Below are 110,841 nucleotides of genomic sequence, written 5' to 3'. Positions count from 1 at the left end.
GTGGGTGAGGTCGTGGCGGGTGCTGTGGTGGGTGGGCTCGGGGTGGACGATCTGGACGGGGATGCCGTCGTGCTCGGCGAAGGTGGTGCGCAGGACTTCGTGCCGGCGGATGATCTCGTTGATGGCGGTGTCGAGGTGGTCGAGGTCGAGTTCGCCGTCGATGTGCCAGGCGGTCTGGGTGTTGTAGGCGGTGGACTTCGGGTCGAGGGTGTGCAGGAACCACAGGCGTTGCTGCGCGAACGACAGGACCCGACCCGGCGACGAGGTCTTGCCGCCCGGCGGGACGAGGGCCGGATCCGGCTCGCTCGGTTGCCCGGTGCCGGACACGACCGGATCGTCCTCGCCGCCGGTCGACGGGTCGGCCGTCACCTCGGCCCGTAGGCGGTCGGCCATCGCGGCCACGGTCTGCGCCTCGAACACGATCGCGGCGGGAATCGGCAGCCCGAACCGCTCGCGCAACCGGACGGCGACCATCGTGGCCCGCAGCGAGTGCCCGCCCAGGGAGAAGAAGTTGTCGTCGCGGCCCGGTGACTTGCCGAGCACCTCCGCCCACACCTGCGCCACCCGCCGTTCCAGGTCGTCGCGGGGCGCCTCGCTGACCTGCTCCGCCGGCGCGGGCAGCGCGGCCCGGTCCAGCTTGCCGTGCGGGGTGAGCGGCAGGGCGGCGAGACGGACCCACGCGGCGGGAACCATGGTCGCCGGCAGGTACCGGGCCGCGTGCTCGGCCAGCGTCGCGTCGTCCGGACCGACCTCGGGCACGACGTAGCCGACGAGCCGGGGGCCGGCCGTGCCCTCGTGCACACGGACCGCGGCGGCCCGTACGCCCGGATGACGCAGCAGCACGCTCTCGATCTCACCGAGCTCGATCCGGTGGCCGTGCAGCTTCACCTGGTCGTCGACCCGGCCGGCGAAGTGGTAGGTGCCGTCCGGTAGCTGACGCGCCAGGTCGCCGGTGCGGTACAGGCGGCTGCCCGGCGGCCCGTACGGGTCGGGCGGGAAGCGCTCGGCGGTCAGGGCGGGACGATCGTGGTACCCCCGGGCCACCCCCGGCCCACCGATGAACACCTCGCCCAGGCTGCCGGCAGGCACCGGACGCAGGTCGTCGGTGAGCAGCCGGATGGCGGCGCCCGCGGCCGGATGCCCGAGCGACGGCGGCCCGTCGCCCTCGACCGCCACCTCCCCGGCCATCGCCAGCACGGTGGCCTCGGTGGGTCCGTACAGGTTGACGGTGGTGAACGCGTGCTCGGGGCGGGGGCGGGCCAGCAGCTGCTGGCCCCCCGCGCCGAGGATGCGCAGTGCCCCGTCGGGCGGCGCCGGCCGGGTCAGCACGGCCTCGGCGAGCGGGGTGGGCAGCGTCGCCGAGGTGATCGCGTGCGCGGCGAGCCAGTCCACCAGCCGGTCGGGGTCGACCCGGATCTGGTCGTCGGGCATCCAGAGGCTGGCGCCGGCCACCAGCGGCGCCCAGATGTCCCACACCGAGGCGTCGAAGCCGGGGGAGAACAGGTGCAGGCAGCGGTCGTCGGGACCGAGGCGCTCCGCGTCGGCCCGCCACCGGGCCAGCCCGCGCAGCGAGCCGTGCTCGACCATGACCCCCTTCGGCAGGCCGGTGGACCCGGAGGTGTAGATCACGTACGCGAGGTCACCCGGGCCGACCGGCACGGCCGGCGGCCGGTCGGGGTACGCGGCGAGCGTGGCCCGGTCGTCGTCGAGCAGGACGACCGGGGTGCCCGGAACCACCAGGTCGGCCCGGACCAGCGACCGTACGGTGACGAGCACCCGCGCCCGGGAGTCGGTGAGCATGTGCCGGACCCGCTGCGGAGGGTAGCCGGCGTCGATGGGCAGGTACGCGGCGCCGGCGGTGAGCGCCGCCAGTACGCTGACGATCCCGTCGACACCGCGGGGCAGCAGGACGGCGACGAGGTCACCTCGGCGTACCCCGGTTGCCCGCAGGTGCCGGGCCAGCCGGTTGCTGCGTGCGCGCAACTCCCCGTAGGTGACGAGGGCGTCGTCCGTGCCCAGCGCCAACGCGTCGGCGGGATGCCGGACGATCGCCTCATGGACGAGGTCCGCGTGGTGTGGCTCGCCCCCGGCGGGCTGGCCGGACGGCCGGGCGGGGACGGGGGGCGCTGACCAACCGCTTTCCTTGATCATGATGCGCCGGATGCTGCCAGCGCGGCACGTCCGTCGTCAATGCAAACGGGCCGGGCTAGGGGCTGTCCGGGCAGTTGTCGGGGCTGGCTGGCCGCCCGCCGGAACGGCCCGGCCGGGGCGGCCGCCGGGCGACGGGCCGCCCGGCCCGACGGCTCACCTCGACAGGCGGTCGACGGCCTCGGCGGTGGTGACCACCTCGCCGAGTTGGCCCAGCGTCTCCAGGCTGGCCCGGTGTGCCTCGTCGGTCGCGGCGGTGCACGCGTCGGAGACCACCACCGGCCGGTAGCCGTGGTTGACCGCCTCGAACACGGTGCCGGTGACGGAGAGGTTGGTGGCGACACCGGTGAACAGGACGGTGTCCACGCCCCGGCGCCGCAGCACGGTGTCGAGTTCGCTGCCGAAGAAGCCGGTGAGCCGGACGAGGGTGATGACGACGTCACCGGCCTCCGGCGCGAGTTCATCGACGATCCGGGCCTTCGGCGCGCCCTCGAGGTAGGCCTGCCGCTCCCGGACCATGGCGAAGCTGGGCGTGTTGGGGATGAGGTCCGGGTATCCGGGCCGGTACGCGACCCGCGTGTAGACGACGAGGCCGCCACTCGCGCGCACCGCCGCGGCGACCTGCGCCGCGTACGAGGCGACGCGGTGCCGGGAGACCTGCTCGGCGAAGAACGGACCGAACACCCCGTCGGGACTGACGACCTCGTGCTGCCAGTGGACGCCGACGACGGCGGTCCGCATCGGGTCGAGTTCTCGCATCGTCCCTCCCGTCACGGGGCGGAGAGCTGCTGCGGCGCCGGCTGGTGGCCGCGTCCGCCCGCGCCGGCCGGCCCTCTGCCGTACGCGTCGAGGCGCCCCCACCGCCCGGGAATGTCGAGCAGCGCCACGAAGTCGAGACTAGCGGGCAGAGCGGGCCTGATCACGAGGTCTTCGCCGACCGGTTGCAGCCCGAGCATCGTGCGCAACAGCAGCAGGGTGGCCCCGGCGGACCACGCCTGCGGGCTGCACGCGGTGGGATAGTTGACCGGATACTTGGTCTCGGCCCGGGGGTAGCCAGCGAACGCCTCGGGCAGCCGGCCGTCGTAGAAGACCGCCGCGTCCAGGATCCCGGCGGCGATCCGGGCCGCCTCGTCGGCGTAGCCGTAGCGGCGCAGGCCCCAGGCGATGAACGAGTTGTCGAACGGCCAGATCGTCCCGACGTGGTACCCGATCGGGTTGTAGCGGCTCGCGCTCTCGGCCAGCGTGCGCACCCCCCAGCCGCTGAACAGCGCGGGCGACATCAGGTGTCGCGCCAGGGAGGCGGCCTTCGACTCGTCGACGATGCCGCTCCACAGCAGGTGGCCGATGTTGGACGACAGCGCGTCCACCTGGCGGCCGTCACCGTCGAGCGCGAGGGCCATGTACTCGCCGTCGGCGACCCAGAAGTCGCGGTTGAAGCGCTGCCTGAGCTCGGCGGCGTCCCGTTCCAGCCGGTCCGCGTACGTCGGGTCGTTCCAGATCGTCCGGGCTAGCCGGGCGGTGCGCATCTTCGCGTCGTACGCGTACCCCTGCAACTCGCAGGTCGCCCTGGGGAAGCCGGGCAGCCGCCCGTCCTGGTACGAGATGCCGTCCCAGGAGTCCTTCCAGCACTGGTTCTCCAGTCCGTTGCGGGTGTTGCGCCGCTCGTAGGAGATGTAGCCGCTGCCCGTCAGGTCGGCGTAGTGGTCGATCCAGTCGATCGCCGCCCGCGCCTCCTGTTCGACCGAGCGGACGAGCGCGGCGTCGCCGGTCCAGCGCTCGTACTCGTCGAGCAGCACCAGGAACAGGGGAGTGGCGTCGGCGCTGCCGAAGTAGGGCGTGTGCGGCGTCTCCTCGAAGACGCTCATCTCCCCGTACCGCATCTCGTGCAGGATCCGGCCGGGCTCCTCCTCCCGGAAGTCGTCGACCCGGCTGCCCTGCCGGAGCGCGAGCACCCTGAGCGTGGTGGCGGCGAGATCGGGCGCGAACGGCAGCGCCTGGAGGCTGGTGAGGATGCTGTCCCGGCCGAACAGGCTCATGAACCAGGGCAGGCCGGCGGCCGGCACGCTCCGGTCCTCGGCGAGGAACGGGCTGAACCGCAGCGCGGCCAGGTCGATCAGGCTGCGCCGGTACGCGCCGCGCAGGGGCTCGAAGCCGGATTCCAGCCGGGGCGCCTCCGCCAGCCAGTCCTTGAGCCGGCGCTCCTTGTCCCGGCCGCGCGCCCGTCCCGGAATCGTGAGCCGCTCCAGCCCTCGCGGCATCGGGAGGTCCGGCTCCGCGGTCAGCCTGGTCCGCCACCTGCCGTGCGGTTCGAGGTGGACCGCGAACGTCAGGCCGTCCTCGTCCAGTTCGGCCGGCGTCGTCGCGGAGACGATCGTCTCCCGCCGGAACCGTTCCCGCTCGTAGCCGAGGACGAGGCGCCCGCCGTCGACGCGCCGGTAGTGCCGCCCCTTCTTCCGCGCCGTCGCGTCCTTGACCTCGAAGACGTCCGCGAAGTCGGCGTCCACCTCGACCCGGACGCTCAGGTCGACCGGCTGGCCGGCATGGTTGGTGATGCTCAGCTCCTCGTGCAGGCCGGCGTCGAGCGTGTGTGCCCGCCGCACCGAGAGCGTGCTGTTGACGTAGACGTCCTGGTGGCCGGGGACCAGGTAGAACCGGTTCTCGAAGTAGTGGATGTCGTCGATGGCGAGGGTGCTCAACCGCTCCCCGTCGATCGTGAGCACCCACTTCGACAGCAGGCGCGTGTCGTGGGCGAAGAGGCCGAGCGGAGTGTCGGGCGACGGGAGGATGTCGCCGGCCCGGTCGCAGACCAGGAAGGTGGTGCCGTCCAGGATGCCCACCTGGTCGTCACTCATGGCCGCCTCCCCGGCGGCGCGTGCCCCGGGACGTGGGCGGCGGCGGAAAGAGCTTCCGGACGGTCGCGAAGAGCCGGGGGCTGCCCGCCACGGCCGCCTCGCCGCGCAGCACAGTGGTGAGGAAGTACGCCTCCCCGCTGGCGATGCGGTCGAACACCGCCCGGTCCGCCTCGACGACCGCGTCCCCGCCGGTCGCCTCCTCCGAGACCCTGACGTCGCCCTTGTCGATGGAGACCAGCCAGTGCGCGGTCCGGCCGTCGCGGCTGATGTCGAAGCGCACGCTGCCCTCGTCGATCGCCCTGAGCCGGCGGTCGTGCCCACGGCGCGCGAGGCCGTGGAAGAAATCCTCGGTGGCATCCGCCATCGTGACCCTCCTCACCGGCCACCATTCCCCGGAAACGCCGCCACCGCCTCACCCGGAGAAGGTGAACTTCGCGCGGCCCCACCGGGGGTCGCGCCCACCGCCGGCCGGCCCCGAGCCGTCCCGCGCGTGGCGGGCCGGACGGCCCGGCCGACACCCGCCCCGCCGCCGGGCATCGCCACTAGCCTGGGATCCGATGGATCCCATCCAGGCGACGCTGCTCGTCGCCGCCGGTGTCGCCACGGGCGCCTTCAACGCGGTCGCGGGCGGCGGTTCCCTGATCGCCTTCTCGGCGCTGATCGCTGCCGGCATCCCGCCGCTCACCGCCAAGCTGACCAGCACCGTCGCCGTCTTCCCCGGCAACGTGGCGAGCGTCGCCGGAGGGTACCGGGACCTGCCGCCCCGCGGAGACGTCCGGCGCGTCCTGCCCGCGGCGGTCGTCGGTGGCGTCGTCGGCTCGGTGCTGCTGCTGGTGACGCCGAGCCGCGTCTTCGACGCGATCGTGCCGTTCCTGGTGATCGCCGCGTCGGCCGTCCTCGGTCTGCGGGGTCGGCTGGACGGCCTGGCCCGGCGCTCCGTCCTGCGGCACGGGCGGGAACACCCGGCGGCCCTTCAGGTGTCCGTCGCCCTGAGCGGCGTCTACGGCGGCTACATCGGCGCGGGGTTCGGCATCGTCCTGATCGCCGGCCTGGCGCTCCTGCAGCGCGAACCGCTCACCCGGACGGTCGCCTTCAAGAACCTGCTGTCGGCCGTCATCTCGTTGACGGCGGTGGTGCTCTTCGTCCTCTTCGGCACCGTCAACTGGGCGGGGGTGGCGATCCTCGCCCCGGCCACCGTCGTCGGCGGCTACGTCGGTGCCCGGCTGCTCCGCAGACTCCCCGGCGGCCCGCTCAGGGCGGTGGTCGTCGCGTTCGGGGTGGTCTTCGGGCTGTTCCTGCTGGGGCGCAACGTCCTGTAGACCGCGCCGCCGCGCGCCCGACCGACACTCGGCCCCGACGACGGGACGGGCCCCCGCCATCCGCGCGGATGACAGGGGCCCGTCCCGCACCGGTCAGGTCAGCGGGACCTGGCGCGCGAGCGCGGCGCCGCCGGCCTCGAAGGCCGCCAGGACCGAGGTGGGCGTGCCACCGGTCGCCGGAACCACGACGGTCACCGGCCGGCCGGAGGACACCTGCACCGAGCGCTCACCGAGCGACCGGTCGCCGTCGGCGGTGTGCAGGTACACCGTGCCGGCGCGGTCGGCCCGGACGGTCACTCGCACGCCGCCGGCCACCTGCCGCTGGTCGGTCAGCCGCAGCGCCCGCTCGGGCAGCCGGGTGACGGCGGCCGGAGCCACGCCGTCCACCGCCGACTGCGCGATGGTCTGCGGGCTGTGCACGCTGCGGGCGGCGGTGTCCGGGAAGACCGGGGCGCTGGGCTGCCGCTGGGCCGGGGTGAGGCCGGGCAGGGTGACCAGGCCGTAGCGGTACGGGTCGGCCCGGACGCCGGTGAAGGTGGACCAGCCCAGCCGGGACTGGGAGCTGAGGTCCTGGGTGTCCGAGTCGTACACCAGCACGTTGAAGCCCATCCGCGCCGGGTCGATGGCGTCGGGCAGCACCGCGAACGGGATGCGCGCCTCGATGGTGTAGCCGGTGTACGGCGCGGTGACCTTGCTGACGACGGTCATCCCCGGGGCGGTCGTGGCGCCCGGTCCCTGCCGGTTGTCGGCGTCGCGCTGCCAGCACGGCGGGTCGCCGTTGGCGGGGTCGTCGGTGACCGGGAAGATGCCCGCCTTGAACACGGTGGAGGTGTCCGTCGAGTTCCCCTTCGGGTCGACGATGATCTCCACGCTGTCGGTTCGCCGCTGCCGCTTGCAGTCCTGCGGCACCACCTTCTTGCCGAGCACGTCGTCGGTGACCTGTACGAACACGACGAGCGCGTCCTCGGTGAAGGCGATCCGGCCGGTGGCCGAGGCGTCCTGTGGCGTGGTGGCCTGTCCCTCCCAGATGCGGGACAGGTCCAGCTCCTCGCCGGGGTACTCGCCCGGGGAGGCCACCCCGTCGACGGCGTGGTCGTGCCCGGCGTGCGGCACCTCGCTGGTCGGCACGATCTCCAGGGCGCCGGTCTCCACGGTGCTGCCGGCGGCGCTGGTGGTGGTGATGGTGATGCCGTAGTCGCCGCCGTCGCCGCCCTCGTTGGCGGTCGGCAGGCTGGCGTCGCTGTTGGTGACGGTGAAGGTGACCGCCCCGGTCGCGCCCGGCGCCAGGGAGGCGTAGCTCTTGGTCGCCGCGTCGGCGGTGAAGCCGGCCGGCAGGCCGAGGGCGACGGTGCCGCTCTGGGCGCTTTCGCCGTGGTTGCGCAGGTCGACCCGGACCGTCCGGCTCTTCCCGGAGCCGAGGGTCAGCACCGGCTTGATCAGGGTGTCCAGCTGCGGGTAGCCGCTGTCGCCGGCCCAGGTGCGGAACAGCCCCACCTCGGGCAGCGGCTCCAGGGTGCCGCGCACGTCGGCGACCACCCGGACCGCGCGGTCCGTACGGCCGGTGCCCTGCCCGGTGCTCAGGGACGCGCCGACGAGGTGCTGCTCGTTGGTGTCGGCGCCGGCGGGGACGGTCACGGTGAAGGTGACGGTCCGCTCCTTGCCGGCCGGTACGGCGCCGCGCACCGCGCCGGAGCCGCTGGCGGTCCAGCCCTGCGGCAGCCGCAGGGAGACCCGGGGCGAGGTGAGGGCCCGGTTGCCCGGCGCCCGCACGTGCGCGGTGACCTCGACGCTCTGCCCGGGGGCGAGGTCGAACCGGTCGGCGGTCAGGTAGAGCTCGGTGCCCTTGGGCAGCCCACCGGCGGCCGGGGGCAGGACCGAGCCGCGCAGGATCGCCTCGGGCGAGGTGTCCGCCGGGTCGTACGGGACGCGGCTGTCGACCAGGGTGTAGAAGTCGCAGCGGATCTTCGCAGGATCGGTGGGGGCGGCGGCGGTGTTGGCCCAGCCCTGGGTCACGTAGTCCCGGCGGGCGTCGACCTCGACCTCGGCCCAGGTCTTGCCGCCGGCGCTGCGGGCGCCCTCCCAGACGCCGAACACCTGGTCGGTCGGGACGGCCGGCACGAAGCCGGTGGCGCACTGCGGCCCGGTCGTCGAGCTGCCGGTGCCGCCCGTACGCAGGAACTTCGCCGCCCGGAACGGCTTGAGCCCCTCCTTGGTGACCTGCTCCGGGAACGCCTTCGGGTCGGCGGCGGCGTGGAACGCCTCGGCGGCGAAGCGGGCGGCCTGCTGGTGGTTGCCGTGGTTGCCGGGCGTGGGCGACGGGTTCATCGTCATGACGATCTCGGGCCGGGTCTGCCGGATCACCCGGACGATCTGGGCGAGGGTGTCGTCGTGCCCCCAGATCTGCTCGGACAGGGGCGCGGACGCGGTGTACCAGAAGTCGACGCGGTCGAGGTTGTAGAGGTTCTCCACCCCGGCGCGGCCGATCGCGGTGCGTTCCTCGCGCTCGCGGATGATGCCCAGCGGCGGGCCCTCCTCCAGGCCGACGGCGTTGCCGCCGCCCTCGCCGCGGGTGATGGTGACGACGCCGGCCTTGGCGCCGTGCTTCTCCTTCCACTGGCCGAGGGTGGCGAGGCTGCCGGCCTCGTCGTCGGGGTGCGCGCTGACGAAGAGGACGTCCAGGTCGACGGCGTCGGTCGGCCGGGCGTCGGGGGGTGCGGCGAGGGCCACGGCCGGTGTCCCGGACAGGGCCAGGGCGAGCGCCGTGGGTAGCAGGAACGCCTTGAGACGCATGCGGATCCTTTCGCGTGACGCGAGGTCCGGGCAGCGGCCGGCGACGTCGGACGCGGGGCGTCGACGTGGGGGTCGCGGTCGGACGGTGAGAGGGCGGGCAGGGGCGCCGGGGCACGAGGGAGCGCCGGCGTCACCTCAGGTACGCAGCGGCACGGGGGTCCGTACACACTGGAAGGCCTTCGCCCGGTGACGCTAGGGACCGGCGCGGCGGCCCGTCAATGCTTTGCAAGGTCTTTCTTTATTTGCGAAAGAAACTAACCCCCCGCCATCCGAGGTGTTGCGGGCGGTGAGTGCGCCCGTCCGGCGGCCTCCCCGAGGCCCAAGGAAGGGCGTTTCTGCTGCTCAAGAAGGAGGCCGCAAGGTAACGAGACGGTTTCGTTACTTGACTCGATAGTTCGTTCGCCGTAGGAAGGAAGTGTGACTGACGTGGTGACGCCACCAACGAGCCCGGTGAGCCGGGAGCGGTCGAAGGAGATCAAGCGGTTGTCCGTGATCTCCACCGCCCGCCAGGTGCGGGTGCTCTCCCGCGCCGAGCTGACCGAGCTCACCGGGCTGAGCCCCGCCACGCTCACCCCGCTCGTGCGCGAGCTGATCGCCGAGGGGTACCTCATCGAGCGCGGCCCGGGGACCTCCCGCACCGGCCGGCCACGGGCGATGCTGGAGTTCAACCCGCGGGCCGAGCTGGTCGCCGCCGTCTCCCTGGAGCCGTCCCGGATCAGCTGCGAGATCGCCGACAGCGACGGCGCCGTCATCGCCCACCGGGCGGTCCGGCTCGCCGGCGACATCGTCGACACCATCTGTCGCTCGGTGCCCGAACTCGCCGGCGACGGACTGCCGGCGCTGCGCGGGGTGGCCATCGCCGCGCCCGGCATCTCCACCGGCGGCGCCGTGCGCCTCGCCCCCTCGGTCGGCCTCGTCGAGGGCCGGCCGGTGGGGGAGTCGGTGCAGCGGCGGCTCGGGGTGCCGGTGGTGGTGGACAACGACGTGAACCTGATGGCGGCCGGCGAGCACGCCGTCGGCGCGGGCAGCGACGTCGCCGACCTGCTGCTGCTGCACGTGGCCGACGGCATCGGCGCCGGCCTGGTGCTCGACGGGCAGGTCCGCCGGGGCGCCGGCGGGGCCGCCGGCGAGGTCGGCTTCCTGCCACTGGACCCGACCGATCGGGGTCACGACGGGATCGGTCCGTTCGAGGCCCGCTGGTCGGAGAACGCCATCGCCGAGCGGATGGTGGCGCTGGCCCCCGGGCGGCGGCCGGACTCGCCGGTGGCCGACCTGGTGGCGCTGGCGGCCATCGACGACCGGGCCGCCGCCTACCTGGACGACGTGCTCGCGGCCTGGTCGCGGCTCATCGTCTCCTGCGTCTGCGTCGTCGACCCCGGGCGGGTGCTGCTCAGCGGGGCCGCCGCCCACCTCGACGACGCCGCCGTCGACCGGCTCCAAACGCTGGTCACCGCCGCCGCGCCGAGCAGCACCGAGGTGCGCCGGGCCGTGCTCGGCGACCGGGCGGTGCTGCACGGGGCGGTCAGCTACGCCCTCTCCGCGGCTGCCGCCGGCATGCCGACACTGCTGCCGACTCCTTGACCACACACCACGCACACCGCAGTTCCCCCCACACCCCTCGGAGGTACCCCATGAGACGTCGACTTCTCCTCGCCGGTGCGCTCGCCACCGTGCTCGCCGCCGGCACCGCCTGCGGCGGCGGCGGTGGTGACGACACGGCCGGCGGCGCGAGCGCCGAGAAGCTGACCATCTACACGGCCCGCGACAAGAAGGTCTCCACCTACGTGGTGGACCAGTTCACCGCCAAGTACCCCGAGTACAAGGGCAAGGTCGAGATCCTCAACCTGGGCGCCCAGGAGATCCTGGAGCGGGTCCGGGCGGAGAAGGCGAACCCGCAGGCCGACGTCTGGTGGGGCGGCACCCAGCAGGGGCTCTCCGCCGGCGCCGGCGAGGACCTGCTGACCTCCTGGCAGCCGGCGTTCGCCGCGAAGATGGACCCGAAGTACAAGGACGCCGAGGGCCGCTGGTTCGGGGAGATCCTGCTCCCCGAGGTCATCATGTACAACAACAAGGCGCTCACCCCGGAGCAGGCCCCGAAGGACTGGGACGACCTGCTGAAGCCGGAGTGGAAGGACAAGATCATCATCCGGGACGTGGCCGCGTCCGGCACGATGCGGTCGATCTACGCCGCCATGATCATGCGGCAGTCCCCGGACGGCAGCAACCCGCAGCCCGGCTACGACTGGCTGAAGAAGCTCGACGCCAACACCGGCGCGTACGCGGCCAACCCGACCGACCTCTACCTGAAGCTCTCCCGCCAGCAGGGCGTGCTCAGCGCCTGGAACCTCCAGGACGTCCTGCTCCAGGCCAACCAGTCGAACATGCCGTTCGGCTACGTGATGCCCGCCTCCGGCGCCCCGGTGCTGGTCGACGGCATCGCCGCGGTCAAGGGCGGCAACACCACCGGCGCCCAGAAGTTCATGGAGTTCCTCTTCGACGACAAGCTCCGCGCCGACCTGGCCAAGGACTACTACCAGATCCCGGCCGTGGACATCGCCGAGAAGCCGGAGTGGCTGGCCCAGCTCGGCCTCAAGCCGCTGGACGTCAACTGGGACGTGATCGGCAAGAACGAGACCGAGTGGATCAACCACTGGAACGGCCAGATCAAGAACAAGGGCTGACCGCCCGGGCGTCCCGGGGGCGGGCCCGTCCCGCCCCCGCGCCCCCACCCTGACGACCGTCCAGGTCCGGTACCGCACGAAGGAGAGGACCTCATGATCGATGTCACGCTCGAGTCGGTGAGCAAGCGCTTCGCGCGCGGCGGCGACACCGCGGCCGTGGACGACGTCGACATCACCATCGCCGCCGGGGAGTTCTTCACGCTGCTCGGCCCGAGCGGCTGCGGCAAGACCACCACCCTGCGCATGGTGGCCGGGTTCTACTTCCCCACCTCCGGCCGGATCCGGTTCGGCACCGAGGACGTCACCCGCCGGCCGCCGAACAAGCGCGACACCGGCATGGTGTTCCAGAACTACGCCCTCTTCCCGCACATGAGCGTGGCGCAGAACGTCGCGTACGGCCTGAAGATCCGCAAGGTCGGGCGGGTCGAGGCGCGGCGGCGGGTCGAGGAGGCGCTCGGCCAGGTGCACCTCGCCGGCTACGGCGACCGGCGCATCGACGAGCTCTCCGGCGGCCAGCAGCAGCGCGTCGCCCTGGCCCGGGCGCTGGTGATCCGGCCCCGCACCCTGCTGCTCGACGAGCCGCTGTCGAACCTCGACGCCAAGCTGCGCGAGGAGACCCGGGTCGAGATCCGCCGCATCCAGCGCGAGGCCGGCACCACCTCCATCTACGTCACCCACGACCAGGCCGAGGCGATGGCCATGTCGGACCGGATCGCGGTCATGCAGTCCGGCCGGGTGCAGCAGATCGGCGCCCCGCAGGAGATCTACCACCGCCCGGCGACCAGCTTCGTGGCCCGCTTCATCGGCCGCAGCAACGTGCTCACCCTGCCGGTGGTCGCCGCCGACGCGCAGAGCGTCACCGTGGGGCTGCCCGCCGGCGGCGAGATCACCGCGCCCGCCCCGACCGACCATGGCCTGCGCCAGGGCGACACCGCGTCGGTGTCCGTCCGGCCCGAGCACATCGGGCTGACCTCGGCCACCGAGGCGGGCGCGCTGCCCGGCCGCGTCACCGAGGTGGAGTTCACCGGCATGGCGACCAACCTCGTGGTCGACGTGGCCGGCGAGCCCGTGCAGGTCGCCGCGATCGACGTGCCGGCCGGGATCGCCGCCGGCGACCAGGTCGGGCTGCGGCTGAACCGGGAGCGGATGTGGGTGGTGCGCCCGTGAGCACCCTCCCCGCCACCCCCAGCCCGGCGACCGTCGCGCCGATCACCGGCGAGCCGACGCCGCCGCGCGGCCCGCGCCGCCGGCTCGCCGAGCGGTTCGCCGGGGGCACCGGCTCGCGCTGGTTCCCGTACGTCCTGGTCTTCCCGCTCGCCCTGATCCTCTTCGGGTACGTGGTGCAGCCGATGTTCGCCACCTTCGCCGAGAGCGTCGGCGTGGACGGGGTGGAGAACTACGGCAGCTTCGTCACCGGCGGCGGGGTCGCCCGGTCCTCCCTGGTCACCTCGCTGATCATCTCCGCGGCCAGCGTGCTGCTCTGCGGCGTCGTCGGCGTGGCGATGGCCTTCCTGCTCAAGCGCTTCTCGTTCCCCGGCCGCAAGCTGATCGAGGCGATCATCCTGGTGCCGGCGGCGCTGCCGCCGCTGATCGGGGCGATCTCGTTCCAGCTGCTCTACAGCGAGACCGGCATCCTGCCGCGCGGCCTCCAGCAGCTCTTCGGCGCCGAGAACCCGGTGCTGCCGTTCAGCGGCATCGCGGGCGTGCTGGTCGTGCACACGTTCACCATGTACCCGTACTTCTACCTGTCCGCCTCGGCCGCGCTGTCGGGCATGGACCCGTCGGTGGAGGAGGCGGCGTACAACCTGGGCGCCGGCCGGGTCCGCGTGTGGCGCACGGTGCTGCTGCCGATGCTCACCCCGGCGCTGGTCTCCGCCTCGCTGCTGGTCTTCATGACCTCGCTGGCGTCGTACACCGCCCCGCTGCTGTTCGGGGTGGACCAGACGATGACCATGCAGATCTACATCAACCGCACCAACGGCGACCTGCCGATGGCCTCCACGTACGCCTCGGTGCTCGGCGTGGTCTCGGTGCTGTTCCTGCTCGGCATGCGCTGGTACGAGGGGCGGCGCAGCTACCGCTCCCAGTCCAAGGGCGTCGCCGCGCACCGGCGCGAGATCACCAACCCGCTGGGCAAGTGGCTCGCCCTGGCCGCCTCGGTCCTGGCCACCGCGGTCCTGCTCGCGCCGGTGGCGACCATCGCCCTGGTCGCGTTCTCCGAGGACGGCTCCTGGACCACCGAGGTCATTCCGGCGGCGTACACCACGCAGAACTTCGTCACGATCTTCTCCGACCCGGCGGCGTTCCAGCCGATCCTCAACTCGTTGCAGATGAGCCTCATCGCCACCGTCGCCTGCGTCGTCGTCGGCGTGCTCATCGCGTACGCGGTGCGCCGGCTGGACTTCCGCGGCCGGGGACTGCTGGACGTGGCGGTCATGCTGGCCTGGGCGCTGCCCGGCACGGTGGTGGCGATCAACCTGATCTCGGCGTTCAGCACGGGCAACGCGTTCAGCTTCGGACAGGTGCTGATCGGCACCTTCTGGATCATGCCGCTGGCGTACTTCGTGCGGTTCCTGCCGCTGGTGTTCCGGTCCAGCTCGGCCACCCTGGCGCAGATCGACCCGTCGCTGGAGGAGGCCGCGCGCAACCTGGGCGCGTCCTGGTGGCGGGCGTTCGGCACGGTCACCCTGCGGCTGATGCTGCCCGGCGTGGTGGCCGGCGCGCTGCTCGCCTTCGTGCACGGCGTCGGCGAGTTCGTCGCCTCCGTGCTGATCTACACCTCCGAGACCGCGCCGATCTCCGTCGAGATCAACAACCGGATGTACTCGTTCGAGGTCGGCACCGCCGCCGCGTACGGCATGCTCCAGGTTGTCCTGATCTTCGTGGTGATGGTGGTCTCCGGTCGCCTGGAGGGCGGCCGGCGCTCCAGTCGGGAGGCGGCCAAGTGGACGGCGTGAGCGCGGCCTGGCCGACGGGCGGCGGGCTGGTCCCCGCCGCCCGGATCCCCGGCGGGGAACTCGCGGCGGTCGCCGAAGCGGCGGACTTCGCGGTGCTCCCGGTCGGCGCGGTCGAGTGGCACGGCCCGCACCTGCCGCTCGGCACCGACCTGATCCTCGCCGAGGGCTTCGCCGCCGAGAGCGCGATCCCCGGCGGCGACGGCGCGGCGGCGCCCGGCGACGGCGGCACGACTCCGGCCGGCGATCGGGCCACGGCGGCGGGCCCGCGCGGGGTGCTCTTTCCCGCCGTGCCGTACGCCGCCTGCCCCGGCCAGACCCGGCCGTGGCCCGGCACGGTGTCGATCCGGCCCGAGATCGCGGTCGGCTACCTCGCCGACGTGATCGAGGGGATCGTGGCCGCCGGCTTCCCCCGCCTGCTGATCGTCAACGGACACGACGCGAACATGTCGACCGTCCGCGCCGCCATGGAGTGGGTCTCCGGGCGGCGCACGGCGAGCCTGCTGCTGGTCAACTGGTTCCAGCTGGTCACCCCGGCCGAGACCGCCGAGCTGTACGGGCCGCTGCCGGCGCGCGGGCACGGCGGCGCGTACGAGACCTCCGGGGTGCTCGGCTTCGACCCCGACGCGGTCCGCCTCGACGCGGTCGCCGACCTGCCGCCGAAGCCGAAGCTGCCGGTGACCCACCCGTACGTGCTGGTGGAGTCCCGGCCCGACCCGTGGCAGGGCTGGTCCGGGCACATCTCGCTGGCCGGCGAGGAGGCGGGCCGCCGCGTCCGGCAACTCGCCGGGACGCGGCTGCGCGAGGTCGTCGCCGCCTGGGTGGCCGCCCCGCCGCCCGCCCCGCCCACCGACGCCCCGCTGCCCGCCGAAGTGGCACCGGCCGCGGACGCGCCGTCGGCCGGCGGGCCCGAGCCCGAGGAGGCGCCGTGACCGTCGACCGTGGACTGGACGTCGTCGACTTCCACCTGCACTTCCGCATCGGCGCCGACGAGACGATCCGGGCCTGCGAGCACGCCGCCGACATGCACCCCGGCGGCGAGCACGAGCGGGCGGTCCGCGCCGCCGCTTCCGCCCCGTACGCGCGGCAGTGGCGGCAGGCGTGGGGCTTCCCCGACCCGGAGCCGCCCGCCGAGCGCTGGCAGGACGAGGCGGACCGCTGGGCCGAGGAGCTGCGCGCGGTGAACGTGCGCCGGGCGGTCTTCGTCACCGGCGGCGGCAACGACACCGTCGCCGACGTGGTGGACCGCCACCCCGACCTGCTGCTCGGCTTCGCCCACCACGACCCGTACGGCGCGGGCGCCGCCGCCGAGCTGGAACGCGCCGTCACCGAGCGCGGCCTGCGCGGGCTGAAGCTCTTCGCCCCGCTGCTGCGCGGCCCGCTCGACGACGAGTCCCTCGACCCGCTCTGGGGCGCCGCCCAGCGCCTCGGCGTGCCCGTGCTGATCCACATCGGACACTACGGCAGCGCCGGCGGCCTCTCCCACGGCCGGTACGGGGGCCCGGACGAGCTGGCCCGGATGGCCCGCCGCTTCCCCGAGCTGGCCGTGGTGGTGCCGCACTTCGGCGTCCAGCACGTGCAGGACCTGCTCTTCGCCGCGTGGGGCTGCCCGAACATCCACGTCGACACCTCGGGGTCGAACCAGTGGGTGCGCTGGATGCCGTACAAGCTGACGCTGGACGAGCTGTTCCGGCGCTGCTACGAGACCATCGGCCCGCACCGGATCGTGTTCGGCAGCGACTCGTCGTGGTTCCCGCGCGGGTACGTCACCCGCTACCTCGACGACCAGCTGCGGATCTGCCGCGAGCTGGGGCTGCCCGACGACCACCTACGCGCGATCTTCGCCGGGAACGCCGAGCGCCTGCTCGGCCTGGACGACTGACCGGCTGACGCCCGGGAGCGGCGCGTGACGCCGAGCCCGGCACGGAAGGAAGTAGAGACCGTCATGAGCACACCCGCGCTGACCACCTATCAGCGGCACCACCTCCGGCCGACCTACGACCACCACGTCGGGTACCTCTTCCCGGCGATGGTGCGGGCCAGCCAGGCCCACGTGGTGATGCTGGTCGAGCAGGGGCTGGTGCCCGCCGAGCGGGGCGCCCGGCTGCTGCGCGGGCTGGCCGAGCTGCGCGCCGACACCTCCGGCGCGCCGGAGTTCGACGGCACCTTCGAGGACACCTACTACCTGATGGAGAAGCGGCTGGCGCAGGCGTGCGGCATCCCCACCTCCGAGCTCGACGTGCAGATGGCCCGCAGCCGCAACGACCTCGACGCCGGGGTGTTCCGGATGCTGCTGCGCGAGCAGCTCCTCGGCGTGCTCGACCGGGTGCTCGCCGCCGGCGCGACCGCACTGGACTCCGCGCACCGGTACGCCGACGTGGTGATCACCGGCTACACCCACCGCCGGCCGGCGCAGCCCACCACCATCGGGCACGCCCTCGCCGGCTACGCCGAGGCCCTCGCCGGGGAGGCCGTCGCCTACGCCGAGCTGATCGACCAGCTCAACGTCTCGCCGCTGGGCTCCTGCGCCTTCGCGGGCACCGACCTGGACATCGCCCCCGCCCGGGTGGCCGAGCTGCTCGGCTTCGACGGCCTGGTCATCAACTCGTACGAGGCGGTGGCCGGCGCCGACCACCTCGTGCGGGTCGGCACCCTCAACGCCCAGGCCCTTGCGACCGGCGCCCGGCTGGCCCGCACCCTCATGGACTGGCTGAGCTGGCGCTGGGTGAGCACGCCCGGCGACTTCACCCAGGGCAGCAGCATCATGCCGCAGAAGCGCAACCCGGTGGTGCTGGAGCACCTCGTCTCGATGGCCGGCGCCACCGCCGCCGACGCCGCCAGCGTGCTCAACAACGTCGGCGCCGCCTGGTGGGAGGACTCCAACAACGCCACCACCGACGTGCAGGTGCGGCTCTGGGAGAGCAACGACCGCACCGACCGGTTCTTCGCCCTGCTCGGCGGCTTCCTCGCCGAGATCGAGCCGCTGGAGCCGCCGTCGGCCGAGGAGATCGTCGCCTCCGGCGCCACCACCACCGCCGCGGCCGACGCGCTGACCCGGCACGGGGTGCCGTTCCGGGCCGCTCACTCGGTCGTCGGCCGACTGGTCCGGGGCGGGGCCCCGGCCACCTGGACCGCGCAGACCGTCCGGGCGGCGGCGGAGGGGATCGCCGACGGGCTCGACGACGACGCTGTCGCCGACCTGATCGCCGCCGCCGTACGTCCGGAACTGGTGCTCGACCGCGCCCAGGTCGACGGCCCCGGCGCGGACGCGGTGCGGGCCCAGGTGGCGGTGCTGCGCGGCACGTTCGACGCCGTCGCCGGCCGGCTGGCCGCCGTCCGCGACCGCCTCGCCGCCGCCGACGAGGCGCTGGACGCGGTCGCCGCGCAGGGGGCGGCCGGATGAGCGCGCGGGACGCGGCGGCCGGGGGCGTGGAGGTGGTCCGGTGAGCGTGCGACTCGCCGGCCGGGCCGCCCAGTCCGCGTCGCCGGCCGGTGACGCGGGCGTGCTGCTCGGCATCGACTTCGGCGGCACCAAGATGGCGGTCGGGGTGGCCGACGGCGAGGGCCGGCTGCTGGCCCGCGAGCGGGTGCCGACGTACGCCGAGCGGGGTGCCCCGCAGGCCCTGGACCGCGCCCTGGCGCTGGCCGCGAAGCTGGTGGGGGAGGTCGGCGCGCCGGTCGCGGCGGCCGGGATCGCCTCGCCCGGCGTGGTCCGCTCCGACGGCATCGACCTGGCGCCGAACGTGCCCGGCTGGGACGGGCTGCGCCTGGCCGACGCGGTCCGGGACCGGCTGGCGGTGCCGGCGGTGGCGGTCGACAACGACCTGAACGCCGCCGCCCTGGCCGAGCTGCGGCTCGGCGCGCTCCGCGACGCCGACCCCGGTCTGGTGGTGGGCCTGGGCACCGGCGTGGCGGCGGCGGTCACGGTCCGCGGGTCGGTGCTGGCCGGCCACCACGGGGCGGCCGGCGAGATCGGGTACGCCGTGGCCGGTGGCCCGTGGCCGGGCACGATGCTGGAGCTGGGCTTCTCCGGCCGGGCGCTGGACCGGCTCGCCGAGTCGCTCGGCGTGCCGGGCGGAGCGCGGGGGCTGGCCGCCGCCGCCGAGCGGCCCGGCCCGTCCCGGGACGCGCTGACCGCCCGCGCCGACGAGCTGGCCCGGCACCTGGTCACCTGCTGCCTGCTGCTCGACCCGCAGCGGGTGGTGCTGGTCGGCGGGGTGGCCGGCAACGCGTTGATCCGCGGCCTGCTGGGGGAGCGGATGGCGGCGGTCCTTCCGTACCCGCCGGAGGTGGTGCTGTCGCGGTTCGCCGACGACGCCGCGTTGCTCGGCGCGGTCATCCTCGCCCGCGAGGCGGTGCCGACCCCCCGCTGACCGGCCCGGCCGGCGCCGCCGTCGGGCCCGGCGGCCCTTGCAAGGATTTGCAGAGCACGAAGCCGACGATCCACCATGGATCGTCGGCTTCGTGGCTTTTGGGGGCTATGGACGAGACCTGTCGGGGCCCGTCGGCAATGTTGCCATGAAATTTCGAGAAGTTTGCTGCAAGGTATTGCAGGGCCTGCTGTCGATCGAGCATTGTCTTTGCTACCCGGACGGCCGTCCTCTCGTCAGTGCCTCTTCGTCCCCGGAAGTAGGTCCTTCTGTCATGGCACGATCGACACCGCCCCTGCGCGCCCGCATCTCCCGCCTGCTCCTCGCCGCCGCCGTCGTCGCGTCCGGCGCCACCCCGCTCGTGGCGACCGCCGCCGCGCCCGCCCGCGCCGCCGTCGCCCTCAACGACAGCGAGGTGACGGCCAACCTGTGGGAGTGGAACTGGAACTCGGTCGCCGCGGCCTGCACCGACCACCTCGGCCCCGCGGGCTACGGCGCCGTCCAGGTCGCGCCGCCCCAGGAGTCGGTGAGCCTGCCCAACAGCGCCGACGGGGCGCACCCCTGGTACGAGGTGTACCAGCCCGTGTCCTACAAGCTGGACAGCCGGTTCGGTAACCGCCAGCAGTTCGCCGCCATGGTCACGGCGTGCCACGCCGCCGGCGTGCGCGTCTACGTCGACGCGGTCGTCAACCACATGGCCGGCGTCAACAACGCGGCCGGCACCGTCGGCTACGCCGGCACCACCTTCACCGGCTACGACTACCCGGCGGTGCCGTACGGCCACGGCGACTTCCACCACCCCGGCGACAACTGCCCGACCTCCGGCGGCATCACCGACTGGAACAACGAGTCCCAGGTGACCAGCTGCGAGCTGCTCTCCCTGTCCGACCTGTACACCGAGAAGGAGCAGGTCCGCAACAAGATCGCCGCGTACCTCAACGACCTCATCGGACTGGGCGTGGACGGGTTCCGCGTCGACGCGGTCAAGCACGTAAAGAAGGCCGACTTCGCGGCCATCCTCGGCAAGCTGAACAACACCGTCGCGGAGAACAAGCGCCCGTACGTCGCCCAGGAGATCTTCGACGGCGCCTCCAACGACGCGCTCAAGGCGCGGGCGTTCATCGGCAACGGCGACGTGCTCGATTTCGGGTACGCCAAGGGCCTGCGCTCCAGCTTCCAGGGCTCCATCGCGAACCTCGCCAACGTTCCCAACTGGAACCTCGACGCGCCCAGCGCCAACGTCTTCGCCATGGTCACCAACCACGACCTCGAACGCGACGGGGTGGTGCTGTCCTACAAGAACGGCAGCGACTACACCCTGGCCAACTACTTCGCGTTGGCGTACCCGCACGGTAAGCCCTCGGTCTACGACAGCTTCACCTGGTCGAACCGCAACCAGTCGCCGCCGGCCACCGGCAGCGGCCACGTGACCGACACCGTCTGCGGCGGCGCCTGGACCTGCCTGACCCGGTCCACCGGGATCAAGGGCATGGTCGGCTGGGCCAACACCGCCCGCAACGTCAAGACCATCTCGGACTTCACGGTCGTCAACAGCAACGTCATCGGCTTCCACCGGGGCGACCGCGGGTGGATCGGCATCAACGACTCCGCCGCCGCCAGCACCGCCCAGTTCGTCACCGGCCTCGCCGACGGCGCGTACTGCGACGTCATCTCCGGCGCCGCCACCGCCGCCGGGTGCACCGACGCCACGGTCACCGTGACCGGCGGCCGGGCCACCGTCACCATCCCCGCCAACGGCGCCATCGCCATCCACGCCAACGCCCGGGGCGGCCCCGCCGCGAAGGTGGCCACCACGTTCACCGCCACCGCCGCGCTGCCCGCCGACCGCACGCTGCACCTCGTGGGCGACACCCCCGCGCTCGGCAACGGCAACCCGGCCAGCTCCGTGCCGCTCACCCGCACCGCCACCGGCTCCTGGACCACTACCGTCGACCTGCCGGCGGCCACCGCCGTCTCCTACCGGTACCTGGTCAAGAGCGGAACCACGGTGGTCGAGCAGGAGGCCGCCAGCCGCACCTTCACCACCCCCGCCGGCGGTACGACGACCCGGACCGACGCCTACGTGCCGGGGCCCGTGGGGGACACCGTCGCCACGACCTTCACCGTCACCGCCACCGTGGCCGCCGGCCAGGAGGTCTACGTCGTCGGCGGCGTCCCGGCGCTGGGCAACTGGGCGCCGGCGAACGCGGTGCGGCTACCCGCCGCCGGTGGGGTGTTCCGCGGCGTGGTCGACCTGCCCCGGTCCGCCACCGTCGAGTACAAGTTCGTCAAGAAGACCGCGGCCGGGGTCGTCACCTGGGAGTCCGGCGCGAACCGGAGCCTCACCACCCCGGCGGGCGGCATCCACACCGTCACCGAGACCTTCCGCGGCGACACCGCCGGGCCGGTCGCCACCGCCTTCCACGCCACCGCCACCACCTCATTCGGCCAGAACGTGTACGTCGTCGGCAACCTGCCCGCCCTCGGCGGCTGGAACCCCGCGAACGCCGTCGCGCTCTCCCCGGCCGACTACCCGATCTGGCGGGCCACCGTCAGCCTGCCGCCGAACACCGCCGTCGAGTACAAGTACCTGAAGAAGAACGCCGACGGCTCCGTCACCTGGGAGTCCGGCGGCAACCGGAGCTTCACCACCCCGGCGGGCGGCACCCACACCCGCACCGACACCTGGCGCTGACGCCACCGGTGGCCGGCCCCGACGGGGCCGGCCACCCGGCCGTCCGGGCCGCGCGTCGCCGCTCGCGGGTCGGGCGTCGCCCCCGCGGTGGCTACCATGGCTGCCCATGGACGAGACCTGGCACGCGCTGTGCGCCACCCCGATCGACGAGGTGCGCCGGCGCGCGGCGATCGTCAGCGAGCTCACCTTCCACGCGCCGACCACTGTCGACGGGGCGGAACGGTTCGCCTGGGACGACGGCGGTGGGCAGTCGACCGTGTGGCACTTCGTCCCGGACGGGCGCGCGCTGCTGCTGACTTTCGGCCCCGAGGCGGATCTCAGCGTGGGCTGGGACGAGTACGCCGCGCAGGAGGCGCTCTACGGCGACGTCCCCGAGGACCTGGTCCGCCTGGTGCGCGACCGTCCGGCGAACAAGCGGTTCGGCGCCGTCGTCGACGTGCCGACCGGCCGCACGATCCACTGGGCCTGCGGCGTGTTCTGGTTCGACGGCGAGCAGTGGCGGGTCGCCGAAGGCCTGCTGGACCACTGCGACGAGACCGGCATCGACCCGATGATCGGATCCGAGTTCGCCTACTGCCTGGGCGTCTACCGCTTCGGCCGGGACTTCCTCACCCCGGAGGCCGTCGTCGCGGACACGGAGCACGGCTGGTACGTCGACGCCGACGAGGGCGACGAGCTGCCCGCCGTCCGCGAGATCTTCGCTCGGCACGCCGCAGGGCGCGCGGTCACCCGTCTAGACCCGGTCCGTGACCTATCGTGAGTGCCGAGTGCCGGATCCAACACCAACTCACCGGGGGTGGGACGTGGGCCTGATCCACATCGAACTGTTCGCGACCCTCGACCTCGTCGGGCAGGCGCCCGGTGGCCCCGACGAGGACCCGGTGGGGTTCCCGTTCGGCGGCTGGCAGGCGCCCCTGCTGGACGCGGTCTCCGGGGCGCAGGTCGGTGCCGCCTACGAGGGCACCGACGCCCTCCTGCTCGGCCGGCGGACGTACGACATCTTCGCCGCCTACTGGCCGCACCAGGAGGGCGGCGAGGACGACGAGATCGCCACGCTCTTCAACCGGGTCCCGAAGTACGTGGCCTCCCGCGGCAGGCCCGACCTCTCGTGGGCCGGGTCCACGCAGCTCGGCCCGGATCTGGCCGCCGCGGTACGCGAGATCCGCGACCGGCACGAACACGTGAAGGTCGTCGGGAGCCTGGACCTGGTGCAGACCCTCCTGCGCGAGAAGCTCTTCGACCGTCTCGACCTCTGGGTGCACCCGATCGTGCTCGGCGTCGGGAAGAAGGTGTTCGACGGTGGCGCGGTGCCCACGAACGTCACCCTGCTCGAACCGCCGGTGGCCGGCCCGAAGGGCACCGTCTACCTGCGCTACGGGCTCGCGGACGGCACGCCCGCGACGGGGGACATGAGCGCGCCCGATCGCGGTGCCGGACGCGACGACTGAAGCCGCCCGACAGGTGGCCCGGACGGGCCGCCGGATTGTCGGGCCCTCGTCTCATACTGGCCACCAGGCTGCCCCCGGTCGCACGAGACGACCCGACACCTAGGCGGAGAGATGGCCAAGCTGATCAACACCGACATCGTGTCCCTCGACGGCTACGTCAACGACGAGAACGGCAAGTTCGGCTGGAGCGAGCCGGTCGAGGAGGTGCACCGCTTCCTCAACGACCTGGACCGGGGCATCGGCACCCACCTGTACGGCCGCCGGCTCTACGACGTGATGTCCTATTGGGAGACCGCGCACGAGCAGCCCGGCCACCCCGACTACATCCTCGACTACAGCGAGATCTGGCGCTCCGCCGACAAGATCGTGTATTCGTCCACGCTGGAGGAGCCGCGCAGCGCCCGCACCCGCATCGAGCGCACGTTCGACCCGGAGGCGGTCCGCGCGCTCAAGGAGTCCGCCACGCGCGACCTGGCGATCGGCGGAGCCAACCTGGCCGCCCAGGCCCACCGGGCCGGCCTGGTCGACGAGATCTGCCTCATCATCTGCCCGGTGCTCGTCGGCGGTGGCACGCGCGCCCTCCCCGACCGCGTCCGCCGCAACCTGACCCTGCTCGACCAGCACACCTTCTCGCAGGGCACGATCTTCGCGCGTTACCGCGTGGACGGCTGACCGGCGTCACCGCCAGGACTGCCTGCTCCGGCCGTCGCACCGACCGACCTGGGACGCGCGACGCGGGTGCCCCAGGGCCTGCGGCGTCACCACGACCACTACGACACACTGCCTAGGCTGCCGACGCCGCCCGCGGGTCGTTCGGCCGGATGCGCTGCGTCAACCCGGGCACCGAGAGGTCGGAGCGGCCCTGGCCGCCAGCCGGCCGTGTCGCGTGCGGCGACGGCTGCCCGGAGTCGGTGCGGGCCATGCGCAGGGCGCGCTGAGCGTTGTTCCAGGCCGGGCAGGGCCAGGCCTGGCCCGCGCAGAGCAGGTTGCGGCAACCACCGTCCCCGTCCGGCTCGTGGGCGTCGGCCACGTCGAGGGCGAGCTTCCACAGCAGCGGGTCGGTCACCTCGGCGGGACGGTCTGCCTGACGGTCGGACCGGGCGGTGGTGTCGGACACGAGTTGATCCCCCTTGAGCGCAGGTGCGATCTTCACCTTCTCCAGTTTGCCTGCCGGCGAAACCTCGGCACCCCTTCCAGGCTGCGCAACAGGGCGCCGGACGGCGCGCAGGCCGGGGCCGGGTGAGCCAGATCACGGAGCAGCCGTGCCGAGACGGGCCGGCGGCTAAGGCAGGTCCAACAGTTGCGGTGGCACCTGGCAGACCAGGCCGGTCGAGTTCATGCGGTCGGTGATCGCGACCCCGTCGACGACCGGAACGACGAAGCGGGGCTCGCGACCGGCGGACAGCGCTGCGGCATGGCGCTCCCGGCTGTCGACCAGGGTCTCCCAGTCCGACAGCCAGTCGGCGGTCGGATGGTCGTCGCGCAGCCTGGCTTTTCCCAGGCGTCGTACCTCTGCCACCATGGCGACCACCGCGTCGTTCTGCTGCCGGATCGCGCGTACCTCGGCCTCCGTCGCGGCTTGTGGTGGTGCGGCCCGTACCGCCACGGCGGCCCGCATGGTGGTGCAGGCGCGCTCCGCGACCTCGGCCACCTCGGGGCTGTCGATCAGCTCTGGACGGTCGTGGCCGCCGTACGTGTAGACGAACAGGCCCAGCAGGCACAGGCACGAGGCCACCACGGCGACAGCTGCGGCGATCATGGGGCCGGGTGACGCCCCGGGCTGACGTTCCGGACGGACGTGGGGATCGACACCCGGCGGTGGGGGCGGGAGGGTCACAGGGTCGTCTCCGATCGCCGGTGCAGGCTCTTGGCCGTTCTCCCCGGCGGCCCGGTCGTCACTCGGCGCGGTGCGGGGTTCGCGGCGGCCGGTTCCGGCGCATCCGCAGCGCCGCGACTGCGGCGACGATCAGCAGGACCGCCAGGGCCGGTCCACCCGCGATGACCATGAGCCCCGCTCCGATGTTGGCGCCGATCCCGCCGGCGGTCAGCACCCGCCAGGCGAGGCCGAGGAGGACGCCGGCCGCGACGAGCGGCGCCAGCACCCACCACCACCCGCGATCGAGCCGGCGGCGTGCGGTGGCCCGGATCAACCAGGCGAGCGCGAGGGCGACGCCGACGCACGCCAGGACGCCGACGATCCGGTCTCCCACCGCACCGAGGCTCACCGGCCGGATCGCGTAGTCCAACTCGACGCCCTCGGCGGCGAGCCGTCGGGCCTCGTCGCCGGTCAGGTCCCCGATGAGCCACCAGGCGGCCACCGGGGTGCACAGGACCAGGACGAGCGCGGTGATCGGAGACGTCGGTCGGTGCTGCTTCGTCATGCCTGTGGCCTTCTCCCGGCGATCTTGTCGTACCAGCTCGGGTAAGTATGTGGGTGGCCTCCGGGTGGGGCGTGAGCACACCTACTCAGGGCGGCCCCGCGGGTCGACCGGCGGTGCGGACGGGACATCGACGGGGATTGACAGATCACTTTGTGTGCGCTGAGGATGACTCAATCCACCGACCTCGACCGGAACGGCTCTCGTCCACCAGCCTGACGACGCTTCCGCGTCCGGCGGCGTCGGTCCGTCGCCACCGGACACTGCCATCTCTGCTCCGCCGGGTCGCGCCACCGCAGTCGCGGCGCGCGCCCGGCGGGGCGCAGCCGCGCACCCGGGCGACCCCCTCGGCCATCCCGTCCGGTCACCCTGCCGACACCAGAAGGGCGGACCCATGCGTGATCCCCTAGCTCCCCGGTGGCGACGCCGCCTACCCGTCCCGGCCGCGCTCGCCGCCGCCACGGCGGTGGTGCTGCTGGTCAGCCCCGCCTCGGCCGTCGTGCCCGCCGCAGTACCCGCCGTCGAGCTGGTCCGCGTCGCCGACGAGGAGGCGGACGTCGTCGAGGTGCTGCTCGCCGGCACCGCCCAACTGGACGCCCTCGTCGCCACCGGCGTCGACCTCGACCACCACGTCACCCGCACCGGGAGCGGGGTCGTCGCGCACGCGGTCGTCACCGCCAGCGAGGCCGCGGCGCTGACCAGGGCCGGTTTCACCCTCGGCAAGGTGCTGCACCGTCCCGCCGACGCCCGCGCCCGGGTGGCCGAACGCGAGGCGACCATCGCCGGGCACGTCGCCCAGAACCGTCGGTTCGCCGCCGCGACGGGTGGCCCGAGCGCGTCCGCCACCTCCGACGTCAAGATCATCCGGGCGGACTACTACACCTCCGGCACGAGCCAGATCCTCTCCGTCGAGGCGAAGTGGGCGCAGGGCCAGACCGCCCCCGACGCCCTCACCGTCGAGCGGGACAGCGGCCCGGGCACCGAGATCGGCTCCGGCGGTACGCAGACGATCTCCCGCTTCGTCGACGCCGGGGTCTACCTCTACCACCGTGGCGCCGCGCCCGTGACCAGCCGGCCCGACCGGATCCGGATCACCAGCCCGACCGGCGACGTGGCCGTGGCCGAGGTCCGGGAGTGGCTGCCCACCCCCGGCGACGGCCCCGAGGGCCCGGGATACCAGAAGGACTTCGTCACCAGCTACCTGACGCCGACCGAGCTGTACGCGCGCATCCACCAGCTGGCCGCCGAGTTCCCCCGGCTGGCCGAGGTCGTCGAACTGCCGCACCGGACCAACGGCTACCGGCGGCACGCCCAGGCGGTACTGGGCACCGCCACCGACAGCCGGGTCGCGGTGGACTCGCTGGCCTGGGGGCACGAGGGCGGCAACGACGTCTCCGTGGAACTGGCCGACCCGGGCGCGGCGGACACGCCGCTGTCGGTGACCGTCGCCGGCGCGGCCGTACGGGTCACGCTCGGCACCGACGGCGAGGGCGCGGTGACCAGCACGGCCGCCCAGGTCGTCGCGGCGCTCAACGCCGGGGCCGGGACGCTCGTGCGGGCGTACACCTATCGGGGCAGCCCGGGCGGCGGCGTGGTCGCGCCGGCCGCGCGGACCCCGCTCAGCGACGGCCTGAGCGCGCCGGCGAGCGTCTCCCGCGACCCGCATCCGGTGTACGCCATCCGCATCGGCAAGCACCGCGACGGCTCGAAGCTCGGCGTGCTCGCCTACGCGCAGGAACACGCCCGCGAGTGGGTCCCCCCGCTGGTCACCGTCGAGACCGCCGAGCGGCTGCTGCGCAACTACGCCCACGACGGGCGGACCCGGCAGTTGCTGGACAGCCTCGACATCTGGATCGCCCCCTCGATCAACCCCGACGGCGGCCACTACTCCTTCTACGACTTCAACTCCCAGCGCAAGAACATGACCAACCACTGCCCGACGACCGGTGCGGCCGACTTCCTGGCCCGCAACTCCTGGGGCGTGGACAACAACCGCAACTACACCGAGTACAGCCTCTTCGACGGCTACTCGGGGGCGTCGACGAGCTGCACCAGCGGCACGTACGCCGGACCGGGCGAGCTCTCCGAGCCCGAGAACCGCAACCTCGACTGGCTGGCCTCCCGCCCCAACATCCGCTTCTCGATGAACCTGCACTCCTCGGGCAACTACTTCATGTGGTCGCCGGGGGCGTACGCGCTGCCCGACCGCGTCTCGGCGCCCCGCCCGACGCTCGCCGAGGAGTCGGCGTTCTGGGGCGCGTCGTCGCGGATCCTCGCCGCCATCAAGCGGCACCGCAACATGGCGGTGACCCCGGCGCGCACCGGCCCGATCTCCGACGTGCTCTACTCGGCGGCCGGCAACTCCGGCGACATGCTCTGGTACAAATACGGCATCTACGCCTGGAACTTCGAGGTCGGCACCTCCTTCCAGCCCGAGTGGGACGAGGCGCACGCCGAGGCGCTGGAGTTCGCCAACGGCCTGGTCGAGCTGATGCGGGTGGCCCGGGACTTCGCCAGGGACCGGACCAGGCCGAGCAGCACGCTCGCGGTGGCGCCCAGCGCGACGCCGGGCATGGTGGAGGTGACCTTCTCCACCAGCGAGCCGGCCGCCGTCTTCTACACCCTCGACCGCGCCGCCCCCACGTACGCGTCGAAGCTCTACGGCTCGGCCGGCATCCGGGAGGGCGGCGAGACGCTGACCGTCCCGGCGGGAACGCGGATCCACTGGTTCTCGGTGGACTCGGCGGGCAACGTCGAGAACAACTACCGCCCCGACGGCAACGGCCGCAACTACCGCAAGGGCACCGCCGTACCGCCGAGGCGCTGACGACCGGGTCGCTGACGGGGGGTGCGTCGGGGTCCACCCGGTGCACCCCCGCCGCCTGCCGCCCCCCACCCGGGGCGTGGCGGGCCCGCCGTCCCGCCCCGGGCGGGGGGAGGCGCGCCCCGCCGGCGACCGCCGCATGATCGGTTACGGTGATGGCCGGGGCGGAGGCCGACAGCGGGAGGGACCGGCGGGATGGGCGAGCTGGTGGCGTTGGCCCTCGGCGGCCTGGTCGTGGTCGTCCTGACCAACGCCGTGGCGCGCCGCACCCACCTGCCGGCGTCGGTGCTGCTGGTGCTCGCCGGGGTCGGCTACGGCTACCTGCCCGGCCCGAACCTGGAACTCGATCCCGAGGTCGTGCTCTACCTCGTCATCCCCCCGCTGCTCTACGGCGCCGCCCTGCAGTCGAGCCTGACCGCGCTGCGCCGCAACGCCCGGACCGTGATCGGCCTGTCGGTGGCGCTCGTCCTGGTCACGGCGCTCGCCGTGGGTTTCGGGCTCAACGCGGTGGTGGCCGCCGTCCCGCTGAGCTTCGCCATCGCGGTCGGCGCGGCGGTCTCCCCGCCGGACCCGGTGGCGGCGCTGTCGATCGGCCGACGTGCCGGCATGTCGCCCCGACTGACCACGCTGGTCGAGGGGGAGGGGCTGCTCAACGACGCGACCGCCCTGACGATCCTGCAGGTCGCCGTGGCGACGGCGATCGGCGGCAGGTTCTCCGTCGGGCACGCCGTGGGCGACTTCCTGTTCGTCGCCGCCGGTGGGCTGGCCGTCGGCATGGCCGTCGCGTGGGTCATCGCGTACCTGCGGAAGATGGCCTCCGATCCGCTGACCGACAACGCCCTGTCCCTGGGCACCCCGTTCGCCGCCTACGTGGCGGCCGAGAGCCTGCACGTCTCCGGCGTGCTGGCGGTCGTCGTGGCCGGCCTCTGGCTGGGCCACCGCAGCGCGTCCCTGCAGTCCAGCGGCGCGCGGTTGCAGACCCGTTCGGTCTGGCACCTGGTGGAGTACCTCCTCGAGGGCTACGTGTTCCTGCTCATCGGCCAGCAGTTGCCCGCCGTCGTACGCGGGCTGGCCGCCTACGACCTCGGCACCGTCGTCGCGGCGGGGGCCGTCACCGTCGGCATCGTGCTGCTGGTGCGTCCGTTGTGGCTGCTGGCCGCCGCGCACCTGCCCGCCCGGATGCACGCCCGCCTCGGCGGCGACCCCCGTCCCGACAACCCGCCGTTGTCCGGTCGGGAACTGCTCGCGCTGAGCTGGGCGGGCACCCGGGGCGTCATCACCCTCGCGGCGGCGTTCACGCTGCCCGCGAGCACGCCCGCCCGGGACCTGCTGCTGTTCTGCGCGTACCTGGTCGTGCTGGTCACGCTCGTCGGTCAGGGCCTGACCTTCGCGCCGCTGCTGCGCCGGCTGCGGCTGCCGGGCACCGCCGTCAGCCGGGCGTTGACCCGCAACGAGGCGCGCGCCGCGGCGGTGCAGGCCGCCCTCGACCGGCTGACCGCCCTGGCCGAGGCCGACCCGGGCGTACGCGACGTCGCCGCCCCGCTGCGCCGGGCCGCCGAGGGCCGGCACAAGCGCTACACCGAACGGGTCGCACTGCTCTCCCACGTCGAGGACCAGGTGCTGCCGGTGGACGACCGCTACCGGGCGGCCCTGCTGGCCCGCCGGGAGATGATCGCCGCCGAGCGGGACGAACTGCTCGCCTGGCGGGACGCGGGTCGCCTCGCCGACGCCGACATGCGCATCCTGGAGCGGGAGCTGGACCACGAGGAGAGCGTCCTGCCGCCGTTGCCCCCGTCCTGACTCGCCGCCCCGGGCTCAGTCCGGCAGCAGCGGCATCTCCAGGCTGGGGTCCCGGCCGAGCAGCACCGCCCGGGTGAGCGCCCCCGACCCGAACCGGTCGCGGACCGCGTCCACGGCCGCGTCCAGGTCCGCCCCCGGATCGCGGTCGAACGGCAGCGGCGGCTGGACGGGGGAGTCGTCCAGGTTCCCGACCGACACGCCGAGCAGGGTCACGCCCCGCCGTTCGATCTCGGGCAGTGCGGCCCGCAGCAGCGCCCGCGCCGCGGCGAGCAGCGGGGCCGTGTGGGCGGTCGCCTTGGCCACCGTGTGGGAGCGGGTCGCGCGGGTGTAGTCGCCGAACCGCAGGCGCAGCGTCACCGTCCGGCCGGCCCGCGTCGCCGCCCGCATCCGCCGGGTCACCCGGTCGACCAGGCCGGCGAGGACCGCCTCCAACTCGGCGGGGGAGTGCGGAACGGCGGCGAGGGCGTGCTGCGCCCCCATCGACCCGCGCCGGCGGCCGACCTGCACCGGCCGGGGGTCGCGGTTGTGCGCCAGGGCGTGCAGGTGCCGACCGGCGCCCGCGCCGAGCAGCGAGACCAGCGTCGCCTCGCCGAGGCGGGCGACCTGCCCGACCGTACGGATGCGCCGCTCGCGCAGCTTCGTCGCGGTCACCGGCCCGACGCCCCACAACCGCTCCACCGGCAGCGGGTGCAGGAACGCCAGCTCCCCGTCCGGCGGGACGACCAGCAGTCCGTCGGGCTTCGCGACGCCGCTGGCCACCTTGGCGAGGAACTTCGTCCGGGCCACGCCCACCGTGATCGGCAGGCGGACCTCCTCGCGTACGTCCCGGCGCAGCCGGGCGGCGATGTCGGCGGGCGGGCCGACCAGCCGGCGCAGGCCGCCCACGTCGAGGAACGCCTCGTCGATGGAGAGCCCCTCGACGATCGGGGTGGTCCGCCGGAAGATCTCGAACACCGCGCGGCTTGCCGCCGTGTAGGCCGCCATCCTCGGCGGCACGACGATCGCCTCGGGGCAGAGCCGCCGGGCCTGCCGGCCGCCCATCGCGCTGCGGACGCCGCGGGCCTTCGCCTCGTAGCTGCACGCGAGGACCACGCCCCCGCCGACGATCACCGGCCGGCCGCGCAGGCGCGGATCGTCCCGCTGCTCGACCGACGCGTAGAACGCGTCCAGGTCGGCGTGCAGGATGCTGGCCTCTCGCGACACGAACACATGTTCGCACGCAGACTCGCGAAGGTGGTACTGACCTGCCCGAACAGCGTCGGGCGAGCGTCCTCGGAGGTGTGCCCGTGACCGCGCGACCGACGGCCTACAGCTCGTCGAACGGGCGGGCGTAGCTGAACCCGCCGCGGATCGACGACCGCCACGCGCTCAGCGGGCGGGCCATGAAGTATCGCGGCCCCCACGGCTGCGGCGGGGTGACGCCGAGGTCGACCGCCGGGCGGAACCCGAAGCGCGGGTAGTAGTCGGGGTGTCCGAGCAGCACCACCAGGGCCTCCTCGCGCGCGTCGGCCGCGCCGAGCACGGCGTGCATCAGCGCGGAGCCGACCCCGCGCCGCTGCCAGTCCGGCAGCACGCCGAGCGGGCCCAACCCCAGCGCGACCGGCTCGCCGGCGACCCGGCCACGGGTGCACACCACGTGCCCGACCACCCGCCCGGCGTCGTCGGCCGCGACGAGGGAGAGGGCCGGCAGCCACCCGTCGTCCGCCCGCAGCGCGTCCACCAACCCCGCCTCGACGGGTACGGCGTCCGGCTTCTCCGGGTCGGCGAAGGCGGCCAGGTGCACCGCCCGGATCGCGTCGACGTCGGCGGGGGTCTCGCGTCTGATCAGCACCGGGCCACGATAGGTGCGGTCGTGCACCCGACGCGCGCCATTAACGGCGTCGCCCGCTCACACCGTGGTCCGCCGACGCCGGGCGCGGGCGGCGACGATCCGGTGCACCGCCACCAGCGGGAGCACCCCGACCGGGTACCAGGCGAGATCGACCGGGTCGAACTGCGCCCCGAGCGCGAGCCGTGCCAGCGGGCTGCGCGCCGACAGCGCCGCCGGTACCCCGGTCAACTGCGACAACTCGACCGCCCAGCAGAAGGCGACCGCGACCGCGCCGGCCACCGGCGGCGACAGCCGCGGCCGGAGGAACAACACGCCGGCCCAGACCACGCAGGCGTACAGCACGGTGCCGGAGTGCTGTTCGAGGCCGCCGCCGGCCGCCGCGCGCACGACGAGGGCGACGAGCACGAAGAGGACGGCCGCGGCGAGCATCAGGATCCGGCACCGCCGAGGGGTGATCGACATTCCGGCGATGCTAGGCGTCCTCCCGCGGCGGCCAGGAACTCCGCGCGTACTCGTGCGGCGCGTCGCGGCGGGTCAGGACATCGCGGTCGGCGACGGCGGGGCGGTGCCGCCCTGCGGGGCCTCCGCCGTCATCAGCCGGGCGATCTGCGCCCGGTCGGCGGCGGACGGCAGGCCCCACCCGGGGCGGTAGCCGTACACCTCGTGCAGGGGGTGCGAGGCGGTCCGGCCGTCGAGGATCTCGATCGCGTCGGTGTCGATGAGGCCCGGGTGCTCGACGCCGCACGCCTCGGCGACCTTGACCAGGTCGCGGCGCAGCGTCCGGATGTAGTTGGCCGCGCGGACCGACTTCGAGCCCGGGTCCACGCCCCGGGCGAGCCACTGGTTCTGGGTGGCCACGCCGGTGGGGCAGGTGTCGGTGTGGCACTTCTGGGCCTGGATGCAGCCGATCGCCAGCATCGCCTCCCGGCCGACGTTGACCATGTCGCAGCCGAGCGCGAACGCCACCACCGCGTTGTCGGGCAGGCCGAGCTTGCCGGCGCCCACGAACACCACCTGCTCGTGCAGGTCGCGCTCGGCGAAGATCTTGTAGACCCGCGTGAAGCCCTGCTGGAAGGGCAGCGACACCGAGTCCGTGAAGATCAGTGGCGCGGCGCCGGTGCCGCCCTCGCCGCCGTCGACGGTGACGAAGTCGACCCCACGCCCGGTGTCGCGCATCAGGGTGGTCAGCTCCTCCCAGAAGCCGAGGTCGCCCACCGCGGACTTGATGCCGACCGGCAGGCCCGTTTCGGCGGCGAGCAGCTCCACCCAGTCGAGCAGGCTGTCGCAGTCGGAGAACTCGGCGTGCCGCGACGGGCTGACGCAGTCGCGCCCCTGCGGGATGCCCCGGGTCGCCGCGATCTCCGCGGAGACCTTGGCCGCCGGCAGCAGGCCGCCGAGGCTGGGCTTCGCGCCCTGGCTGAGCTTGATCTCCAGCGCCCGCACCGGCGCGCCGGCGACCAGGTCCCTGAGCCGGTCCAGGCTGAACCGGCCGCGTTCGTCGCGGCAGCCGAAGTACGCGGTGCCGATCTGGAAGACCAGGTCACCGCCCTTGCGGTGGTACGGCGACAGCCCGCCCTCGCCGGTGTTCTGCAGTCAGCCGGCCAGGGCGGCGCCCCGGTTGAGGGCCTCGACGGCGTTGCCGGACAACGAGCCGAAGCTCATCCCGGAGATGTTCACCACCGACTCGGGCCGGAACGCGTGGGCGCGGCCCCGCGCGGCGCCGAGCACCTTGGCGCACGGCAGCCGCACGTCGTGTCCGGCGCCCGGTGTCGACGGCGGGACGGCCCGGCCGAAGGTGCGGTGCTTGATGATCGGATATCCGGGCGTGAACTCGATGTCGTTGTCGGTGCCGAAGCCGAAGTAGTTGTTCTGCTGCTTCGCCGACGCGTACACCCAGCGGCGCTGGTCGCGGGTGAACGGCCGCTCCTCGTTGTTGCCCGCGACGATGTACTGGCGCAGCTCCGGCCCGATGGACTCCAGCAGGTACCGGGCCCGGCCGAGGACCGGGAAGGTACGCAGCAACGCGTGGTCGCGCTGGATCAGGTCACGCGCGGCGAGGGCCGCGACGGCGGCGACGGCGGCGGGTACGGCTCGGCTTGCCCACTTCATGTCCGCCACTCTTTCCGCGATCGCGTCCCGCCAAACGGGCCGGCGACCACGCGGGCGGCGTCGTCCGGACGGCGCACCTGGGCGCGGGCGGCCTGACGGATCAGTGCGGGGTCAGGAGCCGGTGCACGACCAGCATGGCGATGTCGTCGGTCGGCTGCTCGGCGCCGAGGGCGTCCATGACCTCGGCGCACACCTGCTCGGCCGGTGCCGGCCGGACCACATGGGCGAGCTGGTCGAGACCGACGTCGATGACCTCGTGGCGGCGTTCGACGAGGCCGTCGGTGAAGCAGACGAGCACCGCGCCCGGCGGGAAGTCCACCTCCGCCTGCTGCCGGGGCGGCGGCCGGCGACCCGTGCCGAGCGGGGGATCGGCGTGGACCGGGACGGGCGCGCCCCGCTGGCCCGGCACGGCGAGGACGGGGCGCAGGTGCCCGGCGGCGGAGAGCCGGATGCGGGTCCGGTCGGGGGAGACCATGGCGTAGAGCGCCGTGGTGAGGTTTCCGGCCTCGAAGTGGCTGACCTTGCGGTCGAGGAGCGTCAACGCCTCCGCCGGGTCGTCGCAGACCAGCGCGTAGGCGCGTAGCGCGCTGCGGACGCGCCCCATGACCACGGCCGACTGCAGGCCGTGGCCCGACACGTCGCCGATGACCAGGCCCAGCCAGCCCGAGGGCAGGACGAACACGTCGTACCAGTCGCCGCCGATTCCGGCGACGTGCCCGGGCACGTACCGGGCGGCCATGTCCAGGCCCGGCAGGCGGGGCAGTCGGGCGGGCAGCAGGCTGCGTTGCAGGGCGAGGGCGGCGTTGTGGTCGAGGTTGTGGGACCGGGCGAGGTTGGCCAGGCTGGCCCGGTCGGCGACCAGCTCCAGCAGGCGTACGTCGTCGGTGGTGAACCGGCGGTGGCCCAGCGTGCCCACGTGCAACACGCCGATCAGCTCGCCCCTGGCGAACATCGGCACGCCGAGCAGCGACCGCAGCCCCATCGACAGCAGGACCGGGTTGACCACGACGTCGGGGGTGACCTCCTCGATGATCACCGGCCGTCCGGTCAGGGCGATCCGGCCGGCGAACCCGCGGCCCACGGAGACGCGGAACCCCTGCCGGACCTCCTCCTCCAGCCCTTTGGCCGCGGTGGCCACGAGCTGCTGGGAGTGTGTGTCCAGCATCAGGATGGCCGCCGTGTCGACGTCGAGCAGGTCCCGGACGCGGTCGAGGAGCTCGTCGAAGAGGTCGGCCGCGTCGAGGCGGGACAGCGCCGCGTCGGTCACCGCCTCGATGCGGCGCAACCGTTCGTCGTCCTGGATGAGCCCCTGATCGGCCACCACCGGATCCTAGCCCTGACGGCTGCGGACGCCGATTCCGCGTTGTGCCGGCCGGCCCGGGCGCGGCGTCTCCACGGACCTGGTCCGGGCATCGGCCGGTCAGGACCGGTGGCGGGTCGCCGAGGCCTGGAGTGTGGGCCGGCGGACCACCGCGATCCGGTCGCCCCGGACGCGCAGGGACGTGCGCCCGCCGCGCCCGCGTCGTACGGTCAGGTCGACGGTGCGCCCGCCCACGCGCACGCCCTCCAGCGTGAGGTCCGGCAGCCACTCCGGCAGGTGCGGGTCGACGAATATCGTCCGCAGCGGCGCGGCCGGGCGCAGCGCCAGCAGCGCCTGGACCAGCGCGACGACCGCGCTGGCGGACCAGGCCTGCGGGGAACAGGAGTCCGGGTAGACGCCCGGGTGCGGATGGGCGTCGTCGCGGGGCAGTCCGCTGAGCACCTCCGGCAGGCGATGCTCCGTGAAGAGCGCCGCCGCGGAGAACATCCCCTCCGCGAGCCGGTGCAGGTGTTCCCAGCAGCCGTACCGGGCCAGCCCCAGGCCGATCGTGCCCGCCTCGACCGGCCATACGCTGCCCCGGTGGTAGCTGAACGGGTCGTACGCCGGGTGTGCCGAGGACAGGGTGCGCACCCCCCAGCCGCTGAACATGTCGGGGGCGAAAAGCCGGTCGGCGACCAGGGGCGCGATGCGGGCGGGCACGATCCCCGTGGCCAGCAGGTGGCCGTCGTTGGAGTTGACCGAGCGCACCTGCCGCTTGTCCGGCCCCAGCGCCAACGCGTGGCAGCCCCGGTCCGGCATCCAGTAGGCCCGGTGGAAGCGGCGCCGCAGGGCGGCGGCCCGGCGGACCAGTCCGGCGCCGTACGCGGGGTGACCGGTCGCGGCGAACACCACCCCGGCGTGCCGCAGGGCGGCGTACCAGTACGCCTGCAACTCGCTGGTCGCGATCGGGTTCGGCACCACCTCGCCGTGCTCGTCGACGATGGCGGTGTCCGAGTCCTTCCACCCCTGGTTCTTCAGGCCGGCGGGGGACCGGCGGTGGTATTCGAGGAAGCCGTCCCGGTCGAGGTCGCCGAACCGGTCGATCCAGCCCAGCACGCGCCGCGCGGTCGGCAGCAGGTCCCGTACCGTGTCGAGGTCCCCGGTCCAGGCCAGGTACTGGCCGAGGAAGACCAGGAAGTCCGGCGCGGTCGACCAGTCGCCGTAGTAGCTGTCGAACGGGTCGATACCGAGCGTGGACACCGGGCCCCGCCGGGCCTCGTGCAACGGCTTGCCGGGCTCCTCGTCGCGCCAGTCGTCGATGCGCCGCCCGAGGTGGTGGGCGTTGAGCCGCAGGCTGTCCGCCAGCATCGTCGGCCCGGCGAGCAGGGACTGCCACGAGGCGGTCATCGTGTCGCGGCCGAAGATCTCCTGGTAGATGGGCAGGCCGGCCATGGGCGCCGTCGGCCCGTCCGGTTCTCCCAGCGGCAGCACGGCCAGGTCGTCGACCGCGCACCGCCAGGCGGCGGTGACGTCGAAGTTGCTGCTGGCGAGCCGGGCGAGTTCGCGGGCCAGGGTACCGCGGGCGCGCGCGGCCGCGTCGTCCGGCTCGGCGAAGGTCGGCGGCGGTGCGGCGAGGCGCTGCCCGTCGAAGACGGGTTCGACGAGGAGTTCCACCCGGCGGGACCCCCGGGGCGGCACCGCGAGGTCGACCGTCAGGGTGGCGTCGGCGTACCGGACGGGCGTGTCGGCCCGTACGCCGATCGCCACCGCCCGGTCGAGGCCGTCGCACCGGTAGGTCAGGCGGAGCTCCCGGTCCTGGTCGTTCCAGCTCGCGTCGACTGTGCCGGACTGCACCCGGCGGCCGGTCTCGGCCTCGCTGGTGTCGGCGAAGTCGGCGGCGAGGTGGATCCGCAGCCGTAGGTCCAGGGGCACGGCCGCGTAGCTGACCACGGTCAGCCGGGTCCGCAGGCCCGCGCCGACGAAGCGCTCCACCAGCAGGTAGGCCGCGCGGGAGGGCAGCGTGTCGCCGTCGCCGAGGGCGGCGTACGAGAGCTGGGCGTGCCCCGCCACGTTGGCTGTGCTGAACGGGACCGGCTCGTGGCCGTCCACGCTGAGGCGTTCGGTGCTGAGGACCCGGGTGTTGCGGGCGAAGAAGCCCTGCGGGTCGGCGCCGGTGATCCGGCCGCGGACGTCGGTCACCAGGGTGCTCCAGCCGCTCGCCACGTAGAGCAGGTCCGGGCGGACGCGCAGGTTCCGGACCCGGGTCATCGCGGCCGGGGCGCGCCCGGGCGGGGGCGGGCGCGCCGGGCGGGGCGAGCGGGCTGCGGGTGCGCGGGCGGCGACAGCATCGGGTGCACCCCTCCGGCCGGCGGCTGCGGGCCGGGGCGCACCGGTGCGGTGTCGCCCGGGCCCGCCGGACAGCGGTCCCTACCCGCTCGCGCTGCCGCTACACCTCGTCAGCCCTGCGGCTGGCCGATGTTCACCATCCAGCCGATGCCGTAGCGGTCGACGCACATGCCGAACTCGTCGCCCCACATCTGCTTCTCCAGCGGCACGGTCACCGTGCCACCCTCGGTGAGCTTGCCCCAGTAGCCGCGCAGGTCGTCGGCGTCGTCGCCGCTGAGGCTCACGGAGACGTTGTTGCCGGGGTCGTGCTCCATTCCCGGCGCGGTGTCCGAGCCCATCAGGGTGAAGCCCCGGTCGGTCTCCAGCATCGCGTGCATGATCTTGTCGACCAGCGCGGGATCGTCGGTGCCCATCGCACCGAACGTGTTCGTCGACAGGGAACCGCCGAACACGCGCTGGTAGAACTCCATTGCCTCCCGCGCGTTGCCCGGGAAGCTGAGGTACGGGTTGAGTCGAGACGCCACAGCACCCTCCTCCGGTCGTGACTGCCTCATCGTCGCAGATCAGGAGGCTGGAGCGGGTCAGGTGCGACCGCGTTTCGCCGGCCTGCGGGGCGGGTCGCTCCGACGGGCCGGCGGACGGTGTTCAGTCCCGGAACGACCGGCGTACGACGCCGCCGACGACCGCGCACCAGGTGTCGAGGTCGAGCTTGCCGTGCGCGGGCAGGCGGTGCAGGCGCTGGACGTCCTTGACGGCCGTCCTGGTCGCGTGGTCGTACTCGCCGGTGACGGCAACCTCGGGGTAGCCCCGGTAGTTGAGCAGGAACTGCGCGGCGGTGACCGGCGCGCCGCTGGCGTGGGCGCCCAGCTCCGGCACCAGGGTCTCCCAGGTGGGGGCGGTGAGGGTGGCGTCGACGTCGACCGCGATGCCGTTGCGGTGCTGCCAGTCCTGCACCGCGGCGACGGTGGCGGCGTCGAAGACGCTGTTGACCGGCACGGTGTAGCCGCGGTGGGCCAGCAGGTACTGCACCACCCGGACGCTGGGGGAGCCGACGAAGCGCCACAGGTCCGGCCAGCGGCGGGCCGGCACGTCGGCGAGGTCGGTGCCGAGGGCCTCGAAGACCCGGCGGCGCAGGGCGGGGAACTGCCGGTAGAAGGTGGCGCCCGGGCACAGGGTGGTGCGGAAGTCCCAGTGGCCGAAGATGTCGTGGGCGTGCAGCCCGTACTGCCGGCAGATGGTCGCGCAGAGCGTGACCAGCGAGTCCAGCAGGGCCTCCGGCGGGGTCTCGGTGACGTACGTGCCCTCGTTCTCGATGCCGATGGCCCGGCCGTTCTCGCCCGGGCAGTGCGCCGAGATCATCTGCCGGTCGCCGGCGTGCAACCGCTCCAGGCTGCCCCGGCGTCCCTCCATGACGTACCCGCCGCGGCTGACCGTGAAGTGCTGGCCGGTGTCGGACCAGCCGTTGCCGTCCATGTGCAGGTTCTGGCAGTCGCGGGCCAGCTTGACCGCCTGCGCCTCGGAGTAGTCGGTGACGTTCGGGAACGCCATGTGGTGCACGATGATCTTGTTGGTGGGGATGGCGCTGACGGCCAGTGGGTCCGCCGGCGGGCGCGCGCCCCACTCGTCGCAGCTGTAGATCCAGTCCAGGTCGGTGCCGGGGTCCGCCTGCGCGGCGCCGGGGAGGGCGAGTTGGCTGCCGACGACCGCGACCGTGGCGGCGCCGAGGCCGGCCCGCAGCAGGGTTCGGCGGTCCAGTGCGGAATTCTCGACGTGCATGGCGTCTCTCCTCTGCGGCCGGAGGTGGGGGCGGGGGCGGCCCCGTGAAAAGGAACTCCAGGCATCGCGTGTGCAGTGGAGGATATTGCCAAGACTCGGCGGTACGCCAGCCTTCCGCGCCTGGCAGGATGGCGGGATGCGGCAGGGAGCGGTCGGTCACGTCCGGCTGGTGGAGCGCGAGGGGCGCCGCCTGGTCGAGAAGCGGATGACGCAACCCTCCCGCCACGACACGGAGGTGCTCGCCCTGCGGGCGCTCGCCGACACGGGCATGCCGGTTCCCGAGCTCGTCGAGGTGGGGCCGGGCTCGATCCTCATGACGCTCATGCCGGGTGAACGACTGGACAGCGAGAACGCCGACGTGCGACTCGACGGGCTGCGTGCCTCGGCGGCACTGCTCCGTCGGCTCCACGAGCTGCCGCCACCCGACGGGCTGCCGGCCGCGCCGGACGATGCGCTGATCGTCCGTCGCTACCGCGACGCCGGCGGCCCCCCGCTTCCGCTCGCCGTTCCACCGGCCAGTCGCCCGGTGTTCTGTCACGGCGACTGGACCGACGGAAACCTCCTCGCCGCGAACGGCGGGATCACGGCGGTCGTCGACTGGGAGGCGGCCCACCTCGGCGACCCGCTCCGAGAACTGTCGCGTGCGGCCTGGGGCGCCGCGCGCAAGGACCCACGGTCGTTCGACGTCCTCGTCGAGGGCTACGGAGCTGACCCGGCCATGGTCCGGGCCTGGTTGCCGATCCACGCCGCCGAACTCTGGCTGTGGTTCGCCGAGGCCGGGCCGCCCGAGTACCTCGAACAGCTCACCGCGGAACTGCGGAGCCTTCCCACGCGTTGAGGACGAGACCCACGGCACCGGACGGGTCGGTCCACCGACGTGACCGGCTCGGCGCTAGAGCACCTGGGAGAGGAATCGGCGCAGCCGGGGGTGCTCGGCCCGCTCGAAGATCGCGGCCGGCTCGCCGGCCTCCAGCACCACGCCGCGGTCCATGAACGCCACGGTGTCGGCGACCTCGCGGGCGAACCCCATCTCGTGGGTGACCACCACCATCGTCATGCCCCCGGCGGACAGCTCGGCCATCAGCCCGAGCACGCCCTTGACCAGCTCCGGGTCCAGGGCGGAGGTCGCCTCGTCGAAGAGCATCACCTGCGGGCGCAACGCCAGCGCACGGGCGATCGCGACCCGCTGCTGCTGCCCGCCCGACAGGTGCGCCGGGCGGGCGTCGGCCTTGGCCGCCAGCCCCACCAGCTCGAGGTGCTCGCGGGCGACAGCCACCGCCTCGTCCTCGCCGAGCTTGCGGATGCGGCGCAGCGCGAGGGTGACGTTGCGCAGCACGCTCATGTGCGGGAAGAGGTTGAACTGCTGGAAGACCATGCCGATCCGCTGCCGCAGGGCGTCCGGGTCGTCGGCCAGCACGCTGCGCCCGTCCAGCAGCACGTCGCCGCGGTCGGGCTCGATCAGCCGGTTGATCGTGCGCAGCAGGGTGGACTTGCCCGACCCGGACGGGCCGATGACGCAGGCCGTCGCCCCGCGCGCCACGTCCAGGTCCACCCCGCGCAGCACCCGGTGCGACCCGAAGGCCAGGTGCACGTCGCGGACGCTCAGGCTCACCGAGGTCGTCGTGTCGATGCTCATCGCTGGTTCCCTCCCGCCGCGCCCGGCAGCGCCAGGTCGAGGTCGTCGTCGCCGTCAGCGGGCGCGGTGGCCTGCCGGCCGTGCCGCAGTCGCCGGTCGATCCAGTTGACGGCGTGCGTCAGCGGCACCGTCAGCGTCAGGTAGAACAGCCCGGCCAGCAGCAGCGCCGACTGGTTGCCGGTGTTAGCCGCGTAGTCCTGCCCGATCCGGAACAGCTCCCGCTGGCTGGCCAGCAGGCCGAGGAAGTAGACCAGGCTGGAGTCCTTGATGAGCGCGATCAGCTGGTTCACCCAGGCCGGCAGCACCCGCCGGATCCCCTGCGGCACGATCACCAGGCGCATCGCCTCGCCCCAGGACAGGCCCAGCGCCCGGGCCCCCTCCAACTGGGCGGCCTCCACCGACTGGATGCCGGAGCGGAAGATCTCGCCGATGTAGGCCGCCGCGATCAGCGACAGCGCCAGGATGCCCAGGGGATACGGGTTGGGCCCCCACACCTGCATGCCCAGCGGCGCCAGGCCGACGCCGATGAGCAGGATCGTCGCCGCGGCGGGTAATCCGCGGAACACGTCGGTGTAGACCCGCGCCGGCCACCGCAACCATCGGGTACGCGAGATGCCCGCGACGGCCAGCGCCATGCCCAGCACCGAGCCGAGTAGGGCGGCGGAGATCGCCAGGATCAGCGTGTTGGGCAGCCCCACCGTCAGCATCTCGGGCAGCGCCTCGCGCATGGAGTCCCAGTCGAAGAAGGTCTCCCACAGGGTGCTCAACGGATCCATCGTCGCTCCTACCGCCCCGCTCGCTCGTCGTCCGTACGTCTCAGGAGGTGGCCGACGCCGACGGCACCGCGACCGTGCCGCTGCCCGGCTTGAAGTCGGCCGGGATCGGGCGGCCCGGGTAGTACTGGGCCTGCAGGCGGCTCCACGTGCCGTCCGCGATCACCTCGTCGAGGCCCTTGTCGAGCGCCTCGCGCAGCTTGTCGTTGCCCTTGGCGAACGCGTACGCCGTCGGGGCCGGGCTGAGCAGCTTGGCCGCCACGGTGATCTTGCCGGCGCTGTCGGCGGCCGACTTGTCGCCGATCTCGGCGGGGGCGATCCAGGCGTCGGCCGTGCCGGCCTTGAGCTGGTTGATCGCGCCGTTGTAGTCGGGCACCCGGACCGGGTCGAGCCCCTCGCCGGTGGCGTAGTCGTCCTGGACGGTGCCCTGCACGACCACGACCCGCTTGCCGGCGAGCTGGTCGAAGCCGCTGATCGACGAGCCGGCCGGCACGTCGAGTCCGAAGTGGCCGAAGTCGTAGCCGTTGCCGAAGTCGACGGTCTTCCTGCGCGCCTCCGTGATCGTGATCGAGGAGCTGCCGACGTCGAACTTGCGGTTGTTGACCTGGGAGAGCAGCGCGGAGAAGTCGGTGCCGGCGAACTCCACCTTCAGGCCGACCTTCCCGGCGACCGCGACGAGCAGGTCGTTGTCGAAGCCGGTGAACTTGCCGTCCTTGAGGTAGACGTTCGGCGGGGCGTCGGTGAGCGTGCCGGTGCGCAGCACGCCCGGCTGGAGCAGGCCGTACGGGTTGTCGGCCGCGCCGGCCGCGTCGTCGCCGCAGGCGGTCAGGGTGGTGGCGGCGAGGACGGCGGCCACGCCGAGGGCGGCGGCCCGGGTGAGGGAGGAAAGGATTCGCACAGGTGTCTCCGATGAGGTGTCTGCGGCGACGGGCACGGGGCGCGCGTCGCCGACGGTGCGCCCGGTGGGCGTACCGCTGGAATGGTGCGGGAAAGAAGGGGTGGCGCGGCTAGCGCGCGTCGCCGGGGCGACAGGAGGTGGCGCAGACCCGCATCATGTCGATGTGGCGGCGCCGGATCAGCGCCGGCGACGCCGGGGCCACGGCGGGGACCGCCGGTGGGGCGCAGATGCGGACGGGCATGGCTCTCCTCGGTCGGGACGACCTGGGAACCAGGCCGCGCTTGCACCGGAGCTGCTCCGGTGCCTGGTCCTCACCCGGGGCACCCCTGCGCGGACGAGGGTTGCCGGCCAGCGAGCCGGGGCTTGACGCTGGCGCTCATGACCTGCCGACGAGGCTAGCAGCCCGCCACGGTGGGGCGTCCAGCCGCTATGACCACCCTCACGCGCGCCTTCGGGTGGTCACTCCTCGATCGCCCCGCCGACCTGCCGCAGGTGCTGCCGGAAGGTGTGGGCGGGGTCGGCGGCGCGGCGGGCCAGGTAGTCGGCGAAGGCGGTCTGCTCCCGCAGCGTCTCCCCGGCGCGGATCCGCCGCGCCTGGACCCGCTCGACGGTCCCGATGCGCTCCGCCGCCGCGAACAGCTTCGCGGCCCGTGCGGCGGGCACGAACAGCACCCCGTCGTCGTCGGCGACGACGAGGTCGTCGGCGGTCACCACGTGCGGCCCGACCCGGGCGCTGGTGAGCGTCTCCGGCTCCCGCGCGTCGAGGCGGGCCGGGCCCGCCGGGAGGCTGCCGTAGCTGAAGACGGGCAGGTCGATCTCCACCAGCTCGGGCGTGTCCCGGTGCAGGCCCCAGACGACGAGCCCGGCGATGCCGGCCGCGACGCCCTCCAGCACCGCCAGGTCCCCGACGCACGCCTCGTCGCTCCGGCCGCCGTTGTCGATCACGAGCACGTCGCCCGGGATCGCGTTCTCGTACGCCTCCAGGAAGACGTCCACGCTGCCGTGGTGGCGCACCGGCAGTGCCCGGCCCACGAGGCGGTGACCGGGGACGACCGCCCGGATCCCGGCCGGCGCCGCGCGCGGGGGCACGCCGAGGCGTACGCAGGCGTCGGCGATCAGCGGCGTGGACAGGTCGGCGAAGCGCTCCCGCATGACGTCCTCCCGGCGGTGCGGCGAGTCGTGGGCCGTCATCGTAGGGGGGCCGGTCGGCGCGGTGGCCAGGGCCAATCCGGCGCGGCTGGCCCCCACCGGTGGCGGCGTTCGGGTCTAGACTGTCCAGCGTGATCCCGTCGCACGCCGTCGCCGCCGCGCACGGTCTCTGGATCACCCCGGACCTCCCGCTCTACGGCGACGGCCACGATCGCTCCGACTACGTTCCCTGACCGGCCCGGCACTCCGCCGCCCACCGGTCCATCTCCGCCACGCTTGGGAGCGCTCAGTCATGCCCGGATCCGATCACCGCCAACTCGTACCGCCCGCCGACCACCCGCCCGTCGACCCCGCCGACACCTCCGCCCTCGCCGTGCTCCGGGCGCCGCAGACCGCCCGGGTCCTGGCGGCCAGCCTGCTCGGCCGGCTCCCGCTCGGCGCGGCACCGCTGGCCCTGCTCGTCTTCGCCCGCGAGACGATGACGCTGACCGTCGCCGGCCTGCTGGTCGGCGCGTTCACCGCCGGTACCGCCGTGGGCCAGCCGATGCTCGCCCGGATGGCGCAGCGCTGGCGGCAGCCGCCGGTGCTGTGGCTCTCCGTGGCGGCGTCGACGATCGGCTTCGCCCTCACCGCCGCGCACGTCAACCTGCCGGTCACCGTGTTCGCCGCCGCCCTGGCCGGGGCGGGCGCGCCGCCGTTCGAGTCGTGCCTGCGGGTGCTCTGGCGCGACCTGCTCCCCGCACACCGGGTGCAGACCGCGTACACCCTGGACATCGCCGTCCAGGAGCTGATCTTCATCCTCGGCCCGGTGGTCACGCTCGCCGCCGTGGGCCTGGCCGGCCCGACCGGCGGCCTCGCCGCCGCCGCGGGCTTCCAGGCCGCCGGCACCGCGTGGTTCGCCACGACCGACGCGGTCCGGCGCTGGCGGGGCGAGCCGGCGGTACGCCACTGGGCCGGGCCGCTGCGCGCCGGCCGGCTCCGACTGATCCTCGGGGCGCTGCTGCTGGTCGGGGCGGCGGTGGGGAGCGTGACAGTCGCCGCGACCGGATACGCCGAGGCGGCCGGGGCCCGGTCCTGGGCCGGCTGGCTGCTCGCCGCGCAGGCCACCGGGGCGCTGGTCGGCGGCCTGCTCTACGTGCGCTTCGGCGGACTGCGCCGGCACGCCACGCTGCCGCGCGTGGTCGGCGTCTTCGCCGCCGGCTACCTGCCGTTGCTGCTCACCCCGGCCCCGCCCGCGATGCTGGCGCTGATGGCGGTCAGCGGGCTCGCGCTGCCGGCGCTGCTGACCATCGCCTTCGTCGCGATCGACGACGTGGCGCCCACCGGCACGGTGGCCGAGGCGTTCGCCTGGGCGGCGACGGCGTTCTCGGTGGGCAGCGCGGGCGGCGCGGCGGTGGCCGGCGTGGTGCTGGACGCGGCGGGCGAGGTGACCGTCGGCTTCCTGATCGCCCCGCTGAGCGCCGCCGCGGCGTGCGGGATCGCGTTGGTGGCCGCCCGCCCGTCCGGCAGCGGCAGGTCGGCCGGCTGATCCGACGGGCCGGCCGGCCACCCGTTGCGCCGGGACTACTTCCCGGCGCAGCGGGAAAGGGGCGGCCCGGGGAGCCGTTCGGATCGGGGGTGCCGTGGAAGCGGTCGTGATCGGCGTGGTGATCGTGGCCGCGCTCCTGGCACTCGTCGGCGCGCTGAGCGTCCGGCTGGTGCAGCAGTACCAGCGCGGCGTCGTCTTCCGCTTCGGCCGGGTGCTGACGCCGGTCCGGGAGCCCGGCCTGCGCCTGATCGTCCCGGTCGCCGACCGGATGGTCCGGGTCAGCATGCAGACGACCGTCATCGGTGTGCCTCCGCAGGGGGCGATCACCCGGGACAACGTCACCCTCACCGTCGACGCGGTGGTCTACTACCGGGTCGTCGACCCGGTGAAGGCTCTGGTCAACGTCCGCGACTACCCCTCGGCCGTGCTCCAGGTGGCACAGACCGCCCTGCGTTCGGTGATCGGCAAGGCCGACCTGGACACCGTGCTCGGCGACCGGGACCGGGTCAACGCCGAGCTGAAGGCGGTCATCGACGCGCCGACGGAGGGGCCGTGGGGGCTGCTGATCGAGCGGGTCGAGGTCAAGGACGTCGCGCTGCCCGAGGGGATGAAACGGTCGATGTCCCGCCAGGCCGAGGCGGAACGCGAACGCCGCGCCCGGGTGATCGCCGCCGACGGCGAGTACCAGGCGTCCCGCCGGCTCGCCGACGCGTCCCGGGCGATGGCGAACACGCCGGGCGCCTACCAGTTGCGGCTGTTGCAGACGGTGGTGGACGTGGCAGCCGAGAAGAACAGCACGCTGGTGATGCCGTTCCCGGTGGAGCTGCTGCGCTTCTTCGACAAGTTCACCCGGGGTGCGGAGCCACCGGCGGCGGAGCGCCCGCCGGCCGGGCGGCCGGAACCCGCCGCGCCGGTGCCCGGTGACGGCCACCGGCGCCCGCAGGCCTGACCCGGGGCGGCGGGCAGGCTCTCAGACTCCGGCCGCCGACTCCGCGGCCGGCTCGCTGGGCTGCGCGGGTACGACCGCCGTCGGCAGCCGCGGCATCGTGAACACGAAGCGGGTCCCGTCGCGGTACGCCTCGTCCAGGCTCAGCGTGCCGCCGTGGAACTCGACGACCTTCTTGCACACCGCGAGCCCGATGCCGGTGCCCGGGTACGTGCCACGGGGATGCAGGCGCTGGAAGATGACGAAGATCTTCTCGGCGTACCGGGGGTCGATGCCGATGCCGTTGTCCTCGACGGCGACGGACCAGTCCTGCGGGGTGTCCGTCACCGTCACCCGGATCAGCGGCGCCCGGTCGGGGCTGCGGAACTTGACCGCGTTGCCCAGCAGGTTCTGCCAGAGCATGGTCAGCAGGGTCGGCTCGCCCCGCACCGTGGGCAGCGGGTCGCGGGTGATCGTCGCGCCGGACTCGTCCACCGCCCGGGACAGGTTCGACTCGGCCTGCGCGAACACCTCGGCCAGGTCGACCTCCCGCAGCTCGCCGTAGACCCGGCCGATCCGGGAGAACGTCAGCAGGTCGTTTATCAGCTCCTGCATCCGGCTGGCCCCGTCGACGGCGAAGCCGATGTACTGCCGGGCGCGGTCGTCGAGCTGGTCGGTGTAGCGGCGCTCCAGCATCTGGCAGAACGACGCCACCTTGCGCAGCGGCTCCTGCAAATCGTGCGACGCCACGTACGCGAACTGCTCCAGGTCCTCGTTGGAGCGGCGCAGCTCGTCCGCCTGCTGTTCCAGGGCGTCCCGGTCGTGCTGGCTGCGCTCCCACGCCTCCACCACGGTGCGGCGCATCGTCTCCACGTCACTGGTCAGCCGGGCGATGTCGGCGGGGCCGTCGGGCCGCAGCCGGTGCCGGAAGTCGCCGCCGGCCACCTGCCGCACCGAGGCGCCCAGCCGGTCCAGCGGGCGCAGCACCCTCGTGCGCACCAGCACGGATCCGACGATCCCGCACAGCAGCAGGGCCGCCAGGATCGCCACGAAGGTCAGGTCCCGCAACGCCCGGGCCCGGTCGAGGTCGTCCCGGCCGGCGTCCCGGATCCCGTCGAGGCGGCCGACCAGCCCGGTCAGCTCGGCGCGTACCGCCGCGAAGGTCTCCGCGTCCCCGGTCACCAGCGGCGCCAGCTCCTCCGGCGTCCCGCCGGCCTGCCGGGAGGCGACCAGGCGTTCGGCGTACTCGGTGCGCCAGCGGTCGGTCAGCCGCCGCGCCCGGTCCAGGTCGGCCAGCGCCTCCGGCTCGCCGGCGAGCAGCTCGTGCAGCCGGGACATGGTCGCGCGTTCGCTCTCGACGCCCCGCCGGTACGCGTCGAGGAAGCGCGGGTCGGCGGTGACGACGTGGCCGCGTACGGCCGCCGCCTGGGCGAGCAGGCCGCTGTCGAGCTGGCCGACCGCCGTACTGGCCGGGGCGACCTGGTCGGCGAGGTGGTTGGAGACCGCGGCGGTGTGCCTCAGCGCGGCGGCGCCGGCGCCCCCGCCGAGCAGGACCAGGGCGGTCATCGTCAGCAACAGGACAGTGAGCCACCGCCGGGTCGTCATCGGCCGACGGGTCGCTGCCTCGGGAGTCGCCTCGCTGCCCACGGCCTGCACCCTAGTCCAGCCGGCCCGGCCGGGAGCGCCGTGGCGCGGTGCGGTTGCCGGCGGGTGGTACCAGTGACGTGTGTCCGTAACCGACCATGCCGCCACCCGCCGGGACGCCCCGGACGTCCGGGGGCCGGAAGCAGCCGTTGCGCCGATGGCCGCGCCGGCTCCCGCGACCACAATGGCGACCGGGGGGCGGCCCCGCCGTCCCCGGAGCGGGGAGGTGGACGCGTGACCGGCTGGCAGGTCTCCGGCTACCGCCCGGTGCGGCAGCTCGGCGCCGGCGCGTCCGGCCGGGTGGACCTCGCCGTGCACGAGGCGACCGGCACCCCGGTGGCGATCAAGTACCTCACCGGCGGCATCGGTGACGACCCGGCGTTCCGCACCGCGTTCCGCGCCGAGGCCCGGCTGCTGGCCGGCATCGACGACCCGCACGTCTCCCGCCTCTACGAGTACGTCGAGTCGCCCGGCGGCGCGGCGATCGTCATGGAACTGGTCAACGGCGTGTCGCTGCGGCAGCTGCTGCGCGCGCACGGAGCGACGACGCCGGAGTCGGCGCTCTGCGTCCTCAAGGGCTCGCTGGCCGGGCTCGGCGCGGCGCACGCCCGGGGCGTCGTGCACCGCGACTACAAGCCGGAGAACGTCCTGGTCACCGCCGAGGGCACCAGCAAACTGGCCGATTTCGGCATCGCCATGCCGGTGGGCGAGAGCTCCGGGGTCAGCGTCACCGGCACTCCCCGCTACATGGCCCCCGAGCAGTGGACGGGCGCTCCGGCGAGCCCGGCCTGCGACATCTACGCGGCCACCGCCACCTTCTACGAGTGCCTCACCGGCCGGCCGCCCTTCGACGGGCGGGACCTGCTCACCCTGCGTCAGCAGCACGCCCACGCGCCGATCCCCACCGAACCGGCCCCCGAGCCGGTGCACGAACTGCTGCGGCACGGCATGGCCAAGCAACCGGCCGAGCGGCCGCAACCCGCCCAGGTCTTCCTCGCCGTGCTGGAGCGGGTGGCGGCCGAGTCGTACGGGCGGCGGTGGGAGGAGCGTGGCCTGCGCGAGCTGGCCCGGCGGGCGGCCCTGCTCGCCGCCCTCCTGCCGTTCCCGGACGGCACCGGCGGGGCCACCAGCCTGGCCAGCACCGCGTTCGGCGAGGCGACGGACCGGTGGACGTGGCTGCGATCCGGCCGGGCCCGCGCGGCGCTGGTCGGCGGCGGGCTGGCGGCGGCGCTGCTGCTCGGCGGCGCCGGGTTCAGCTACGCCGGCCGCGACGAGCCGCTGCCCGCCGCCGGGACGCCCGCACCCGAGGCGCCGGCGGAGCCGACGGGTGCGCCCTCCGCGTCGGCCCCCGCGCCGAGCCCGACGGCCGGGACGACGCCCAGCCCGACCCCTTCCGTCGCACCGACGGCGACGACGGCCGCACCGGAGCCGGCCGGGACCGGCACGCCGACGACGTCGGCCCCCGCCCCGCCGACCGCGTCGGCCAGCGCCAGCGCCGCGCCGGCGGACACCGTCGCGCCCTCCGTCGGCCGGGTCGCGGCCAGCCCGGGCGAACTCGACCCCCGCGGCTGCCCGTACGGGCCGACGTCCAGCACGATCTCCGCGGTCGTCGCCGACGACCGTACGGCCACCGGGGAGCTGAGGGTGAGCCTGCGGTACACGCTGGACGGCCGCACCACCGAGGTGCCCATGACGTCGGGCGGGCGCGGGGTGTTCCGGGGCGTCCTGGGCGAGCTGCCCCAACCGAAGACCAGCACCCGGATCCCGGTCCGGGTCGTCGCCGTGGACGAGGCCGGCAACGCCTCGCCCGAGGGCCCGCCGGTGTACGTGACGCTGCGCTCGTTCTGCACGCCGGGCTGACGCCCGACACTTCGATGCCGACCACGACGACGGAGGGCGGGCCGCCGTGACCCAGCCGAACGACCCGACCGAGGCGCTGCCCGCCCGCCGTCAGCCGGACGACGGCGCGGCGACCGCCCGCCTCGGCGTCCACCAGCCGCAGCCACGGGCGGAGCCCACCGCGCACCTGCCTTCCCACGACGCGACCGGGAACCTGGCCGGTGGGCAGCCGACCGCGCGCCTTGCCTCCGATGAGGCGACCGTGCACCTGGCGGCGGGGGAGCCGACGACGCACCTGCCCTCGCGCGACGCGACCATGTACCTGGCGGGGACGGCACCATCCCCTGCCTCGGGTGAGGCGACCGTGCGCCTGGTGGCGGGGGAGCCCACGGCGTCCCTGGCCCACGGTGCGGCGACCGTGCGCCCGGAACCCGGTGAGGCGACGATGCCGCGGCACGCACCGGGCGGGGGGCCCGGGCCGTGGCCGGCGGCGCGGCACGCGCCGGGGGAGTGGACCGCCCGGGCGACGGCCACGGAGGTCGGGCACGCGGCCGGTACCGGGCGTACCACCGGGCCCGGTCCGGGGACGCCGCCCGGCGGGCCCGCCGCCCCGCCCGGCGGGGAGGTGCGGTTCGGGCCGGGCGTGCCGACGACCCCGCCACCGGCACCCGCGTGGCCGGCGCCGCCGCGACGGCGGTCGCCGTGGCGGACGGTGGCCTCGGTGCTGTCGACCCTGCTGACCGTCGCGCTGCTCGCCGCCGTGGGCCTCCACCTCTGGCAGCGGATCAGCCCGCTCGAGGTGACCGGGGTGACGGTGGCGGTTCCGCAGCCGGCCGGCGACCGGTGCGACGTCACCGTCGACGTGGTCGCCACCGTGTCGACAAACGGCCGGGCGGGGGAGATCCGCTACCAGTGGCTGCGCACCGGCAGCGCGCCCGGCAGCCTGCTGACCGAGCAGGTCGGGCGCGGCCAGCGCACCGTCGAGTTGACGCTGCGCTGGGCCTTCAGCGGCGTGGGCAGCACGACCGAGACGGCCACGGTCAACATCACCTCACCGGCTCCGGTGCAGGCCCAGACCCCGGTGTCCTACGGCTGCCGGCGCCGGTGACCGGGCGTTTCCCCGGTCGCCCCCGGGGGTAGGTCGGGCCGGACGAACCCGGATGCCGTGTGGAGGAATTCCGATGAGAGACAACTTCGGCGACGCGGTGGGGGACGCCCTCCGGTCGGTGATGCTGTTCCTGCCCAAGGCCGTCGCCTTCGTGGCGATCCTGGTGGCCGGTTGGCTGATCGCCAAGGCCGTGCTGAAGATCGTGGACAAGGTGCTGGAGCGGGTGGGCTTCGACCGGGCCGTGGAACGCGGTGGGGTCCGCCGGGCCCTGGCCCGCTCCCGGTACGACGCCAGTGACATCGTCGCCAAGCTGGCCTACTACGGGGTGCTGCTGGTGACCCTCCAGCTGGCCTTCGGCATCTGGGGGCCGAACCCCATCTCCGACCTGATCGCGGGTGTGATCGCCTGGCTGCCCCGCGCCTTCGTCGCGATCGTCATCGTCGTGGTGGCCGCCGCCATCGCCAACGCGGTGAAGGACATCATCAGCGGCGCCCTCGGCGGGCTGTCGTACGGCCGGCTCCTGGCCACCATCGCCTCCGTGTTCATCCTCGGCCTGGGCGTCATCGCCGCGCTCAACCAGATCGGCGTGGCCACCGCGGTCACCACTCCGGTGCTGATCGCGGTGCTGGCCACCGTGGGTGGCATCCTCGTCGTCGGGGTGGGCGGCGGGCTGGTCCGTCCCATGCAGAGCCGCTGGGAGTCGTGGCTGAGCCGGGCCGAGCAGGAGTCGCGGCTGATCGCCACGCACGCGCGCGCCTACCAGGCCGGACGCCGCGACAGCGAGGCCCACCTCGCCGCGGCGGCGACGCACGGCGGCGACCCGGACGCCACGCAGGTGGTCTCCGGCCCGCGCGTCGACACCGACCCGGAGGCCACCCAGGTGGTTTCCGCCCCGCGCGTCGGGGCGGACGCGGACGCCACGCAGGTGGTCTCCGGTCCCCGCGTCGACACCGACCCGACCGTGCCCGTGCCGCGACAGGGCGACCCGGACGCCAGCCGGGTCACCTCGGGCGGCACCACCGTCCCGGCCCGCCCGGCCGGCGAGGACAGCGAGGCCACCATGGTGATCCCGCCGCTGGAGGGCGAGCAACGCCGCCGCTGACCACACCACCGGGGTGGGATCCACATCGGATCCCACCCCGGCGTGTGTCCGGCGAAGGGCGTGACGGCCCGGGCCGGCGCGGCTACCATCGCGGCATGACGTGGCGATGTTGATGCACTGCTAGGGGCCACTGCCGTGGGCCGCCGCGGTCGCCGTACGTCCGGCGTCCGCTTCGTCCTCACGGGAAGGTCCCATGACTGTCCACCCTCCGCGCGCGTCCGACGCGCGCGTCCGCCGGCTGGCGGCCACCCTCTACGGGTACGCGTTCCTCAGCGAACTCGTCCTGCTCTATCCGCTGTACGCGCTGCTGTTCAGCGACACCGGCCTGTCGGTGTGGCAGATCTCGTCGCTGTTCGTGATCTGGTCGGCCGCCAGCATCCTGCTGGAGGTGCCCTCCGGCGCGTTCGCCGACGCGGTCTCCCGGCGGCTGCTGCTCAGCCTCGCGCCGGTGGTCACCGCCGCCGGCTTCGCCCTCTGGGTGCTCGTGCCCTCGTACCCGGCCTTCGCCGTCGGGTTCGTGCTCTGGGGCGCCGGCGGGGCGCTCGCCTCGGGCGCGCTGGAGGCGTTGGTCTTCACCGAACTCGACCGCCTGGGCGCCGCCGGCCGCTACGCCCGCGTCATCGGCCGGGCGAAGACGGCCGGGACGATCGGCGTGCTCGCCTCGATCCTGCTGGCCGGCCCCGTGTTCGCCGTCGGAGGCTACCCGGCCGTCGGCGTGGCGAGCGTGCTCGCCTGCCTGCTCGCCGCCGCCGTCGCCACCCGCTTCCCCGAACACCGCCGGCCCGAGACCGCCGCTGTCGACGCCGAGTCCGTCAGGGCCGACGCCGCGTCCGCTGATGTCGACGCCGCGCCTGTCCGGGCCGACGCCGAGTCCGCCGATGTCGACGCCGCGCCCGCCCTCGTCTTGGGCGGCGGGGGGCCGGAGCGGACCGGGCACGACGGCGGGGCGGACGACGACGAGGACCTCGGCTGGTGGGCGAGCCTGCGCGCGGGGCTCGCCGAGGTCCGCGCCGACCGGACCGTGCGCGCGGCGGTGCTGCTGGTCGCGGTCGTCGCGGCGGTCTGGGGCGCCCTCGACGAGTACACCCCGCTGCTGGCCCGGGACACCGGCGTCGGCGAGGCGACCGTGCCGCTGCTGCTCCTGCTCACCTGGCTCGGGGTGGCCGTGGGCGGCCTGCTGGCCCCGGCGGGGGAGCGGTTGACCGCCCGGGGGTACGCCGGCCTGCTGGCGCTGTCGGCCCTGGCCCTGGTCGCGGGGGCGCTGTCCGCCCGGCCGGCCGGCTTCGCGCTGGTCGCGGCGGCGTTCTGCGGCTTCCAGCTCGCCACCGTGCTCGCCGACGCCCGGTTGCAGGCCCGGATCAGCGGGGGCAGCCGCGCCACCGTCACCTCGCTGGCCGGAATGGCCACCGACGTGACGGTCATCGCGGTCTACGGCGGCTACGGCCTGCTCGCCACCGGGGCCGGCAACGGGGTCGCGTTCGCGGTGGCGGCGGTGCCGTACCTGATCGTGGCGCTGCTGCTGGTGACCCGCGTGGGCCGCTCGGCCCGCCGCGGGCCGGCGCGGACGACCGCCGGGCACCCCGGCTGACCACGGCCCGGCGGCGGTCCGTGCGACCGCCGCCGGGCCCGCCGCCGTCAGTTGGAACGACCACCGGTGGCCGTCGAGGTCCCGGAGTCCGCGCCCGCGCAGGGCTGTCGGCGCCGAGCCGCCCGCGCCGGTACGCCGCCAGCTCGGCGGGTCGCGCTCAGGCGCCGGCGGTCTCGCCGGTCTGCTCCCAGATCGAGCTCATCTCGTCGAAGGCCTGCTCCATGAGCTGCACCATGGCCCGCCGGGCGCGCTCGCCGTCGCGCCGCTGGATCGCCTGGGCCACCTCGGCGTGCAGTTGGAGGGCCTGCTCGTGCGGGTGGTGCGGCATCAGGTGGTGCTGGTGCCGGCCGGTGAGCACCTCCGCGATCAGGTCCTGCAACCGGACGAACATCTCGTTGCCGGAGGCGACCAGGATCCGGCGGTGGAATTCTATGTCGAGCTGGAGGAAGCGCTCCTCGTCCCCGGCCTTGCCGGCGGCCCACATCTTCGCCGCGAGCCCGACCAGGTCGCTCGCCTCGTCGTGGCCGACCCGGTTGGCGGCCAGCCAGGCGGCGTGCGGCTCGATGGCGGTCCGCAGCTCGGTGATCGAGCGTAGCTGGACGATGCGGCCGGCCGAGGCGAGCCGCCAGCGGATCACCTGCGGATCGAAGACGTTCCAGTCCTCCGACGGGCGGATCATGACCCCGACGCGGCGCCGGGTCTCGATGAACCCGATCGAGGCGAGCACCCGCAGCACCTCGCGGACGACCGAGCGGGACACGGCGTAGCGGTCGACCAGGTCGTCGATGTTGAGCACCGACCCCGGTGTCAGCTCGCCGTCACAGATGGCCGTGCCGAGGCGATCGAGGACGCGTGCGTGCAGGCCAGCCTCGACAGGGGCGAGCTGGGCGGCCACAGCCCCCGAGGAGGACGATTTCACGTCATGGAGCATATCAGTTGGGCCTACCCCTTGTATAAATCTGTTTTTTCGGCCTAGCATCCGGTTGTTAAGCGGATGTAAACCGCGAGGTGGCGGCCCACCCGTCAGGGCGGCGGCCACGGCCACGGCATAAGGAGAGATGGACGTGAGACGTCGATCAGTTATTGGGACTTCCCTGGCGATGGTCGTCGCCCTCGGCCTGTCCGCCTGCGGTGGCGGCGGGGACGACGCCGGCGGCTCGAACACCGTTCGCGTGACGCTGGTGAACCACGTCTGGACGGAGAACATCAAGAAGGCCCTGCCGGAGTTCGAGAAGCAGTCGGGCCTGAAGGTGGAGGTCACCCAGCTCGGTGAGGACCAGCTCTCCGACCAGTACAACGTCAAGCTGAACGCCGGGTCCACCGACCTGGACGTGATGATGTACCGGCCGCTGCAGGAGGGGAAGCTGTTCGCCAAGAACAAGTACCTCGCCGACCTGACGGAGAAGAGCAAGTCGGACAGCGCGTTCGAGATCGCCGACTTCCAGTCCGGACCGGTGCAGGCCACCACGTACGAGGACAAGGTGGTCGGCGTGCCGATCATCACCGAGCAGGAGGTCCTCTACTACCGCAAGGACCTGCTGGAGAAGTCCGGCTTCACCGCCCCGCCGAAGACCCTCGACGAGCTCAAGGCGCAGGCGGCGAAGGTCGAGGCGGACAACCCGGGCGTGGCGGGCTTCGTGTCCCGCACCGGCAAGGCCGCCGCCGTCACCCAGTTCTCCAGCTTCCTCTACAGCTTCGGCGGCGACTTCGTCGACGCCAGCGGCAAGGCCTCGATCAACACCGAGCAGGCCAAGCAGGCGTACGCCTACTACGGCGGGATGCTGCGTGAGCACGGCCCGGAGAACATCAGCACCGACATGAGCTGGTCCGAGGCGATGGCGATCTTCACCCAGGGCAAGGCGGCCTTCTACACCGAGGCCAACTCGCTCTACAAGAACGCCACCGATCCGGCCAAGTCGAAGGTCTCCGAGACCGTCGGGTTCGCGGCCTTCCCGGCCGGCCCGGCCGGCTCGAAGCCGTACAACATCCCGTCCTGGGCGCTCGGCGTCAACGAGGCGTCCAAGAACCAGGACAACGCCTGGAAGTTCATCCAGTGGGCGGCCGGCAAGGAGCAGGCGCTGGCGCAGCAGAAGGCCGGCGTGCCCAGCGCCCGTACCTCCGTCTGGGAGAACCCGGAGGGCGCGGCGACCTACCCGAAGGACCTCGCCGAGGCCACCACGGTCAGCACCGCCAACGGCGTGGGCCACGACCGGCCGCTGGTCGAGAAGGTCGCCCAGGCGCGGGAGATCGTCGGCCAGCCGATCGTCGACGCGATCACCGGCAAGGACGCGGCCGCCTCGGCGGACGCGGCCAACGAGGCGTTCCAGAAGTTCCTCGACGACGAGGCGAAGTAGCCCGAAGCGCAGGTGGCGGAGCCGACCGGCTCCGCCACCCCGCGTCGGGCCGCTGCCCTGACCCACCCGGAGACCTCATGTCAGCCGTCACCACACCAGTCAAAAGATCGCCCGAGGCGCGTCCGGCGTCCCCGGAGACCTCGGCCTGGTCGCGCTGGGCCAACGCGCACCGCAAGTGGCTCTTCGCGGCACCCGCCATGTTGTTCGTCGCCGTGCTGATCATCTTTCCGGTGGCGTGGACCGGGTACCTCAGCCTGACCGACGCCGAGGGCTCGGTCCGTGCCGAGAGCTCGTTCATCGGCTTCCAGAACTACCTCGACGTGCTCGGCGACACCGACCGGTTCTGGCCGGCCGTGTGGCGTACCGCCCTCTTCACCGGCGTCGTGCTCTTCTTCGAGGTCGTCCTCGGCATGGCCATCGCCCTGCTGCTGTGGCGGCCGTTCCGCGGTGAGAAGTGGGTCCGGGTCGCGATCCTCCTGCCGCTGGTGGCCACCCCGGTCGCGGTCGGCATGATGTGGCGGCTGATCTTCGACCCCAACATCGGCATGGCCAACCAGGTGCTCGGCTGGGTCGGCATCGATCCCCAGCCCTGGCTCTCCGGGCAGAACTCGGCCCTGCCGACGACGATGTTCATCGACATCTGGCAGTGGACCCCGATGGTCGTGCTGATCCTGCTCGCCGGCCTGACGTCGCTGTCCGACGAGCCGCAGGAGGCGGCGCTGATCGACGGCGCCAGCACCTGGCAGCGGTTCCGGCACGTCACCCTGCCGCTGCTGATGCCCACCGTGATCGTCGCGATCCTGCTGCGCGGCATCGACGCCCTGAAGACCTTCGACATCCTCTACGCCACCAAGGGGCGCGGCGGCGGGTCGTTCCACGAGGTGGAGACCCTGAACGTGTACGCCTACGGGCTCAGCTTCGACTACAACGACTACGGCGTCTCATCGACCGTCCTCATCATCTTCTTCCTGATCATCATCGGGGTGATGTGGGCCCTGACCTACCGCAAGAAGGGGCTGGACCGATGAAGCTGCGCAGGCCGTACAAGATCTTCCGCACGATGGCCCTCGTCCTCGTCGTGCTGTCGCTGATCGCGCCGCTGGTGTGGATGGTCGCCGCGTCGTTGAAGACGAACGTCGACATCTACGACACCGACAAGGCCTTCGTCTTCTCCCCGACGATGGACAACTACTCCAACGTGCTCCAGCAGGCGAACTACATCCAGTTCATCGGCAACAGCCTCTGGGTGGCGCTCGCGGCCACCGTGCTGTCGCTGCTGCTCGGCGTGCCCGCCGCGTACTCGATGAGCCGCTTCAACATGAAGAAGTCCGCGCTCGTCGTGCTCATGGCGCGGGTCATCCCCGGCGTCTCGCTGCTGGTGCCCTGGTACTACGTCTTCTCGAACCTGCAGATGGTCGGCGGGTTCACCGTGCTGATCCTCAGCCACATGTTCGTGTCGCTGCCGTTGATCGTCTACATCATGATGGGCTACTTCGACGGCCTGCCGACCGAGCTCGAGGAGGCGGCGCTCGTCGACGGGCTCACCCACATCGGCGCGTTCCGGCGGATCACCCTGCCGCTGTCGGTGCCCGGCATCGCCACCGCCGGCATCCTGTCGTTCATCTTCTCCTGGAACAACTTCATGTTCGCCCTCGTGCTGTCCGGGGCCGACACCAAGACGCTCCCGGTGGCGATCTTCGACTTCGTCGGCTACGCCAGCATCGACTGGGGCGGCCTGATGGCGGCGGCCACGGTGGTCACCCTGCCGATCATGCTGATCGCCCTGTTCGTGCAGAAGTACGTCGTCTCCGGCCTCACCGCCGGCGCCACGAAGGGCTGAGGACGCCATGACCACGATCGAACGGGTGGAGACCTTCCTCGTCGCGCCGCGCTGGCTGTTCGTCCGGGTCGAGACGTCCTCCGGGATCGTCGGCTGGGGCGAGGCGACCTGCGAGGGCCGGTCCGAGACCGTCCGCACCGCCGTCGAGCAGCTCAGCGAGCTGCTGGTCGGCCGGGACGCGCTGCGCATCGAGGACCACTGGCAGGTCATGACCAAGGGCTCGTTCTACCGGGGCGGGCCGATCCTGGCCAGCGCCGTGGCCGGGCTCGACCAGGCGCTGTGGGACATCGCCGGCAAGCACTTCGGCGCGCCGGTGCACCAGCTGCTCGGCGGCCCGGTCCGGGACCGGATCCGGGTCTACGGCTGGGTCGGCGGCGACGAGCCGAGCGAGGTACGCGACCAGATCGCCGCCGCCGTCGCCACCGGCCTGACCGCGGTGAAGATGAACGCCTCCGGCCGGATGAGCACCGTGGCGTCCGTCGCCGAGATCGACGGCGTGGTGCAGCGGGTGGCCGCCGCCCGCGAGGTGCTCGGCGACGAGCGGGACGTGGCGGTCGACTTCCACGGCCGGTTCACCCTCGCCACCGCCCGCCGGGTCGCCCCGCTGCTCGAGCCGTACCGGCCGTTCTTCCTGGAGGAGCCGGTGGTGCCGGAGAACTCGCACCTCATCGGCGAGTTCGTCCGTTCCACCACCACGCCGGTGTCGACGGGGGAGCGGCTCTACAACCGGCAGGAGTTCCTGCCGGTGCTCCAGGCCGGCATCGCGGTCGCCCAGCCGGACCTCTCGCACGCCGGCGGCATCACCGAGGTGCGCAAGATCGCCGCGCTGGCCGAGGTGTACGACGTGCAGCTCGCCCCGCACTGCCCCCTCGGGCCGATCGCGCTCGCCGCCTGCCTCCAGGTTGGCTTCGCCACGCCGAACTACCTGATCCAGGAACAGAGCATCGGCATCCACTACAACCTCGGCGCCGAGGTGCTCGACTACTGCCTCGACAAGACCCCGCTGACGTTCGTCGACGGGTACGTCGAGCGGCTCACGGCACCCGGCCTCGGCATCGAGATCGACGAGCACGCCGTACGGGCGGCGGACAAGCGCGGACACGCGTGGCGCAGCCCCACGTGGCGGCACCGCGACGGCTCCTACGCGGAATGGTGATCACATGACCGTCAACCTGACCGCCGAACTGACCGCGGCGCGCATCCTCGCGATCATCCGCGGCACCGACACCGCCGCCGCGATCGCCGCCGGCACCGCGCTGCTCCAGGAGGGCGTACGCGTCGTCGAGGTGGCCCTGACCACGCCGGACGCCCTCGGGGCGATCGAGGCGCTGCGTGCGGCGGCCCCCGCCGGGTCGCTGGTCGGGGCCGGCACGGTGCTCACCACCGCCGACGTCGCCGACGTGGCCGCCGCGGGCGCGCAGTTCGTGGTGACGCCGGCCGTGGTCGAGTCGATCGCCGAGGCGGCGCGCCGCGGCCTCCCGGTGGCTGCCGGGGCGCTCACCCCGACCGAGGCCTACACCGCGGTGCGGATGGGGGCGTCGGCGGTCAAGCTCTTCCCGGCGTCGGTCGGCGGCCCGGCGTACCTCAGGGCGGTGCGCGACCCCTTCCCGGACATCCCGTTCGTCGCGGTCGGCGGCGTCGGCCGCGACGACGTGCCCGGCTACTTCCGGGCCGGCGCGATCGCGGTCGGCCTCGGCGGCCCCCTGGTCGGCGACGCCGCCTCCGGCGGCGACCTGGACGCCCTGCGGGCGCGGGCGCGCAGCTACCTCGCCGCCGTGCGGGAGTCGACGCCGTCATGACCGCACCCGACCTGCTCACCGTCGGCGAGGCCCTGGTGTCGCTGCGCTCGGCCGGCCCGCTCGCCGCCGGAGGGCCGCTGACCATGCACCTGGCCGGCGCCGAGTCCAACGTGGCCGTCGCGGTGGCCCGGCTGGGCCACCGGGCCGCGTGGGTCGGCCGGGTCGGCGCCGACGAGTTCGGCGAGTACGTGCTGCGCCAGCTACGCGCCGAGGGGGTCGCCGTCGACGGCGTGACCCGCGACCCGGACCGGCCGACCGGCCTGATGTTCCTGGAGCGGCGCACCGCCGACCTGACCCGGGTGCAGTACCACCGGGCCGGATCGGCCGGCTCCGCCCTCGGCGTCGACGACCTGCGGGCGCCGCTGGCCGCCGGCGCGCGGATGCTGCACCTGAGCGGCATCACCCCGGCGCTGTCCGACACCGCCCGCGCGGCCACCCGGTGGGCGGCCGAGGCAGCCGTCGCCGCCGGCATCCCGGTCTGCCTCGACGTCAACCACCGCGAACGCCTCTGGTCACGCGACACCGCCCGCGAGGTGCTCACCCCGCTGGCCGGGTACGCCTCGACCGTCGTCGCCTCCGCCGACGAGCTGGACCTCGTCGGCGACCCCGGGGCCGACGAGTCCACCGTCGTGGCGAACCTGCTGCGCCGCGGCGTGGACACGGTCCTGGTCAAGCTGGGCTCCGACGGCGCCCGCGCGCACACCCGCGACGGGGTCCGGCGGGCCGAGGCGCTGACCGTGACCGCCGTCGACGCCGTCGGCGCCGGGGACGCGTTCACCGCCGGCTACCTGTCCGGCTGGTTCGACGGGCTCGACCTGGCCGGTCGGCTGCGCCGCGCGGCCACCCTCGGCGCCTTCGCGGTCTCCAGCCCCGGCGACTGGGAAGGGCTGCCGCGCCGCGCCGAACTGTCCCTCCTCGACGGCCACGAGGCCGGCGACGTCCTCCGCTGACCACCGAGCACCCCGAAGAAGAAAGGCACCCCGTGAAGATCGTCGCCGCTGACGTCATCGTCTCCAGCCCCGACCGCAACTTCGTCACCCTGAAGATCACCACGGAGGACGGCGTCACCGGCCTGGGCGACGGCACCCTCAACGGACGGGAACTCTCGGTCGCCTCGTACCTGCGCGACCACGTCGTCCCGCTGCTGATCGGCCGGGACGCGCACCGCATCGAGGACGCCTGGCAGTTCCTCTACCGCTCGGCGTACTGGCGTCGCGGGCCGGTCACCATGGCCGCCATCGCGGCGGTCGACGTGGCCCTGTGGGACATCAAGGCCAAGGCCGCCGGCATGCCGCTGTACCAGCTGCTGGGTGGGGCGTCGCGCACCGGGATCATGGCCTACGGCCACGCCTCCGGCCGGGACCTGCCGGAGCTGTTCGACTCGATCCGCCGGCACCTCGACGAGGGCTACCGCTCGATCCGGGTGCAGACCTCGGTGCCGGGCATCAACGCCGTGTACGGGGTCGCCGCCCAGCCCAGCGCCGACGGCAAGCGCTACGACTACGAGCCGGCGCAGCGCATCCCGCTGCCGGCCGAGGAGGACTGGGACACCCGCTCCTACCTGCGCCACCTGCCCGGCGTGTTCGAGGCGGTCCGCAACGAGTTCGGCCCGGAGCTGCCGCTGCTGCACGACGGCCACCACCGGATGACCCCCATCCAGGCCGCCAAGCTGGGCAAGGCCCTCGAGCCGTACGACCTGTTCTGGCTGGAGGACTGCACCCCGGCGGAGAACCAGGAGGCGCTGCGGCTGGTCCGCCAGCACACCACCACGCCGCTGGCGATCGGCGAGGTCTTCAACACCGTCTGGGACTACCAGACGCTCATCCGCGAGCAGCTCATCGACTACGTCCGCTCCGCCGTCACCCACACCGGCGGCATCACGGCCATGCGCAAGCTGCTCGACTTCGCCGCCCAGTACCAGATCAAGTCCGGCATCCACGGCCCGACCGACATCTCGCCCGTCGGCATGGCCGCCGCCCTGCACCTGGACCTGGCCATCCACAACTTCGGCATCCAGGAGTACATGCGGCACGGGGCGCTCACCAACGAGGTGTTCCGGCAGTCGTTCACCTTCGTCGACGGCTACCTGCACCCGGGGGAGCAGCCCGGGCTCGGCGTCGAACTGGACGAGGAGGCCGCCGCGAAGTTCCCGTACGTGCCGGCGTACCTGCCGTTCAACCGGCTCCAGGACGGCACCGTCCATGACTGGTGAGGGCGCGTCCCCGACGCGGCACGTGGTCGTGATGGGGGTGTCCGGCGCCGGCAAGACGACCGTGGCCCGGGGCATCGCCGCCCGTACCGGACTGGTCTTCGCCGAGGCCGACGAGTTCCACACGCCGGAGCACGTGGCGCAGATGCGCGCCGGCGTGCCGCTGGACGACGCCGCCCGACTGCCCTGGCTGCGCGAGCTGGCCGGCTGGATGGCCGCCCGCGCCGCCGAGGGCGTGTCGACGGTGCTGGCCTGCTCGGCGCTGCGGCGGTCCTACCGCGACACGCTGCGGCAGGGGCCGCCGAGCGTCGAGTTCGTCCACCTGGACGGCGCCGCCGAGGTGATCCGGGAGCGGATGGCCCGGCGTGCCGGGCACTTCATGCCGCCGAGCCTGCTGGAGTCGCAGCTGGCCACCCTGGAACAGCACCACCCGGACGAGTCGGTGCTGGTGCTCGACCTGTCGCTGACGCCTGACGAACTCGTCTCGGCGGCGGTCGACCGGCTCGGCCTGACGCACGGCGTCGCCGCCAACGGCTGAGCGCGTCCCGGTCGCGGTGCCCAGGCGCCGCGACCGGGCGTCAGTCGGGCAGCGCGTCGAGGTAGACCCAACGGCCGTCCTCGCGGACGAACCGGCTGCGCTCGCTCTGCGTACCCGGCTGGCCGCCGGCGCGGTGGTGGGCCCGGAACTCGACGGTGCCGGTGGCGTCGAACAGCCCGCCCCGGTCGGTGTCGACGACCTCCAGGCCCGTCCAGCGCTGGCCGGGGTCGAGGTCGAGGGCGCCCGGCCGGGTCGAGGAGTGCCAGCTGCGCAGCAGGTACGCGGTGTCGCCGACGGCGAAGGCGCTGTACCGCGAGCGCATCAGCGCCTCGGCGGTCGCCGCGTCCGCCTCGCCCCGGTGCAGCCGCCCGCAACATCCGGCGTACGGCTGGCCGGCGCCGCAGGGGCAGGGCCGGTCACGGTCGTCGGCCGCCCGCCGGCGGGATCGCTTCGCCACCGGCCCATTCTGGCCGACGCCCCGGCGCCGCCGGCGTCCGGACCCCGCCGCGCGTCGTGATGCCGGCTCAGCCGGCGCTCGTCCGGGGCGCCCGTCGGGTGCCGAACGACTCCATGGTCGTCGCCTTGCGGGCCGGGGCCTTCGAGGCCGCGCCGGCGCGGGTCGCCGCGGCCTTCGCCGCCTTCTTCGCGGGCGCCTTCTTCGCGGGCGCGGCGGTGGCGGGCGCCTTGCGGGCGCGGGCCGGGGCCGCCGTGGCCGAGGTGTCCTTCTTCCGGGCCGCGCGGGCGGTCGTCGGGGTGGGCTTCCCGCCCGGGGACCTGGCCGCGGTCGCCCCGGTGGCCCGCTTCGTGGCCGTCGCCACCTTCTTCGCCGCCGCCGCCCGCTTCATCGGGGCCTTGCGCGCCCCGGTGGCCTTCCTGGCCCGTCCTGCGTCCGCCATCGTCGCTCCTCCGGAATCGGCCCTGGGCGCACGGTCTTCCCCCGGCCCCGGCGGTCAAACGCCGCCGAGCCGGCGTGGCGGGGAAGCGGCCCCGCCACGCCGGCCCGGCGGATCACACCCCGGCCACCGGCTTGTACGCGCAGACCAGCTCCCAGCCGCCGGGCAGCACGGCCACCCGGTCGAAGCCGACCTCCTTGAGCAGGCCGGTGTAGAACTCGACCTCCCGCAGCCGGCTGACGCAGCTGTCGACCCCGATGAGGAAGTAGCTCCAGAAGAACTGCATCGCCAGCCGGTCCGGGGTGCGGAACTCCTCGCAGATCACCAGCAGCCCGCCCGGTTCGAGGGCCGCGTACGCCTTCTCGACCAGCCGGCGGGCGACGTCGTTCGGCCAGTCGTGCAGCACCCGGACGAACGCCATGGCGTCGTAGCCCGTGGGCAGCGGCTCGGCGAAGAAGTCGCCGCCGACGAAACCCAGCCGGTCGGCATGCCCCCCGCGGGCCGCGGTGGCCGCCACCAGCGGCGCCACGGCCGGCAGGTTGTACACGTCGGCCCGCAGCCCCGGGGCGTCGTCGAGGACGTGCGCGGCGAGCGTGCCGTCGCCCCCGCCGACGTCCAGCAGGCGACGCCGGTCCGGCCACAGCCGGTCGGCGTTGCGGTGCACCGTCTCGATCACCGGGCCGAGACCGACGGCCATGCTGCGCTCGAAGTCGGCGGTCTGCTCGTCGGTCTTCGGGGGCCAGGCGAAGTCGTCGTCGCTCATGCTCACCTCGCCCCGCAGGCTCTCGGCCAGCCGTCCGTGCAGCCGCCGCCAGGGGTAGCGGTCCCGGTCGCGTTCGACGGCGCCGGGGCCGACGACCGCCGTGACGGCGTCCCGGAGGCCGGGCACCGCGCGGTACGTGGCCGTCGTGATGTCGTCGCCTGGCTCACTGCGCTCGACGACGCCGAGGCTCTCCAGGCAGTCGAGGAACTTGTAGAGCCGCAGGGGCCGTACGCCGAACCGGGCGGCCAGCTCGCCGAGGCTCGCCGGCCCGGGCTCCAGCGCGTCGAGCAGTCCCATGCCGAGCGCGGTCTCCAGCACGTCCATGGCCTTGGGCCCGTTGGCGAGCAGACTCATCAGCGCCCGGGGGGACAGCGTGACCTTCACCGTTTCAGCTCCTCTTCCAGGGCGTCCATGAACGTGTCGATCTCGTCGAGGGTGTTGTAGACGTGCGGGCCGACCCGCAGGTGGCCCCGCCAGCTGCAGACCATGTCGCGCGCGACCAGCCGCCGCTTGACGGCCTCGCCGTCGGCGACGTCCAGGCAGACGACGCCGCCGCGCCGGTGCGGGTCCGTCGGGCTGACCACGTCGATGCCGGCCGCCGCGGCCCGGTCCAGGACCCGTTGGGTGCAGGCGAGCGAGTGCCGGCGGATCGCGTCGATGCCCACCCCGGCCAGCAGGTCCAGGCCGACCTGGGAGACCAGCGAGGTGAGGGGGAACGGGGTGCCGCCGGCGAACCGCCGGGCCCCGTCGGCCCAGCCGGTCGACGGCTGGAACGTGAACGCCCGGTCGCCGGCCTGCCAGCCGGTCGCCGCCGGTTCCAGCTCCGGGACCAGGCCCGGGCGGACGTAGAGGAAGGCGGTGCCGACCCCGCACAGCCACTTGTGCGCGCCGCCGAGGACCACGTCGACGCCGAGCGCCGTCACGTCCAGCGGCATCACCCCGACGCTCTGGAAGGCGTCGACCACCACCAGGGCGCCGACGTCGTGGGCGCGCCGCACCAGCCGGTGCAGGTCGATGGTGGCGCCGGAGGAGAAGCTGGCGTGCGGGACGCACACCAGCAGCGTGCGTTCGTCGACGCGCGCCTCGAGGGCGTCCTCGTCGAACCGCGGGCCGCCCGAGCCGACCACGTCGAGTCGGGCGCCGTAGCGGCGGAACGCGTTCCAGATGAACGGCACGGTCGGGTACTCGAGGTCGGTGGTGACGATCCGGTCGCGCGGCGGGCGGTAGTCGAAACAGGACGCGACCCGGGCGAGCAGCGTGCTGAGGTTCGCGTCCGTGACGACGCTGCCCGCCGGCGCGCCGATGAGGGCGGCGACCGAGTCGGCGTACCGGTCGAGGCCGACGTGCCAGCCCTGCCAGACCTCGTCGCGCCAGCTCCGCAGCGTCTCCCAGTAGCCGGTGAGGACGTGTTCCGCCCCTCTGGGCACCGCGCCGGTGGAGTTGTTGTTGAGATAGACGGCGCTCTGGAGCAGGGGGAACTCGGCGCGCAGGGCGGCGTGCGCGGTGGCGTCGAGGCACTCGGGCAGGTGCGCGTCGGGGTGCGGTTCGGGCGGGCTCACTCGGGGCTGCCTCCGGTCGGTGCGGTCGGGGACGGGGATCGGGAGTCGTCGGCGACGGAGGTGAAGACCGGGATGGACCGGACGGCGGCCAGGTAGGGCGTGCCCTCCGTGTAGCCGGTGCCGGGGCGGGGGCCGAGCATCCGGGTCGCCAGCCGGTGGTGCGTACGCCGCCACTGGACGACCGCAGCGGCGAACGACCGCATCTCCTCCTCGACCCGCTCGCCGCCGGGCGCGGCGAGCAGTCCGTCGCGTACGGCGGCCCGGAACGCGTCGTCGACCGACGGCCGCCCGGCGTGCACCCGGTCGCGGACCTCCGGCACCTGGTGGTAGGCGGCCGAGTCCAACCGCGACCCCTCCGGGGTACGGCACAGCGACTCCACCAGCTTGTAGGAGCGCGACTGGATGGCGCTCGCCCCCTCGGTGAACTCCCGGAAGGTCCGGAACGCCTCCGCCTGCATGGTGGCCAGCAGCGAGAACAGCGGTCCGGCGGCGGTGAGCTGCTCGCGGGCGTACGCCAGCCGCTCGACCGCCGGTCCTGCGTGGCCGGCGGTCAGGGCGGCGACGGTGGCGCGCAGCTCGTCGGCGATTCCCGCGAAGAGGCACTCGTACGCCTGGAGCACCCGGATGAACAGGTACTCGTCGTGTGTCACGTGGACCGGCAGCATGCTCAGCCGCAGCACCAGCTCCCCGGTGGGATCCGGGTCGGCGGCGAGGGCCCGCAGCTCGTCCGGGGTCGCCACCGCCTCCCGGTGGGGGACCGTGCCGGCCAGGCCCAGCCGGACGAGAGCGGGGGACGCGGCCCGTACGCCGAGCCGGTAGCGCTTGGCCACCACGTCCCGGCTCGGGCGCCGCTCGGGCAGCAGGTCGGTGGCGCCGGAGGCGGCGGTCAGCTCGAAGGCCAGCGCGTCGGCGACCAGGCGGACGAGGAGCCGGTCCCGGTCCCGCCGGGCACCGACGGGGTCGGCGGCCGGCCCGTCGTCGACGTCGTCCCCGCAGGGCAGCCGAAGCAGCCGCAGCGCCAGGTAACTGCGGTAGTCGTACCGGCCGTCCCACTTGTCGAGCGCGGCGTCGAGGAAGTCACCCAGCAACCGGGCGTGGGCATCCCGCGCGGCCGCCGGCACCGTCGACTGCGCACGGGCCTGGTCGAGCAGGGCCAGCAGTTCCTTCTCGACGAAGTGTTTGCCGACCCGGTGATACTCCGCCAGCACGGCGGAGTATGGGAAACTGTCGGGCTCACCGGCACCGGACAGCCAACTCGTCAGTTCACGCACGAACCGCACCTCGACATTTCGGTCGCCACGCAGACAGGTGGGGAGGGATTGACAATTTCTGGTGGACGACGATTGTCAGGGACGACCGACCTGTGATTCGTTACCGGATTCGTCGGTGGGCTTCAGGCGGGCCCGCCACAGTTCGGGGAAGAACCGGTACCCGACGAGCTTGGCGAGCATCGTCGCCTCGGCGCCGTCCGGGGCGTGGCCCCCGACGCGCAGGGCGATCTGGTAGTGCCGCGTCCGCCACAGCGACACCCGCTCGTCCCACTCGACGAGCGCCTCGGCGAGCCGCTGGACGGGGTCCGCCGGATCCGGCCGGCCCAGTGTGGCCGGGTCGATTCCCTGGGCTTCCAGTTGCTCGGCGAACGCCCGGCCGAGCTGTCGGCTCGTGGCCTGGACCTGCCGCCAGCCGGGCGACTCCGCGCCGGATCCCTTGCCCAGCGCCGGTTGCATGGCCTGGAAGTCGGCCGGGGCCAGGTGCCGGAACATCTCCAGGTGGTCGGTGACCAGCTGGATTCCGAGCGTCGCCCGGGCCAGCAGCGACTCGGTCACCGCCAGCTCGCCGGCGCGCAGCCGGGTGACCGCCTCGGCCAGCTCGGCGGCGGCGAGTTTCAGCCACAACTCGGTGGACTGGTGCACCACCTGGAAGAGCAACTCGTCGCGGTGGAGCATCTCCTCCGGACGCCGTTGCAGGTCGAGCAGCGCGTCCAGCCGCATGTAGCGCGCATAGTCCGTGGCGCCGTCGCCAGGCAGCACAGGTGAGTGGTCCCGCTTCACGGAATTGTGTCCCCTTCGGTCGGCGTCGCCGCATCGGAAACCGACGGTGCGACAGCGCGTGCGGCGGCCATTATGCAACGACGAAAGGCAATGTGTCACGCCCCTGTCGCACACCGTGTCCGTTTTCGGAAAGGGGAGGGTTTCCGCCATTTTCGGCGACATTCACAAGGCGTTTTGTTAGCACATTTGGTCGATATTCGTCAATCGTGGTGAACGGCTGACCCGTCACACGGCCGGCGGGTGGGTGCGGGGTTGGGCCGACGGTTCCCGTCGGGCGGGGCACGAGAAAAGCCGCCGCCGTGCCGGGGTGTCCCGGTACGGCGGCGGCTGGCGGTGGCGCGGCGGAGTCGGCCGAGCCTACGATCGCCCCTCCGACCTGGTGCTGGGCACCCGCCGGACAGGACTGGCCGGTGCGGTGGGCGGCGGAGTCCACCGCCCACCGCGAGGGGCTCACCAGGCCGACGGTGGCGGTGGCGGCACGACCGGCGGCCGGTCGTCGCAGGTGATGGTGTTCGGCAGTTGCCACGGGGCCAGCCAGCCGCCGTCGTTGCCGCCCAGGTCGGTGAGGGCGAACTCCGAGCCGGTCGCCGGGAAGTTGAACGACCCGCAGTTGTTGACGCCGACGGCGCCGACGTTGCGGGCGTCGAGGTTGCGCAACGAGGCCGACCCCGCCGCCCGGGCGCTCAGCACGGAGGTGCCCGTGCCGTCGACCCGGATGTCCTGGAAGCGGACGCCGGTGATGGAGTGGAGGTCCTTCACGGGCCAGTCGCTGACCAGCATGATGGCGTTGTACGTGTTGTCGAGGTAGCTGTCCCCGATCACCTCGATCCGCGCGTCGATGTCCCGGTCCAGCGCGTAGAACCAGATGGCCCCCAGCCCGATCTTCCAGTTCAGCTCGTACGTGCCGGCGCGGGCGGTGGTGTTGCCGGTGATCAGCAGCCGCCCGGTGAAGGGCTGCGCGCCGAAGCGGGAGCCGACCTGGATCGCGCTGCCCTCGCGCACCGGGTCGGCGACCAGGTTGTGCGACACGGTGAGGTCGGTGCCGCCGTAGAGGGCGATGCCGTTGGCCAGCACCGGGGACTGCACGGTGTTGTGGTCGAAGCGGTTGCGGGCGTTGCCGACCTTCTCCGACCACATCGCGAGCCCGTCGTCGCCGCTGTTGCGGACGAAGGTGTGGGCGACCAGCGAGTCGGTGACGCCGGTGTGGAAGTTGAGCCCGTCCGCGATCTGGTCGACGATGATCGTGTTGGTGACCCGCACGTTGCTCATCGGCCCGTCGAACCAGATGCCCACCTTCGTGTGGCGCAGGTGCAGCCCGTCGATGGTGGAGTCGCTCATCGCGCCGCCGATCGCGTTGACCTGGTCGGTGTCGATGCGCTCGCGCACGTCGCCCTCGATGGCGAAGCCGGAGAGGTGCACGTTGCGGCTGCCGCCGTCGGCGGCGCTCCTGCCGTAGAAGCCGACGCCGGTGTGCACCGAGCCGTCCGGCGCGGGCGTGGGCAGGGCGACCTCGCGCCCCTTGATGATCGTGTACCAGCTGCCGGCGCCCTCGATCGTCACGTCGTCGACGATGATGTGCCGGTTGACCTGGTACGTGCCGGGTGGCAGGTAGACCGGTACGTCCGCCCGCCGGGCGAAGGCGATGGCCCGCTCCAGGGCGGCGGCGGAGTCGCGGCGGCCGGTCGGGTCGGCGCCGAAGGCCAGCACGTTCGCGGCGCGCAGCCGGACGCGCGGCGGGCCGACGAGTTCGGAGTCGAGCAGGTCGATCACCGTCCACGCCGCGTTGCTGCCGGCCGGGGCGGTGAGCCGGATCCGGTCGCCCGCCCGGTACGTCCGGCCGAGCAGCAGCCGCTGCTCGTCGTAGAAGTGGCTGGGGCGGAACGGGGTGGGGATGCTCGGGTACGGGGTGGTGGCCGCCGGCACGCACGAGCACTCGGTGATCCACCAGTCCGGGTGCAGCAGGCCGGCGGTCGGGTCGTTGGAGAACGGGTACTGGTTGTAGAGCCAGGCGTACTGCGAGGTGAGGGTCATCGTCCGGACCCGCCGGTCGTTGACCGCCACGTCCAGCGGGGCGGTGATGCCGCCGCCCTGCGGGGCGTCGGGGATGCTGTAGCGCACGGTGATCGCGTTGGCCGCGCGGGGCAGGACGAACTCGACGTACCGGCCGGGGGTCAGCCGGACGGCGCGGCGGCCGGAGGCCTCGGCGGGCAGCGTGTAGGCGGTGCGGTCGGGGCCGATGACCTCGCCGTCCGTGGTCGCGTTCTCCGCCTCCTGCTCGACGAAGTCGACGTCGGCGCCGCGCCCCGCGACCAGGTGCGGGTCGAGGCCGGCCCTGGTCACCACCGGTGCGGTGCCGGCGGGCGGGGTGGCGGTGGCCGGGCCGGGCGCGCCGGCCAGGACGCCGAGGGCGGTCGCGAGCGCGACGGTGGCGGCGACCGCCGCCCGGGGCCGTCGCCGCGACGACGGTCCGGGCAGCGCAGATCTGCTCAGGGGCATGGCGTGACTCTTCTCGTGGTGGGACGGGTCCGGCCGCGCGGCCGGCAGTGACCGCCGCTACGCGGCGTACACCTCAAGCTGGGACAGCTGCGCCGCGGGCCAGCCGGTGTTGCCGGTGACGCGGATCCGCACGTACCGGCCGGGCGCCGCCGGGACGGCGATCGTCACCCGGTTGCCGGTGGCCGGATCGAAGACCCGGCCGGCCGGGGCGACGGGTGTGCTCCACGCGGTGCCGTCCGGGCTCACCTCGACGGAGAGGGTCTGGGTGCGTCGTTGCCAGGCGGCGGCGGGCGGGAGCCGGAGCACGACCTGTCCGACGGGGACGATCGCGCCGAGGTCCACCCGCACCCACTGCGGGAAGGCGTTGCCGGCGCTCTCCCAGTAGGTGTCCGCGTCGCCGTCGACGGTGTTGGCACAGCCGTAGGCCTGCACGTGGCTGCTCTCCGTCACCGACCTGCCCCGGGCGAGGTCGGCCCCGGGCGCCGGCGCGGTGGTCGCCGACACGGCGGCGGAGGGCGCCGACAGCGTGCCGGCGCCGTCCACTGCGACGACCGTGAAGGTGTACGCGGTCTGGGGCGTCAGCCCGCCGACGGTGGCGGAGGTGCCCGGGACGGACGCGACGGTCTGCCCGTCGCGGCGCACCTGGTAGCCGGTGATGCCGTCGGGGTCGGTCGACGCCGTCCAGGCCAGCGACACGCTGGTCGAGGTCCGGCCGGTCACCGTGAGGCCGCCCGGCGTGGTGGGCGTGGTGGGCGTGCCGGTCGCCGCGTACACCTTGACCTGAGCGAGTTGGGCCGCCGGCCAGGCGGTGTTGCCCGCGACGGTGACCCGGACGTGGCGGGCGGCGGTGGACGGCACGGTGAGGGTCGCGGTGTTGCCGGTCGCCGGGTCGAACCGGACCCCGACGGGCCCGGTGAGCGTCGTGAAATTCGTGCCGTCGGTGCTGCCCTGCACCGTCACCGTCTGGGTGCGCGCCTCCCAGCCGGCGGGCACGGCAAGGACGACCCGGGCCACCGGGTGGCTCGCGCCCAGGTCGACCCGCCACCACTGGGGGAAGGCGCCGTTGGCGGACTCCCAGTAGCTGTTCGGGTCGGCGTCGACGGCGTTGCCGGCGGCGAACGCGCCGTTCTGGCTGCTCGCCGACGCCGGCCGGCCGGCGGCCAGGTCGCCCCCGGGCTGTGGGCCGCCGCCGAGGACGGGCGGCGTCGGTCGTACGGGGGTCAGGGCGAGCTGCCCCTTGAACATCCGGCCGCCGTCGGCGGTGATCCGCAGGTAGTAGTCGGCGGAGCAAACGGTGCCGTCCTCGTCCAGCGCCCGGATGCCCGCCCCGGCCGGCGTCGTCGCCTGCGTCTCGCTGGTCTTGGCGATCTGGTTGCCCTCGTTGTACTCGTCGAACATGGAGACGTAGAGGCCCTGCGCGCCCAGCCGGGTCATGTTGTAGAGGTGCCGCCAGTAGAAGTCGCCGTGGCGGCGGTGCCCGGCCGACAGGTCGCCGGGCATCACGCAGGGCTGGTAGTCGATGCCGTGCGCCGCGCAGTCGGCCAGGTCGGGGAGGTTGACGTTGGTATGGAACCAGTCGAGCCCATCGAGGGTGCCGGTGCGGCCGACCATCCACGGCGAGAGCATGTGGAACGCGTGGTAGACCTCGGAGAAGCCCGGCCGGGAGTCGTTGACGCCCTGCCGCCAGTAGGTCGGCACGCCGCCGATGACGTAGCAGCCCTGGGCCTTGAACCAGTTGACGACGTCGAGGCAGGCGGCCGGCGCGAACGGGCGGCCGTCGTCGTTGAAACCGAAGCCCCAGACGCAGACCACCGGCCGGCCGTTCTGCCGCGCGTACGCCGGTGAGGCGGTGTGCGCGGACATCCGGTCGAGCCAGTCCTGCTTGATCTGGGACTGCATCGCCGTCCAGCCGGTGACGTCGTACATGACGTAGAACTTGCGGCCGTGGCGTTCCGCCGCGCCACGGACCTTGACCGTCATGGCGTCGCGGGTCGGCCCCTCGTCGCCGAACGGGTTGAACCGTTGCAGGGCGGCGGTGTCGCAGCCGTGCTCCTGCATCCAGCGGAAGTGGGTGTCGACGGTCTGCTGGTCGTAGGAGGAGAAGAGCTGCGCCGGCTGGCCGTTGCCGAGCGGCGGGTACGCGGTGGTGTAGCTGCGGGTGTACTCCCGCATGTCGGGCCAGGAGACGATCGTGGTGTTGGCCGGGGAGGGCGACTGGAACCGGTCGCGGCTCCAGTGCCACCAGCCGCCGATGGGCGCGCCGTCACCGGGGCAGCTGAACCAGCCCTGGTAGCCGACCGAGACCTTGCCGACGACGTCGCCCGGCGGGCTGGCCGCGTACGCCGTGCCGCGCAGGGCGGAGACCAGGTCGGTGGGTGAGACGGCGGCGAGCGCCGAACCGGCGGCGAGGGATCCGATGAGTCTGCGACGGGACACCGCCATGGCCGTCTTCCTTCCGGTAGCGGAAAGGTATCGATGGCCATCGTGCAGTAGGCGACTCCACAATGCAAGAGCGAGACCCAGGAATGAAAGAACGCGACCGGGCGTGGAAATTTGTCAGATGGGGGCGGGTCGTGAACCCCTTCCGGCCCGCCCCCACCGGGGCGTCACTCCCTGAGCAGCGGCAGCACCCGGCGGCCGAGCAGGTCGACGCCACCGGCCGGGGTCAGCCCGTGCGGGGTGCCGAACTCCACCCGGGTGGCCCCGGCGTCGAACACCGCCGCGGCCTGCGCCGCGACATGTTCGGGCGTGCCGGAGAAGGCGAACAGGTCGAGCAGGTCCCCGCCGATCAGCGCGCCGGCGAGATCGTGCTCCTGGCGGGCGACGTGCTGCTGGATCCGCGCCAGCAGCTCCGGGTCGATGTCCACGTTGGGGTCGAGGGCGGCGACCACGGCGAGGTACATGGCGACCTCGGTGCGGGCCACCCGGCGGGCCAGGGCGCCGTCCTCGTCCACCACGGTGACCGCACCGATCACCACACCCACCTGGTCCCGGCCGGCGGGCGTGGCCTCGTCCAGCCAGGCGCGCATCGTCTTGGCCATCGCCGGGTTGGCCGACCCGCCGACCTTGATCTCCGAGGCGAAGGCGGCAGCCGTCCGGGCGGTCTGCTGACCCCACGTCCCCACCAGGACGGGCACGTCGGCGCGGACCGGGGCGTAGCGCAGCGCCGTGCCGGGCGCCACGGTGAACTCCCGGCCCGCGAAGCCGCCCTCGTCGCGGGAGAGCAGCAGCCGCACCACGTCGACCGTCTCGGTGATCCGGCGCAGCGGCCGGGCCTGCGGCACCCCGATCTGGTCGAGCCAGGTGCCCCGGGCCAGCCCGAGGTAGGCCCGCCCGTTCGACGCCAGATCCAGGGCAGCGACCTGCCCGGCGATCTCCACCGGGTGCATGGTGAACGGGTTCAGGCAGGCCGACCCGAGCCGGATCCGCCGGGTGTGCCGGGCGGCCACCAGCAGCGGGAAGATCGGCGGCTGGTACATCAGGTCGCCGAAGACCGACAGCACGTCGAAGCCGTGCCGTTCGGCGAGTTCGGCCAGTGCCGCGTACTCGTCGGCGCTCTTGTCGGACTGCAGTCCGATGCCGACGAGTCGGCGTCCGTCGTCGGTGCTCACGTCAGGTCTCCAGTGGGAATCTGCCGCCGGGCGGTCCGTTCGATGCGCATGATGACCCGCTCGTCCGGGTCCGGGCAGGCCACGTGACTGTCCCGGGCCAGCCAGTCCTCCGGCGGCAGCGGCCGCTGCTTGGCCGGCAGCAGCGGCAGGCACGCGGCGAGGGCGTAGAGGCAGAAGTGCTTGCCCGTCGGGATGCTGAGCCGGTTCGACTCGGTCAGGTCGATGTAGTCACCCGGCCGTAGGCCGCAGACGGACCGGCCCTCGATCCGCTCCACCACGACCCGCAGGTCGTAGAGGTCGGTGACCGGTTCCTCGGCGCTCATCGGACCGCCTCCGCGTGGTGGTGCACGATGCGCCAGCCCCGCTCGTCGCGGCGCAGCACGTCGGTCACCCGGAAACAGTCGTCCGGCTGCCCGCCCGCGTACCGGGCCCGCAGGACGTAGCGGACCAGGCCGGTGTCGTCCCACGACTCGACCCGGAACTGCTCGGGCGCGACCGAGGTGGGGGGCGCGGCCGGGCCCCGGTCCGCCGCCCGGCGGTCCCGCAGGTCGTCCAGGGCGGCCAGCCCGTCCAGCAGCTCGGGCGCGTCGGACTCCCAGATCGTCAGTTCGGGGTGCAGGCGGGCGTCGAACGCCGACCGGTCGCCCAACGACCGGTACATGTCGGTGATGGCGGCGGTGAGATCGTCAACGGTCATCGGGGCTCGCTTCCGGTCGGGGCGGACGGGGGTGACGGGGGTGACGGTGGATCAGGAGAGTTCGGCGAGGCGGGCGCGCAGCGGATCCAGCCCCATCGGGCCGAGCCGCAGGGCGCGGTGGTGGAACCGCTTGCGGTCGAATCCCGCGCCCTCGCGCCGTTCGACCTCCCGGCGGGCCTGCTGCCAGAGCCGCGCCCCGACCTTGAAGGCCAACGCCTGCGCCGGCCAGCCCAGGTAGCGGTCGACCTCGAACCGCGCGGTCGCCGGGTCCAGCCCGGCGACGCGGACCAGGAAGTCCACGGCCAGCTCGGGGGTCCACCGGCGCGCGTCGGTGACGCCGTTCCCGGGCGGGATCGGCACGTCCAGGTGCAGGCCGAGGTCGATGACCACCCGGGCCGCGCGCCACATCTGCCCGTCGAGCATCCCGAGCCGCTCGGCGGGACCGGCGTAGAGGCCCAGTTCGTCGGCGAGGCGTTCGGCGTAGTGCGCCCAGCCCTCGGCGTACCCGTGCACCTGGCACAGCGACCGCTGCCACGGGTGCAGCTCGGCGGTGGTGAGGGTGATCGCGTGCTGGAGGTGGTGCCCGGGCAGCCCCTCGTGGCAGAGCGTCCCGACGTGCCGCCACACCGGCACCGTCGACTCGCCGGGGGGCGTCGACCACCAGATTCCGCCCGGCCGCGTCAGCCCGGCGTCGGGCGGGGTGTAGTACATGACGCCGGAGGCGGCGGGGCTGAGCCGGCACACCACGTGGCGGGTGGCGGCCGGGATGTCGAAGTGCGGTCCGTCGAGGGCGTCGGTGAGCTGTTCGGTGCGCTCGCGCAGCCACCGCTCCAGGTCGGGCCCGACCGGCACCCGGCCGGCGGGGTCGGCGTCCAGCGCGGCCCGCGCCGACGCCACGTCGGGGTGGCCCAGCTCGGCGGCGACCGCCCGCTGCTCGGCGGCGGTGCGGGCCAGCTCCGCCCAGCCGTACGCGTACAGCTCGTCCAGGCCGACGGTCGCCCCGAGGAAGCTGCGCGCGGTGACGGCGTACAGGTCGCGGCCGACGCCGTCGACGTCGGTGGCCCGGGGCGCCAGCTCGGTGCGCAGGAACGCGGCGAAGTCCGCCGTCGCGGCGGCGGCCGACCGCGCCCCGGCAGCCAGCTCCCCGGCGAGCGGCCCGCCCGGGTGGCCGGCCACCAGCCGGCCGTAGAAGTCGTCGGCGGTGACCCATGCGGTGCACTGGTCGGCAACCGCCAGCACCTGCCGGCGGGCCACCAGGTGTCCCCGCTTCGCCGACCAGCGCAGCGTCTCGGCGTACTGGCCGAGGGCCGTGGGCACCCGGCGCAGGTGCGCGGCGACGACCGCCCAGTCCTCGTCGGTGGCGCGCGGCAGGTTGTCGAACACCTGCCGGACCAGGTGCACCGGCGTCGCCAGCGGGGCGAGCAGCCGGGTGGTGAAGCCCGCGTCGTAGAGGTCGACCTCGCTGGCCAGCCGGTCGCGCAGCGCGCCCGCGAGGGCCCGCTGCGCCGTGCCGTCGGCGTCGGCGCCGGCCGCCGCCGTGGCGGTGCCGCGCGCCAGCTCCGCGCGGGCCGCGAAGCCGTCGGGGGAGAGGTCCGCGAAGTGCGATCCGGGGGTACGACCCGCCGCCTCGGCGGCCTCCGGGGCCAGCTCGGCGAGCGCGTCGAGGTACCCGTCGGCGACCTCGGTGATGGTCGTCATCGGTCGAAGCCCAGGCGGCCGTGGTCGTCGCGGTATCCGACGCCGCCCTTGAGCACCGCGTGCAGGGTGCGCAGCGCGGACACCGACCGGGTGGGATCGTCGCGCAGGACCAGCAGGTCGGCGTGCTTGCCCACCTCGACGCTGCCGAGCGTGTCGGCCTGGCCCAGCCACTGCGCGGGGCGGATGGTGGCGGACTTCAGCGCGTCGGCCACGGGCATCCCGGCGTCCACCATGAACTCCAGCTCACGCACGGTCGCGGTCGTCTCGTCGTAGCCGGCGTGCGGCGGCATGTCGCTGCCCAGTGCGATCGGCACTCCGTTGCGGATGGCGTGCTGGAGGCTCTCCCAGTGCCGGGGCCCGGCGCCCAGGGCGCGGTCCATCAGCCAGCCCGGCACGCCGGCGTCGCGGAAGAACTGCTCGCAGCGGCTGACCACGATGGTCGGGACGTACCAGACACCCCGGTCGGCCATCAGCCGGGTCACCTCGTCGGTCAGCTCGTAGCCGTGCTCGACGCAGTCCAGCCCGAGTTCCACGGCGCGGCGCACCGACTCGGCGGGGCCGGCGTGCGCGGTGACCTTGCGGCCCCAGTCGTGCGCCACCCGGATCACCGCCGCCAGCTCGTCGTCGAGCAGCTGCGGGGTGTCGATCGACTCGAACTCGCCGGCGATGCCGCCGGAGATGCACACCTTGATCAGGTCGGCGCCGGCCCGGATCTGCTGCCGGGTGAGCCGGCGGAACCCGTCCGCCCCGTCGGCCTCCAGGGCGTCGGCCTCCCAGCCGTGCCCCCCGGTGCAGCAGAGGGCGTGCCCGGCGGTGAAGATCCGTGGGCCGTCCACCGCGCCGCGCTCGATGCCCTTGCGCAGGGCGAAGTCGGCGTACCGGCTCTCGCCGACGAGCCGGGCGGTGGTGACCCCGGAGTGCAGGGTCCGCCGCGCCGAGTCGGCCATCAGCAGCACCAGCTCGGCGAGGTTCGAGCGGTGCACCTCGTCGCCGAAGTGGCCGGGCAGGCCGAGCGAGAGGTGCACGTGCATGTTGGTCAGGCCGGGCATGACGTGGTCGCCGTGCAGGTCGACCACCCGGGCGCCGCCGGCCTCGGCGAGGACGTCGTCGACCGGACCGACCGCGCGGATCGTGCCGTCGGCGCCGACCCAGATGCCCTGGTCGCGCTGGAGGTCGTCCCGCACGCCGTCGTAGAGCGCGAGGTTGACCAGGACCTGTTCGGTGGGGATGTGCATGCGGAGTCCTCTACGCGGCGGGCGCGGTGGTCGGCGCCACCGTCGGGTCGTTGAGCCAGCAGGCGGCGCTGCGGCCGCCGAGGTCGAGCGTGGGCGGCTGCTCGCCGCACGGCGCGAACGCGTGCGGGCAGCGCGGCCGGAACCGGCACCCGGTCGGCGCGTGCGCCGGGTCGGGCACCTCCCCGGCGAGCGTCCTGGGCAGCTGCGGGTGCGGGCCGATCTGCGGCACCGCGTCGATCAACGCCTGGCTGTACGGGTGCCGGGGCGAGCGCCACAGCTGACGGGTGGGCGCGGTCTCCACGATCCGGCCCAGGTACATCACCGCCGTGACGTCGGCGATCTCGTGCACCAGGGACAGGTCGTGCGAGATGAACAGCATGCCCATGTCCAGGTCCCGGACCAGCCCGACGAGCAGGTTGACCACCTGCGCCTGGGACGAGGCGTCCAGCGCGGTGACCGGCTCGTCCGCGATGATCATCCGGGGCTCCGGCGCGAGCGCCCGCGCGATGGCGAGCCGCTGCCGCTGGCCGCCGGAGAACTGGTGCGGGTACCGCTCCGCGGCCCCGGCCGGCATGCCGACCCGGTCCAGCAGGTCGGCGACCCTCGCCCGGCGGGCGGCGCCGGTCACCGTGTCCGGCACCCCGTCGAGGAGCTGGGCGCCGATGGTGCGCCGGGGGTTCAGCGACGCGTACGGGTTCTGGAAGACCATCTGGAGCCCGACCTGCGGCACCGGCCGGCGCCGCCAGCCGAGCGGGGTGACCGGGCGGCCGGCGAACCGGATCGCCCCGGCGCTCGGCGCGGCCAGCCCGACCGCCACCCGGGCCAGCGACGACTTGCCGCAGCCGGACTCGCCGACCAGGCCGACGATCTGGCCGGGCGCCACCTCGAGGCTCACCCCGGCCACGGCCCGCACCGGCCCCCGGCCGCGCGCCTTGTACTCGACCTCGACGTCGCTGATCTCGAGCAGGTTGCCCGAGCCGACGGGCTCGTTCATGCCGCCACCTCCAGGTGCGGACGGACCACGCAGGCCACCGACCGGTCGGCGCCGGCGGGGGCGAGCGGGGGCGGCGCGCTGCCGCAGGACGGCTCGGCGTACCCGCACCGGGGCTGGAACGGGCACCCGGGCGGCGCCTGCCCCGGCGCCGGCGGCCCGCCCGGGATGGGGCGCAGCGTGCCGACGGCTTGGGTGCCGTGCGGGCGGGCGCCGAGCAGCGCCGCCGTGTACGGGTGCCGCGGCGCGGTGAGCAGCGCCCCGGTGGGACCGGTCTCCACCACCCGCCCGGCGTAGAAGACGTACCCGCGGGTGGTGAGCGCGCTGAGCACCCCGAGGTCGTGGGTGATGAACGCGACGGCCAGCCCGGTCTCGGCGCGCAACTGGTCCAGCAGCGCCAGGATGCCGGCCTGCACCGTCACGTCGAGCGCGGTGGTGGGCTCGTCGGCGATCAGCAGGCGGGGGCGGGCGGCGAGGGCGATGGCGATGGCCGCCCGCTGCCGCATGCCGCCGGAGAACTGGTGCGGGTACGCCCGCACCGCCCGCTGCGGGTCGGGGATGCGGACCTGCTCGAGCAGTTCCACCGCCCGCCGGTCGGCCGCCCGCCGGTCCAGGCCCAGGTGGACCTGCATGTGTTCGGTGAGCTGCCGGCCGATCGTGAGCATCGGGTGCAGCGCCGCCGTGGGGTCCTGGAAGACCATCGCGATGCCGGCACCGCGTACCTTCTGCCAGCGCTTCGTGTCCAGGCCGAGCAGTTCGGTGCCGGCGAACCGGGCCGATCCGGTGACCTTGGCGCCGGCGGGCAGCAGCCCGAGCAGGGTCTGCGCGGTGAGGCTCTTGCCGCACCCGCTCTCCCCGGCGATGCCGACCATCTCGCCCTCGTCGACGGTGAACGACACGTCGTGCAGGATCGGCAGCGGCCCGGTGGGACCGGGCAGGGTGACGGCCAGGGAGTCGACCTCGAGCAGGGGTGCCATTTCTCAACGTCCCTTCGCGTAGCGGGGGTCGATCCGGTCGCGCAGCGCGTCGCCGAGCACGTTGAAGGCCATCACCACGGTGAGGATGGCCAGACCGGGGAAGACGCTGACCCACCACATGGAGAGGTCCTGCGAGCCGAGCGCCACCATCGAGCCCCACTCGGCGGCCGGCGGGCGGGGGCCGAGGCCGAGGAAGGACAGCGCGGAGAGCAGCAGCACGGCGTTGCCCAGTTCGAGGGTGGCCAGCACGATCGCCGGCCCCACGCTGTTGGGCAGAACATCGCGGCGCAGCGCCCGCATCGGCCCGATGCCGAGCAGCCGGGCGGCGCTGAGGTAGTCCTCGCCGCGCATGGCCAGCACGGCGCTGCGGATGACCCGGGCGTAGACCGGCCAGGAGACGATGACCAGCGCGAGGACGGCGTTGCGGGTGCTGGGGCCGAACGCGGCCGTGACGGCCATCGCCAGGATGATCTGCGGGAACGCGAAGACCAGGTCCGTCAGGCGCATCAGCGCCTCGTCGACGAACCGGCCCACGTAGCCGGCGACCAGGCCGAGGAGGCCGCCGATCAGCAGGGCGAGCGAGACGATGGCGAGCGCGAGGGGGATCGACAGGCGGGAGCCGTGGATCACCCGGCTGAACACGTCCCGGCCGAGGGAGTCGGTGCCGAACCAGTGCGTGCCGGACGGCGGCGCGTAGGCGTCGGGGCTCTGCGCCAGCGGGTCGAACGGCGCCACGAGCGGGGCGAGGAGCGCCGCCAGCAGCCACCCGCCGAGGATGACCAGGGCCACCACGGCGATCGGCTGGCGCCAGATGGGCCGCGCCGTCGAACGTCCCCGCAGCCGGCCGCCCAGGAAGCGGCGCCGGGTCAGCGCGGCGGTCGCCTTGGGGTCGGGCGCCACGGGATCGGGTGCGAGTGCGGTCATGACAGGCGGATCCTCGGGTCGATGAGCCCGTACAGCAGGTCGACGGTGAGGTTGACCAGCGTGTAGACCAGCGCCACGAACAGGCTGACGCCGAGGATCGCGGGCAGGTCCAGCGCCGTCGCGCTGCGGTACGCGTACTGGCCGAGGCCCGGCCAGCCGAAGATGTTCTCCACCAGCACCGTGCCGGAGAGCAGCGAGGCGAAGGCGAGCCCGGAGACGGTGATCACCGGGACCAGGCCGGCCCGCAGCAGGTGCCGGCGGAACACCACCCGGGCGGGCAGGCCCTTGGCGTACGCGGCCCGGATGTAGTCCTGCTGGAGCACCTCCAGCATGGACGAGCGGACGAACCGGACGAGCATCGCCACGGTCAGGCTGGTCAGCACGAGCACCGGCAGGATCAGGTGCTGGGCGGCGTCCCAGGCGACGTCCCACTGGCCGGCGAGGGCGGCGTCGACCGTGTACATGCCGGTCTTCGTCGGCGGCGGGCTGAAGTCGGTCGAGAGCCGTCCGCCGCTGGGCGCCAGGCCGAGCTGGTAGAAGAAGACGTAGAGCACGACGAGCGACAGCCAGAACGGCGGGGTGGAGAGGCCGAGCAGCGCGCCGACGCGGATCAGCTGGTCGGTGACCCGACCGTTGCGCACGGCGGCGAGCATGCCGATCCCGGTGCCGATGAGCAGCGCCAGCACCATGGTGGGGATGGCCAGTTCCATGGTCGCCGGCACGTACTGGAACAGGTCGTCGGCCACCGTGCGGCCGGTCTGCTGCGAGATGCCGAGGTCACCCGTCAGCAGGTTGCCCAGGTACTGGAAGTACTGCACGTACAGCGGCTGGTCCAGGCCCCACTTCTCCTGAAACGCGGCTACCGCGGCCGGGTCGTTGAGCGCCTGGTCGGAGAGGTTGGCCGTGACCGGGTCGCCGGGCACCACGGTGACCAGGCCGAACGTCACGATCGTGACGCCCAGCAGCAGGCCGGCGGTGATGGCCACCCGCTTGAGCAGGAAGACCAGCAGTGCCCGGCGCGGCCGGGGCCGGGACACGGTCGTGGTGACCGCGCCCGGCTCGGCGTCGTCGACTGTCGTCGTCATGGAGTGACTACCCCCGGCCCACCGCGGCGAGGTCGACCTGCCAACCGGCGGCGGTGTAGTCCGTGCCGGTCAGGTCGCCGCTCGCCACCACGGTGGAGGAGTTGCTGGCCAGGACGACGTACGGCGAGGCGGCGTTCATCGCCCGCTGCCACTCCTGCATGGCGGCGGCCCGGGCGGCCAGGTCGAGGGTCTCGGTGACCTTCTTGCCGGCGGCCACGACGGCCGGGTCGGCCCGCTCCACCGTCCAGCCCGAGCGCAGCGCGGTGGCCTGGCCGGGGGACATGTTGTTGATCAGCGAGTCGGCGACCGGGTAGTTCAGGCTCTGCGGGGTGAACCCGAGGGCCATCTTGCCCGTACGCATCTCGTCGAGGAAGGTGGTCAGCGGCTGCGGGGTGAGCTCCAGCTTGATGCCGGCCTCGGCGGCGTCGCCCTGCACCTTCGTCGCGACCGTGCCCAGGTCGACCCCCTTGTAGGTGATGGCCGGGTAGTTGAACTTGACCGTGGGGTTGGTCAGCCCCGCCTCGGTGAGCAACGCCTTGGCCTTCGCCACGTCACGCTTCGACTGCTCCTCGGCCGGCAGCGCGCCCGGGTAGGCCGGGGCCACCAGGCCGGCGCCCGGGGCGGCGCCCTTGCCGTACAGCCCGGCGATGCCCTCGTAGTCGATGGCGGCCCGCAGCGCCTGGTTGAACTTCGCGTTCGAGCTCACCGGCGAGACGGCCGGGTCGGCGTTGAGGAAGAGGAAGTAGACGGTGTCCTGCATGGCGGAGGTCTTCAGGCTGCCCGGCAGCCCCTCCAGCAGCTTGCCGGAGATGTCCAGCGCGATCTCGGAGCCGCCGGCCCGCTGCATGGTCAGCTTCTGGGTCTGCACGTCCATGTTGCGCAGCACGACGCGGTTGAACTCGGGCTTGTCGCCCCAGTAGTTGGGGTTGGCCTCCAGCACCACCTGCGCCGACGGGTCGTACGACTTGAGCACGTACGGGCCGCTGCCGACGGAGTTCGTGTCGAGGTACTGCTGCGCGGTGTCGCTCTTGGCGGCGTCGGCGGCGTCGGTCGCGCCGTGCTCCTTGGCGACCTTGGAGTTCACCACGCCGGTGGAGGGCATCGCGAGCACCACCGGGATGTTCGGGTCGGCGGTCGCCGAGGTGACCACCACGGTCCGCTCGTCGGTCTTGGCGAACGTGAGGCCGCTGACCATGACGGCCGGGCTGGCCTTGACGTTCTTCAGCCGGTTGAGGGAGAAGACCACGTCGTCGGCGGTCAGCGCGGTGCCGTCGGAGAACTTCACGCCCTCGCGCAGCTTGAAGGTGAAGGTCTTGGCGTCGGGCGACGCCTCGAACGACTCGGCCAGGGCCGGGACCGGCTTGCTCACGTCCGAGCCCTCGAAGGTCAGCAGGGTGTCGTAGAGCGAGTGCACGGCGGTGAGGCCGGTCGCCTCGTAGATCCGGCCGGGATCGAGGGTCTTGAGGACGAACGAGGTGTTGACGGTGAGGGTCTTGGCCGAACCGCCGTCACCGTTTCCTCCGCTGCCGCCCGCGCTGCACGCGGTGCTGGAGGCTATGGCCAGCGCCGCCAGAGCGATCGCTCCGACGCGGAGCCGGCGAGGGGACACCGACATGCTGTTCCTACCTTCGTATGGGCCGGCCCGCGCGGGACGGGCTCTGGGGGCTGTCACACCCGGTGACGTCGGTGACGCCGCGGCCGGGGCCGTTGGTGCAACCGTGGCGGCTTCGCGGGTCTGCGCCGTTGTGCCGTCATGGGGTTGGATGTACCCGGACGGGACTCGTGTCCGGTTCATGTCTCAACGCCGCTTGTCTAGTAGCGCCAAACGCGTTCACCTTATGTTTGACCACCCTAGACAGCGGCGTATAGTCACGTCAAACATTTCTAGCCACACTGTTTTCGGAACGAGGAAAGACGCATGCTCGGTGACCAGCTCCGCGACCTGCGCCAGCAGCACTCCCTCACGCTGCGCCAGCTCGCGGCGGCGGCCGACGTGTCGCCCGCCCTGCTCAGCCAGATCGAGAACGGCGCCACGGACCCCAGCCTGGCCACCCTGCGTAAGCTCGCCAAGGTCTTCGACACCTCCATCGCGGCGCTGTTCTCCGAGCCGGACGCCCCGCTGGTGCACATCAGCCGGCCCGGCTCGCGGTCCCGGCTCGCCGCGCCTCCCGGGCAGATCGCCTACGACCGGCTCACGCCGGGGCGGGGCGACCTGGAGGTGCTGGAAGCCGAGCTGGCGCCCGGCGACGCCAGCTCCACCGAGCCCTGGGCGCACCCCTCCACGGAGTGCGCGATCGCCGTCACCGGTGAGGTCGTCGCGGAGATCGGCGGCGAGAACTACGTGCTGAAGACCGGCGAGGCGATCACCTTCGACTCCCGGCTGCCCCACCTCTACCGCAACGCCAGCGACCAGCGGGCCCGGCTCATCATCGCGGTCACCCCGCCGACCCCCTGACCCACCCGGCACGTCACCCGGCCCGCGTACGCGCACGTGGGCGGTACGACGGCGCCCGTCGAAAGGACCCGCAGTGGACCGTGACAGCGTCGACTGGTTCGGCTACCTCCCGGCCGTCACCACCCCGTTCACCGCCACGGGCGAGCTGGACCTCGCCGCCTGGCGCGGGCAACTGGACTGGCTCGCCGCCGAGCGACTGCACGGGGTGATCGTCGGCGGCACCACGGGCGAGTGGTTCAGTCTCAGTGAACAGGAGCGGGCCGAGCTGTTCCGGACGGCCGCCGAGCGGGTCGGCGACCGGCTCACCGTGCTCGGCGGCTGCAACGCGTACACGCCGGCGGAGGCCATCCGGCACGCCGAGGCCGCCCGCGCCGCCGGCCTGCACGGCATCCTGCTCACCCCGCCGCCGTACGTGGTGCCCACCCGCGCCGAGGTCGTGGCGTTCTACCGGGCCGTCTCCGAGGCCGTCGACATCCCGCTCTGCGTCTACAACTGGCCCCGCGGCACCGGCGTCGACCTGGACGCCGACCTGCTGCTGGAGCTGAGCGCGCTGGACACCGTGGTGGCGGTCAAGAACTCCACCCCCGACTTCGGCGGCTTCGTCCGGAGCCTGGTGGCCCTGCGGCACCGGGTGCGCTACTTCGGCATCCCCACCAACGAGGTGGGCATCGAGCTGATGACCACGATCGGCGGCGACGGGCTGATGGGCGCCGGCGCCGTGCTCGGCGCCGACCACCCCGACTTCTTCCGCGCGCTGCGCGCCGGGGACCTCGACCGGGCTCGGGTCCTCGGCGCCCGCGACCGCGTGATCATGGAGGACTGGTTCGGGCCCGACTACGGCGCCCGGTTCGGCAACGCCCAGGCGATCATGAAGTACGCGCTCACCCTGCGCGGCGTGCCGGCCGGGCACGTCCGCGCGCCGCTGCTCCCGCTGACCCCCGCCGAACAGGACCGCGTCCGGGCCACCATGAGCCAGCTCGACCTGCTCCCGTGACTGCGTACGACACGGCGGTCATCGGCGGCGGCCTGCTCGGTTGCGCGACCGCCTGGCACCTGGCTCGCGCCGGCAACCGCGTCCTGCTCGTCGAGAAGGACCAGGTCAACCGGCACGCCTCCGGGCAGAACGCGGGCAGCCTGCACTTCCAGCTGGAGTTCCGGATGGTCGAGCACGGCGACGACGCGGCCCGCGCGGCGGCCCGCGCGCTTCCGCTGCACCTGGACGCCGTGCGGGCCTGGGCGACCATCGAGGACGAGCTCGGCGAGCGGTGCGGGGTGTCCCGCACCGGCGGATTGATGCTCGCCGAGACCCCGGCGGAGATCGCCGTGCTGGACCGCAAGGCGGCCCTCGAACGCGAGTACGGCCTCGACGTCGCCGTGCTCTCCGGCCCGGAGCTGCGCCGGTTCGCGCCGTACCTGGCCGACACCGTGCTCGCCGCTGGCCACGTGCCCGGCGAGGGCAAGGCCAACCCGCGGCTGGTCACCCCGGCGCTGGCCCGGGCCGCCGGCCGCCACGGTGCCGTGCTGCGCACCGGCTGCCGGGTCACCGGGCTGCACCGGCGCGGCCGGCACTGGGAACTGCGCACCGGGGCCGGCCCGGGAGACACCGCCGGGGAGACCCACCTGGCCGACACGGTCGTGCTCGCCGGCGGCGTGTGGACCGCCGAGCTGGCCGCGATGGCCGACGTCCGGCTGCCGGTCTTCCCGGTCGGGCTGACGATGAGCGCCACCGCCCGCAGCCGGCCGTTCCTGCCGCACCTGATCCAGCACGTCGGCCGGCGGCTGTCGATGAAGCAGACCGAGGACGGCAACGTGCTGATCGGCGGCGGCTGGCCGGCCAAGCTGGTCAGCCGCGCCGGACAGGTCGACCTGGAGACCAACCCGGAGCTGCGCTACGAGTCGCTGGTCGGCAACGCCGACGCCGCCCGGGTGGTCCCGGCGGTGTGGGACCTGCCGGTGATCCGGACGTGGACGGGCATGACCACGCTCACCCCGGACCACCTGCCGCTGCTCGGCGCGGTGCCGCGCCGGCCGGGGCTGTACGTCGCCACCGGCGGCTCGGCCTTCACCCTCGGCCTCACCTACGCCCGGCTCCTCGCCGCCATGGTCGTCACCGGCGAGCCCGACCGTGCGATCGAGGACTATTCACCCGCCCGCTTCGGAGCGCTGAACTTTGTCTGAACACCGCCCGCCGCAGCCCGCCGAGGCGCCGAGGCGCACCGCGATGGGCCGGCCCGCGCCGGTCACCATCGAGGTGGACGGGCGGCCGGTGCCCGCCCACCCGGGCGAGTCCCTGGCCACCGCGCTGCTGGCCGCCGGGGAGCGGGCCGTCGGCGTCACGCGCGGCGGCGCCCGCCGGGGGCCCTACTGCAACATGGGGATCTGCTTCGAGTGCGTCGTCACGGTGGACGACGTGCCCTGCCAGCGTTCCTGCCTGATCCGGGTACGGGCCGACATGCGGGTGCGCACGGCGGTGCCCCGGTGAGCGCGCCCGACGTGGTGGTGGTCGGCGCCGGCCCGGCCGGGCTGGCCGCCGCCGCCACCCTCGGCCGGCACGGCGCCGCCGTCACCGTCGTCGACGAGCAGGAGCAGCCGGGCGGGCAGATCTACCGCCGGCCGCCGGCCGGGTTCACCCCGCCGATTGCGCCGTCCTCCGCCGGTCGGGCCCTGCTCGCCGAGGCCACCGCCGCGCCCGGCGTCCGGTGGCTCGCCGACACCACGGTGTGGGGCGTCCTCGGCACCCGCGCCGGCCTCGACGGGTACGCCGGCGACCAGCCCGCGCCGGGGCGCTACCGGGTCGCCACGCACGGCCCGGCCGGGGTCCGCCTGCTCGAACCCCGGGCGGTGCTGCTCACCGCCGGCGCGTACGACCTGCCGGTGCCGTTTCCCGGCTGGACGCTGCCCGGCGTGCTCACGGCGGGCGGTGTGCAGACGTTCGTCAAGGCGCAGGGCCTGCTGCCGGGTGGCCGGTTCGTGCTGGCCGGGGGCCACCCGCTGCTGCTGGTGGTGGCCGCCCAGCTGGTGCGCGCCGGTGCCCGGGTGGTCGAGGTCGCGCTGGTCCAACGCCGCCGCGACCTGCTGCCCGGTCCGGCCGGGCTGGCCGCCGTGGCGGGCGCGGGCGGCAAGATCGCCGAGGGCGTGGGGGCGCTGCGCGTGCTGCGCCGGGCGGGGGTGCCGGTCCGGTTCGCCACGGTCGTCCGCCGCGCCGACGGCGACCCGGACCTGAGCGCGGTGACCCTCGCCGAGGTCGGCCCCACGGGGCAGCCGGTGCCCGGGACCGACCGGGAGGTGCCCTGCGACGTGCTGGCGCTGGGCTACGGCTTCGTCCCCTCCGTCGAGCTGGCCCGGCAGGCCGGCTGCGCGGTGACCTGGGACTCGCCCGCGGGCGGTTGGGTGGTCGGGCACGACGAGTGGTTGCGTACCTCGGTGCCCGGGATCGCGGTGGCCGGCGAGCTGACCGGCGTCGCGGGTGCCGAGCAGGCGGCGGTCGAGGGCCGGCTGGCCGCCCTGGGCGTGCTGCGCGACCTGGGGCTGCTCGATGAGCGTCGGGCCGCCGCGCTGGCCGACCCGGTGCGCCGGGAGCTGCGCCGCCGGCGACGTTTCGTCACCCGGGTGCTCGACCGCTTCGCGCCGGACCGGGCGGCCCTGGGCAGCCTGGTCACCGACGACACCGTGCTCTGCCGCTGCGAGGAGGTGCGGGCCGGTGACGTGCGCCGGGCGCTGGCGGCCAACCCGCACCTGGGCACCGCGAACGCGGTCAAGCTGGTGACCCGCGCCGGGATGGGCCTGTGTCAGGGCCGGTCCTGCCAGCCGGGCCTCTGCCAGTTCATCTGCACGCTGACTGGCCGGGGGCCGGAGGAGGTCGGGGCGTTCACCGCGCAGGCGCCGGTCAAGCCCGTCCCCCTGCGCGCCCTCGCGGTCGGCGACGCGCTGCCCGACACGCCCTGACCGCCGCGCCGCCCGGCGCGCCCTGACCAACGCGCTCTGACCAACGCGCTGCCCGGCACGCCCGGACCGACGCGTCAAGCCGGCCGACGCTGATCAGGTCGCCGCCGGGCCGCGCCGGGCCCGTCGCCTCGATCGACAACAGTCAATCGCCTTCCGTCAATCGCTTGATCGGCGGGATCGGCGCGGGCCGGCCGGTCGGAGGTGCTCGCGGATCATCCGATTTCCCCGCTCAGGGCGCTTGGCGGGGCCACGCCGGCGCCGTCGGTTTCGTAGGTTGCCCAGCACATCCGCCTCGCCGGAGAGGGGTCGCCATGGGAAACGTGCCGGGCCTGGGGGGCGTACCGCGCCGACGGCTGCTTCGCGACGGCGCCGTCATCGCCGCCTCCGTGCCGCCGCTGCTGCTGGCGGGCTCGTCCGGCGCGTCGGCCGCCGTGCCCCAGTACGACCCGCAGCAACGGTTCATCCGCCTGGTCGGCGGCGGGTACGGCGTCATCTTCGCGATCCAGGCCGACGGCGCGCTGTACTGGTACCGGCACACGGGCTGGCAGACCGGCGCGTTCACGTGGGCGAGCGGTTCGGGCCGCCGGATCGGCTCCGGCTGGCACCAGTTCCGGGCGGTCTTCGGCGGGCTCGACGGCTCGCTCTACGCCGTACGCGGCGACGGCACCGTCCACTACTACCGCTACCGGCTGACCAACTCGACGACCGGCGCCGGCACCTGGATCAGCGGCGGGCAGATCGGCGCCGGATTCGAGCGCTATCCCCGGCTGTGCGGGTTTCACGGCGCGTTCTACGGACAGAACGCCGCAGGTGACCTTTTCCTGCACCAGTACGACCTGGTCAGCAGGACGTGGACGGTCCAGGGGGCGCGCATCGGTGGCGGCTTCACCGGCGCCGTGTTGCAGGCGGACACCTCCGGGGTCCTCTACGCCTACCACTACGGCGACATCCGCTGGCACCGGCACCTCGGCGGCGGCGCCTGGGCGTCGGGCTCGGGCCTGCGGATCGGCTCCGGCTTCCGCAACTTCTTCCTCAACGACGGGGTGTGGTGCACCGGCCAGGGGGCGCTGTACGCGATCCCGCCGGACGCGGCCACCGCCCGGCAGAGCGGCGCGCTCACGCAGTACCGGTTGACGAACCACACCACCGCCGGCCCCGACGGGCGGGCCGCCTGGATGAACAGCGGCACCGGCAAGCGGGTCGGCTCCGGCTGGACGGTGCAGACGCAGGCCGCCCTCCAGGGCTACGCCAACACGCCGAGCGTGGCGCAGGGCGAGGTGGCACGCTTCGCGGTGTCCACGGGGTTCCCGTCGCTCACCGCGTCGATGGTCCGGCTGGCACCCAACCCCGGCGCCCCCGTGGTCGTCTCGCCGCCGCTGCCCGTCACCGGCGGGGTGCAGTCGCTGCCGGTGGGGTTCCTCGGCGTCGGCTGCGGCTGGTCGGACCGGTTGCAGTTCCGGGTCCCCGCCGACTGGCAGCCCGGCCTCTACGCCGCCCGGCTGGAGGGCCCGAACGGGCTGCACCGGTACGTGCCGTTCCTCGTGCGGTCGACCCGCCCCACCAACAGGATCGCGGTGCTGCTGCCCACCTTCACCTACAACGCCTACAACAGCTGGGGCGGGCACAGCCAGTACTGCCCGGACACCACGGGCCGGCGACCCCTCTCCGTACGTCGGCCGTCGACGGAGCTGAACGTCGACGACCCCGGGATCCGGGACCACACCCTCTACTCGGATCTCCTGCTGACCCGCTGGATGTCCCGGCAGGGGCTCGCCTTCGACGTCTACGAGGACGCCGACCTGCACGGCTCCAACGGCTGGCTCACCAACTACCGGGTGCTCGTGCTGGGCAGCCATCCCGAGTACTGGTCCGACACGATGCGGCAGCGGCTGGTCAACTTCCAGGCCGGCGGCGGCCGGCTGATCTACCCGGGCGGCAACGGCCTGTACGAGCGGGTGCAGGTCAACTCCGGTCGTACGGTGGTCACCTACCGCCGGTCGGACGGCAGGCGGGACATCTACACGGAGCTGGGCCTGCCCGCCTCGCAACTGCTCGGCACCAACTACGTCGACGCCGGCACGTACGCGCCGTACCAGGTGCTGCGTGACCATCCGCTGCTGGCCGGCACCGGCCTGGTGGTCGGCAGCAGGTTCGGCCGCACGGGTTACAACGGCGCCGCCAGCGGCTGGGAGACCGACGGGCTGCGCGGGCTGGCCGGCGAGGCGTCCCCGGCGCAGGTCATCGCCCGGGGCGAGAACCCCGGGGGCCAGGGCGCCGCGATGGTCTTCCTGGAACGGCCCAACGGCGCCCTGGTCTTCAGCGCGTCCTCGATCTCGTTCGTCGGCGCCCTGGCGGACGATCCGGCGATGTCGACGCTGTTGCGCAACGTCTTCGACCGGATGCTGGCGTCGGCGCCGGCGGTCCGGGCCACCGAGGTCCCGATGCCGCGCACCAGCCCCGCGCCCGCGATCCCGGAGCCGTCCACGATGGAGTAGCGGCGCTCAGAGCCAACCCGAGCGGCGGAAGAGGCGGTGCAGGGCGAACGCGGTCAGCGCCATCAGGCCGAGCGCGGTGGGGTAGCCGTAGCGCCAGTGCAGCTCCGGCATGTTGGCGAAGTTCATGCCGTAGATCCCGGCGATACCGGTCTGGGTGGCGGCGATGGCGGCCCACGCGGCGATCTTGCGCATGTCGTTGTTCTGCTCCACCGCGAGCTGCGCCAACCGGGACTGCACGATCGAGGTCAGCAGGTCGTCGTAGGCGGCGACCCGGTCCACCGCCCGGGTCAGCCGGGCGTCCACGTCGACGAACCATCGGTGCAGGCCGCGCGGCGGGTTGTCGGGCCGCTGGTCGAGCAGGGAGCGCAGCGGCGCCTGGAGGGGCTGCACCGCCCGCTTGAACTCGACCACCTCCCGCTTGAGCTGGTAGATGTGCTGGATGTCGGCCGAGCGGTCGCGGGCGAACACCGCCTCCTCGACGCGTTCCAGGTCCCGCTCGACGTGCCCGGCGACCTCCAGGTAGAGGTCGACCATCCGGTCGCAGACCGCGTAGGCGACCGCCCACGGGCCCTGCGCGAGCACCGCGGGGCGCTGCTCGACGTCGGCGCGTACGCAGGTGAGCGCGCCCGCGGCGCCGTGCCGCACCGTGACGGCGAAGCGGTCGCCGACCAGCACCATCACGTCGCCGGTGTCGACCACCTCGGAGGTGTCGGTCAGCTCGGCGTGCTCGACGTAACGGGCGGTGCGCAGGACCAGCAGGGTGACGTCGCCCTCGCGGCGCACCGTGGGGCGGTGGCCGTCGGCGAGGGCCTGCTCGACGGTGAGGTCGTCGAGCCCGAAGGTGCGGCCGACGGCCGCCATCACCGCCGGATCGGGCTCGTGCAGACCCAGCCAGACGAAGGCGTCGCGGCCGCGACGGCTGCGGGCGTACGCGTCGGCGTAGTGCAGGCGGCCCGGCTCGCGCCGCCCGCCGACGTAGACGGCACAGTCGACCACGGCGTCGGGATTGGAGCGCCGGGGCTCCGGCGCGCGCTGCCCGGGCAGCGGTCGGCCGAGCAGCCGGTCGAACACGGCCGACAGCTTGACCCGTTCCCTCGCCCGCCGAACCACCCGTCCCCCTCCGCCGCACCGGCATCCGCGCGGACACCGTACTCGGGTCGGGCGGGTCCGGGGGTCACGGTACCCGGGTGGCGAACACGATGACGTTGTCGACGTAGTTGCCGGTGTCCCGGTCGAACCGGCCGCCGCAGGTGATCAGCCGCAGGCCGGTCGCGTCGCTGGGCCCGTAGACCAGGTCGGTGGGGAAGTGGTCCTTCGGGTACGACCCGACGCCGTCGACGGCGAAGGTGGCGACGCTGGCGTCGGCGCGGGTGATCCGCACGGTGTCGCCGGGCCGCAGCCGACCGAGGTCGAAGAAGACGGCGGGGCCGGCGGCGGAGTCGACGTGCCCGACGAGCACGGCGTTGCCGGTCTCGCCTGGGCTGACACCGTGCCGGTACCAGCCGGCCAGGGTGGGCCGGTCCAGCGGCGGCACCTCCAGGTGCCCGTCGGCGTCGGCGCCCACCGGGACGATCCGTGCCCGTACGTCGATGGCCGGGATCCGCACGTCGACCGGCGCGGCCCGGTGCAGCGGCGGCACCGACGACGCGGAGCGGGCCGGTGCGGGGGCGTGGGCGGTCTCCGGCCGGGGCGGGCGGGGCGGGGTCGTGGCCAGCCCGGCGGCGACCAGGCCGAGCCCGGTCGTGGCGAGCAGGACGACGACCGTGGCCGCCCAGCCGGGCCTGCGCCAGGACACGATCCCACCTCCGTACGCGTGCGCCCGGGTGCCCGCTCCGGTGGGTTCACCGGTGCGGGCACCCGTTGCAGGGATGGACGACTTCCAGGAAGTGGACGGCACGGGGCCGTCGGTCAGAGCGTGGCCGCCGCCATGTGGCGCCGGCGGCGGGCCAGGACCAGGGCACCGCCCGCGGCGGAGCCGAGCAGGGCGCCGCCGGCCGCCAACGCGCCGGTCCCGTCGGTGTCGCCGCGCCCGCCGGCCTGGGCCCCGCCGATCGGGGTGACGGTGAACGTGGCGCTGCCGGCCGCGCTGCCGTCGCCGCAGGTCGCGGTCACGGTGTAGGTGCCCAGGGTGAAGCCGGCGGTGAAGAGTTCGGCGCTCAGCCCGCCGCCGGCCGCCGCGGTGGTGGACCGGACGTTCTGGTCGCGGTCGGGGCCGGTGACGCGGAAGATCGCGTCGCCGGACTTCGGGTTGCAGGTCGTCGCGGTGAGCACGACCGTCCCGCCGACCGGCGTGGTGGCCGGTGACACGACGGTGTCGGCCAGCGCCGCGCCGGGGAGCAGGAGCGTGCCGAGACCCACGCCGAGCGCCGCCGATACGAGAACTGTCTTTGCCTTCATACGCGTCTTCCCTCACTTTTCGTCCGCTGACTGCGTGGGACGTCGTTCGGGTGGCCAACTCCGTGACTAGCACCGGTGTGACCAACCCTAGGAGGGTTGGGACCCCGATCCGGTGAAAATGAGAAATCCTCGTTGCCGTCACGTGTCCACCCGGGAGGCGGAGGGAGCAGCGGAAATGCCGGCACGGCCCACCCGCGAGGGTTGGCCGTGCCGATGTCACCGGGGGTCGTGCTGTCGCGGCTGGGCCGTCCCGGCCCCTCTCGTGAACGGTGCCCCGCGGCGGGCGCGTACGCGCCCGGCCCGCCGCGGTGGTCCGGTCCTGGCCGGTTTGCTCCGGGCAGGACGCGCCGCCGTTCCGGTCGCCCGGCAGCGGGTCCGCCGGTGCCGGCCGCGTGCCGCGACGAGGTGCTCAGCCCTGCGCGGTGGCGCTCTCGGGGCGCGGCTCGGGCAGCGGCTCCCCGGTCTCCAGCAGCGACTTGAGGCTGGCCAGCAGCTCCGGCCAGCCGCCACCGCCGTCGAGTTGACCGCTGACGGCCCGGTACATCTCGCTGCCCGGGGAGAAGTCCTCGTGGGTGACGGTCAACTTGACGAACTCGCCGTACGGGGCGATGTCGAAGGTGACCCGGGACCTCCGCTCGCCGAGCCGGGCCGCCAACTCCTCGTCGGACCAGCCGAAGTGCGCGGCGTGCTCCGGTTGGAAGCCGTGCCAGCTGTAGGAGAGCCGGCGGAACGGCTCGGCGACCAGGACGCGCTGGCCGAGGTCGCGGAACTCGCCGCCCGGCTCGTCCTGCCACAGCACGGGGGAGCCGACCCGCCAGTCGGAGCGCAGCGCGACGCCGCCCCAGTAGCGGCGGGTGAACGCCGGCTCGGTCAGCGCGGCCCAGAGCCTCTCGGGGGTGGTGTTGACGTAGGTGGTGTAGACGAAGGTGGGACTGTCCATCGGCTCCCGCTCCAGCGCTGTCCGTAGGTCGGCGAGTGCGCGCACCCGCTCGCGGTCGTAACGGTCGATCCATCGTTCGGCGACGGCGTTGATCGGGACGGGGTTGAGGTAGTGCAGCTTCTCCCGGCCGCGTCGCACGGTGGTCACCAGGTTGGCCGCCGAAAGCACCGCCAGGTGCTTGCTGACCGACTGCCGGGTCATGTCGAGCCCGGCGCACAGCTCGCGCAGGCTCTGCCCGTCGCGCCGGTTGAGGTCGTCGAGGAGCCGGCGCCGACTCGCGTCGGCCAGCGCCCGGAACACGTCGTCCACCCTGCCCACCTCGCACACGCAGCCGTCCGGCTGCCTGTCAGATTAGGCAACCGGACGACTGCATGTCCAGCATGTCGCCGCATCCACCCGTCAGGGGGCGGCGGGGGCGGTCAGGCCGGGCGACCGACGTCGTCGTGCAGCAGCCCCACCAGCGCGGAGAGGCCCTCCTTGCCGTGGCCCCGGGCGACCGCCTCGTCCAGCAGGTCACGTACCGGGCGCATCAGCCCGGCGTCGACCCCCAGGTCCCGGCAGGCTGCCAGCAGGTTGCCGAAGCTGGCGGCCTGCATCCCCAGGGAGGACCCGTCGGCGTCGTGCTCGCCCGAGTCGACGGCCGCCGCCATGGCGGGCAGCTCCCCGAGCATGGCGGTCAGCCACCCCGGTCACCATCGGCGCGAACTGGCCCGCCGGCGTGCCGGCCGCGCGGATCATCGCCGTGGCGTGCAGGAATCCACCGAACATGCCGTACATGGCGGCGAGCAGGGCCAGGTCGTGCACGGCCGCCCGACCGGGGTCGGCGCCGAGCCAGTGGACGTCGCCGAACACCGCGAGGGTGTCCCGCCAGTCGAGGAAGGCGTCCTCCGCGCCGCTGTGGAGCACGAACGCGCCGGGCTGGCCGATCATGAACGGAACGGCCATGATGGCGCCGTCGACGTACCTGGCACCCCGCGATCGACGTCGTGGGCGGCAAGTGGAAGGCGCTGATCCTGTGGGAGCTGGACGGGGGCCCCCGCCGCTTCGCCGAGGTGCGCCGGGGGATCACCGGGATCAGCGAGAAGATGCTGATCCAGCAACTGCGCGAGATGGAGGCGTACGGCCTCGTGCACCGTGAGGTCTACCGGCAGGTCCCGCCCAAGGTGGAATACTCGCTGACCGACTTCGGCCGGTCCCTCAACGAGGTGCTGATGCCACTCGGCGACTGGGGCGAGCGGAACATGGCGACCATCGAGGCCATCCCCCGGGACCGACCGGCCGGCGCGAACCCGCGTGCCCCGGCGGTTGCCCGGCGAATAGGGTCGCGCGGTGACGGAGATCAGGACCGAACGGCTGCTGCTGCGCGACTGGCGGGAGTCCGACCTCTCGCCGTGGGCCGCGATGAACGCCGATCCGGAGGTGCGCGAGCACCTCGGCCCGCTGCTCACCGCCGAGCAGGCCGCCGCCTCGGCGCGCTCGTTCCAGGCCGACCTCGACCGGCTCGGCTACGGCTTCTGGGCCGTCGAGGTCCGCGCCGGCGGCGCGTTCGTCGGCTTCGCCGGGCTGGACCGGGTCGACGAGGGTGTGCCGGTCACCGGCGTGGAGGCGGGCTGGCGGCTCGCCCGCTCCGCCTGGGGCCACGGCTACGCCACCGAGGCGGCCCGGGCCGTCCTGCGGTACGGCTTCGACACCGTCGGGCTGCCGGAGATCCTGGCCATCACCACCGCGACCAACCTGCGCTCGCAGGCGGTGATGCGTCGCCTGGGCATGACCGCCGATCCGGCCGACGACTTCGACGACCCGGAGGTCGACTCCGGTCCGCTGCGCCGGCAGGTCGTCTACCGCAAGCGGGCCGGGGAGCGCTGAGCGTCGGGCGGCAGGCCCCGGTCGGCCGGCCGCTGATCACCAGCGCGTCGCTGGCCGGCGGCGCCGCTCAGGGCCGGGCCGCCGTTCGCTCCGGCGCCCCCCGGAACTGCCGGTCGACGACGGCCAGCAGGGCGGCGTGCGTCTCCGCGTCCGCCGCCACGATGAGACCGCCCACGCCGGTGTGCGGGGGCTGCCCCCGCAGCCCGGTCACCACGCACCCGGCCGCCTGACACAGGGCGATACCGCCGGCGAAGTGCACGCTGTCGCGGAGGTCCCCGTCGGTGACGTACGCGGCCCGTCGACCGGCGGCGACCCACGCGACGGCCAGCGTGGTGGAGAGCACCCGTGGCCCGAACCGCGCGGCGAACTCCGCGTCCGCGAGCATCCCGGTCGCCCGGAATGCGGGGGCGTTCGGGAACGGCGGGTCGAGGTTGACGTCCACCAGCCGGGAGCTGGCCGACGGCGCGAGGGGCTCGTCGACGCCGTCGCGACGGATCTGGGCCGCCCTGCCGTCCCCGAACCAGAACACCTCCCCGGCGAACGGGTCGGCGACCGCGACGGCGGTGACCTCCGGACCGGTACGCAGCGCCACGTTCACCGCGACCAGCGGGGTGCGCGCCGCGTAGTTCAGCGTGCCGCACAGCGGGTCGACCAGCCAGGTCCGGTCGGCCGACCGGGAACCGGTGTGCCCGCTCTCCTCGCCCAGCACGGCGTCGTGCGGCCGGGCGCGGCGCAGCACGTCGAGGACGGCCCGCTCCGACTCGAGGTCGGCGGCGGTGGCGAAGTCACCGGGCGATTTGTCGAACCGTTCCAGCGGCCCGCCGAACCGGGCCCGGACGACAGCCGCGCCCGCCTCCGCCGCGACGATGGCCAGTTCCGGGTCGGTGAGGATCATGGCCGAACGGTAGCCGAGGCCGGCGGAATCGGCGGCGCGCCCGGTGCTCAGCCGCGAGGGTCGGGATCGGTCACCCAGCCGGCGAGCAGCACCAGCCCGGTGGGCCGGTGCACGGCGAGGAAGCCGAAGGGCCGGTCGACGTCGAAACGTACCCGCCGCCTGCGGGCGGTGAGCCGCGGGCGGGCGGAACCCGCCCGCGTGGCGACGGCGGTGACCACGGCGGCGCGGAAACCCGTCGCGCTGAAGGTGGCCGTGGCGCTCTGCCGCGCCTGCGAGACCGCCAGGAGCCGGGAGATGCCGGGGAAGTGGTCGCCGTCGCCGGCCGCGGTGGACAGGCCGAACAGCGCGGCCCGCTCCAGCAGGTCGTGGTCGGCGGAGGCGGTGAAGGCCACGGTGCGGACGAGCAGTTCCGGCCGGTCGTCGAGGGCGTCGACGACCTGCTCGTCGACGCCGGGGCCGGCGGCGATCGGCAGCGCGGCCGGCGCCTCGAGCGCGCCGACGGCGGCCGGCAGCACCTCCGCCGCCCCGTGCTGCGGCGCGCCCAGGGCGAGCACCACGTCGACGTCCTCGGCGCCCCGCACGGTCAGCAGGCTGAGCGGGCCGGCGGGGGTGTCGGCGGCCCGCAGCGCGTCGAGGTCGTAGCTCGTCCGGCTCAGCCCGGCGAGCCGGCGACCGTGCCACGGCCCGGCGTACGGCTGGCACCAGGCGTCGCGGAACGGCGCGGCCCACTCGGTGCGCAGCGACAGCGCGCTGGCCAGCACCATCGCGGTCGCCGGGGTGCCCCGCACCGGCATCCGGGGGACCAGGCCGTCGGTGTGGGTCGCGGCCCACCCGTCGAGGGCCTGCTGGTCGTGCGCCGGATCGCCGGTCAGCTCCCCGCGCATGGCCGCCGGCACCTCCCGCACCCACCGGTCGGCCAGCGGCAGGTCCCGCCGCGCCCAGGCGGCGAGCGCGAGCCGGGTGGTGGGGGAGCGGTCCAGGTCGAACCGGGCCGGCTCCGGCGCGACCGCGAGCAGTTCGTCGCGGACCGGACCGGTCGCGTAGCGGGCGAGCAGCGCCAGCAGCGGATAGACGCCGGCGCCGGAGACGACCGTCTGCCCGGCGTCCACCGTGGACGCCCAACGGGCGGTGAGCGCGTTGGCGGCGGTGATGCTCATCGGCGGGCGTCCTCCCGGTTGCACGGTGGCCGTCGCCCGGGGGCGACCGCTGGCACCCTACCGCCGCCCGGCGACCGCCCGATGCCCCCGACCCGGGCCGGTCGGTGCCCGGGCGTCCGGGCCGGTGTGGCAGCGTGGGCGGCGTGAACACCTCCGCGCCGCTGGACGTCGACCTGGCGCTGGTCGGCGGCGGCGGCGCCGCGTCGCTGGTCCTCGCGGCCCTGGACCGGCACGGCGTGCGGGACCTCCGGGTCGCCGTCGTCGACCCCGTCCACCGTCGCGGCCAGGACCGGACCTGGGCCTTCTGGGACCGCCCCGGCAGCGACCTGGACCCGATGCTGGCCGCGAGCTGGGACCAGGTCGAGGTGGCGACGCCCGACGGCCGCCGCGTGCTCGACCTGGCCCCCCTGCGGTACGCCATGCTGCGCTCCGGCCCGGTCTACGCCCGGGCTGCCGAGGCCGAGCGGCGGCTGGGCGTGCGGCGGATCGTCGCGCCCGTCGACGCCCTGCACGACGACGGGGAGCACGTCACGGTATGCGCCGGCGGCGGCGACGGGCCGGCCGTCCGCGCGACCTGGGTGCTGGACTCCCGGCCCCGGCCGCCCCGGCGACCCGGGCGCACCAACTGGCTCCAGCACTTCCGGGGCTGGTGGCTGGAGTCCGCCGTGCCGGTCTTCGACCCGGCCCGCGCCGTCCTGATGGACTTCCGCACCCCGCAGCCCGCCCGGGGCGTGTCGTTCGGGTACGTCCTGCCGGTCAGCGACCGGTACGCCCTGGTGGAGTACACCGAGTTCGGCCCCGACCTGCTCACCGACGCCGGTTACGACGCGGCGCTGGCCGGCTACCGGGACCTGCTCGGCCTCGACCCGGCCCGGCTGCGGGTCCGGGAGGTGGAGAACGGGGTGATCCCGATGACCGACGGCCCGTTCGAGGCCCGGCCCTCGCCCCGGGTGGTCCGACTCGGCACGGCCGGCGGGGCCACCCGACCCTCCACCGGCTTCACGTTCTCCGCCATGCACCGCCAGGCCGAGCAGGTCGCCCGGGCCCTCGCGGCCGGCCGCCCGCCGGTGCCCGCTGCCGCGTACCCCCGTCGGCACCGCTGGATGGACGCGGTCGCGCTCCGGGCGCTGGACGGCGGCGGCGTCGGCGGGCCCGACTTCTTCGGCCGGCTCTTCGACCGCAACCCCGCCGAGCGGGTGCTGCGGTTCCTCGACGGCGCGACCACCCCGGCGGAGGAGGTGGCGCTGATGGGCACCACCCGGCTGCGGCCGATGGTCGCCGCCACCGCCGGGGACGCCGTGGCCCGGCTCCGCGACCGCGTCGACCCGACCCGGCGGGCGGCGACCTGGACGGTCCCGCGACCGGTGGTCGGCGACCGGGCCGACGCCGACGGCTGAGCCGCCTCAGGCGGCGCAGTGGAAGGTCGGGAAGGTCGTCCACGCCGCGCCGCCGCCCGACGGCGGGGGAGGCCGTGCGGATTCGGTAGGTTGCCGGCATGGTGGACGAGACGGCCGGCAGGGTCGTGCAGATCTGGACCGACGGGGCGTGCAGCGGCAACCCCGGCCCCGGCGGGTGGGGCGTGGTGCTGCGCTACGGCGCGCACGAGCGGGAACTGTGCGGCGGCGAGGCGACCCCGACCACCAACAACCGGATGGAGCTGATGGCGGCCATCCAGGCCCTGGAGAGCCTGACCCGGTCGGTCACCGTCGAGCTGCACACCGACAGCACGTACGTGCGCAACGGCATCACCAGCTGGCTGGCCTCGTGGAAGCGTAACGGCTGGCGGACCGCCGCGAAGCAGCCGGTCAAGAACGCCGACCTGTGGCAGCGGTTGGAGGCCGCGTGCGCCCGGCACGAGGTCACCTGGCTGTGGGTGAAGGGGCACAACGGCCACCCGGAGAACGAGCGCGCCGACGCGCTGGCCAACCGGGGCATGACCGAGGCCCGCGCGTCGGCGGTGCCCGCCGGCCGCTGATCGGACCGGCGGGCGGGCCGGCGCTCAGGTCACTCGGTGCGGCTCGGGTCGGTGGTGCCGGAGACGGCGTCCACGTCGTAGCCGGCGCGGCTGACCTCCCGGGCCGACCGCCGGTCCTCGGCGGGCAGGTCGGCGAAGTCGTCGCCGGTGTCGTCGGTGCTGCGCAGGGACTCGCCCGGTGGACGCAGCGACGCCTGCATGGCGGTGGCGCCGTCCGGCTCGTCGGTGGCGGCCCGGTCGGTACGGTTCTGATCGGTCATGCCGCTCTCCTGCCCCCGTGGCCTGCCCGCAAACGTGCCCCGCGCCGGCGCTCAGCGAGCCGCGTCCGGGTGGCCTGCCCGCAAACGTGACCCGCGCCGGTGCTCAGCGAGCCGCGTCCGGGTGGCCCGGCATGCCGGAGCCGCCGCTGGAACTGCCCGACGCGCCGCCCGCCATGCCCGACCCGTCGTCCTCGGTGACGATGTCGGGCTTCGTCGTCGTGTCGTCCGGCGCCGGGACGTCGGTGTCTGCCTCGACCTGCACCAGCCGGGCCTGGCCGGCCTCGTCCTCGGCGTGCGCCGGATCGACCGGCAGCTCCCCGTCGCGCGCCCGATACCCCACCACTGCCTCCCCGTGCCGTCGCACCGCCGCGTTCCGCCGATGCCGTGTCCGCCCCCGGCTACCCGAAGCCCTCCACCCAAAACCCGCCCGCCTCCGACCCCCGCGCCGCGCCTCGTCTGCCCCGTCCCGCGCTGCCCGCCCGGCGGGGCGATCATGCAGTCGTGGTGCCCGTTATGGCCGGGTTGCCGCCGGTATGCGCAGCATCACAACTGCATGATCGCGAAGAGCGAGAGGTGGGGTGGGAGTGCGGGCGGGAGGTGTCGGACCAGGGAGCCGGAGGGGTGAGGATGCAGGGGAAGAGCGGGGTGGGAGGGGAGGCGGGGGTGGGGTCAGCGGGGGCGTGATGGGCGGGTGGTGCGGGCGGGGGAGCGGGGTGCGCGGGGCAGCGGGGTGAGCGACAGCGGTGACCAGTGCCCGGGGCGCGTCCGGGCGGGCGGCAGGGCGGTGTGCCGGTCGCCCCGGGCCGCGTCGAGCTGGGACTGGTGCAGGAACAGGGCGCCGGAGAGGTCCGCGCCGCGCAGGTCGGCCCCGCGCAGGTCGGCGCCGGTGAGGTCGGCCAGGCCGAGGTCGACGCCGCGCAGGTCGGCGCCGATCAGCAGCGCCCCGCGCAGGTTCGCCCGGCGCAGGTCGGTCCGGCGCAGGTCGACGCCGAACAGGTGGGCGCCCCGCCGGTCCACGCCGGGCCGGCCGCCCCGGGCCCGGGCCGCGTCCCCGGCGCGGGACAGCAGCGGGTTGACCCGCCCCCGGTACGCGTCCACGTCGAGACCCAGCAGCGTGTCGGCGGGCTCCCGGGTCAGCCGCCCGGTCTCGTCGAGCGCGACGGACAACTCGTCGCGCAGCGGCTGCGGCGGGCGCGTCGCGAGCGCCTCGGTCAGGTACCAGAGCAGCTCGTGCAGGGGCCGCATCACCGCGAACGTGTCGAACATGCGCGCTGCGGTCTCCGGCGCGTCGCGCCAGTCCCGCCCGCCGAAGGTGACCTGGGCCACCCGCTGCCCGGCGCCAAAGCAGTCGAAGACGGTGCAGCCGGGGAAACCCCGGTCGCGCAGGTCGGCGTGGATGCCGCACCGCGAGTCGGCCCGCAGGTTGGGGCAGGGCTGCCCGGCGGGCTTGTCGATGGCGAAGTCGGCGGACGCGGCGAAGGCCGGCGCGACGCAGCAGAGCCCGAAGCACCGGGCGCAGTCGCCGCGCAGCCCGTCCGCCGGCGACGTCGCCCCGGGAGTTTCCGACACGCTGACCGTTCTCCTGCCGATCGGGGGATCCCGCCGGCGGCCTCGCGGGCGGAGGCCCCCATTGTCCCGCCGCCGCGACGGTCACCGGGCCCCGGGGTGCCGAGCTGTGCGCCCGGCGGGCGGGACCGCGCCGGGGTGCCGAGCTGTGCGCGCCCGGCGGGCGGGGCCGCGCCGGGGCGTCCCGGCGCGGCGGCGCCTCACCCCCGCACCGAGCGCCAGTCGTGCGACTCCAACGAGTTGGCCTGCGGGCCCATCATCAGCATGCCGCCGTCCACCGGCCAGGACGCGCCGGTGACGTACGCGGCGGCGGGCGAGGCGAGCAGCGCGACCACGGCGGCCACCTCCCGCGCGTCGCCGGGCCGCCCGACCGGCACCCCGGGCCGCTCCTCGGTGAACGGGTCGACGTCCTCCTGACCGGTCATCGGGGTGGCGATCTCGCCCGGGGCGACCGCGTTGACGGTGATCCCGTCCGCCGCCAGCTCCTGCGCCATCACCTTCGTCAGCAGACCGAGCCCGCCCTTGGCGGCGCAGTACGCGGCCGAGCCGACCCGGGGCGCGTGCTCGTGCACGCTGGTGATGTTGACGATCCGTCCGCCCAGCCCCGCGGCCCGCATCCGCCGCGCCGCCCGCTGCCCGCACAGGAACGGCCCGTCGAGGTCGACGGAGAGCACCTCGCGCCACTGCTCCCAGCCGGTGTCGACGAAGGGCGTGGACGCCCCGGTGCCGGCGTTGTTGACGAGCACACCGAGACCGCCGAGCCGGTCGGCCAGCTCGTCGACGACCGCGTCGGCGCCCGGCAGCCGGGTCAGGTCCAGCTCGGCGACCTCGCAGCGCCGGCCGGCGGCGCGTACCTCGGCGGCGGTCCGCTCGGCGCCGTCGGCGTCGCGGTGCCAGGTGACGCCGACGTCGAAGCCGGCCTCCGCGAGGGCGACGGCGCAGGCCCGGCCGATGCCGGAGTCCGCGCCGGTGACGATGGCGATCCTCGGGTAGTTCTCGTAACGCGATGGCATGCCGGCGCACTACCCACTCCGCGCGGATGCAACCCCGCACTCGATCCCGTCGCTACCGGGGGTTGTCTGCGTCGATGCGCTCTGTCATTCTCCACCGTGGACGCTGCCAGCGGCGGTCGGCATTCCGGAGGGTCGCGCTGAGTGGCGCCGTCATCTGCCGGAGGGACCTCGTGAAGCGCAGACGTCGTCATCTGCTCGCAGGACTGGCGGTCGGTGCCCTGGTGGCGTCGACCGGTCTCATCGGAATCCACTTCGCCGGCGCCGAGGTGCCGACCCCCGTCGCGGCCGCCGGCGACGGGGAGATGCCGGGGGCGCTCGGCGCCCACATGGAACGGCTGCGCCAGGCCGTGCCGGGCAGCGACGGCATGTCGCCGGACGGGCCCGGCAACGCCGCGCAGCAGGAGTTCCTGGAGCGCGCGTACCCGGCCGACACGATCAGCATCGCCCAGGTCGACCGCTCCAAGTCGGCGTACGCCGCCGCCGAGCGGCGCACCGGCGGCACCCGAGGCTGGACGAACATCGGCCCCAGCGAGGCGCTCTACCCGTTCACCGAGTTCCGCAACGCCGGCAACTACGTGCCGAACGCGTACGTCGCGGGCGGGCGGGTCACCTCCATCGACATCGCCCCGGACTGCAACGCCCTGCTCTGCCGGGCGTACGTCACGCCGGCCGGCGGCGGCGTCTGGGGCACCCTGAACGTCCTCGCCGCCGAGCCGAAGTGGTTCTACCTGGGCGGGCCGCTGGGCATCAACGCGGCCGGCTCGGTCAAGATCGACCGCAACGACAAGACGGGGCTGACCATCTACGTCGGCACCGGCGAGGCCAACACCTGCGCCTCCGGCTGCGTCGCCGGCGTCGGGCTCTACAAGTCCACCAACGGCGGCGTCACCTGGAAGGGGCCGCTGGGCAAGAATGCCCTCGCCGGCAAGGGCATCGGCGAGATCACCGTCAAGCCCGGCGACCCGAAGACGCTCTACGTCGCCACCACCACCGCCCTGCGCGGCATGTCCGGCTCCTGCTGCACCGGCGTCACCCGGCCCGTGCCCGACGCGGAGAAGTGGGGCCTCTACAAGTCCACCGACGGCGGCGCGAACTGGAAGTTCATCCACAACGGCTCGGCCGACGCCACCCAGTGCACGGGCAGCGCCGCCGAGTACGGCAACACCGCCACCTGCTCGCCGCGCGGCGTGCGCTACGTCAAGCTCGACCCGCGCGACGCGAACACCGTCTACGCCTCCTCGTACGCCCGGGGGGTCTGGCGCTCGACGGACGCCGGCGCCACCTGGACGCAGATCAAGCCCTCGCTCAACCCGGCGGTCTTCCAGACCCGGGCCGCGATCGACGTGACCGCCCTGCCGAACGGCAAGACCCGCATGTACGTCTACGAGGGCAACCTCGGCAACCCGTACTCGCGGCTGTTCCGCAGCGACGACGTGGCCGGCGGCGCCCCCGCGTTCGCCGACCTGAGCAGCGCCAACCCGGCCGACCCGGGCTACGCCACCTACAACCAGTGCACCGGCCAGTGCTGGTACGACGTGTTCGTGCACACCCCGGCCGGGCACCCGGACATCGTCTACACCGGCGGTTCGTACGTCTACGGCGAGACCGTCGCCCACAAGCGGGCCGTGGTGCTCTCCACCGACGCCGGCTTCAGCGGCACCGACATGACCTTCGACGGCACCGACGAGCTGCACCCCAACGGCCTGCACCCCGACCAGCACGCCCTGGTCACCAACCCGCGCAACCCGTACCAGTTCTTCGAGGCCAACGACGGCGGCGTGATGCGCTCCAGCGGCCAGTTCGTGGACCGGTCGGCCTGGTGCGACAACCCGGACCGCAACCTGACCACGCAGGCGCAGAAGGACCGCTGCCGGCAGATGCTGTCGAAGATCCCGTCGAAGCTGGACGGCATCAACAAGGGCATGAACACGTTGCAGTTCATCAGCCTCTCGGCCAGCCCGCACGACCACCGGCTGCTCCAGGGCGGCACCCAGGACAACGGCACCTGGGAGAACAAGGGCGAGCGCCGGCGCTGGGTCAACACGATGATCGGTGACGGCGGCGCGTCCGGCTTCGACGTCGGCAGGCCGGAGTTCCGCTTCCACACCTTCTACGACGCCTCGCCCGAGGTGAACTTCAACAACGGCGACGTGGGCAGCTGGATCTCGATCTCCGACCCGGTCTTCGGGCACCCGGGCACCCTGTTCTACGCCCCGGTGACCACCGACCCGAAGGTCAGCGGGACGATCTTCGCCGGCACCTCGCGCACCGTCTACCGGACGAAGACGTTCGGCCTGGGCGACCGCAGCCTGGCCGAGGCCGACCGGATCTGCAACACCTGGACCGGCACCTTCGAGGCGCAGTGCGGCGACTTCGCGCCGCTGGGCACGGTCAACCTGACCGACGCCGCGTGGGGCGACCGGGCCGGCGGGGCCGTCTCGGTCGTCGAGCGCGTCGCCTCCGACTCGTCCACGGCGTACGCGGCCACCAGCACCGGCCGGGTGTTCGTGTCCCGCAACGTCGACGCCGAGCCGGCGTCGGCGGTCACCTGGACGCGCATCGACACCGCCGCCACGCCGAACCGCTTCGTCACCAGCGTCCACGTCGACCCGGCCGACCCGGCGCGGGCGTGGGTCTCCTACAGCGGCTTCAACTCGAACACCCCGGCCACCCTCGGGCACGCGTTCGAGGTGCGGCTGGCGGGCGCGGGCGCGACCTGGACCGACCGGTCGTACGACTTCGGCGACCAGCCGATCACCGACCTGGTCCGCGACGACGTGACCGGCACCCTCTACGCGGCCACCGACTTCGGCGTGCTGCGGCTGGCCAAGGGCGCCACGACCTGGGTGAAGGCGGCCCGGGGCATGCCGAACGTGGAGGTCGCCGGGCTGACCGTCGTGCCGGGCGAGCGGGTGCTCTACGCCGCCTCGCACGGCCTCGGCGCCTGGCAGCTCACGCTCTGAGGCAGGAGACCATCGGCGACGACAGGGTGCGGGGCCGCGTGCGCGGCCCCGCACCGCTGCCCGGGGCGGCCGGGCGTGCCTGGCGGACCCTCGGCGCGGCCTTCGTCCTGCTCGTCTTCGTCCCACCGTTGCTGCTGCTGGTCTCCGGTTCGCTCACCGAGCCGGGCCTGCCGCCGCCGCCCACCCCGCAGTTCGTGCCGGAGCCGGTCTCCACCACCGGCTACCGGCAGGCCGTCGAGCTGGGCGGGCTGCTGCGCGCCTCGCTCAACTCGGTCCTGGTCGCGGTCGTCGCCGTGCCGCTGAGCGTGCTCGTCGCCTCCCTGGCGGGCTTCGCGCTGACCCGGATCGCCCCGCGCGTCACCGGCGTCGTCGTGGCGGCCTCCCTGGTGGCGCTGATGGTGCCGGCCACGGCGCTGCTCGTGCCCCGCTTCGCGATCTTCCGGATGCTCGGCCTGACCGACACCCTGGTGCCGCTGGTCGCCCCGGCGCTGCTGGGCACCTCGCCGCTCTACGTCCTGGTCTATCACCTGGCGTTCCGGGCGCTGCCGACCGATCTCTACGACGCCTGCCTGGTGGCGGACCTGTCGCCGCTGCGCACGTGGTGGCGGGTCGCCCTGCCGCTGGTGCGCCCGGTCACCGCCGGCCTCACCGCGCTGACCTTCGTGCTCACCTGGTCGAACTTCCTCGACCCGCTGGTCTACGTCTACGACCGCGACCTGTTCACCCTGCCGCTGGCGCTGCGCTCCCTGTCGGTGCTGGACCCGACGAACTTCCCGGTGTTCCTGGCGGGCGCGGTGCTGGCCACGGTGCCGGCGCTGGCCGTCTTCGTGCTCGCCCAGCGGCGCTTCCTCCACCACGACGACCCGACGGGACAAGACTGACGATGCGACCGACGACGCGACCGAAGGCGCTGCTCGCGCTGCTGCTCACCGCCGTGCTGGCCGCCACCGGGTGCGGCTCCGGCGCCGGGTCGTCCGCCGACGGGCCGGTGCGGCTGCTGGTCTTCGGCGCCCCCGAGGAACTCGCCGCCTACCGCACCCTCGTCGAGGCGTACGAGAAGGCCCGTCCCGGCTCCGACGTGCAGCTCGTCGAGGCCAGCGACCGCAAGGACCTGCTGGCCCGGCTCGCCACCTCGGTGGCCGGCGGCGCCCCGCCCGATCTGTTCCTGATGAACTACCGCTTCTACGGCCAGTTCGCCGGCAAGGACGTCATCGAGCCGCTGGACGACCGGCTGGCTGCCTCCGCGGCCGTCGACCCGGCCGACTACTACCCGGTGGCCTGGAACGCCTTCCGGTGGCAGGGCCGGCAGCTCTGCCTGCCGCAGAACGTCTCCAGCCTGGCCGTCTACTACAACCGCACCCTGTTCGCCAAGCACGGCGTGCCGGAGCCGAGGGCCGGCTGGACCTGGAACGACCTGGTCGCCACCGCGACCGCGATGACCCGCGACTCGCGGGGCGTGGTGGTCAGGGCCACCGAGAGCGAGGGCGCGGCGCTGCGCCCGGCCGTGCACGGCCTCGGCGTCGAGCCGTCGATCATCCGGCTCGCCCCGTTCGTCTGGTCCGGCGGCGGCGAGATCGTCGACGACCCGGCGAAACCGACCCGGCTGACCCTGGACACCCCGGCCGCCCGGGAGGCGCTGAAGAACCTCGTGGACCTGCGGCTGGCGTACGGGGTGGTGCCCACCGACGAGGAGGTGGAGGCCGAGGACGACGAGTCGCGTTTCGCCAACGGCCGGCTCGCCATGCTGATGAGTTCCCGCCGCTCCACCACCACGTTCCGCTCGATCACCGGCTTCGAGTGGGACGTCGCGCCGCTGCCCGTCTACAAGGAGCAGGTCGGGGTGCTGCACTCCGACGCGTACTGCATGACCCGGGGCGCGAAGCACAAGGACGCCGCGTGGCGGTTCCTGGAGTTCGCCATCGCCGAGGAGGGGCAGCGGATCATCGCGGCCACCGGCCGTACCGTCCCGTCGCACATCGGGGTGTCGCAGTCCCCGGCGTTCCTCGGCCCCGCCCAGCCGCCGCGCAGCGCCAAGGTCTTCCTCGACGCCATCCCCACCGTCCGGGCGTTGCCGACCGTCTCCACCTGGCCGGAGATCGAGGACGTCACCTACGGCATCCTGGAGAACGCCATGCACCGGGGCGACCGGCTCGACGACGTGATTCGCGACCTCGACCGGCAGACCCGGCCGATCTTCGCCCGCGGGGAGCACGGGTGAGCGATCCGGGCCTCTCCCTGGCCGGCGTCTCGGCCGCGTACCGGGGGGCGACCGTGCTGCACGAGGTGGACCTGGCCGCCGCCCGGGGCGAGCTGCTGGTGGTGCTCGGCCCGTCGGGGGCCGGCAAGTCGACAGTGCTGCGGGTCGTCGCCGGCCTGGAGCCGGTCACCGCCGGCCGCGTCCGCATCGCCGGCCGGGACGTCACCGCCGAGCGCCCGGGCCGGCGCAACGTGTCGATGGTGTTCCAGTCGTACGCGCTCTTCCCGCACCTGAGCGTCGCGGAGAACATCGCCTTCGGCCTGGAGGTACGCGACACGCCCCGCGCGGCGGCCCGGGAACGCGCGCGGGCGGCGGCGGAGACCGTCGGTTGCGCCGGACTGCTGGACCGGCGGCCCGGGCAGCTCTCCGGCGGCGAACGGCAGCGGGTGGCGCTGGCCCGGGCGCTGGTGCGCGAGCCGGACGTGTTCCTGCTCGACGAGCCGCTGTCCAACCTCGACCAGGCGCTGCGGGTGCAGATGCGCGCCGAGCTGCGGGCCCTGCACGACCGGCTGGGCGCGACGATGGTGCACGTCACCCACGACCAGACCGAGGCGCTGGTGCTCGCCGACCGGATCGCCGTGCTGCGCGACGGGCGCATCGAGCAGGTCGGGACCCCCGACGAGATCTGGCGCACCCCGGCCACCACCTTCGTCGCCCGCTTCGTCGGTTCCCCCGCGATGAACCTGCTCCCGGCCGACGGTCCGCTGCGCCCCGACGGCGCCCCCGTCCCGGGGGCGGACCACGACGGGATGGAGCTCGGCTTCCGGCCCGAGGCGGTCGTCCTGGGCGCGACCGACGGGACGGACGCCACCGTCGACCGGGTCGAGGTGGTCGGCGAGGACGCGTACGCGTACCTGAGGCTCGCCGGCGGGCACCCCGTCGTCGCCCGGGTGCCCGCCGCCCGCCGGCCGGGTAGGGGCGCGCCGGTACGCGTCGGCGTGCGCTGGGCCGACGTGCACGTCTTCCACGCCGGCTCCGGCCGCCGGTACGCCCCGTGACGACGACGGACCGCCGCTCGCGTCGGCAGTTGGCGCTGATGCTGGCGCCGTACCTGGTGGGGCTGGTCGGACTGGTGCTGCTGCCCGCCGCGGTCACCCTGGCGCTGGCCTTCACCGAGTACGACCTGCTGCGCCCGCCACGCTGGGTGGGGCTGGACAACTTCGCGGCGCTGCTGGACGACCCGGTGTTCCGGGTGTCGCTGACCAACTCGCTGGTCTTCGCGCTGGTGGCCGTACCGCTGCGGGTGTTGTTCGCCCTCGGCCTGGCGCTGCTGCTGCACCGCCGCGCGGTCGGCGTCGGCGGCGCCCGCACCGCGGCCGTGCTGCCGACCGCGGTGCCGGAGATCGCCTACGGGCTGCTCTGGCTCTGGCTGCTCAACCCCCTCTACGGGCCGATCAACCAGCTGCTGCGCACGGGCGGGGAGAACGGCCTGACCGCGCTGGGACGCACCCCGCCGCAGTGGCTCACCGACCCCACCGACGCCCGCGCGGCGATCGTCCTGATGAGCCTGTTCACCATCGGCGAGACCTTCGTGGTGCTGCTGGCCGCCCGCCGCGCGCTGCCCCGCGACGTCTACGAGATGGCGGCGATCGAGGACGCCACCGGCTGGGACGTGTTCCGCCGGGTCACGCTGCCGCTGATGGCGCCCGTGCTGGGGCTGCTGGCGGTGCGCGACGCCATCCAGAGCCTGCACTTCTCCTTCGTGCCGGCCTTCGTGGTGACCGACGGCGGCCCACCCCCGTACGCCACCACCTACCTGTCGCTGTTCGTCTACCGCACCGGCTTCGAGTACCTGCGCTACGGCTACGCCGCCGCCGCGACCCTGGTGATGATCCTGCTGACCGTGGCGGCGGTGCTGGTGCAGTGGCGGCTGATCCGCCGCTACCGGGCGTTCTACCGGCTCTGAGCACCCGATAATCCCGGGCGCCGGCCCCGGGGGCCGTGGCATGATCGCGCACTGCGCCGGCCGGGCGGCGGCGCGCGAGGAGGACGGCATGGAGTTCGACGTACGCCGGATCGGGCCGGAGTCGACAGCCGAGGCGGCCGACGTGCTCGCCGACGCCTTCGACGGGTACCCCTGGATGGCCTGGACGGTCGCCGCCGACCGGCACCGGGAGCGGCTGGGGGCGATGTTCGCCGGCACCGTCGCCGCCGTCGGGCTGCCCTACGGCGACGTCTGGGCGGCGGCGGACGCCGACGGCCGGCTGGCGGCGGTGGCGGTCTGGCTGCGCCCGGACCGGCCGGTGCCGGACGAGGTCTGGGCCGCCGTCGCGGCCCGCAACGCCGAACTTGCCGGCGACCGGCAGCCGGCGCTGCACGCCGCCGACGCGGCCTGCGCCTCCCTGCGGTCGGCCGAGCCGGCGTTCCTGCTCGCCACCGTCGGCGTGCGCCGGACCGCCCAGGGCCGAGGGCTGGGGGCCCGGGTGCTGCGGCCCGGCCTGGTCGAGGCCGACCGGGCCGGCCTGCCCGCCGTGTTGGAGACCTCGTCGGAGCCGAACGTGCGGTTCTACCGGCGGCTGGGCTTCTCGGTGACCGGCCAGACGCGGGTGCCCGACGGCGGGCCCGACGTCTGGGCGATGCGGCGGCCGGCGGCCGGCGAGCGGGTGTAAGGGCCGTCCGCCCGGGTAGCCGCCGGGAATGGAGCTGGTCGAGGAGTCGCCGTACCGCTTCCGGATCGACCGGCACGACCCGATGCGGGTGCCGGGGGTGGTGTTCGCGTCCCGGTCCCTGCTGCCCGACGCCGGGGAGGACAGGTCACTGGAGCAGGTCGCGAACGTCGCCACGCTGCCCGGCATCGTCGACGCCTCGTACGCCATGCCCGACGTGCACTGGGGCTACGGGTTCCCGATCGGCGGGGTGGCCGCCACCGACGTCGCGAACGGCGGCGTGGTCTCGCCCGGTGGGGTGGGCTTCGACATCTCCTGCGGTGTCCGGCTGCTCGCCGCCGACCTCGACCGCGACGGGCTGCGGCCCCGCCTCGACGCGCTGATGGACGGGCTGGGCGAGGCGACCCCACGCGGCATGGTCCGGGGCGCGGTGTGGCACCTGTCGAATCGCGCGGAACTCGACGCGGTGCTGCGCGGCGGCTCCCGCTACGCCGTGGAGCGCGGCTTCGGCGTCGAGCGG

Annotated in this window: 99 protein-coding genes, 2 pseudogenes and 1 riboswitch (1 of these 102 cut by a window edge); of the genes and pseudogenes, 47 read left to right on the top strand and 54 right to left on the bottom strand. The window is 73.9% G+C overall.

All coding sequences use genetic code 11. The features are described 5' to 3' along the window. The 4 genes from ABZ573_RS14250 to ABZ573_RS14235 all read right to left on the bottom strand — a co-directional run. Positions 1 to 2,151, bottom strand: a 2,151-nt coding sequence (locus ABZ573_RS14250) for an amino acid adenylation domain-containing protein (protein ID WP_358118370.1), incomplete at its 3' end; no start/stop codon positions are given. Between the two features lie 153 nt (positions 2,152 to 2,304). Then, the gene (locus tag ABZ573_RS14245; RefSeq protein ID WP_327028475.1) at positions 2,305 to 2,907 is read right to left on the bottom strand and encodes a cysteine hydrolase; all 603 of its coding nucleotides are present in this window, start codon (positions 2,905 to 2,907) and stop codon (positions 2,305 to 2,307) included. A gap of 11 nt (positions 2,908 to 2,918) precedes the next feature. Continuing rightward, on the bottom strand, positions 2,919 to 5,000 hold the full coding sequence (locus ABZ573_RS14240) for a glycogen debranching N-terminal domain-containing protein (protein WP_358118368.1): 2,082 nt from the start codon (positions 4,998 to 5,000) through the stop codon (positions 2,919 to 2,921). Further along, positions 4,993 to 5,364, bottom strand: a complete 372-nt coding sequence (locus ABZ573_RS14235) for an SCP2 sterol-binding domain-containing protein (RefSeq protein ID WP_151454965.1) — start codon at positions 5,362 to 5,364, stop codon at positions 4,993 to 4,995. Before ABZ573_RS14235 ends, ABZ573_RS14240 begins: the two co-directional genes overlap by 8 nt. A 193-nt stretch (positions 5,365 to 5,557) precedes the next feature. Between ABZ573_RS14235 and ABZ573_RS14230 the strand changes: the two genes are divergently transcribed. After that, on the top strand, positions 5,558 to 6,319 hold the full coding sequence (locus ABZ573_RS14230) for a sulfite exporter TauE/SafE family protein (RefSeq protein WP_358118365.1): 762 nt from the start codon (positions 5,558 to 5,560) through the stop codon (positions 6,317 to 6,319). Between the two features lie 93 nt (positions 6,320 to 6,412). Here ABZ573_RS14230 and ABZ573_RS14225 read toward each other — a convergent pair whose 3' ends face one another. Continuing rightward, positions 6,413 to 9,109 carry a sugar-binding protein gene (locus tag ABZ573_RS14225; RefSeq protein WP_358118363.1) on the bottom strand — a complete coding sequence of 899 codons (2,697 nt, stop codon included), beginning with the start codon at positions 9,107 to 9,109 and terminating at the stop codon, positions 6,413 to 6,415. A 417-nt stretch (positions 9,110 to 9,526) separates the two neighbouring features. Between ABZ573_RS14225 and ABZ573_RS14220 the strand changes: the two genes are divergently transcribed. From ABZ573_RS14220 to ABZ573_RS14165, 12 genes are all read left to right on the top strand, one after another. After that, the gene (locus ABZ573_RS14220) at positions 9,527 to 10,690 is read left to right on the top strand and encodes an ROK family protein (protein ID WP_151454962.1); all 1,164 of its coding nucleotides are present in this window, start codon (positions 9,527 to 9,529) and stop codon (positions 10,688 to 10,690) included. A gap of 50 nt (positions 10,691 to 10,740) precedes the next feature. Beyond that, complete coding sequence (locus ABZ573_RS14215) at positions 10,741 to 11,790, top strand: extracellular solute-binding protein (RefSeq protein WP_151454961.1); 1,050 nt, start codon at positions 10,741 to 10,743, stop codon at positions 11,788 to 11,790. A 93-nt stretch (positions 11,791 to 11,883) separates the two neighbouring features. Further along, positions 11,884 to 12,957: an ABC transporter ATP-binding protein gene (locus ABZ573_RS14210; RefSeq protein ID WP_151454960.1), complete on the top strand. Its 1,074-nt coding sequence runs from the start codon at positions 11,884 to 11,886 to the stop codon at positions 12,955 to 12,957. Continuing rightward, a complete protein-coding gene (locus tag ABZ573_RS14205) occupies positions 12,954 to 14,747 on the top strand; it encodes an iron ABC transporter permease (protein ID WP_327028470.1) in 1,794 nt (597 codons plus the stop codon). The genes ABZ573_RS14210 and ABZ573_RS14205 overlap by 4 nt, the downstream gene beginning before the upstream one ends. Further along, positions 14,735 to 15,676 carry a creatininase family protein gene (locus ABZ573_RS14200; RefSeq protein ID WP_358118360.1) on the top strand — a complete coding sequence of 314 codons (942 nt, stop codon included), beginning with the start codon at positions 14,735 to 14,737 and terminating at the stop codon, positions 15,674 to 15,676. The genes ABZ573_RS14205 and ABZ573_RS14200 overlap by 13 nt, the downstream gene beginning before the upstream one ends. Beyond that, a complete protein-coding gene (locus ABZ573_RS14195; RefSeq protein ID WP_358118358.1) occupies positions 15,673 to 16,626 on the top strand; it encodes an amidohydrolase family protein in 954 nt (317 codons plus the stop codon). Before ABZ573_RS14200 ends, ABZ573_RS14195 begins: the two co-directional genes overlap by 4 nt. A 63-nt stretch (positions 16,627 to 16,689) precedes the next feature. After that, the gene (locus ABZ573_RS14190) at positions 16,690 to 18,147 is read left to right on the top strand and encodes a lyase family protein (RefSeq protein WP_358118356.1); all 1,458 of its coding nucleotides are present in this window, start codon (positions 16,690 to 16,692) and stop codon (positions 18,145 to 18,147) included. A gap of 40 nt (positions 18,148 to 18,187) precedes the next feature. Further along, positions 18,188 to 19,117 carry an ROK family protein gene (locus tag ABZ573_RS14185; protein ID WP_225852232.1) on the top strand — a complete coding sequence of 310 codons (930 nt, stop codon included), beginning with the start codon at positions 18,188 to 18,190 and terminating at the stop codon, positions 19,115 to 19,117. Positions 19,118 to 19,388: 271 nt separating this feature from the next. Then, entirely contained in the window at positions 19,389 to 21,809 is a 2,421-nt protein-coding gene (locus ABZ573_RS14180; RefSeq protein ID WP_358118353.1) for a carbohydrate-binding module family 20 domain-containing protein, read from the top strand. A gap of 106 nt (positions 21,810 to 21,915) precedes the next feature. Beyond that, entirely contained in the window at positions 21,916 to 22,569 is a 654-nt protein-coding gene (locus ABZ573_RS14175) for a hypothetical protein (protein ID WP_358118351.1), read from the top strand. Between the two features lie 43 nt (positions 22,570 to 22,612). Next, positions 22,613 to 23,257, top strand: coding sequence for a dihydrofolate reductase family protein (locus tag ABZ573_RS14170; protein ID WP_151454955.1), 645 nt, complete (start codon positions 22,613 to 22,615; stop codon positions 23,255 to 23,257). Positions 23,258 to 23,368: 111 nt separating this feature from the next. Next, the gene (locus ABZ573_RS14165; RefSeq protein WP_151454954.1) at positions 23,369 to 23,929 is read left to right on the top strand and encodes a dihydrofolate reductase family protein; all 561 of its coding nucleotides are present in this window, start codon (positions 23,369 to 23,371) and stop codon (positions 23,927 to 23,929) included. A gap of 112 nt (positions 23,930 to 24,041) precedes the next feature. Here ABZ573_RS14165 and ABZ573_RS14160 read toward each other — a convergent pair whose 3' ends face one another. The 3 genes from ABZ573_RS14160 to ABZ573_RS14150 all read right to left on the bottom strand — a co-directional run bounded on the left by ABZ573_RS14160 (position 24,042) and on the right by ABZ573_RS14150 (position 25,638). Then, on the bottom strand, positions 24,042 to 24,374 hold the full coding sequence (locus ABZ573_RS14160) for a hypothetical protein (RefSeq protein WP_225852236.1): 333 nt from the start codon (positions 24,372 to 24,374) through the stop codon (positions 24,042 to 24,044). Between the two features lie 165 nt (positions 24,375 to 24,539). After that, entirely contained in the window at positions 24,540 to 25,016 is a 477-nt protein-coding gene (locus ABZ573_RS14155) for a hypothetical protein (protein WP_358118349.1), read from the bottom strand. Between the two features lie 136 nt (positions 25,017 to 25,152). Then, complete coding sequence (locus tag ABZ573_RS14150; RefSeq protein WP_151456283.1) at positions 25,153 to 25,638, bottom strand: hypothetical protein; 486 nt, start codon at positions 25,636 to 25,638, stop codon at positions 25,153 to 25,155. Positions 25,639 to 26,029: 391 nt separating this feature from the next. On the opposite strand from ABZ573_RS14150, the gene ABZ573_RS14145 reads away from it, so the two are divergent. Beyond that, entirely contained in the window at positions 26,030 to 28,462 is a 2,433-nt protein-coding gene (locus ABZ573_RS14145) for a M14 family metallopeptidase (RefSeq protein ID WP_358118346.1), read from the top strand. 192 nt (positions 28,463 to 28,654) lie between these two features. Next, a complete protein-coding gene (locus ABZ573_RS14140) occupies positions 28,655 to 30,259 on the top strand; it encodes a Na+/H+ antiporter (RefSeq protein ID WP_151456285.1) in 1,605 nt (534 codons plus the stop codon). A 15-nt stretch (positions 30,260 to 30,274) separates the two neighbouring features. Here ABZ573_RS14140 and dinB read toward each other — a convergent pair whose 3' ends face one another. The 9 genes from dinB to ABZ573_RS14095 all read right to left on the bottom strand — a co-directional run bounded on the left by dinB (position 30,275) and on the right by ABZ573_RS14095 (position 39,621). Further along, positions 30,275 to 31,462, bottom strand: coding sequence for a DNA polymerase IV (gene dinB, locus ABZ573_RS14135; RefSeq protein WP_358118344.1), 1,188 nt, complete (start codon positions 31,460 to 31,462; stop codon positions 30,275 to 30,277). Between the two features lie 103 nt (positions 31,463 to 31,565). Next, entirely contained in the window at positions 31,566 to 32,090 is a 525-nt protein-coding gene (locus ABZ573_RS14130) for an N-acetyltransferase (protein WP_327028461.1), read from the bottom strand. A gap of 57 nt (positions 32,091 to 32,147) precedes the next feature. Further along, positions 32,148 to 32,552: a DUF2809 domain-containing protein gene (locus ABZ573_RS14125; protein ID WP_358118341.1), complete on the bottom strand. Its 405-nt coding sequence runs from the start codon at positions 32,550 to 32,552 to the stop codon at positions 32,148 to 32,150. A gap of 72 nt (positions 32,553 to 32,624) precedes the next feature. Further along, entirely contained in the window at positions 32,625 to 33,683 is a 1,059-nt protein-coding gene (locus ABZ573_RS14120) for an FMN-binding glutamate synthase family protein (RefSeq protein ID WP_358118385.1), read from the bottom strand. After that, positions 33,684 to 34,199 carry a hypothetical protein gene (locus ABZ573_RS14115; protein ID WP_358118339.1) on the bottom strand — a complete coding sequence of 172 codons (516 nt, stop codon included), beginning with the start codon at positions 34,197 to 34,199 and terminating at the stop codon, positions 33,684 to 33,686. It lies immediately after the preceding gene. 100 nt (positions 34,200 to 34,299) lie between these two features. Next, complete coding sequence (locus ABZ573_RS14110; protein WP_358118337.1) at positions 34,300 to 35,520, bottom strand: GAF domain-containing SpoIIE family protein phosphatase; 1,221 nt, start codon at positions 35,518 to 35,520, stop codon at positions 34,300 to 34,302. 99 nt (positions 35,521 to 35,619) lie between these two features. Continuing rightward, positions 35,620 to 37,767 carry a glycogen debranching N-terminal domain-containing protein gene (locus ABZ573_RS14105; RefSeq protein WP_358118335.1) on the bottom strand — a complete coding sequence of 716 codons (2,148 nt, stop codon included), beginning with the start codon at positions 37,765 to 37,767 and terminating at the stop codon, positions 35,620 to 35,622. Between the two features lie 188 nt (positions 37,768 to 37,955). Further along, positions 37,956 to 38,369: a VOC family protein gene (locus ABZ573_RS14100; RefSeq protein ID WP_151457810.1), complete on the bottom strand. Its 414-nt coding sequence runs from the start codon at positions 38,367 to 38,369 to the stop codon at positions 37,956 to 37,958. Between the two features lie 121 nt (positions 38,370 to 38,490). Then, the gene (locus tag ABZ573_RS14095) at positions 38,491 to 39,621 is read right to left on the bottom strand and encodes an N-acetylmuramoyl-L-alanine amidase (RefSeq protein ID WP_358118333.1); all 1,131 of its coding nucleotides are present in this window, start codon (positions 39,619 to 39,621) and stop codon (positions 38,491 to 38,493) included. Positions 39,622 to 39,757: 136 nt separating this feature from the next. Between ABZ573_RS14095 and ABZ573_RS14090 the strand changes: the two genes are divergently transcribed. Then, the gene (locus tag ABZ573_RS14090; protein ID WP_358118331.1) at positions 39,758 to 40,459 is read left to right on the top strand and encodes a phosphotransferase; all 702 of its coding nucleotides are present in this window, start codon (positions 39,758 to 39,760) and stop codon (positions 40,457 to 40,459) included. Positions 40,460 to 40,513: 54 nt separating this feature from the next. On the opposite strand, the gene ABZ573_RS14085 is transcribed toward ABZ573_RS14090, so the two are convergent. The 5 genes from ABZ573_RS14085 to ABZ573_RS14065 all read right to left on the bottom strand — a co-directional run bounded on the left by ABZ573_RS14085 (position 40,514) and on the right by ABZ573_RS14065 (position 44,080). After that, a complete protein-coding gene (locus ABZ573_RS14085) occupies positions 40,514 to 41,251 on the bottom strand; it encodes an amino acid ABC transporter ATP-binding protein (RefSeq protein WP_151453656.1) in 738 nt (245 codons plus the stop codon). Between the two features lie 2 nt (positions 41,252 to 41,253). Next, entirely contained in the window at positions 41,254 to 42,033 is a 780-nt protein-coding gene (locus ABZ573_RS14080) for an amino acid ABC transporter permease (RefSeq protein ID WP_151453625.1), read from the bottom strand. A gap of 40 nt (positions 42,034 to 42,073) precedes the next feature. Next, positions 42,074 to 42,928: an ABC transporter substrate-binding protein gene (locus ABZ573_RS14075; RefSeq protein WP_358118329.1), complete on the bottom strand. Its 855-nt coding sequence runs from the start codon at positions 42,926 to 42,928 to the stop codon at positions 42,074 to 42,076. Between the two features lie 109 nt (positions 42,929 to 43,037). Next, positions 43,038 to 43,169 carry a hypothetical protein gene (locus ABZ573_RS14070; RefSeq protein WP_327028455.1) on the bottom strand — a complete coding sequence of 44 codons (132 nt, stop codon included), beginning with the start codon at positions 43,167 to 43,169 and terminating at the stop codon, positions 43,038 to 43,040. 31 nt (positions 43,170 to 43,200) lie between these two features. After that, positions 43,201 to 43,312: riboswitch (SAM riboswitch) on the bottom strand. A gap of 75 nt (positions 43,313 to 43,387) precedes the next feature. After that, the gene (locus tag ABZ573_RS14065; RefSeq protein WP_151453627.1) at positions 43,388 to 44,080 is read right to left on the bottom strand and encodes an RraA family protein; all 693 of its coding nucleotides are present in this window, start codon (positions 44,078 to 44,080) and stop codon (positions 43,388 to 43,390) included. Between the two features lie 289 nt (positions 44,081 to 44,369). Between ABZ573_RS14065 and ABZ573_RS14060 the strand changes: the two genes are divergently transcribed. Next, positions 44,370 to 45,605: an MFS transporter gene (locus ABZ573_RS14060; RefSeq protein WP_358118326.1), complete on the top strand. Its 1,236-nt coding sequence runs from the start codon at positions 44,370 to 44,372 to the stop codon at positions 45,603 to 45,605. Between the two features lie 94 nt (positions 45,606 to 45,699). Then, complete coding sequence (locus ABZ573_RS14055) at positions 45,700 to 46,554, top strand: SPFH domain-containing protein (RefSeq protein WP_151453629.1); 855 nt, start codon at positions 45,700 to 45,702, stop codon at positions 46,552 to 46,554. Between the two features lie 21 nt (positions 46,555 to 46,575). Here the strand turns inward: ABZ573_RS14055 and ABZ573_RS14050 are convergent, their stop codons facing one another. Next, entirely contained in the window at positions 46,576 to 48,135 is a 1,560-nt protein-coding gene (locus ABZ573_RS14050; RefSeq protein WP_358118324.1) for an ATP-binding protein, read from the bottom strand. Between the two features lie 273 nt (positions 48,136 to 48,408). Between ABZ573_RS14050 and ABZ573_RS14045 the strand changes: the two genes are divergently transcribed. From ABZ573_RS14045 to ABZ573_RS14030, 4 genes are all read left to right on the top strand, one after another. Further along, positions 48,409 to 50,034, top strand: coding sequence for a serine/threonine-protein kinase (locus ABZ573_RS14045; RefSeq protein ID WP_358118322.1), 1,626 nt, complete (start codon positions 48,409 to 48,411; stop codon positions 50,032 to 50,034). A 46-nt stretch (positions 50,035 to 50,080) separates the two neighbouring features. After that, positions 50,081 to 51,121 (top strand): hypothetical protein, encoded by a 1,041-nt coding sequence (locus tag ABZ573_RS14040; RefSeq protein WP_358118320.1) that lies wholly within the window; start codon positions 50,081 to 50,083, stop codon positions 51,119 to 51,121. Positions 51,122 to 51,173: 52 nt separating this feature from the next. After that, positions 51,174 to 52,223, top strand: coding sequence for a hypothetical protein (locus ABZ573_RS14035; RefSeq protein ID WP_225852053.1), 1,050 nt, complete (start codon positions 51,174 to 51,176; stop codon positions 52,221 to 52,223). A gap of 193 nt (positions 52,224 to 52,416) precedes the next feature. Continuing rightward, positions 52,417 to 53,811 (top strand): MFS transporter, encoded by a 1,395-nt coding sequence (locus ABZ573_RS14030; RefSeq protein WP_327028448.1) that lies wholly within the window; start codon positions 52,417 to 52,419, stop codon positions 53,809 to 53,811. 157 nt (positions 53,812 to 53,968) lie between these two features. Here the strand turns inward: ABZ573_RS14030 and ABZ573_RS14025 are convergent, their stop codons facing one another. Then, positions 53,969 to 54,730, bottom strand: coding sequence for a FadR/GntR family transcriptional regulator (locus tag ABZ573_RS14025; RefSeq protein WP_225852054.1), 762 nt, complete (start codon positions 54,728 to 54,730; stop codon positions 53,969 to 53,971). Between the two features lie 145 nt (positions 54,731 to 54,875). Here ABZ573_RS14025 and ABZ573_RS14020 point away from each other — a divergent pair, with 145 nt between their 5' ends. The 8 genes from ABZ573_RS14020 to ABZ573_RS13985 all read left to right on the top strand — a co-directional run bounded on the left by ABZ573_RS14020 (position 54,876) and on the right by ABZ573_RS13985 (position 62,551). Next, entirely contained in the window at positions 54,876 to 56,165 is a 1,290-nt protein-coding gene (locus tag ABZ573_RS14020; RefSeq protein ID WP_225852055.1) for a sugar ABC transporter substrate-binding protein, read from the top strand. 77 nt (positions 56,166 to 56,242) lie between these two features. Next, positions 56,243 to 57,193, top strand: a complete 951-nt coding sequence (locus ABZ573_RS14015; protein ID WP_207914545.1) for a sugar ABC transporter permease — start codon at positions 56,243 to 56,245, stop codon at positions 57,191 to 57,193. Then, positions 57,190 to 58,005, top strand: coding sequence for a carbohydrate ABC transporter permease (locus tag ABZ573_RS14010; protein ID WP_358118316.1), 816 nt, complete (start codon positions 57,190 to 57,192; stop codon positions 58,003 to 58,005). The genes ABZ573_RS14015 and ABZ573_RS14010 overlap by 4 nt, the downstream gene beginning before the upstream one ends. Before the next feature lie 7 nt (positions 58,006 to 58,012). Beyond that, complete coding sequence (gene dgoD, locus ABZ573_RS14005; protein ID WP_132239572.1) at positions 58,013 to 59,161, top strand: galactonate dehydratase; 1,149 nt, start codon at positions 58,013 to 58,015, stop codon at positions 59,159 to 59,161. A 4-nt stretch (positions 59,162 to 59,165) separates the two neighbouring features. Then, a complete protein-coding gene (locus ABZ573_RS14000; protein ID WP_327028445.1) occupies positions 59,166 to 59,804 on the top strand; it encodes a bifunctional 4-hydroxy-2-oxoglutarate aldolase/2-dehydro-3-deoxy-phosphogluconate aldolase in 639 nt (212 codons plus the stop codon). Further along, a complete protein-coding gene (locus ABZ573_RS13995) occupies positions 59,801 to 60,754 on the top strand; it encodes a sugar kinase (protein ID WP_358118313.1) in 954 nt (317 codons plus the stop codon). Before ABZ573_RS14000 ends, ABZ573_RS13995 begins: the two co-directional genes overlap by 4 nt. Beyond that, positions 60,751 to 62,016 (top strand): D-mannonate dehydratase ManD, encoded by a 1,266-nt coding sequence (gene manD / locus ABZ573_RS13990; protein WP_327031223.1) that lies wholly within the window; start codon positions 60,751 to 60,753, stop codon positions 62,014 to 62,016. Before ABZ573_RS13995 ends, manD begins: the two co-directional genes overlap by 4 nt. Continuing rightward, positions 62,006 to 62,551, top strand: coding sequence for a gluconokinase (locus ABZ573_RS13985; protein ID WP_151453640.1), 546 nt, complete (start codon positions 62,006 to 62,008; stop codon positions 62,549 to 62,551). The genes manD and ABZ573_RS13985 overlap by 11 nt, the downstream gene beginning before the upstream one ends. A 40-nt stretch (positions 62,552 to 62,591) precedes the next feature. Here ABZ573_RS13985 and ABZ573_RS13980 read toward each other — a convergent pair whose 3' ends face one another. From ABZ573_RS13980 to ABZ573_RS13895, 18 genes are all read right to left on the bottom strand, one after another. Further along, positions 62,592 to 63,008, bottom strand: coding sequence for a YchJ family protein (locus ABZ573_RS13980; protein WP_358118311.1), 417 nt, complete (start codon positions 63,006 to 63,008; stop codon positions 62,592 to 62,594). A 67-nt stretch (positions 63,009 to 63,075) separates the two neighbouring features. Next, positions 63,076 to 63,447, bottom strand: coding sequence for a hypothetical protein (locus ABZ573_RS13975; RefSeq protein ID WP_327028443.1), 372 nt, complete (start codon positions 63,445 to 63,447; stop codon positions 63,076 to 63,078). Between the two features lie 112 nt (positions 63,448 to 63,559). Further along, positions 63,560 to 64,591 carry a methyltransferase gene (locus ABZ573_RS13970; protein ID WP_358118308.1) on the bottom strand — a complete coding sequence of 344 codons (1,032 nt, stop codon included), beginning with the start codon at positions 64,589 to 64,591 and terminating at the stop codon, positions 63,560 to 63,562. Continuing rightward, positions 64,588 to 65,766 (bottom strand): aminotransferase class V-fold PLP-dependent enzyme, encoded by a 1,179-nt coding sequence (locus ABZ573_RS13965; RefSeq protein ID WP_151453644.1) that lies wholly within the window; start codon positions 65,764 to 65,766, stop codon positions 64,588 to 64,590. Before ABZ573_RS13965 ends, ABZ573_RS13970 begins: the two co-directional genes overlap by 4 nt. After that, positions 65,763 to 67,046 carry a tryptophan 2,3-dioxygenase family protein gene (locus tag ABZ573_RS13960; RefSeq protein WP_358118306.1) on the bottom strand — a complete coding sequence of 428 codons (1,284 nt, stop codon included), beginning with the start codon at positions 67,044 to 67,046 and terminating at the stop codon, positions 65,763 to 65,765. Before ABZ573_RS13960 ends, ABZ573_RS13965 begins: the two co-directional genes overlap by 4 nt. 66 nt (positions 67,047 to 67,112) lie before the next feature. After that, the gene (locus ABZ573_RS13955; protein ID WP_151453646.1) at positions 67,113 to 67,817 is read right to left on the bottom strand and encodes a tryptophan 2,3-dioxygenase family protein; all 705 of its coding nucleotides are present in this window, start codon (positions 67,815 to 67,817) and stop codon (positions 67,113 to 67,115) included. 450 nt (positions 67,818 to 68,267) lie between these two features. Continuing rightward, on the bottom strand, positions 68,268 to 70,313 hold the full coding sequence (locus ABZ573_RS13950) for a glycosyl hydrolase family 28-related protein (RefSeq protein WP_358118304.1): 2,046 nt from the start codon (positions 70,311 to 70,313) through the stop codon (positions 68,268 to 68,270). A gap of 57 nt (positions 70,314 to 70,370) precedes the next feature. Beyond that, entirely contained in the window at positions 70,371 to 72,755 is a 2,385-nt protein-coding gene (locus ABZ573_RS13945) for a discoidin domain-containing protein (RefSeq protein ID WP_358118302.1), read from the bottom strand. 164 nt (positions 72,756 to 72,919) lie between these two features. Next, entirely contained in the window at positions 72,920 to 73,924 is a 1,005-nt protein-coding gene (locus tag ABZ573_RS13940) for an LLM class flavin-dependent oxidoreductase (RefSeq protein WP_151453649.1), read from the bottom strand. Further along, positions 73,921 to 74,247 carry a TIGR04076 family protein gene (locus ABZ573_RS13935; RefSeq protein WP_151453650.1) on the bottom strand — a complete coding sequence of 109 codons (327 nt, stop codon included), beginning with the start codon at positions 74,245 to 74,247 and terminating at the stop codon, positions 73,921 to 73,923. Before ABZ573_RS13935 ends, ABZ573_RS13940 begins: the two co-directional genes overlap by 4 nt. Beyond that, the gene (locus ABZ573_RS13930; protein WP_151453651.1) at positions 74,244 to 74,621 is read right to left on the bottom strand and encodes a nuclear transport factor 2 family protein; all 378 of its coding nucleotides are present in this window, start codon (positions 74,619 to 74,621) and stop codon (positions 74,244 to 74,246) included. Before ABZ573_RS13930 ends, ABZ573_RS13935 begins: the two co-directional genes overlap by 4 nt. 51 nt (positions 74,622 to 74,672) lie before the next feature. Further along, the gene (locus tag ABZ573_RS13925) at positions 74,673 to 76,319 is read right to left on the bottom strand and encodes a DUF885 domain-containing protein (protein ID WP_358118299.1); all 1,647 of its coding nucleotides are present in this window, start codon (positions 76,317 to 76,319) and stop codon (positions 74,673 to 74,675) included. Next, a complete protein-coding gene (locus ABZ573_RS13920) occupies positions 76,316 to 77,554 on the bottom strand; it encodes an amidohydrolase family protein (protein WP_358118297.1) in 1,239 nt (412 codons plus the stop codon). The genes ABZ573_RS13925 and ABZ573_RS13920 overlap by 4 nt, the downstream gene beginning before the upstream one ends. A 10-nt stretch (positions 77,555 to 77,564) precedes the next feature. Further along, the gene (locus ABZ573_RS13915; RefSeq protein ID WP_358118295.1) at positions 77,565 to 78,548 is read right to left on the bottom strand and encodes an ABC transporter ATP-binding protein; all 984 of its coding nucleotides are present in this window, start codon (positions 78,546 to 78,548) and stop codon (positions 77,565 to 77,567) included. Next, entirely contained in the window at positions 78,545 to 79,522 is a 978-nt protein-coding gene (locus tag ABZ573_RS13910; RefSeq protein WP_327028434.1) for an ABC transporter ATP-binding protein, read from the bottom strand. The genes ABZ573_RS13915 and ABZ573_RS13910 overlap by 4 nt, the downstream gene beginning before the upstream one ends. Positions 79,523 to 79,525: 3 nt before the next feature. Continuing rightward, positions 79,526 to 80,446 (bottom strand): ABC transporter permease, encoded by a 921-nt coding sequence (locus ABZ573_RS13905; RefSeq protein WP_358118292.1) that lies wholly within the window; start codon positions 80,444 to 80,446, stop codon positions 79,526 to 79,528. Continuing rightward, complete coding sequence (locus ABZ573_RS13900) at positions 80,443 to 81,531, bottom strand: ABC transporter permease (RefSeq protein WP_327028433.1); 1,089 nt, start codon at positions 81,529 to 81,531, stop codon at positions 80,443 to 80,445. Before ABZ573_RS13900 ends, ABZ573_RS13905 begins: the two co-directional genes overlap by 4 nt. A 7-nt stretch (positions 81,532 to 81,538) precedes the next feature. Next, positions 81,539 to 83,146, bottom strand: a complete 1,608-nt coding sequence (locus ABZ573_RS13895; protein ID WP_358118290.1) for an ABC transporter substrate-binding protein — start codon at positions 83,144 to 83,146, stop codon at positions 81,539 to 81,541. 303 nt (positions 83,147 to 83,449) lie between these two features. On the opposite strand from ABZ573_RS13895, the gene ABZ573_RS13890 reads away from it, so the two are divergent. The 6 genes from ABZ573_RS13890 to ABZ573_RS13865 all read left to right on the top strand — a co-directional run bounded on the left by ABZ573_RS13890 (position 83,450) and on the right by ABZ573_RS13865 (position 90,426). Then, positions 83,450 to 83,986: a helix-turn-helix domain-containing protein gene (locus ABZ573_RS13890; RefSeq protein WP_327028431.1), complete on the top strand. Its 537-nt coding sequence runs from the start codon at positions 83,450 to 83,452 to the stop codon at positions 83,984 to 83,986. Positions 83,987 to 84,059: 73 nt separating this feature from the next. After that, positions 84,060 to 84,980 (top strand): dihydrodipicolinate synthase family protein, encoded by a 921-nt coding sequence (locus ABZ573_RS13885; RefSeq protein WP_327028430.1) that lies wholly within the window; start codon positions 84,060 to 84,062, stop codon positions 84,978 to 84,980. Then, complete coding sequence (locus tag ABZ573_RS13880; RefSeq protein ID WP_151457003.1) at positions 84,977 to 86,164, top strand: FAD-dependent oxidoreductase; 1,188 nt, start codon at positions 84,977 to 84,979, stop codon at positions 86,162 to 86,164. Before ABZ573_RS13885 ends, ABZ573_RS13880 begins: the two co-directional genes overlap by 4 nt. After that, on the top strand, positions 86,157 to 86,468 hold the full coding sequence (locus ABZ573_RS13875; protein WP_358118287.1) for a (2Fe-2S)-binding protein: 312 nt from the start codon (positions 86,157 to 86,159) through the stop codon (positions 86,466 to 86,468). Before ABZ573_RS13880 ends, ABZ573_RS13875 begins: the two co-directional genes overlap by 8 nt. Then, positions 86,465 to 87,931 (top strand): FAD-dependent oxidoreductase, encoded by a 1,467-nt coding sequence (locus ABZ573_RS13870; RefSeq protein ID WP_358118285.1) that lies wholly within the window; start codon positions 86,465 to 86,467, stop codon positions 87,929 to 87,931. The genes ABZ573_RS13875 and ABZ573_RS13870 overlap by 4 nt, the downstream gene beginning before the upstream one ends. Before the next feature lie 311 nt (positions 87,932 to 88,242). Beyond that, a complete protein-coding gene (locus ABZ573_RS13865; RefSeq protein WP_358118283.1) occupies positions 88,243 to 90,426 on the top strand; it encodes a N,N-dimethylformamidase beta subunit family domain-containing protein in 2,184 nt (727 codons plus the stop codon). A gap of 6 nt (positions 90,427 to 90,432) precedes the next feature. Here ABZ573_RS13865 and ABZ573_RS13860 read toward each other — a convergent pair whose 3' ends face one another. The 6 genes and pseudogenes from ABZ573_RS13860 to ABZ573_RS13835 all read right to left on the bottom strand — a co-directional run. After that, positions 90,433 to 91,536, bottom strand: coding sequence for a magnesium and cobalt transport protein CorA (locus ABZ573_RS13860; RefSeq protein WP_358118281.1), 1,104 nt, complete (start codon positions 91,534 to 91,536; stop codon positions 90,433 to 90,435). Between the two features lie 64 nt (positions 91,537 to 91,600). After that, a complete protein-coding gene (locus tag ABZ573_RS13855; protein WP_358118279.1) occupies positions 91,601 to 92,221 on the bottom strand; it encodes a class F sortase in 621 nt (206 codons plus the stop codon). 113 nt (positions 92,222 to 92,334) lie between these two features. Continuing rightward, positions 92,335 to 92,823, bottom strand: coding sequence for a hypothetical protein (locus ABZ573_RS13850; protein WP_357580070.1), 489 nt, complete (start codon positions 92,821 to 92,823; stop codon positions 92,335 to 92,337). Between the two features lie 409 nt (positions 92,824 to 93,232). Then, a complete protein-coding gene (locus tag ABZ573_RS13845) occupies positions 93,233 to 94,072 on the bottom strand; it encodes a metalloregulator ArsR/SmtB family transcription factor (RefSeq protein WP_327028425.1) in 840 nt (279 codons plus the stop codon). A gap of 110 nt (positions 94,073 to 94,182) precedes the next feature. Continuing rightward, positions 94,183 to 94,434 carry a hypothetical protein gene (locus ABZ573_RS13840; RefSeq protein WP_358118276.1) on the bottom strand — a complete coding sequence of 84 codons (252 nt, stop codon included), beginning with the start codon at positions 94,432 to 94,434 and terminating at the stop codon, positions 94,183 to 94,185. 25 nt (positions 94,435 to 94,459) lie between these two features. Beyond that, positions 94,460 to 94,693 (bottom strand): annotated as a pseudogene (locus ABZ573_RS13835) (NAD(P)-dependent oxidoreductase); the annotation flags it as partial. Between the two features lie 56 nt (positions 94,694 to 94,749). Between ABZ573_RS13835 and ABZ573_RS13830 the strand changes: the two are divergent. Continuing rightward, positions 94,750 to 94,950: pseudogene (locus tag ABZ573_RS13830) on the top strand (winged helix-turn-helix transcriptional regulator); the annotation flags it as partial. 142 nt (positions 94,951 to 95,092) lie between these two features. Beyond that, positions 95,093 to 95,629, top strand: a complete 537-nt coding sequence (locus ABZ573_RS13825; RefSeq protein WP_358118274.1) for a GNAT family N-acetyltransferase — start codon at positions 95,093 to 95,095, stop codon at positions 95,627 to 95,629. Positions 95,630 to 95,696: 67 nt separating this feature from the next. On the opposite strand, the gene ABZ573_RS13820 is transcribed toward ABZ573_RS13825, so the two are convergent. Both ABZ573_RS13820 and ABZ573_RS13815 read right to left on the bottom strand, forming a co-directional pair. Continuing rightward, complete coding sequence (locus ABZ573_RS13820; RefSeq protein WP_358118272.1) at positions 95,697 to 96,524, bottom strand: inositol monophosphatase family protein; 828 nt, start codon at positions 96,522 to 96,524, stop codon at positions 95,697 to 95,699. 47 nt (positions 96,525 to 96,571) lie between these two features. Continuing rightward, positions 96,572 to 97,681, bottom strand: a complete 1,110-nt coding sequence (locus tag ABZ573_RS13815) for a serpin family protein (protein WP_358118270.1) — start codon at positions 97,679 to 97,681, stop codon at positions 96,572 to 96,574. Positions 97,682 to 97,824: 143 nt separating this feature from the next. Between ABZ573_RS13815 and ABZ573_RS13810 the strand changes: the two genes are divergently transcribed. Both ABZ573_RS13810 and rnhA read left to right on the top strand, forming a co-directional pair. Continuing rightward, positions 97,825 to 99,078, top strand: a complete 1,254-nt coding sequence (locus ABZ573_RS13810; RefSeq protein WP_358118268.1) for a lycopene cyclase family protein — start codon at positions 97,825 to 97,827, stop codon at positions 99,076 to 99,078. A gap of 98 nt (positions 99,079 to 99,176) precedes the next feature. Further along, a complete protein-coding gene (gene rnhA / locus ABZ573_RS13805; RefSeq protein WP_132239639.1) occupies positions 99,177 to 99,656 on the top strand; it encodes a ribonuclease HI in 480 nt (159 codons plus the stop codon). Positions 99,657 to 99,685: 29 nt separating this feature from the next. On the opposite strand, the gene ABZ573_RS13800 is transcribed toward rnhA, so the two are convergent. From ABZ573_RS13800 to ABZ573_RS13785, 4 genes are all read right to left on the bottom strand, one after another. After that, the gene (locus tag ABZ573_RS13800; protein ID WP_121398427.1) at positions 99,686 to 99,916 is read right to left on the bottom strand and encodes a hypothetical protein; all 231 of its coding nucleotides are present in this window, start codon (positions 99,914 to 99,916) and stop codon (positions 99,686 to 99,688) included. A gap of 103 nt (positions 99,917 to 100,019) precedes the next feature. After that, complete coding sequence (locus ABZ573_RS13795) at positions 100,020 to 100,256, bottom strand: preprotein translocase YidC (RefSeq protein ID WP_151457037.1); 237 nt, start codon at positions 100,254 to 100,256, stop codon at positions 100,020 to 100,022. A gap of 329 nt (positions 100,257 to 100,585) precedes the next feature. Beyond that, positions 100,586 to 101,485, bottom strand: coding sequence for a pentapeptide repeat-containing protein (locus ABZ573_RS13790; RefSeq protein WP_327028418.1), 900 nt, complete (start codon positions 101,483 to 101,485; stop codon positions 100,586 to 100,588). Between the two features lie 197 nt (positions 101,486 to 101,682). Further along, positions 101,683 to 102,495: an SDR family oxidoreductase gene (locus ABZ573_RS13785; RefSeq protein WP_327028417.1), complete on the bottom strand. Its 813-nt coding sequence runs from the start codon at positions 102,493 to 102,495 to the stop codon at positions 101,683 to 101,685. Positions 102,496 to 102,665: 170 nt separating this feature from the next. Here ABZ573_RS13785 and ABZ573_RS13780 point away from each other — a divergent pair, with 170 nt between their 5' ends. From ABZ573_RS13780 to ABZ573_RS13750, 7 genes are all read left to right on the top strand, one after another. Beyond that, positions 102,666 to 105,458 carry a sialidase family protein gene (locus ABZ573_RS13780; RefSeq protein WP_358118264.1) on the top strand — a complete coding sequence of 931 codons (2,793 nt, stop codon included), beginning with the start codon at positions 102,666 to 102,668 and terminating at the stop codon, positions 105,456 to 105,458. 26 nt (positions 105,459 to 105,484) lie between these two features. Continuing rightward, a complete protein-coding gene (locus ABZ573_RS13775; protein ID WP_327028415.1) occupies positions 105,485 to 106,339 on the top strand; it encodes a carbohydrate ABC transporter permease in 855 nt (284 codons plus the stop codon). 2 nt (positions 106,340 to 106,341) lie between these two features. Further along, positions 106,342 to 107,676, top strand: a complete 1,335-nt coding sequence (locus ABZ573_RS13770; RefSeq protein WP_358118262.1) for a sugar ABC transporter substrate-binding protein — start codon at positions 106,342 to 106,344, stop codon at positions 107,674 to 107,676. Further along, positions 107,673 to 108,713, top strand: coding sequence for an ABC transporter ATP-binding protein (locus ABZ573_RS13765; RefSeq protein ID WP_358118260.1), 1,041 nt, complete (start codon positions 107,673 to 107,675; stop codon positions 108,711 to 108,713). The genes ABZ573_RS13770 and ABZ573_RS13765 overlap by 4 nt, the downstream gene beginning before the upstream one ends. Positions 108,714 to 108,751: 38 nt before the next feature. After that, a complete protein-coding gene (locus ABZ573_RS13760) occupies positions 108,752 to 109,621 on the top strand; it encodes a sugar ABC transporter permease (RefSeq protein ID WP_358118382.1) in 870 nt (289 codons plus the stop codon). An 88-nt stretch (positions 109,622 to 109,709) separates the two neighbouring features. Next, entirely contained in the window at positions 109,710 to 110,324 is a 615-nt protein-coding gene (locus tag ABZ573_RS13755; protein ID WP_358118380.1) for a GNAT family N-acetyltransferase, read from the top strand. 28 nt (positions 110,325 to 110,352) lie between these two features. Beyond that, a protein-coding gene (locus ABZ573_RS13750) for an RtcB family protein (protein ID WP_358118258.1) crosses the window boundary here: on the top strand, positions 110,353 to 110,841 show its beginning. Its footprint extends 930 nt past the window's final position; only the first 489 of its 1,419 coding nucleotides appear in the window; the start codon lies at positions 110,353 to 110,355; its stop codon lies off the right edge, out of view.

The sequence above is a fragment of the Micromonospora sp. NPDC007220 genome, assembly GCF_040634035.1.
Classification (GTDB): Bacteria; Actinomycetota; Actinomycetes; order Mycobacteriales; family Micromonosporaceae; genus Micromonospora; species Micromonospora reichwaldensis.
Note: the sequence above shows the minus strand (reverse complement) of the source record. Positions and strands in the feature narration are given on the sequence as shown.

Coding starts and splice junctions, on each gene's coding strand:
- ABZ573_RS14210 (WP_151454960.1), top strand. CDS start 11,884: ATGATCGATGTCACGCTCGAGTCGGTGAGCAAGCGCTTCGCGCGCGGC.
- ABZ573_RS14060 (WP_358118326.1), top strand. CDS start 44,370: ATGCCCGGATCCGATCACCGCCAACTCGTACCGCCCGCCGACCACCCG.
- ABZ573_RS13785 (WP_327028417.1), bottom strand. CDS start 102,495: ATGCCATCGCGTTACGAGAACTACCCGAGGATCGCCATCGTCACCGGC.
- ABZ573_RS14080 (WP_151453625.1), bottom strand. CDS start 42,033: ATGGATCCGTTGAGCACCCTGTGGGAGACCTTCTTCGACTGGGACTCC.
- ABZ573_RS14150 (WP_151456283.1), bottom strand. CDS start 25,638: ATGACGAAGCAGCACCGACCGACGTCTCCGATCACCGCGCTCGTCCTG.
- ABZ573_RS13815 (WP_358118270.1), bottom strand. CDS start 97,681: ATGAGCATCACCGCCGCCAACGCGCTCACCGCCCGTTGGGCGTCCACG.
- ABZ573_RS14180 (WP_358118353.1), top strand. CDS start 19,389: ATGGCACGATCGACACCGCCCCTGCGCGCCCGCATCTCCCGCCTGCTC.
- ABZ573_RS13945 (WP_358118302.1), bottom strand. CDS start 72,755: ATGGCGGTGTCCCGTCGCAGACTCATCGGATCCCTCGCCGCCGGTTCG.
- ABZ573_RS13760 (WP_358118382.1), top strand. CDS start 108,752: ATGCTGGCGCCGTACCTGGTGGGGCTGGTCGGACTGGTGCTGCTGCCC.
- ABZ573_RS14240 (WP_358118368.1), bottom strand. CDS start 5,000: ATGAGTGACGACCAGGTGGGCATCCTGGACGGCACCACCTTCCTGGTC.
- ABZ573_RS14105 (WP_358118335.1), bottom strand. CDS start 37,767: ATGACCCGGGTCCGGAACCTGCGCGTCCGCCCGGACCTGCTCTACGTG.
- ABZ573_RS14015 (WP_207914545.1), top strand. CDS start 56,243: ATGTCAGCCGTCACCACACCAGTCAAAAGATCGCCCGAGGCGCGTCCG.
- ABZ573_RS14065 (WP_151453627.1), bottom strand. CDS start 44,080: ATGCGGGAGCGCTTCGCCGACCTGTCCACGCCGCTGATCGCCGACGCC.
- ABZ573_RS13930 (WP_151453651.1), bottom strand. CDS start 74,621: ATGACCGTTGACGATCTCACCGCCGCCATCACCGACATGTACCGGTCG.
- ABZ573_RS13850 (WP_357580070.1), bottom strand. CDS start 92,823: ATGAAGGCAAAGACAGTTCTCGTATCGGCGGCGCTCGGCGTGGGTCTC.
- ABZ573_RS13840 (WP_358118276.1), bottom strand. CDS start 94,434: ATGCTCGGGGAGCTGCCCGCCATGGCGGCGGCCGTCGACTCGGGCGAG.
- ABZ573_RS14000 (WP_327028445.1), top strand. CDS start 59,166: ATGACCGTCAACCTGACCGCCGAACTGACCGCGGCGCGCATCCTCGCG.
- ABZ573_RS13755 (WP_358118380.1), top strand. CDS start 109,710: ATGGAGTTCGACGTACGCCGGATCGGGCCGGAGTCGACAGCCGAGGCG.
- ABZ573_RS14245 (WP_327028475.1), bottom strand. CDS start 2,907: ATGCGAGAACTCGACCCGATGCGGACCGCCGTCGTCGGCGTCCACTGG.
- ABZ573_RS13935 (WP_151453650.1), bottom strand. CDS start 74,247: ATGAGCGCCGAGGAACCGGTCACCGACCTCTACGACCTGCGGGTCGTG.
- ABZ573_RS13995 (WP_358118313.1), top strand. CDS start 59,801: ATGACCGCACCCGACCTGCTCACCGTCGGCGAGGCCCTGGTGTCGCTG.
- ABZ573_RS14030 (WP_327028448.1), top strand. CDS start 52,417: ATGACTGTCCACCCTCCGCGCGCGTCCGACGCGCGCGTCCGCCGGCTG.
- ABZ573_RS14090 (WP_358118331.1), top strand. CDS start 39,758: ATGCGGCAGGGAGCGGTCGGTCACGTCCGGCTGGTGGAGCGCGAGGGG.
- ABZ573_RS14175 (WP_358118351.1), top strand. CDS start 21,916: ATGGACGAGACCTGGCACGCGCTGTGCGCCACCCCGATCGACGAGGTG.
- ABZ573_RS13910 (WP_327028434.1), bottom strand. CDS start 79,522: ATGGCACCCCTGCTCGAGGTCGACTCCCTGGCCGTCACCCTGCCCGGT.
- ABZ573_RS14215 (WP_151454961.1), top strand. CDS start 10,741: ATGAGACGTCGACTTCTCCTCGCCGGTGCGCTCGCCACCGTGCTCGCC.
- ABZ573_RS14155 (WP_358118349.1), bottom strand. CDS start 25,016: ATGATCGCCGCAGCTGTCGCCGTGGTGGCCTCGTGCCTGTGCCTGCTG.
- ABZ573_RS13900 (WP_327028433.1), bottom strand. CDS start 81,531: ATGACGACGACAGTCGACGACGCCGAGCCGGGCGCGGTCACCACGACC.
- ABZ573_RS13800 (WP_121398427.1), bottom strand. CDS start 99,916: ATGACCGATCAGAACCGTACCGACCGGGCCGCCACCGACGAGCCGGAC.
- ABZ573_RS14125 (WP_358118341.1), bottom strand. CDS start 32,552: ATGTCGATCACCCCTCGGCGGTGCCGGATCCTGATGCTCGCCGCGGCC.
- ABZ573_RS13920 (WP_358118297.1), bottom strand. CDS start 77,554: ATGCACATCCCCACCGAACAGGTCCTGGTCAACCTCGCGCTCTACGAC.
- ABZ573_RS14115 (WP_358118339.1), bottom strand. CDS start 34,199: ATGAAGTGGGCAAGCCGAGCCGTACCCGCCGCCGTCGCCGCCGTCGCG.
- ABZ573_RS14165 (WP_151454954.1), top strand. CDS start 23,369: ATGGCCAAGCTGATCAACACCGACATCGTGTCCCTCGACGGCTACGTC.
- ABZ573_RS14070 (WP_327028455.1), bottom strand. CDS start 43,169: ATGCCCGTCCGCATCTGCGCCCCACCGGCGGTCCCCGCCGTGGCCCCG.
- rnhA (WP_132239639.1), top strand. CDS start 99,177: ATGGTGGACGAGACGGCCGGCAGGGTCGTGCAGATCTGGACCGACGGG.
- ABZ573_RS14095 (WP_358118333.1), bottom strand. CDS start 39,621: ATGCACGTCGAGAATTCCGCACTGGACCGCCGAACCCTGCTGCGGGCC.
- ABZ573_RS13905 (WP_358118292.1), bottom strand. CDS start 80,446: ATGACCGCACTCGCACCCGATCCCGTGGCGCCCGACCCCAAGGCGACC.
- dgoD (WP_132239572.1), top strand. CDS start 58,013: ATGACCACGATCGAACGGGTGGAGACCTTCCTCGTCGCGCCGCGCTGG.
- ABZ573_RS14190 (WP_358118356.1), top strand. CDS start 16,690: ATGAGCACACCCGCGCTGACCACCTATCAGCGGCACCACCTCCGGCCG.
- ABZ573_RS13770 (WP_358118262.1), top strand. CDS start 106,342: ATGCGACCGACGACGCGACCGAAGGCGCTGCTCGCGCTGCTGCTCACC.
- ABZ573_RS13975 (WP_327028443.1), bottom strand. CDS start 63,447: ATGGCGGACGCAGGACGGGCCAGGAAGGCCACCGGGGCGCGCAAGGCC.
- ABZ573_RS13915 (WP_358118295.1), bottom strand. CDS start 78,548: ATGAACGAGCCCGTCGGCTCGGGCAACCTGCTCGAGATCAGCGACGTC.
- ABZ573_RS14050 (WP_358118324.1), bottom strand. CDS start 48,135: ATGACGACCCGGCGGTGGCTCACTGTCCTGTTGCTGACGATGACCGCC.
- ABZ573_RS14235 (WP_151454965.1), bottom strand. CDS start 5,364: ATGGCGGATGCCACCGAGGATTTCTTCCACGGCCTCGCGCGCCGTGGG.
- ABZ573_RS14140 (WP_151456285.1), top strand. CDS start 28,655: ATGGGCGAGCTGGTGGCGTTGGCCCTCGGCGGCCTGGTCGTGGTCGTC.
- ABZ573_RS14035 (WP_225852053.1), top strand. CDS start 51,174: ATGCCGTGTGGAGGAATTCCGATGAGAGACAACTTCGGCGACGCGGTG.
- ABZ573_RS14225 (WP_358118363.1), bottom strand. CDS start 9,109: ATGCGTCTCAAGGCGTTCCTGCTACCCACGGCGCTCGCCCTGGCCCTG.
- ABZ573_RS13895 (WP_358118290.1), bottom strand. CDS start 83,146: ATGTCGGTGTCCCCTCGCCGGCTCCGCGTCGGAGCGATCGCTCTGGCG.
- ABZ573_RS13950 (WP_358118304.1), bottom strand. CDS start 70,313: ATGCCCCTGAGCAGATCTGCGCTGCCCGGACCGTCGTCGCGGCGACGG.
- ABZ573_RS13820 (WP_358118272.1), bottom strand. CDS start 96,524: ATGATCCTCACCGACCCGGAACTGGCCATCGTCGCGGCGGAGGCGGGC.
- ABZ573_RS14230 (WP_358118365.1), top strand. CDS start 5,558: ATGGATCCCATCCAGGCGACGCTGCTCGTCGCCGCCGGTGTCGCCACG.
- ABZ573_RS14010 (WP_358118316.1), top strand. CDS start 57,190: ATGAAGCTGCGCAGGCCGTACAAGATCTTCCGCACGATGGCCCTCGTC.
- ABZ573_RS13925 (WP_358118299.1), bottom strand. CDS start 76,319: ATGACGACCATCACCGAGGTCGCCGACGGGTACCTCGACGCGCTCGCC.
- ABZ573_RS13890 (WP_327028431.1), top strand. CDS start 83,450: ATGCTCGGTGACCAGCTCCGCGACCTGCGCCAGCAGCACTCCCTCACG.
- ABZ573_RS14145 (WP_358118346.1), top strand. CDS start 26,030: ATGCGTGATCCCCTAGCTCCCCGGTGGCGACGCCGCCTACCCGTCCCG.
- ABZ573_RS13985 (WP_151453640.1), top strand. CDS start 62,006: ATGACTGGTGAGGGCGCGTCCCCGACGCGGCACGTGGTCGTGATGGGG.
- ABZ573_RS13865 (WP_358118283.1), top strand. CDS start 88,243: ATGGGAAACGTGCCGGGCCTGGGGGGCGTACCGCGCCGACGGCTGCTT.